The sequence below is a fragment of the Dongia sp. genome, assembly GCF_041905885.1.
Classification (GTDB): Bacteria; Pseudomonadota; Alphaproteobacteria; order Dongiales; family Dongiaceae; genus Dongia.
In genome coordinates, this window is record NZ_JAYRKD010000007.1 from 165,128 (window position 1) to 256,613 (window position 91,486).

At 65.7% G+C, this 91,486-nt stretch carries 87 protein-coding genes, 2 tRNA genes and 1 pseudogene (1 of these 90 only partly in view); 52 read left to right on the plus strand and 38 right to left on the minus strand.

Translation table 11 applies throughout. From position 1 onward, the window contains the following. Window positions 1-275, plus strand: the 3' end of a protein-coding gene (locus ACH2CY_RS09665) for an OmpA family protein (RefSeq protein ID WP_395018503.1). 562 nt of this gene lie to the left of the window's left edge; only the last 275 of its 837 coding nucleotides appear in the window; its start codon lies off the left edge, out of view; its stop codon occupies window positions 273-275. Between the two features lie 3 nt (window positions 276-278). On the opposite strand, the gene ACH2CY_RS09670 is transcribed toward ACH2CY_RS09665, so the two are convergent. The 5 genes from ACH2CY_RS09670 to ACH2CY_RS09690 form a co-directional block, all read right to left on the minus strand. Further along, the gene (locus ACH2CY_RS09670) at window positions 279-2,882 is read right to left on the minus strand and encodes a hypothetical protein (protein WP_395018504.1); all 2,604 of its coding nucleotides are present in this window, start codon (window positions 2,880-2,882) and stop codon (window positions 279-281) included. 7 nt (window positions 2,883-2,889) lie between these two features. Next, on the minus strand, window positions 2,890-3,768 hold the full coding sequence (locus tag ACH2CY_RS09675) for a protein-L-isoaspartate O-methyltransferase (protein ID WP_395018506.1): 879 nt from the start codon (window positions 3,766-3,768) through the stop codon (window positions 2,890-2,892). Between the two features lie 100 nt (window positions 3,769-3,868). Then, on the minus strand, window positions 3,869-5,119 hold the full coding sequence (locus ACH2CY_RS09680) for a YncE family protein (RefSeq protein ID WP_395018657.1): 1,251 nt from the start codon (window positions 5,117-5,119) through the stop codon (window positions 3,869-3,871). Window positions 5,120-5,318: 199 nt separating this feature from the next. After that, a complete protein-coding gene (locus ACH2CY_RS09685) occupies window positions 5,319-6,107 on the minus strand; it encodes a DUF4142 domain-containing protein (protein ID WP_395018507.1) in 789 nt (262 codons plus the stop codon). A 51-nt stretch (window positions 6,108-6,158) separates the two neighbouring features. Further along, the gene (locus ACH2CY_RS09690) at window positions 6,159-6,314 is read right to left on the minus strand and encodes a DUF3309 family protein (RefSeq protein ID WP_395018509.1); all 156 of its coding nucleotides are present in this window, start codon (window positions 6,312-6,314) and stop codon (window positions 6,159-6,161) included. 166 nt (window positions 6,315-6,480) lie between these two features. On the opposite strand from ACH2CY_RS09690, the gene nthA reads away from it, so the two are divergent. The 11 genes from nthA (at window position 6,481) to ACH2CY_RS09745 (ending at window position 15,183) form a co-directional block, all read left to right on the plus strand. Next, on the plus strand, window positions 6,481-7,131 hold the full coding sequence (nthA, locus tag ACH2CY_RS09695; RefSeq protein WP_395018511.1) for a nitrile hydratase subunit alpha: 651 nt from the start codon (window positions 6,481-6,483) through the stop codon (window positions 7,129-7,131). After that, entirely contained in the window at window positions 7,128-7,787 is a 660-nt protein-coding gene (nthB, locus tag ACH2CY_RS09700; RefSeq protein WP_395018512.1) for a nitrile hydratase subunit beta, read from the plus strand. The genes nthA and nthB overlap by 4 nt, the downstream gene beginning before the upstream one ends. Beyond that, window positions 7,774-8,154: a nitrile hydratase accessory protein gene (locus tag ACH2CY_RS09705; RefSeq protein WP_395018513.1), complete on the plus strand. Its 381-nt coding sequence runs from the start codon at window positions 7,774-7,776 to the stop codon at window positions 8,152-8,154. The genes nthB and ACH2CY_RS09705 overlap by 14 nt, the downstream gene beginning before the upstream one ends. A gap of 67 nt (window positions 8,155-8,221) precedes the next feature. Beyond that, the gene (locus tag ACH2CY_RS09710) at window positions 8,222-8,863 is read left to right on the plus strand and encodes a DUF6655 family protein (RefSeq protein WP_395018515.1); all 642 of its coding nucleotides are present in this window, start codon (window positions 8,222-8,224) and stop codon (window positions 8,861-8,863) included. A gap of 56 nt (window positions 8,864-8,919) precedes the next feature. Further along, complete coding sequence (locus tag ACH2CY_RS09715; protein WP_395018517.1) at window positions 8,920-9,552, plus strand: SGNH/GDSL hydrolase family protein; 633 nt, start codon at window positions 8,920-8,922, stop codon at window positions 9,550-9,552. Window positions 9,553-9,763: 211 nt separating this feature from the next. Beyond that, a complete protein-coding gene (locus ACH2CY_RS09720; RefSeq protein WP_395018519.1) occupies window positions 9,764-10,150 on the plus strand; it encodes a hypothetical protein in 387 nt (128 codons plus the stop codon). Between the two features lie 416 nt (window positions 10,151-10,566). Next, entirely contained in the window at window positions 10,567-11,157 is a 591-nt protein-coding gene (locus ACH2CY_RS09725) for an RNA polymerase sigma factor (protein WP_395018520.1), read from the plus strand. 18 nt (window positions 11,158-11,175) lie between these two features. Further along, window positions 11,176-11,862, plus strand: a complete 687-nt coding sequence (locus ACH2CY_RS09730; protein ID WP_395018522.1) for a hypothetical protein — start codon at window positions 11,176-11,178, stop codon at window positions 11,860-11,862. Then, window positions 11,859-13,352 carry a S8 family serine peptidase gene (locus ACH2CY_RS09735; protein ID WP_395018524.1) on the plus strand — a complete coding sequence of 498 codons (1,494 nt, stop codon included), beginning with the start codon at window positions 11,859-11,861 and terminating at the stop codon, window positions 13,350-13,352. The genes ACH2CY_RS09730 and ACH2CY_RS09735 overlap by 4 nt, the downstream gene beginning before the upstream one ends. A 163-nt stretch (window positions 13,353-13,515) precedes the next feature. After that, complete coding sequence (locus ACH2CY_RS09740) at window positions 13,516-14,391, plus strand: hypothetical protein (protein ID WP_395018526.1); 876 nt, start codon at window positions 13,516-13,518, stop codon at window positions 14,389-14,391. 210 nt (window positions 14,392-14,601) lie between these two features. Beyond that, complete coding sequence (locus ACH2CY_RS09745) at window positions 14,602-15,183, plus strand: hypothetical protein (protein WP_395018528.1); 582 nt, start codon at window positions 14,602-14,604, stop codon at window positions 15,181-15,183. A 48-nt stretch (window positions 15,184-15,231) separates the two neighbouring features. On the opposite strand, the gene ACH2CY_RS09750 is transcribed toward ACH2CY_RS09745, so the two are convergent. Then, entirely contained in the window at window positions 15,232-16,779 is a 1,548-nt protein-coding gene (locus ACH2CY_RS09750) for a UxaA family hydrolase (RefSeq protein ID WP_395018529.1), read from the minus strand. 154 nt (window positions 16,780-16,933) lie between these two features. Continuing rightward, complete coding sequence (locus ACH2CY_RS09755; RefSeq protein WP_395018530.1) at window positions 16,934-17,137, minus strand: cold-shock protein; 204 nt, start codon at window positions 17,135-17,137, stop codon at window positions 16,934-16,936. Window positions 17,138-17,665: 528 nt separating this feature from the next. Here ACH2CY_RS09755 and ACH2CY_RS09760 point away from each other — a divergent pair. The 8 genes from ACH2CY_RS09760 to ACH2CY_RS09795 all read left to right on the plus strand — a co-directional run bounded on the left by ACH2CY_RS09760 (window position 17,666) and on the right by ACH2CY_RS09795 (window position 24,522). Further along, the gene (locus tag ACH2CY_RS09760) at window positions 17,666-18,295 is read left to right on the plus strand and encodes a TetR/AcrR family transcriptional regulator (protein WP_395018532.1); all 630 of its coding nucleotides are present in this window, start codon (window positions 17,666-17,668) and stop codon (window positions 18,293-18,295) included. Between the two features lie 91 nt (window positions 18,296-18,386). Next, the gene (locus tag ACH2CY_RS09765) at window positions 18,387-19,595 is read left to right on the plus strand and encodes an aromatic ring-hydroxylating dioxygenase subunit alpha (RefSeq protein WP_395018533.1); all 1,209 of its coding nucleotides are present in this window, start codon (window positions 18,387-18,389) and stop codon (window positions 19,593-19,595) included. 99 nt (window positions 19,596-19,694) lie between these two features. Next, window positions 19,695-20,129, plus strand: coding sequence for a PilZ domain-containing protein (locus ACH2CY_RS09770; protein WP_395018535.1), 435 nt, complete (start codon window positions 19,695-19,697; stop codon window positions 20,127-20,129). 104 nt (window positions 20,130-20,233) lie between these two features. Continuing rightward, window positions 20,234-20,833 (plus strand): TetR/AcrR family transcriptional regulator, encoded by a 600-nt coding sequence (locus ACH2CY_RS09775; RefSeq protein ID WP_395018536.1) that lies wholly within the window; start codon window positions 20,234-20,236, stop codon window positions 20,831-20,833. A 2-nt stretch (window positions 20,834-20,835) separates the two neighbouring features. Then, on the plus strand, window positions 20,836-22,662 hold the full coding sequence (locus ACH2CY_RS09780) for a bifunctional alpha/beta hydrolase/class I SAM-dependent methyltransferase (RefSeq protein ID WP_395018537.1): 1,827 nt from the start codon (window positions 20,836-20,838) through the stop codon (window positions 22,660-22,662). Continuing rightward, window positions 22,659-23,966, plus strand: a complete 1,308-nt coding sequence (locus ACH2CY_RS09785; RefSeq protein ID WP_395018539.1) for a phosphatase PAP2/dual specificity phosphatase family protein — start codon at window positions 22,659-22,661, stop codon at window positions 23,964-23,966. Before ACH2CY_RS09780 ends, ACH2CY_RS09785 begins: the two co-directional genes overlap by 4 nt. Then, window positions 23,963-24,115 (plus strand): hypothetical protein, encoded by a 153-nt coding sequence (locus ACH2CY_RS09790; protein ID WP_395018541.1) that lies wholly within the window; start codon window positions 23,963-23,965, stop codon window positions 24,113-24,115. Before ACH2CY_RS09785 ends, ACH2CY_RS09790 begins: the two co-directional genes overlap by 4 nt. Then, entirely contained in the window at window positions 24,112-24,522 is a 411-nt protein-coding gene (locus tag ACH2CY_RS09795) for a DUF1801 domain-containing protein (RefSeq protein ID WP_395018543.1), read from the plus strand. The genes ACH2CY_RS09790 and ACH2CY_RS09795 overlap by 4 nt, the downstream gene beginning before the upstream one ends. Here the strand turns inward: ACH2CY_RS09795 and ACH2CY_RS09800 are convergent. The 6 genes from ACH2CY_RS09800 to ACH2CY_RS09825 form a co-directional block, all read right to left on the minus strand. After that, entirely contained in the window at window positions 24,519-24,662 is a 144-nt protein-coding gene (locus tag ACH2CY_RS09800) for a hypothetical protein (RefSeq protein ID WP_395018545.1), read from the minus strand. The genes ACH2CY_RS09795 and ACH2CY_RS09800 overlap by 4 nt on opposite strands. Before the next feature lie 4 nt (window positions 24,663-24,666). Then, entirely contained in the window at window positions 24,667-25,446 is a 780-nt protein-coding gene (locus ACH2CY_RS09805) for a hypothetical protein (RefSeq protein WP_395018547.1), read from the minus strand. Window positions 25,447-25,453: 7 nt separating this feature from the next. Next, on the minus strand, window positions 25,454-26,299 hold the full coding sequence (locus ACH2CY_RS09810; RefSeq protein ID WP_395018549.1) for a DUF2167 domain-containing protein: 846 nt from the start codon (window positions 26,297-26,299) through the stop codon (window positions 25,454-25,456). A gap of 109 nt (window positions 26,300-26,408) precedes the next feature. Then, a complete protein-coding gene (locus ACH2CY_RS09815) occupies window positions 26,409-27,560 on the minus strand; it encodes a slipin family protein (protein WP_395018551.1) in 1,152 nt (383 codons plus the stop codon). A gap of 350 nt (window positions 27,561-27,910) precedes the next feature. Then, window positions 27,911-27,976, minus strand: a tRNA-Ile gene (locus ACH2CY_RS09820). A gap of 10 nt (window positions 27,977-27,986) precedes the next feature. Further along, window positions 27,987-28,056: transfer RNA gene (locus ACH2CY_RS09825), tRNA-Phe, on the minus strand. Window positions 28,057-28,312: 256 nt separating this feature from the next. On the opposite strand from ACH2CY_RS09825, the gene ACH2CY_RS09830 reads away from it, so the two are divergent. Continuing rightward, the gene (locus ACH2CY_RS09830; protein ID WP_395018553.1) at window positions 28,313-29,164 is read left to right on the plus strand and encodes a hypothetical protein; all 852 of its coding nucleotides are present in this window, start codon (window positions 28,313-28,315) and stop codon (window positions 29,162-29,164) included. A gap of 9 nt (window positions 29,165-29,173) precedes the next feature. Here the strand turns inward: ACH2CY_RS09830 and ACH2CY_RS09835 are convergent, their stop codons facing one another. Further along, complete coding sequence (locus ACH2CY_RS09835) at window positions 29,174-30,043, minus strand: endonuclease/exonuclease/phosphatase family protein (RefSeq protein WP_395018554.1); 870 nt, start codon at window positions 30,041-30,043, stop codon at window positions 29,174-29,176. 121 nt (window positions 30,044-30,164) lie between these two features. Between ACH2CY_RS09835 and ACH2CY_RS09840 the strand changes: the two genes are divergently transcribed. Beyond that, on the plus strand, window positions 30,165-31,772 hold the full coding sequence (locus ACH2CY_RS09840) for an ABC transporter substrate-binding protein (RefSeq protein WP_395018556.1): 1,608 nt from the start codon (window positions 30,165-30,167) through the stop codon (window positions 31,770-31,772). Window positions 31,773-31,827: 55 nt separating this feature from the next. After that, entirely contained in the window at window positions 31,828-32,799 is a 972-nt protein-coding gene (locus tag ACH2CY_RS09845; protein WP_395018557.1) for a cation diffusion facilitator family transporter, read from the plus strand. Window positions 32,800-33,529: 730 nt separating this feature from the next. On the opposite strand, the gene ACH2CY_RS09850 is transcribed toward ACH2CY_RS09845, so the two are convergent. From ACH2CY_RS09850 to ACH2CY_RS09885, 8 genes are all read right to left on the minus strand, one after another. After that, on the minus strand, window positions 33,530-33,829 hold the full coding sequence (locus ACH2CY_RS09850; RefSeq protein WP_395018559.1) for a DUF2160 domain-containing protein: 300 nt from the start codon (window positions 33,827-33,829) through the stop codon (window positions 33,530-33,532). A 15-nt stretch (window positions 33,830-33,844) separates the two neighbouring features. Beyond that, entirely contained in the window at window positions 33,845-34,642 is a 798-nt protein-coding gene (locus ACH2CY_RS09855; RefSeq protein ID WP_395018561.1) for a carbohydrate ABC transporter permease, read from the minus strand. Then, on the minus strand, window positions 34,642-35,505 hold the full coding sequence (locus ACH2CY_RS09860) for a carbohydrate ABC transporter permease (RefSeq protein WP_395018563.1): 864 nt from the start codon (window positions 35,503-35,505) through the stop codon (window positions 34,642-34,644). The genes ACH2CY_RS09855 and ACH2CY_RS09860 overlap by 1 nt, the downstream gene beginning before the upstream one ends. Window positions 35,506-35,508: 3 nt before the next feature. After that, window positions 35,509-36,585: an ABC transporter ATP-binding protein gene (locus ACH2CY_RS09865; RefSeq protein WP_395018564.1), complete on the minus strand. Its 1,077-nt coding sequence runs from the start codon at window positions 36,583-36,585 to the stop codon at window positions 35,509-35,511. Continuing rightward, on the minus strand, window positions 36,586-37,659 hold the full coding sequence (locus ACH2CY_RS09870; protein ID WP_395018566.1) for an ABC transporter ATP-binding protein: 1,074 nt from the start codon (window positions 37,657-37,659) through the stop codon (window positions 36,586-36,588). 109 nt (window positions 37,660-37,768) lie between these two features. After that, window positions 37,769-39,505 carry an ABC transporter substrate-binding protein gene (locus ACH2CY_RS09875; protein ID WP_395018568.1) on the minus strand — a complete coding sequence of 579 codons (1,737 nt, stop codon included), beginning with the start codon at window positions 39,503-39,505 and terminating at the stop codon, window positions 37,769-37,771. A 114-nt stretch (window positions 39,506-39,619) separates the two neighbouring features. Continuing rightward, a complete protein-coding gene (glpD, locus tag ACH2CY_RS09880) occupies window positions 39,620-41,149 on the minus strand; it encodes a glycerol-3-phosphate dehydrogenase (protein WP_395018570.1) in 1,530 nt (509 codons plus the stop codon). 263 nt (window positions 41,150-41,412) lie between these two features. Beyond that, window positions 41,413-42,174 (minus strand): DeoR/GlpR family transcriptional regulator, encoded by a 762-nt coding sequence (locus ACH2CY_RS09885; protein WP_395018572.1) that lies wholly within the window; start codon window positions 42,172-42,174, stop codon window positions 41,413-41,415. 141 nt (window positions 42,175-42,315) lie between these two features. Between ACH2CY_RS09885 and glpK the strand changes: the two genes are divergently transcribed. The 3 genes from glpK to ACH2CY_RS09900 are packed head-to-tail and all read left to right on the plus strand — an operon-like array spanning window position 42,316 to window position 45,038. Then, complete coding sequence (glpK, locus tag ACH2CY_RS09890) at window positions 42,316-43,806, plus strand: glycerol kinase GlpK (RefSeq protein WP_395018573.1); 1,491 nt, start codon at window positions 42,316-42,318, stop codon at window positions 43,804-43,806. Between the two features lie 8 nt (window positions 43,807-43,814). Further along, a complete protein-coding gene (locus ACH2CY_RS09895; protein WP_395018575.1) occupies window positions 43,815-44,618 on the plus strand; it encodes an SDR family NAD(P)-dependent oxidoreductase in 804 nt (267 codons plus the stop codon). 24 nt (window positions 44,619-44,642) lie between these two features. Next, window positions 44,643-45,038 (plus strand): methylglyoxal synthase, encoded by a 396-nt coding sequence (locus ACH2CY_RS09900; RefSeq protein ID WP_395018576.1) that lies wholly within the window; start codon window positions 44,643-44,645, stop codon window positions 45,036-45,038. A gap of 18 nt (window positions 45,039-45,056) precedes the next feature. Here ACH2CY_RS09900 and glk read toward each other — a convergent pair whose 3' ends face one another. After that, window positions 45,057-46,028 carry a glucokinase gene (gene glk, locus ACH2CY_RS09905; protein WP_395018578.1) on the minus strand — a complete coding sequence of 324 codons (972 nt, stop codon included), beginning with the start codon at window positions 46,026-46,028 and terminating at the stop codon, window positions 45,057-45,059. 168 nt (window positions 46,029-46,196) lie between these two features. Between glk and ACH2CY_RS09910 the strand changes: the two genes are divergently transcribed. After that, entirely contained in the window at window positions 46,197-46,823 is a 627-nt protein-coding gene (locus ACH2CY_RS09910; protein WP_395018579.1) for a glutathione S-transferase family protein, read from the plus strand. Window position 46,824: 1 nt separating this feature from the next. On the opposite strand, the gene ACH2CY_RS09915 is transcribed toward ACH2CY_RS09910, so the two are convergent. Next, window positions 46,825-47,199 carry a nuclear transport factor 2 family protein gene (locus tag ACH2CY_RS09915; RefSeq protein ID WP_395018581.1) on the minus strand — a complete coding sequence of 125 codons (375 nt, stop codon included), beginning with the start codon at window positions 47,197-47,199 and terminating at the stop codon, window positions 46,825-46,827. A gap of 164 nt (window positions 47,200-47,363) precedes the next feature. Here ACH2CY_RS09915 and ACH2CY_RS09920 point away from each other — a divergent pair, with 164 nt between their 5' ends. The 6 genes from ACH2CY_RS09920 to ACH2CY_RS09945 all read left to right on the plus strand — a co-directional run bounded on the left by ACH2CY_RS09920 (window position 47,364) and on the right by ACH2CY_RS09945 (window position 52,680). Further along, a complete protein-coding gene (locus ACH2CY_RS09920; RefSeq protein ID WP_395018582.1) occupies window positions 47,364-48,533 on the plus strand; it encodes an ROK family protein in 1,170 nt (389 codons plus the stop codon). Continuing rightward, entirely contained in the window at window positions 48,530-49,273 is a 744-nt protein-coding gene (locus tag ACH2CY_RS09925) for an ATP-binding cassette domain-containing protein (protein ID WP_395018583.1), read from the plus strand. The genes ACH2CY_RS09920 and ACH2CY_RS09925 overlap by 4 nt, the downstream gene beginning before the upstream one ends. A gap of 32 nt (window positions 49,274-49,305) precedes the next feature. After that, window positions 49,306-50,352 carry a sugar ABC transporter substrate-binding protein gene (locus ACH2CY_RS09930; RefSeq protein ID WP_395018585.1) on the plus strand — a complete coding sequence of 349 codons (1,047 nt, stop codon included), beginning with the start codon at window positions 49,306-49,308 and terminating at the stop codon, window positions 50,350-50,352. Between the two features lie 86 nt (window positions 50,353-50,438). Continuing rightward, window positions 50,439-51,437: an ABC transporter permease gene (locus ACH2CY_RS09935; RefSeq protein WP_395018586.1), complete on the plus strand. Its 999-nt coding sequence runs from the start codon at window positions 50,439-50,441 to the stop codon at window positions 51,435-51,437. Next, the gene (locus ACH2CY_RS09940) at window positions 51,434-52,204 is read left to right on the plus strand and encodes an SDR family NAD(P)-dependent oxidoreductase (protein WP_395018588.1); all 771 of its coding nucleotides are present in this window, start codon (window positions 51,434-51,436) and stop codon (window positions 52,202-52,204) included. The genes ACH2CY_RS09935 and ACH2CY_RS09940 overlap by 4 nt, the downstream gene beginning before the upstream one ends. A 14-nt stretch (window positions 52,205-52,218) precedes the next feature. Beyond that, window positions 52,219-52,680: a RidA family protein gene (locus ACH2CY_RS09945; RefSeq protein ID WP_395018589.1), complete on the plus strand. Its 462-nt coding sequence runs from the start codon at window positions 52,219-52,221 to the stop codon at window positions 52,678-52,680. On the opposite strand, the gene ACH2CY_RS09950 is transcribed toward ACH2CY_RS09945, so the two are convergent. The 3 genes from ACH2CY_RS09950 to ACH2CY_RS09960 all read right to left on the minus strand — a co-directional run bounded on the left by ACH2CY_RS09950 (window position 52,677) and on the right by ACH2CY_RS09960 (window position 54,762). Continuing rightward, window positions 52,677-53,186 carry a heme-binding protein gene (locus tag ACH2CY_RS09950; RefSeq protein ID WP_395018591.1) on the minus strand — a complete coding sequence of 170 codons (510 nt, stop codon included), beginning with the start codon at window positions 53,184-53,186 and terminating at the stop codon, window positions 52,677-52,679. The two genes, ACH2CY_RS09945 and ACH2CY_RS09950, sit on opposite strands and share 4 nt — an antisense overlap. Window positions 53,187-53,197: 11 nt before the next feature. After that, entirely contained in the window at window positions 53,198-54,142 is a 945-nt protein-coding gene (locus ACH2CY_RS09955) for an alpha/beta fold hydrolase (protein WP_395018592.1), read from the minus strand. Window positions 54,143-54,207: 65 nt separating this feature from the next. Next, window positions 54,208-54,762: a carboxymuconolactone decarboxylase family protein gene (locus tag ACH2CY_RS09960; protein ID WP_395018594.1), complete on the minus strand. Its 555-nt coding sequence runs from the start codon at window positions 54,760-54,762 to the stop codon at window positions 54,208-54,210. 119 nt (window positions 54,763-54,881) lie between these two features. On the opposite strand from ACH2CY_RS09960, the gene ACH2CY_RS09965 reads away from it, so the two are divergent. Next, complete coding sequence (locus tag ACH2CY_RS09965; protein WP_395018595.1) at window positions 54,882-55,775, plus strand: LysR family transcriptional regulator; 894 nt, start codon at window positions 54,882-54,884, stop codon at window positions 55,773-55,775. A 336-nt stretch (window positions 55,776-56,111) separates the two neighbouring features. On the opposite strand, the gene ACH2CY_RS09970 is transcribed toward ACH2CY_RS09965, so the two are convergent. Beyond that, window positions 56,112-56,321, minus strand: a complete 210-nt coding sequence (locus tag ACH2CY_RS09970; RefSeq protein ID WP_395018597.1) for a hypothetical protein — start codon at window positions 56,319-56,321, stop codon at window positions 56,112-56,114. Window positions 56,322-56,423: 102 nt separating this feature from the next. Continuing rightward, window positions 56,424-56,921 (minus strand): hypothetical protein, encoded by a 498-nt coding sequence (locus ACH2CY_RS09975; protein WP_395018598.1) that lies wholly within the window; start codon window positions 56,919-56,921, stop codon window positions 56,424-56,426. Here ACH2CY_RS09975 and ACH2CY_RS09980 point away from each other — a divergent pair. Further along, entirely contained in the window at window positions 56,920-57,048 is a 129-nt protein-coding gene (locus ACH2CY_RS09980) for a hypothetical protein (RefSeq protein ID WP_395018599.1), read from the plus strand. The two genes, ACH2CY_RS09975 and ACH2CY_RS09980, sit on opposite strands and share 2 nt — an antisense overlap. A gap of 438 nt (window positions 57,049-57,486) precedes the next feature. Here ACH2CY_RS09980 and ACH2CY_RS09985 read toward each other — a convergent pair whose 3' ends face one another. Continuing rightward, window positions 57,487-58,422: an IS1595 family transposase gene (locus ACH2CY_RS09985; RefSeq protein WP_395018601.1), complete on the minus strand. Its 936-nt coding sequence runs from the start codon at window positions 58,420-58,422 to the stop codon at window positions 57,487-57,489. A 378-nt stretch (window positions 58,423-58,800) separates the two neighbouring features. On the opposite strand from ACH2CY_RS09985, the pseudogene ACH2CY_RS09990 reads away from it, so the two are divergent. Beyond that, window positions 58,801-59,082: pseudogene (locus tag ACH2CY_RS09990) on the plus strand (DUF2280 domain-containing protein); the annotation flags it as partial. 131 nt (window positions 59,083-59,213) lie between these two features. Here the strand turns inward: ACH2CY_RS09990 and ACH2CY_RS09995 are convergent. Beyond that, window positions 59,214-59,864: a pyrrolidone-carboxylate peptidase gene (locus ACH2CY_RS09995; protein ID WP_395018603.1), complete on the minus strand. Its 651-nt coding sequence runs from the start codon at window positions 59,862-59,864 to the stop codon at window positions 59,214-59,216. Window positions 59,865-60,099: 235 nt separating this feature from the next. Here ACH2CY_RS09995 and ACH2CY_RS10000 point away from each other — a divergent pair, with 235 nt between their 5' ends. Both ACH2CY_RS10000 and ACH2CY_RS10005 read left to right on the plus strand, forming a co-directional pair. Beyond that, window positions 60,100-61,122: a sulfate ABC transporter substrate-binding protein gene (locus ACH2CY_RS10000; protein ID WP_395018605.1), complete on the plus strand. Its 1,023-nt coding sequence runs from the start codon at window positions 60,100-60,102 to the stop codon at window positions 61,120-61,122. A 63-nt stretch (window positions 61,123-61,185) separates the two neighbouring features. Then, window positions 61,186-61,434 (plus strand): hypothetical protein, encoded by a 249-nt coding sequence (locus ACH2CY_RS10005; RefSeq protein ID WP_395018606.1) that lies wholly within the window; start codon window positions 61,186-61,188, stop codon window positions 61,432-61,434. A 41-nt stretch (window positions 61,435-61,475) separates the two neighbouring features. Here the strand turns inward: ACH2CY_RS10005 and ACH2CY_RS10010 are convergent, their stop codons facing one another. Beyond that, window positions 61,476-65,492: an ATP-binding protein gene (locus ACH2CY_RS10010; RefSeq protein ID WP_395018608.1), complete on the minus strand. Its 4,017-nt coding sequence runs from the start codon at window positions 65,490-65,492 to the stop codon at window positions 61,476-61,478. A 132-nt stretch (window positions 65,493-65,624) separates the two neighbouring features. On the opposite strand from ACH2CY_RS10010, the gene ACH2CY_RS10015 reads away from it, so the two are divergent. Then, window positions 65,625-66,839: an EAL domain-containing protein gene (locus tag ACH2CY_RS10015; RefSeq protein WP_395018610.1), complete on the plus strand. Its 1,215-nt coding sequence runs from the start codon at window positions 65,625-65,627 to the stop codon at window positions 66,837-66,839. Here the strand turns inward: ACH2CY_RS10015 and ACH2CY_RS10020 are convergent. After that, window positions 66,828-67,316: a response regulator gene (locus tag ACH2CY_RS10020; RefSeq protein WP_395018612.1), complete on the minus strand. Its 489-nt coding sequence runs from the start codon at window positions 67,314-67,316 to the stop codon at window positions 66,828-66,830. The two genes, ACH2CY_RS10015 and ACH2CY_RS10020, sit on opposite strands and share 12 nt — an antisense overlap. A 140-nt stretch (window positions 67,317-67,456) precedes the next feature. Between ACH2CY_RS10020 and ACH2CY_RS10025 the strand changes: the two genes are divergently transcribed. Genes ACH2CY_RS10025 through ACH2CY_RS10040 form a run of 4 tightly spaced genes read left to right on the plus strand, consistent with a single transcriptional unit; the run spans window position 67,457 to window position 72,462 of the window. Beyond that, window positions 67,457-68,584, plus strand: coding sequence for a porin (locus tag ACH2CY_RS10025; protein ID WP_395018613.1), 1,128 nt, complete (start codon window positions 67,457-67,459; stop codon window positions 68,582-68,584). Between the two features lie 12 nt (window positions 68,585-68,596). Continuing rightward, window positions 68,597-70,099 carry a transglycosylase SLT domain-containing protein gene (locus tag ACH2CY_RS10030; RefSeq protein ID WP_395018615.1) on the plus strand — a complete coding sequence of 501 codons (1,503 nt, stop codon included), beginning with the start codon at window positions 68,597-68,599 and terminating at the stop codon, window positions 70,097-70,099. Further along, window positions 70,100-71,584, plus strand: coding sequence for an amino acid permease (locus tag ACH2CY_RS10035; protein ID WP_395018617.1), 1,485 nt, complete (start codon window positions 70,100-70,102; stop codon window positions 71,582-71,584). Beyond that, window positions 71,581-72,462: a universal stress protein gene (locus ACH2CY_RS10040; protein WP_395018619.1), complete on the plus strand. Its 882-nt coding sequence runs from the start codon at window positions 71,581-71,583 to the stop codon at window positions 72,460-72,462. Before ACH2CY_RS10035 ends, ACH2CY_RS10040 begins: the two co-directional genes overlap by 4 nt. A 10-nt stretch (window positions 72,463-72,472) precedes the next feature. On the opposite strand, the gene ACH2CY_RS10045 is transcribed toward ACH2CY_RS10040, so the two are convergent. Both ACH2CY_RS10045 and ACH2CY_RS10050 read right to left on the minus strand, forming a co-directional pair. Next, the gene (locus ACH2CY_RS10045; RefSeq protein WP_395018621.1) at window positions 72,473-73,105 is read right to left on the minus strand and encodes a response regulator transcription factor; all 633 of its coding nucleotides are present in this window, start codon (window positions 73,103-73,105) and stop codon (window positions 72,473-72,475) included. After that, window positions 73,093-74,256, minus strand: a complete 1,164-nt coding sequence (locus tag ACH2CY_RS10050) for a sensor histidine kinase (RefSeq protein ID WP_395018623.1) — start codon at window positions 74,254-74,256, stop codon at window positions 73,093-73,095. Before ACH2CY_RS10050 ends, ACH2CY_RS10045 begins: the two co-directional genes overlap by 13 nt. Before the next feature lie 485 nt (window positions 74,257-74,741). Here ACH2CY_RS10050 and ACH2CY_RS10055 point away from each other — a divergent pair, with 485 nt between their 5' ends. The 6 genes from ACH2CY_RS10055 (at window position 74,742) to ACH2CY_RS10080 (ending at window position 81,879) form a co-directional block, all read left to right on the plus strand. Then, on the plus strand, window positions 74,742-75,932 hold the full coding sequence (locus ACH2CY_RS10055; protein ID WP_395018624.1) for a patatin-like phospholipase family protein: 1,191 nt from the start codon (window positions 74,742-74,744) through the stop codon (window positions 75,930-75,932). After that, complete coding sequence (locus tag ACH2CY_RS10060) at window positions 75,899-76,354, plus strand: response regulator transcription factor (protein WP_395018626.1); 456 nt, start codon at window positions 75,899-75,901, stop codon at window positions 76,352-76,354. Before ACH2CY_RS10055 ends, ACH2CY_RS10060 begins: the two co-directional genes overlap by 34 nt. Before the next feature lie 191 nt (window positions 76,355-76,545). Then, complete coding sequence (locus ACH2CY_RS10065) at window positions 76,546-77,025, plus strand: hypothetical protein (protein ID WP_395018628.1); 480 nt, start codon at window positions 76,546-76,548, stop codon at window positions 77,023-77,025. A gap of 14 nt (window positions 77,026-77,039) precedes the next feature. Further along, window positions 77,040-77,585: a hypothetical protein gene (locus ACH2CY_RS10070; RefSeq protein WP_395018629.1), complete on the plus strand. Its 546-nt coding sequence runs from the start codon at window positions 77,040-77,042 to the stop codon at window positions 77,583-77,585. A gap of 106 nt (window positions 77,586-77,691) precedes the next feature. After that, the gene (locus ACH2CY_RS10075; protein ID WP_395018630.1) at window positions 77,692-78,771 is read left to right on the plus strand and encodes an efflux RND transporter periplasmic adaptor subunit; all 1,080 of its coding nucleotides are present in this window, start codon (window positions 77,692-77,694) and stop codon (window positions 78,769-78,771) included. 33 nt (window positions 78,772-78,804) lie between these two features. Next, window positions 78,805-81,879, plus strand: coding sequence for an efflux RND transporter permease subunit (locus ACH2CY_RS10080; protein WP_395018632.1), 3,075 nt, complete (start codon window positions 78,805-78,807; stop codon window positions 81,877-81,879). 39 nt (window positions 81,880-81,918) lie between these two features. On the opposite strand, the gene ACH2CY_RS10085 is transcribed toward ACH2CY_RS10080, so the two are convergent. Both ACH2CY_RS10085 and arcC read right to left on the minus strand, forming a co-directional pair. After that, window positions 81,919-84,219 (minus strand): Orn/Lys/Arg decarboxylase N-terminal domain-containing protein, encoded by a 2,301-nt coding sequence (locus tag ACH2CY_RS10085; RefSeq protein ID WP_395018636.1) that lies wholly within the window; start codon window positions 84,217-84,219, stop codon window positions 81,919-81,921. Window positions 84,220-84,259: 40 nt separating this feature from the next. Further along, complete coding sequence (arcC, locus tag ACH2CY_RS10090) at window positions 84,260-85,198, minus strand: carbamate kinase (protein WP_395018638.1); 939 nt, start codon at window positions 85,196-85,198, stop codon at window positions 84,260-84,262. Between the two features lie 517 nt (window positions 85,199-85,715). Between arcC and ACH2CY_RS10095 the strand changes: the two genes are divergently transcribed. From ACH2CY_RS10095 to ACH2CY_RS10105, 3 genes are read left to right on the plus strand one after another with little or no spacing between them, the layout of a single operon-like run. After that, on the plus strand, window positions 85,716-87,965 hold the full coding sequence (locus ACH2CY_RS10095; protein WP_395018640.1) for an Orn/Lys/Arg decarboxylase N-terminal domain-containing protein: 2,250 nt from the start codon (window positions 85,716-85,718) through the stop codon (window positions 87,963-87,965). A gap of 26 nt (window positions 87,966-87,991) precedes the next feature. Beyond that, on the plus strand, window positions 87,992-89,314 hold the full coding sequence (gene potE / locus ACH2CY_RS10100) for a putrescine-ornithine antiporter (protein ID WP_395018641.1): 1,323 nt from the start codon (window positions 87,992-87,994) through the stop codon (window positions 89,312-89,314). 15 nt (window positions 89,315-89,329) lie between these two features. Then, window positions 89,330-90,217: an amino acid ABC transporter substrate-binding protein gene (locus tag ACH2CY_RS10105; RefSeq protein ID WP_395018643.1), complete on the plus strand. Its 888-nt coding sequence runs from the start codon at window positions 89,330-89,332 to the stop codon at window positions 90,215-90,217. Between the two features lie 10 nt (window positions 90,218-90,227). Here ACH2CY_RS10105 and ACH2CY_RS10110 read toward each other — a convergent pair whose 3' ends face one another. Continuing rightward, complete coding sequence (locus ACH2CY_RS10110; protein WP_395018645.1) at window positions 90,228-91,316, minus strand: fatty acid desaturase family protein; 1,089 nt, start codon at window positions 91,314-91,316, stop codon at window positions 90,228-90,230. Window positions 91,317-91,486: the final 170 nt, after the last annotated feature.

Here is a 91,486-nt window from a genome sequence, read left to right on the forward strand (position 1 = left end):
AGCAGGCGGGCTTCTATCACTTCGAGACCGATGACGACGGCCCGGGCGGCCGGACCGTGGTCGGCCCGGACTTCTATCTCGGCGACATGTTCTATGTCGGCGGCAACTTCGGTTACCTCTATGGTGATGGCTTCCACGATGACTTCATCGCCGGCCCCGAAGCCGGCGTGCAGTGGGAATTCATCAACTGGAAGGTCGCCTACGACATTCCCTTCAACCGCGACGTCGGCGACGGCGTGCTGAATACCACCATCGGCACCACCTTCCGCTTCTAATGTTCAGGGGCCCCTCGCCATTGCGGCGGGGCGTCCCGGCAACAGCACGGCGAAGAAGGACGGCAGCGCCAGCAGATAGGCCGCGCCGCTGATGGCCAGCACCCAGCTCAAGCCGAAGGTGGTCGCGACGATCGGCACCAAAGCCGCGCCGATCACCGAGAAGCAGCCGTTGATACCCCAGGCCCAGAGAAACATGTGGTCCTTGCCGAGCCGGCCCAGCGTGGTCATCGCGGTTGGCATCGGGAAGCCCATCAGGAAAGTGGGCGGCGCCAGCAGCAGCATCGAGAGCAGCAGCCGCGCTGCGTAGGGCAGGATGCCGATCCAGTCCAGCACCGGATCGATCAGCGTGCCATAGCCGATCAGCAGGATGCCGATCGCGACGAAGATCACCGGCATGATGCGGCGGCCGCGCTCGAGGATGCGCTCCGAGGCGAAGCTGCCCAAGCCGGAGAAGATCAGCATGCCGGTGATCAGCACCGCGGCGGAGACGGTGGCGTTGCCGAGCGCCTCGATGAATTTCGCAATCAGGCCGACCTCGACCATGATGTAGCCGAGCCCGAGGCAGGCGAAATAGACGATGGTGCCGAGCTTGCCCGGGTTGTGGCTGAAGATCGAGCGCCAGCCGAGCAGCACGGGGAGTGCGATCAGCAGCAGCGACACCGCCGCCGCGACGCCGAGCGTCGCCCAGAGCAGCAGATAGCCCCAGTCGTCCTGGAACAGCTCCAGCCGGTCGGTGATCTTGATGAGATCGCCGGCTTTCTCATAGGCGGCGAAATAGGGCCGGTCGTTGGTCAGCGGGTGGATGTCGAAGACATAGCGCTGCGCGACCTCGTCCCAGCCGCCGAAGATCAGGCTGTGCCAGGCCAACCGCCCCATGGCGATGGCGGGCAGGACCTGCGGCGCCGCGTCACCATCGAGATTGTCGAGCGTGGTATCGGCCGGATCGTCGCTGCCCGCATCGGCCTGCGGCGTGCCTTGTCCGAAGATCGTCTCGTGGTATTCGCCGAGCAGCGCATCGCTGCCGCTGCCGTCGAACTCCATGCCGGGATAGTAGAGCTCGTCGAAGGAGAGGCCGTGGGTGGTCTCGCGCAGCCTGGCGATCTCGTCGGGCGTGAAGCCGCCGCGCTTGTAGAGCACCGTCGTGGTCGAGAGATAGCTGGAGACCGCGTAGAACGCGTTCTCGGGGTTGGTGGTGTCCGCCTTGCGCGCGGCTTCGACCATGGTGGCGTAGAGCCGCAGCACCGATTTCGGCGGATCCTCCTTGTTCCAGAGTGTCACCGACAGGATGCCGCCGGGCTTAAGCGCGCGCATATAGGTGCGCATAGCCTCCTCGGTGTAGCCGTATTTCTCGACGATGGCGAAGCCGCCGGGATTGGAGAGGCCGGCGGAATCGGCGAGGCTCAGGTCGATGACGTCGTAGCGTTGCTTCGTTCCGGCGAGGAAGAGCCTGCCGTCATAGCCGACCACCGTCACCTTGGGGTCGCGCAGCAGATCGCCGGTGAAGTCGCGCAGCGCCGGATGGTCGAGGAAGGCGCTGCGGATCTCGGGGTTCGCCTCGGCGACGGTCACCGACTTGGCGCCGCTGCGGAGCGCGACCACGGTCGAAATTCCGCCGGCGAACTGCGCGACGAAGGTATCGGCGTCCGGCTTCAGCACATAGGGGTAGTGCATCGGCAGGAAGCGGAAATAGGCGGTCTGTGCTTCCGGGAGTTGGCGCATGACGCCGATCGGCCCGTCGCCGTCGATATACATCCCCCAATAGGCATTGGCCGGCATTTCCGGCAGGTTGAAGGCGGCGTTGTCGGAGAGGCCGGGCGCGAAATGCAGATAGGAGCTGGAATAGAGCTCGAGCTCGCCGAAGGGCGAGATCGAGTGATAGACCCGTGCCATGTCCGGAAACTTCCGGGCATAGGCGACGCCCTTGTAGTCCGACGTGGAAAGCTTCGGGATGTCGATCCAGCCGGGCAGCAGGAAATGCGTGCCGAAGGCAATCAGCGTCGAGACAGCGAGCATGACGACCGAGCGGCGCTCATTCTGGCCGATGAACCAGAGCAGCGCGCCGATCGCCCAGAGTGCCAGCGGCGCCGCGATCAGATTCTCCGGCGGCAGCCAGTACATCGCACCCAGCACCGAGAGTCCGCAGAGGCCGGAGCCGGCGAGATCGGCGAAATAGACCCGGGCGAAGGCGCGGCGGCTGCGGAGCAGAACCGTGCCGATGAACAGCGCACCCGCCAGGAAGGGCGTGAAATACAGCAGGAAATTCGCCAGCAGCAACCATTTCTGCTGCGGGTCGGAGATCAGGAAGATCGCGTTGAAGGGAATCTGCTGCGCGATCAGGTTCGCCGCCACCATCAGCGGCCCGAAGGCCAGCAGCGAGAGCGCGGCGACTTGGCGCCAGTTTCGCTCGAACCAGTCTTTGCCGGCGCACATGACGGCGCTGGTCAGGCCGAAGCCGAGCAAAGCCAGGCTCACCACCAGCGAGCCGAAATGCACCCAGTTGCCGACCGCGAAGATCCGCATGATGCAGATCTGCAGCGCAATGACCGATCCCGCCACCAGGCCGATCGCGAGATAGGCCGGCAGCGGAACCTTATCCGCACCGTTCAAGATGGGCTCACTGCGGCGCGTCGCCGTTATGCGTGCCCTTGATCTTGTCGCCGGCCAAGGCGGTGAAGGGCACGAAGGGCACGATCCGGCCGTTGTATATATCCGATCGGGCGACCGTGATGGTGCCGTCGGCGGCCTTCTGCTTGATCACCTTCAGCACATGCTGCGCGCCCGGGGGACCCACTGGGATCACCATGATGCCGCCGTCCTTCAATTGCTGCAGGAGCGGCGGCGGCACATGGTCGATGCCGCAGGTGACGATGATCTTGTCGAAGGGACCGGCTTCTTCCCAGCCGTAATAGCCGTCAGCATTCTTGGTGGTGATCGACTTGTATTCGCTGTAGCCCGCGGCGATCAGCTCGTCATAGGTTGCCCGGGTGCGCTCGGCCAGCGGCTTGATGATCTCGATCGACCAGACCTTGTCGGTCAGATTCGAGAGATAGGCCGACTGGTAGCCGGAGCCGGTGCCGATCTCCAGGACCTTCTCGCCCTTCTGCACGTCGATCGAGGTGGTCATGCGCCCGACCAGGTGCGGTCCGGAGATGGTGACGCCGTAGCCGATGTCGAGGAAGGCGTTGGCATAGGCGCGCTTCAGGTTGTTCGGCCGCACGAACTTCTCGCGCGGCGTCATCAGGAAGGCGCGCTCGTTGCGGTCGTCCTTCAGGTCCTTGTTGTCGACCAGCACGCGGTAGCGCTTCCAATGCTCGGCGAGATAGGCCGGATCCTCGCCGCGGTTGGCCGTCATCCAGTCGATGTAATTCTTGGCATTGTCCGCCGGCGGCATGGCGTCCCAGTTATAGGGCACCGGCACATTGGCCAGCGCAGGCTGAACGGCCGCAGCGGCGATCAGGCCCGCCGAGCTGGCGAGAAATTGGCGACGATTCAACGGACTTCCCCCGAGCAACCGAGACTTCCCGACACAGAAAATGCGGCCTCGGCAGCCGCATTGTCCACCCTCATTCTGTAACACAAGGGCGTCATCCGGTTCAGCGCATATTGCCGGTATGGCCGAGGGAATAGCGCCCGGGTTGGGGCCAGACCGCGAGACCGTGCGGCTCCCGGCCGACCGCGATCGACTTCACGCTGCCGTCAGTCGTGTTGAAGCGATAGACGACGTTGTCGAAGCGCCCGGAGAGCCAGAGATAGCGGCCGTCGGGCGAGACGTTGCCCATGTCCGGGCTGCCGCCGCCGGGAATCCGCCAGGTCGCCACCACCCGGCGGGTCGCGAAGTCGAGCACCGAAACGCTGCCCGGCCCATGCTTCCGGCCCTCGACCCGGTGCGAGCCGCGGTTGGCGACATAGAGCTTGGTGCCATCCCGCGAGGGATAGAGGCCATGCGCGCCGCACCCGGTCGGGATGAAGCCGACCTGGGTGAAGCTCTCGCCATCGACCAGGTAGACGCCGTCGGCCAGCATGTCGGCGACATAGAAGAGGCGGCCGTCCGGCGCGATGCGGATGTCCTGCGGCATGCCGGTCGTGGCCGCGGTGCAGGTCGGGAAGCCGGCCACCGCGCTTGGCGACGCGGCATCGGTGAAGGCTGCGGGGATGATGCCGCTGGCCTGGCTCTCCTTCACGGCATTCTCCTTCGACAGCGTCAGATAGCCGACCACGACGCGCTGCTGCAGGTCGATCTTGGCGATGCCGCCGCCATATTCGCAGGTGAACAGCGCGTAGCGGCCGTCGATCGAGAAATCGGCATGGTTGATTCCGGCACAGCCCGGGGTGGGAAGCGACCATTGCAGCGCCATCGTATGCGGATCGCGGAAGTCGAGCCGCTGGCTCTCCTCGGCGACCACGATCGCCGACCGGCCGTCCGGCGTGAAATACATGTTGTAGGGATCATCGACCGCGATGCTGCGGCCGGGCCTGGCGGTCTTCGGGTCGATCGGGGTGACGCTGCCGTTCATCCGCTTCTCGGCGTTGTTCACGACCCAGAGCGTCTGCATGTCCCACGAGGGAACGACATGCTGCGGGTTCACCCCGGTGCGGAAGCGGCCGACCACCTTCATGAGCTTGGGATCGATCACCGTGACATCGCCGGCGATCCGGTCCGGCACATAGATGCGGTAGAGCGCGCCGGCGACGGCCGGGCTCAGGCGACTGGCGCCGATCTCGCTGTAGAGATTATCCGGATCGACCACCGGCGGCATGCCGGCGACGGTCGCGACCGCGCGGGACGAATGGCGGGGCGCGACGGCACCTGTGCCGTCCGCCGCATGAACGAAGCTGCCGGACAGCCATTGGCAGGAAGCGAGCACCGAGGCGAGGCCGAAGGCGGCCAGCCAGCGGGGGTGAAAAAGCCGTCTCAAAATGCGCCCACGACACAAAATACCTGCGCCGCAGCTAACACGCGCGGGAGGCGCTGGACAACGGGATTAGGGTAACAGATTGAAACGGCCCGGGCGCTGAGCACCCGGGCCGCCGATAGGCACCGCGTTAGTCGATGCCGGCCTGCAGGCGGATCGCCTGGTCGCGGCGGTTCCGGAGATCCACCGCATCGCCGCCCGCGGTCGAGCGCAAGGTCACGTCGGTCGCCAGGTTGCCCTGGCTGGCGTAGAGCGCTGCGCCGGCGTCATGGTCGGCGATCATCTGGGCGAGATAGTAGCGGTCGACGTCGTAACCACTCATCCGCGAGAGATCATCGGCCGCTCGGCTGCCGGCCGGGCTCGGCGTCCAGGCCAGCGAGACGTTGCGGCGAAGCGCGATGCTGTCGAGGTCGTCCGCCATGCGGCGGTGGTCGTTGATGGTCTGCATGGCGAACTCGCGCACCGCCGGCGACTGTGCCCGCTGATAGGCGACGCGTGACAACGCGATCTCGGTCGCATTGAACTGCGAGGCCCGCGCCATGAAGTCGACATCGCTGCCGGCGATGGCGGTGCTGGCCGGTACCTGCGCCGGGACCAGCACGGTCGAACCCACCGTGGTCACCGACGGGCTGACCGTGTTCGCCGGCACCAGCACCGTTGTGGTGGTCGCCGATCGGGCCGGGACCAGCACCGTGGTGGTCGTCGGCTGCGTGGTCGCGACCACCGTGGTCGTGCCGGACGGCGGCAAGGTCGAAGCGACCGTCGGCGCTGCGGTGGTCTTGGAGCGATAATAGGACTGCGACTGTCCGTTGTTGTCCTTGCTGTGCGGATACTGGCTGGGGCTGCCGCAACCGGCAACCGTCACGGCGCAAAAGGCGAGCGCCGTGGCCAGGAGCGCGCTGCGCTGTGTCCTGGTCATGTCAAACCTCCTGCAAAGACGCCGGGCGAACCGGCGCTGAAGTTGAGGGCGTCAGATACGTCCCGTGGCCAACAGGATCACGATCACGATGAGGACCAGTCCCAGGCCGCCACTCGGGTAGTAGCCCCAGCCGCGGCTGTGCGGCCAGGCGGGGATCGCGCCGATCAGCAACAGGATCAAGACGATGAGTAGAATGGTACCGAGCATACTGCCTCCACGGCTTCAAACTTCCGGCCTGCGAACCGGACTGCAGGACCAACCTGGGATCAAAGGCGGGGTTCCCTCGCTGAACACTGGAGAATGAGTCGGGTCCTCCCATTGTCTCGCCCCGGCGCTGTGCATTAAACTCCAGGCCCGCGCCGGGGATTTACACATGAACGACCACGATCATCACGACCACGGGCATGATGACGGCTCCGCTCTGCCGGAGATCGCCTTGCGCGTGAAGGCGCTGGAATCGATCCTGGTCGAGAAGGGCTACGTCGATCCGGCGGCGATCGACGCCATCGTCGAGACCTATGAGACGAAGGTCGGCCCGCGCAACGGCGCCCGCGTCGTCGCCAGGGCCTGGAGCGATCCCACCTATCTTTCGCGGCTGCGCGAGGACGCCACCGCGGCGATCGCGGAGCTCGGCTTCGCCGGGCGACAGGGCGAGCATATGCGGCTCGTCGAGAATACGCCCCCTCTTCCAAATCACCCGGGGTGCCACAACCTCGTCGTCTGCACCTTGTGCTCCTGCTATCCCTGGTCGGTGCTGGGTTTGCCGCCGGTCTGGTACAAGGCCGCACCCTACCGTGCCAAGGCGGTGATCGATCCCCGGGGCGTGCTCGCCGATTTCGGCGTCGCCTTGCCGAAGGAAACCGAGATCCGGGTCTGGGATTCGACCGCGGAGCTGCGCTACCTGGTCCTGCCGCTTCGTCCCGCCGGCACCGAAGGCTGGAGCGAGGACAAGCTCGCCGACCTGGTCACCCGGGATTCGATGATCGGCACCGGCCTGGCGCTGGCGCCGGGAGCAAAGTCATGAACGGCGCGCAGGATCTGGGCGGCATGATGGGCTTCGGCCCGGTCGTGCCTGAGCAGAACGAGCCGATCTTCCATGCCGAATGGGAGAAGCGCGCGCTGGGGGTGACGCTCTGCGCCGGCGTGCTCGGCGAGTGGAACATCGACATCAGCCGCCATGCGCGCGAGACCCTGCACCCGGCCGACTATCTCTCCTCCAGCTACTACGAGATCTGGACCAAGGCGCTGCTGAAGCTGCTGGTCGCGCGCGGCCTGGTCAGCCCGGAAGAACTCGCGGCCGGCCGCAGTCTCGCCCAACCGAAAGCCACCAAGCCGCCGTTGAAGGCGGCCGACGTTCCGGCGCGGCTGAAGAGCGGCGGGCCCTGCGACCGCCCGCTCGATCGCGCGCCGCGTTTCAAGACCGGCGACAAGGTGCGGACGCTCAACATCAACCCGACCACGCATACAAGGCTGCCGCGCTACGCCCGCGCCAAGCTCGGCGTGATCGAGTGCCGGCAGGGCAGCTTCGTCTTCCCCGATACCAATGCGCATGGGAAAGGCGAAGACCCGCAATGGATCTACTCCGTCGTTTTCAAGGGGACGGAGCTCTGGGGCGCGGATGCCGATCCGGGCCTCACTGTCGCGATCGATCTCTGGGAGCCCTATCTTGAACCGGCCTGACCTGCTCGGGGCCTTGCCGGAGCTGCCGCGCGACGCGGAAGGGCCGGTGTTCCGCGAGCCCTGGGAGGCGCAGGCCTTCGCCATGGCGGTGGCGCTGCACGAACGCGGCACCTTCACCTGGAGCGAATGGGCGGCGACGCTCGCGGTCGAGATCAAGACCGCGCAGGCCGCCGGCGATCCCGATACCGGCGAGACCTACTATCAGCACTGGCTCGCCGCGCTGGAAAAGCTGGTCGCGGCGAAAGCGCTGGCCAGCAGGCTCGAACTCGCAACGCGCCGCGATCAATGGGACCGCGCGGCCCGCGCCACGCCGCACGGGGCACCGATCGAGCTCGCCAACGACCCGCAACAGCGCAACCCGCATTAGCAACCGATTTCGGACAAGATCCGTTATCGAGCCATCGCGCTTGTCAGAAGCCTTTCCGCGAGGCCCGATGTACCGTTCCTGGACCGTCTGCCAGACGACGCTGCTTGCGACCCTGCTGGCCGTGCTGTTGTCCGCCTGCACCACCACCCGCGAGACCGAGCCGCAACGCACCGCGACTGAGCAGCTGCTGATCTCGACGGCCGCGGACCGCGCCGCCGATAGCATCGTGCTCAACCTCGGGCCGGAGCGGAGGGCCTTCCTCGACGCGACCAATTTCGAAGGCTTCGACGGCAAGTATGCGATCGCCGCGATCCGCAGCAGCCTGCTGAAGAAGGGCACCCGCATGGTCGCCGAGAAGAAGGATGCGGACACGATCATCGAGATCCGCTCCGGCGCGCTCTCGATCGACAAGAGCGAGACCCTGGTCGGCATTCCCAGCTTCGATATTCCCATTCCGCTGGCTGGCGATCTCGGCACGCCGCAGGTGGCGCTCTACAAATCCGAGGAACAGCAGGGCGTCGCGAAATTCGCCGCAACGGCTTATGACGCCAAGGATGGGCGCTTCCTCGGCGAGTCCGCGCCGCCGCTCGGCCGCTCGAAGATCAAGCGCCAGGTGGTGCTGATCGTCTCCTGGATCGAGGACGACGTGCACGGCAAGGAGGCGGCCCCGGAATCCAAGACGACCCGGGGCATCACCTTCGCGCCGTAGAGACCGGATCGCCGATCGCCTATACTGCCGCCATCCCAGGCAAGGCGAGGGGAGCCATGCGCACGATTCTCTGCTACGGCGATTCCAACACTTACGGCACCGCGCCGATGCAGCATCTCGAGGACGACCGCCGCTTCGGACATGGCCAGCGCTGGGTCAGCGTCATGCGGCAGATCATCAGCGCCGATTGGTGGGTGCTTGAAGAGGGCCTGCCGGGGCGCACCACCGTGCTCGATGATCCGATCGAAGGCATCTACAAGAACGGCCTTACCTATTTGACACCCTGCCTGGAAAGCCACCGGCCGATCGATGTCGTCACGATCGCGCTCGGCACCAACGACCTGAAGGCGCGCTTCGGCATGCCGGCCACCGACATCGCCGCCGGCGCCGGCATCCTGGTCGAGACCGTGCGCAGTGCGCTGGCCGCTTTCGGGCAGAGCGCCAAGGTGCTGCTGATCGCGCCGCCGCCGATTCTGGAAGTGGGCTGTCTGGCCGACATGTTCGCCGGCGGTGCGGCAAAGTCGCAGTCCTTCGCGCAGCATTACCAGGCGGTGGCCGCGAAGCTCGGTGCCGACTTCCTCGATGCCGGTTCGGTGATTGCCAGCAGCAAGATCGACGGCATCCACTTCGATCTGCCGGAGCACCAGAAGTTGGGCATGGCGGTGGCGGCGGCGGTCAAGCGGCTCTGAGGCCACGTCCGCAATTGCGCTAGATCAATTCCCGGCGGCGGTGCTGAACCGCACTCCCTGCGACAACACGCCATCCTGAGCTTCAGGCTGCCTTAAGGTTGGGCGCGAACAATCAAACTGGCCTTGTCGTGTCGGCAGGAGCCCGGGAGCCGCGCGTGACCGTCTCGGACGCGCGCCAAGTCCCAACGACAACAATCAGGAGACTGTCAGGATGATCTCTCTCAAATCCAAGGAAGCCACGCCGCTCATCCGTCTCGGTCGGGTCGCGCTCACCGCGCTGTGCTTGACTGTTGCGGGTGGCGCGATGGTAACCTTCCCGCTCGGCGGCCAGGCCTTGGCCGAAGGCAGCGATCATGATGGCGGCGATCACGACGGCGGCGGCGAGGGTCATGACTCAAGCGGCCATGACGGTGCGGGCCATGACGCGGACAGCCACGATGGCTCGGAGTCGTCGCATGAAGGCAGCGACGACCGCAGCGACGACGACACCGCGGATGCGACCGGTTCGGATGATGCGGCCGGTCACGATGCGGGCGACGACAGCACCGACCCATCCGGGGTTGTCGCGCCGGTGGTGCCGCCCGCCGGGACCAACTGAGACCTGACGCGTCTCGCGCCAGAACACCCCTCCAGACGCCTACCCGCCGCGCGGTGAGCCAAACCGCGCGGCCTCACACCCGGCCGCGTGTCGGGCGATACCCCATTTGGGAATAGCGGACGAAGTCCGTCGTTCTCTCCGCAGTGGCCTTCGTGGCAAGCGGCAAGCAATTGGGGAAACAGAGTTTTCCACATGATTTGTATCAAATACATCGAATCCGGCCGAGTTTCGGCCGGAACTCGGATCGCGCGCTGAGCCCAGCCGCCATGACCCCTAAACCGCGCCCTTCGGGAACAGAAGCTCACAGCCGGTTGTTAGCCGAGTCTGGGAGCGCCCTTTACCCGTCCTTGAGGAAAACCGACAATAGTCTCAGCGCGCTCCTGAGGCGGGGAATAAGGGTCTACACTGGTCGTTCTATGAGCGAAAAGCCGGAGACGAATGCCGCCAACTTCGATCGCAACGACGAGCGGTCGCAGATGGGTCGCGACATCGTGGCATTGCTCCCCAGATTGCGCCGGTTCGCCGCCGGCCTCACCGGCTCGGTGCAGGAGGGCGACGACGTCGTGCAGACAGCGTGCCTGCGGGCTCTGGAACGGTACCATCAATGGGAACCGGGGACCCGATTGGACAGCTGGATGTTCCGCATCATCCGCAATCTTTGGCTGGACCGCGGCAAGTCCGCGTGGAACCGGCTGGTGCGGAGCGATCCCGAGGCGCTCGTGGAGATCGCCGACCATTCGCTCGGTCGCGAGATCGAGGTGCGCGATGAGCTGGCCGCCGCGCGCGCCGCGATCGCGGGACTGCCCGAGGCCCAGCGCGAGGTGCTGCTGCTGGTGACGGTGGAAGGGTTGACCTACGAGGCCGCGGCCGATGTCTTGGGCGTGCCTCTGGGCACGGTGATGAGCAGGTTGGCGCGGGCGCGGGTCGCGGTTGCCCGCCAGGTCCGCGGCGAACAGCGCGAGGCGGAAGCCGAGCCGGATGCCGCCGCCGCAAAGCGCCGCAGTTGAAGGACCAGAGGACGGATTATGCAGTCGGATGACCGACCGAACGGCGAACGGAACGAGGGCGACATCGATGCCGCCGAGGAGGAGCGCATGATCCGCATCATGCAATATTGCGACGGCGTGTTGCCGGCGCGCGAAGCGGCTGCGGTCGCCGAGGAAATCGCCCGCGATCCCCATGCCGCAAGGCTGGCTGCCGAGATGTCGGCCGGCGCCGACGCGGCGCGCGCCGCCTGGAAGTTCGATGCCGGCCCGGTGCCCTTCGAGCTGGCGCGGCGCGTCACTCAGTCGGCCCGTGAGCCGGTGCGCCGCAAGCCTGCCGCTGCGTCGGTGGTCGACTGGCGGATCGCGGCTTCGCTGGTGGTCGGCATCGGCCTCGGCATGCTGGGCCTGCTGATGGCGCAGCACGGTGGTGACCAGGGCCTGCGTCTCGCCGGCTCCGAGCGGATCCAGCAAGGCACCGCCGCAGCGACCGATCCCTCCTGGCAGCCGGCGCTGATGACCGCGCTGGCCAAGGATCCCGAGACCACGAGCGTCAGCTTCGGTGCGTCAGGCACCGAGAATACGGTCCGGGTTGCGCGCTGGTTCGACACCGAGACCGGGCTGCACTGCGCTGAGTTCGCCAAGGCGACGGGCGGCGCGGTCAGCGCCGGCGGCATCGCCTGCAAGAAGCCGGACGGCGGCTGGGACGTGATCGAACAGGCGAAATGAAGCTCCGCCGACCCACCTTTCTCTCGGTCCTGATGACCGCCGTCGCGATCGTCGCGGCGGCGGCGCTGCTCTCCGCGACCTTCGCGCCGCAGCACTTCGCCTTCGCCGATCCGGGCAACGGCAACGGCAACGGCAAGGGCGGCGGCAACGGCGGCGGCAATGGCAATGGTGGCGGTAACGGCGGCGGCAACGGCGGCGGCAACGGTGGCGGCAACGGCAACGGTGGCGGGAACGGCAACGCCGGCGGCAACGGCAATTCCAGCAACGGCAACGGCAACGCCGGCGGGCTCGGCAACGGCGTCAACGGCAACGGCAACGCCTTTGGCAAGAGCAAGGCCAAGGGCCGCGTCGATTCCGCGACGACGGAAAGCGGGACGGTCGCATCCAGCAGCTCTCTGCCGGGCGACCGCAAGCCCGCCAGTGGCGACCGCATTATTCGCAACGAAGTCGTCGTGACCAACCCGAGCCCGGGCTTGAGCGCCTTCGCGCGCGCCAGCGGCTTCCAGGTCGTGGACAATCAATCGCTCCCGGCACTGGGGCTCAGCGTCACGCGATTCCAGGTGCCGGAAGGGGTGTCCGCCACCCAGGCCCGCGACCTGATCTCGGGACAGTTCCCCGACGCGATCGTCGATTACAACCATCTCTACGAGCCGCAGGCCAGCCTCACTTTGCCCTCCACCGATTACGCCGAGAAGGCGGTGGGCTGGAGCGCGGGCCTCCGGGACTGCAGCGCGGCGGCGAAACTCGGCCTGATCGACACCGACGTCGACTGGTCGTTGCCGATCCTCGGCGGCGCGCATAAGCAAGCCGCCGGCTTCCTGGAAAGCGGCCTGGATCCCGCGCCGTCGCAGCATGGCACCGGGATCGCGACCTTGCTGGTCGGGCAGAACGGTTTCGGCTTGATGCCGGGTGCTTCACTTTACTCCGCCGGAATCTTCGGCATGGACAGCGCCGGCGAACCCGTGGCCTCGGTCACCAGCTTCGCCTCGGCGCTGGACTGGCTGCTCTCCAACAACGTCGTCACCATCAATGTCAGCCTGAGCGGGCCGCCGGATCGACTGATGGAGCTCGCGGTCAAGCGCGCACAGCAGCGCGGCGCCGAGCTGGTCGCCGCCGTCGGCAACGACGGCGCGACCGATATGCCGCGCTTCCCGGCGGCCTATGACGGGGTGATCGGCGTGACCGCGGTCGATCAGTCGGGCCATGTTTTCGATGGCGCCAACCGCGGCAGCTTCGTGGCTCTCGCCGCGCCCGGAGTCGATCTCTTTCTTCCCGGTCAACCGAGCGGCAGCGGCGCCAGCGATCGCCTGGTGACCGGTACCTCCTTCGCCGTGCCCTACGTGACCGCTGCGCTGGTGAGCTATGGCAACGACCGGCAGCGCATGTTCGCCGACGCGCTCGACCTCGGCGCACCCGGCCCCGATCCGGTCTTCGGCCGCGGCCTGGTGCAGGGGCCGCAGGTCTGCACCAGCGCGGCTTCGGCGAACTGACGCAGGCATTCGCGATAAAGTTCCATCAAATCGCCCACTTAATTGCCCCGCCCCGGGGGAATATCCGGCTACTCACATCGTTCTTTGCAGGACACGTCAGCCAAAACGCCAATCTCGGCCATCGACGGCAGGCGCCTCTTTGAACGGAACAGGAGTCGGAATAATGGTCCTTCCCAGCCAGATCTCTTCGCTTGAACCGCGCCGCTTCGGCCGTGTGGCGCTGACCGCGCTCGTCATCGGCTTCGGTGTCACCGCCGTCTCGGCGCTGCCGCTCGCGGACGTGGCCTTCGCCGACAAGGGCGGCAACGGCGGCGGCAAAGGCGGCGGGGGCGGCAATGGCCATGGCGGCGGCAACGGCGGTGGCCAGGGCCATGGCGGCGGCAACGGCGGCGGCAATGGCAACGGCAACGGCCAGGGTCACGGCCAGGGTGGTTCCAGCGGCAGCGCCAAGGCCGGTCCGTCGGATGAAGCGAACGACGATCAGACCGCCGATGTCGATGACGACGCGGCCGAAGACAGCACCGATGACGACTCGCTTAAGGCGAGCAAGCTCGGCAAGCTCAATGGCTTCTTCCATGCGTCGCCGAACGCGCTGTCCAACGCCTCGCCGAACTCGGCTATCGGCAAGATCAGTCAGACTTTCCGCGACGCGCTGTCGGATTATGCGGAAGCCAACCAGGAGGACGATTCGGAAGACGACGGCACCGGCGACACCACTGATGCGGAAGATACGCCGCCGACCGGTCCGTCGGTCGAGGACCTCGGCGCCATCCTGGCCGGCGCGACCAACAAGCCGGTCACCGGGGCGCAGGTGCAGGCGATCATCGACCGCCTGGCCGAGCAGAACCCGGACGACGACGCGCTCAACGATCTCGCCGACAACCCCGATGACCAGACTGCTCAGGACATCGCCGATGCCGCCAACGCGGCGAAGTCGGGTGAGCCGGTTGAAGAGCCGGGTGACGGCACCGATGAAGGCACCGACACGTCCACCGACGACGGCACGACGGACGGAACGCCGGTGGCCGCGACTAACTAAGTCCCGCGCAGTTTCGAACAGCGTCTTTGATCTTGGGGACGAAGCCAGCGCGCTTCGTCCCCATTTTTTCTTCGGGCCCATCTTTTTCGGGGCGGCCCGCCGCGATCCGAATATGCCCGGCCGGCCTGAACCGGGTCGCGCTTCCCACATTCTGACCTCCAAGCGCCGTGCCCCTGCGGCGCCGACACCAGATGTGTGAGGAGTCGTTGCATGAAAAAGATTCGTAGCGAGACGCGGCATTCGGTCGGGTTCGCGGGGCGGCTCGCCTGCGCCAGCCTGCTGCTCGGCGCGGCCGGCCTGTTGACGGCCGCACCGGCTTCGGCGGGCGGATTGCTGGGCGGCGGTGGCCTGGGCCTCGGCGCCGGTGCCTCCGCCGGTTCTTCGACCAGCGCGTCGGCCGGCCATTCGACCGGCGACGACGGCGACACCAGGACGAAATCGGTCGATGCCCGCAACGACACCGGCGCCGGTGTCGGCGTATCGGTCGATGCGGGCAAGACCGGTGCGGACCTCGGGTTGGGAGTCGAATCCGCAACCGGACTATCGCTCAGCCACGCCAAGTCAACCGGATCCGATGACGAAGACGGCGACGCCGGGAGCAGCGAGACCTCAGCCAGTGCCGCCGCCGGCGCCAGCACGGAGACTGACGCCGAGGTGACGGCGAGCCAGGATCATGGCGAGGGCGAGGATGCGACGCCGGTTGCGATCCTCGATGCCAGTGCGGCGACCCAAGCCGCCGCTGCGACCGAAGTCAGCGTCGAGCACACCACCGTGGACCGCACGACGAATTAGAAAGTCGCCGGAACGGCGGGCCGGGATGCTTCGGTCCGCCGACCGCGGTTAGAACGTCGCGCCGATATGCCAGGGCGCGAACTCATCCTCGCCATAGCCCAGCTCTTCGCTCTTCGAGCGCTTGCCCGAGGCGATGTCGAGCAGCAGCTTGAACACCCGCTCGCCCATCTCCTCGACGCTGGCGCCCCCGTCGAGGATCTCGCCGCAATTGATGTCCATGTCCTCGGCCATCCGGTTGTACATCGGCGTGTTGGTGGCGAGCTTGATGCTGGGGCTGGGCTTGCAGCCGAAGCAGGAGCCGCGCCCGGTGGTGAAGGCGATGAGATTGGCACCGCCGGCGACCTGGCCGGTCGCCGAGACCGGGTCGTAGCCCGGCGTGTCCATGAAGACGAAGCCACGCTTGTTGACCGGCTCGGCATAGCGATAGACATCGACGAGATCGCTGCGCCCACCCTTGGCGGCGGCGCCGAGCGACTTCTCGAGAATCGTGGTGAGGCCGCCGGCCTTGTTGCCCGGCGAGGGGTTGTTGTCGAGCGAGCCGTTGTCCTTGGCGGCGTAGTTCTCCCACCATTTCAGCAGATCGAGCAGCTTGTCGCCGACCTCGTGGCTGACCGCGCGGGAGAGCAGCATATGCTCGGCGCCGTAGATCTCCGGGGTCTCGGAAAGAATCGCGGTGCCGCCGTTCTGCACCAGCAGGTCGGCCGCAACGCCCAGCGCCGGGTTGGCAGTGATCGCCGAGAAGCCGTCCGACCCGCCGCATTGCATGCCGAGGATCAGGTGCTTGGCCGGCAGCTTGGTGCGCTTCACGTTGTTGACGATCGGCAGCAGCTCGCGGATATGCGCGATCGCCGCCTCGACGGTCTTTCGCGTGCCGCCGACTTCCTGCATCACCAGGGTCTGGATGCGCTGGCCGGCCTTCAAGCCTTCCTCGGCCACCAGGCGCGGCAGCTGGTTGGATTCACAGCCTAGGCCGATCATCACCACCGCGCCGAAATTCGCGTGCTTGGCATAGCCGCCGAGGGTGCGGCGGAGCAGCTTGGTGCCTTCGCTGTCGGGCGCGCTGGCGCAGCCGTCCTTGTGGGTGAGTGCCACGACGCCGTCGACATTGGGATAGGGCGCCAGCTCTTCCGGATGCATGCGGAAGTGATCCGAGATGTGCCGCGCCACCGTCGCCGAGCAGTTCACCGTGGTCAGCACGCCGATATAGTTGCGCGTCGCGATCGTGCCGTCCGGACGCAGGATCCCCATGAAGGTCGCGGCCTTGTCGTCGGCGAAGATCGGCATGTTGGTGCGGCCGGAGCCGATCGCATGATCGGCGGTGCTCGGCCGGAACTCGACATTATGCGTGTGGATGTGCTGCCCCGGCGCGATCGGCTTGGTGGCGACGCCGATCACCTGGCCGAGCTTGCGCACCGGCTCTCCGTCCGCGATCGGCTTGGTCGCCATCTTGTGGCCGCGGGCGATGGTCTCCGCCGGCCGCACCTCGAGGCCGAGATCCTCGCCGGCCTTCAACTCGCGGGTCGCGACGATCAGCGGATCGGTGGGATTGAGCTGCAGGAAAGGTGGCCGGTTCTGGCCGTGATCTGCGTTCGACATCCTGCTTTTCCTCCATGCATCAGGCAGATCACCGGTCTACTCCTGCCCGCGCGAACGCGCAATGCATGCGAAAACCAATTTCATCTGTAGGGTTACATTATGCGCATAAAAAAAGGGCGGCCGAAGCCGCCCCTATCGAAGAATGCGATGGTTCTCAGCTGCCCTTGAGATTGGTAGCCGCCGGCTTGCCGCGGTCCTGGACCACGTCATAGCTGACCTTCTGGCCATCGCGCAGCGAGCCGATGCCAGAACGCTCCACCGCGGAGATGTGCACGAAGACGTCCTTCGAACCATCATCCGGCTGAATGAAGCCATAACCCTTCTGGGTGTTGAACCATTTGACTGTACCAGTAGCCATAGCTTTCCTCTGGATAGGTGCACAACCTTCGCCCCCCGCGTATTGCGAGCAGACGACCGACGCCAAACTACGAAAGGGATGAGACCGGGTCGGAGCTCCGTAGAGCGAGTTCCTGGGCCAACCCATAGCGAGCCGACGAAGGGTCAATATGGCCGCCGTCAGACAACTTTACAATCGAGAATTAACGATAGCTTTGCGTCTCCCGGCACCTCGCAGCGGGGCTTGATCTGCATTGCAGCCGGAAAAGCCCGGCAAACAGTTTGTTCTTATATCTTTGTGTGTTACCCGAAAAAAGGCGGAAATGAGGCGTATTCAGGTAGAGCATTTATTCCTGCAAAATCCAAGGAATGATCAAACTCCACAACGTCGTGCGGCCCCTCCAAACGCCTCGCCGTTCGCTGCGTGTTCCTGTCCCCAAAGGGTCCGCCGGGTTGACAGCGCCACAGTTTCGATGATAAATGAATGCTCATTCAGTGATCGTAGATTAGCGATTGAAATTCAATTCGGTAGGGCGGTAACGTGCAGGCCGTGACTGATCTTGCGCAACGACGGAATGAGGCGCTGGCCTCCCGCACCAAGGGAGCGATCCTGCGCGCCACCATCGCCGTCATTGCCAAGCACAGCCTCTCCGGCACCACTGTCCAGTTGGTGGCGGAGGCGGCCAAAGTGGCTCCGGGCACGGTGATCCTGCATTTCCAGAAGAAGGACGCGCTGCTGCTCAGCGCGCTGGAGCAGATCGCGGTCGAGTTCGAGGCGGCGCGGCGCGCGGCGGTGGAAGCCGCCGGCGACGATCCGGTACGGGCGCTGAACGCCATCATCGATGTCAGCCTCGATCCCAAGGTGTGCGATCCCGCGAATGTCGCGGTCTGGTACGCCTTCTGGGGCGAGGCCAAGGCGCGCAAGCTCTATCTCGAGCGGATCGGCTCCTACGACACGGTCTGCCAGGACGGGCTCGATCGCCTGTTCGCCGAGATCATCCGCCGCGGCGGCTATCGGCATCTCAATGCCGAGGCGCTGGCCATGGGTTTCTCGGGTCTCCTGGAATGGCAATGGCAGGAGATCCTGGTCAGCGGCCGCAACTTCGACCGCGACGCCGCCAAGCAGACCGCGCGTGCCTATCTTGCGAGCATCTTCCCGCAGGAATTCGCCCCCGACTAGCGGGCCTTCGCGTAACCAGGACCACGCACGAGTTTGGAGCGCCGCTTTCTGCGGCCGAGCATCATTTTTTCTGCACGATAGGAGAGCCGCCATGACCGACCAACGCCCGATCAAGAGCCCGCGCGAGATTGCGCCGCTCACCTTGCCGGCCTGGACCTATCGCAACGCCGAACTGAACGAGCTGGAATACGAGGCGCTGTTCCGCCCGTCCTGGCAGTTCGCCTGCCATGTGAACCAGGTCAAGAATGTCGGCGACTTCGTGACCCTCGACCTGCTGCGCGATTCCATCGTCGTCTTGCGCGGCAAGGACAACGAGCTCCGCGCCTTCATGAATGTGTGCCGCCATCGCGGCGCCAAGCTGCTGGACGGCGCCGGCGCCTGCAAGGCGCGCGTGACCTGCCCCTATCACGGCTGGTCCTATAACCTGCGCGGCGAGCTCGCCGGCATGCCCGCCGAGAAGACCGTCCCCGGCGCCGACAAGAAGCAGCTGGGATTGCGCGCGGTCGAGCTCGAGATTCTCTGTGGTCTCGTCTTCGTGAGCGTGGTCCCCGGCGGCCCGAGCCTCACCGAGATGTGGAAGGACTACATCCATCTCCTGGAGCCCTACAAGCTCGAGGAGATGGTGCCGCTGGAGGAGCCCTGGATCGAGAGCTGGGCCTGCAACTGGAAGGTCGGCGTCGACAACAACCTGGAGAACTACCACGTGCCGGTCGGCCATCCCGGCTACGACCGCCTGCTCGACAGCGATCTCGGCGGCTTCATGAACGAGCATGGAGTCGCCGGCTCGAAGAGCACTTTGCGCGACAAGCTCTCCTCGCAATGGTCGGAGCGCATGTACCAGCAGATGGCGCCGGACCTGAACGACGCCCTGCCGGAGGACGTGCGCAAGAGCTGGATGTTCTTCACCATGCCGCCCAACATCGGCATCGACATCTACGGCGACAGCATGGACGTGTTCCAGTTCCTGCCGCTCACGGCCGAGACCTGCACCGTGCGCTACCCGATCTTCGTGCGACCCGATGCGCGGCGCGAGATGAAGGTGTTGCGCTATTTGAACGCGCGCATCAACCGCCAGGTCAGCGCCGAGGACAAGCTGCTGTCCGAGCGCGTGCAGGTCGGCTTGAACTCGCACGGCTTCGAGTTCGGCCCGCTCTCGGAATACGAAGGCTGCATCCACGATTTCCATGACCGGGTGCGCAAGGCCTGTCCGGTCACCACCCTGCCGGAAGCCCCGGCGCCGGGCGCACTCAGGCAGGTGAACGACCGGATGTTGCGCGGCGCCGATATTGCCGCAGCCTGAGCCGCTTTTTCCGCCTGCAGGTTTGATCGCGGTCAATCCGCGCTGCCCGATCCCGTGTGAGACTGGCGATCGAAGCCGTCCCATCCGGGAGTTGCAGTCGTGACCGATTACGGAAAGCGTTCGAAGCCGGTTCCCCCCAAGGCTTTGTCGCCGGACGCCTTGGCGCGCTGGCGCAAGCGCGAGCGCGAGTTGCTGACCCACGAGTCCGAGAGCCCCGGCTCGCAGGAGGCCGCGCCGCAGGAGGGCCATGCCGCGGCGGCGGCGTCCGCGCATCCAGCCGATCCGGCGGGCGACCACGACCGGCACGGCGCGCGCCACAAGACCCTGATGCATGGGCAGGTCGTCTTCAACGATCTGATGAGTACCTACGACTGCACGATCCGCGACCTCTCGGAAACCGGCGCCTTGCTTCGGCTGCACGCGCCCGTCGAGATCCCCAAAGCCTTCATGCTGCGGTTCGGCGACGGGCAGGTTCGACAGTGCAAGGTACGTCGCCGCCACGCCCTTGAACTCGGTGTCGAGTTCGTCGACTGAACTAAAGTCCCCATAAGTCAGTCACTTAGGATAGCCGACGCCGCCGCTTGACATTCTTCTCCGGCATCTTATGTTAGTGATCGTTCACTAACTGAGAGCATGCCATGGCCCGCGGCGCCCAGACCAGACAACGCATCGTCGAAGGCGCCCTGCGGCTCTTCGCCGAGAAGGGCGTGGACGCGACCTCGATCCGCGACATCGCGGGCAGTGCCGCCATCACCGAGCCGGCGATCTACCGTCACTTCAAGAGCAAGGATGATCTGGTCTGGGAGATCTTCTGGTCCGGCTATCGGGGCCTCGGCGAGATGCTGGGCTCGATCGAGGCGCAAGGCGGATTGCGCGAGCGCCTCACCGCCATGGTCGAGACCATCTGCGCGCTGTTCGATCGCGACCAGCCGCTGTTCCGCTTCCTGCTGCTGACCCAGCATGGCCAGCTCGGCAAGATCACCGAGCGCGAGAAGTCGCCGGTCCAGGTGCTGCACGATCAGCTCGCCGCCGCAATCAAATCGGGCGCGCTGCCGCAACAGAATGCCGAGCTCGCCACCAGCACCGTCTTCGGCATCGTGCTGCAGGCCGCGACCTTCAAGGTCTATGGCCGGCTCGACCAACCGCTCGCGCGTTATGCCCAAAGCCTCGCCGCCGCCTGCTGGGCGGCGCTCAACGCCCCCGCTTTTGATCACAACCACGACCCTGCCAGGAGGTAGTCATGATCGCCGCCATTCCGCTCAAAGGGGCGCAGCGCAGCGAGACCGCGTCCCATCCCGCATTGTCTTCCGCGCCGACACGCGCCGAGGCGATCGAGGGGAGCTTCCGCACCCATGACGGCGTCCCGCTCTTCTATCGCCATTGGCCGGAGGCGACCGCGCATCGCGCGGGTACGATCATCCTGGTCCACCGCGGTCATGAGCATTCCGGCCGCATGGCGCATCTGGTCCAGGAGCTGGCCTTGCCCGGCTTCGCCTTCTTCGCCTTCGACGCACGCGGCCATGGCCGTTCGCCGGGCGCGCGGGGCGACAGCCCCGGCATCGGCCATTCGGTGCGCGACCTGCAGAGCTTCGTCGATCACATCGCCCGCGAGCACGACGTCGCGGCGGAGGACATCGCGGTGGTGGCGCAAAGCGTCGGCGCCGTGCTCGCCGCCGCCTGGGCGCATGACTATGCGCCGCGGATCCGCGCGCTGGTCCTGGCCTCGCCCGCCTTCAAGGTGAAGCTCTACGTCCCCTTCGCGCGCGGCGGTCTCGCGGCCCTGCGCAAGCTGCGGGGGAACTTCTTCGTCAACTCCTATGTGAAGAGCCGCTTCCTCACCCATGACCGCGCACGGATGGCGAGCTACGACTCCGATCCGCTGATCACCCGCGCGATCTCGGTCGATGTCCTGCTCGGGCTCTATGGGATGGCCGCGCGCATCATTGCCGACGCCCAGGCCATCACCGTGCCGACCCAGCTCCTGATCTCGGGGTCCGACTTCGTCGTGAAGGAAGGGCCGCAGCATGAATTCTTCGACCGCCTCGGCGCTGCCGTGAAGGAACGGCATGTCCTCGACGGTTTCTTCCACGACACGCTCGGCGAGCGCGACCGCGGTGAGGCGATCGAGCTCATGCGTTCCTTCCTGCTGCGCCGCTACCGCCGCTCGCCGCAGCACCCCAACTTGCTCCATGCCGACCAGCAGGGCTTCGGCAAAGACGAGGCGGATGCGCTGGCGCAGCCGCTGCCCGCCGCGTCGCCGCGCCGCCTGTTCTGGGCGCTGCGGCGCGCCGGACTCAAGCTCGCCGGACGGCTCTCGCGCGGCGTCGCGCTCGGCCACGAGGCGGGCTTCGATTCCGGCAGCATGCTCGACTATGTCTATCGCAATCAGCCGGAAGGCCGCGGCCCGCTGGGCCGTGCGATCGACCGCGCCTATCTCGGCGCGATCGGCTGGCGCGGCATCCGCAGGCGCAAGCAGCATCTCCAGGACCTGATCGGCGCCGCGGCCGACGGCCTGCGTGCCGCCCGGCTGCCGCTGCATATCGTCGACATCGCCGCCGGGCACGGCCGCTACGCGCTGGATGCGATTGCCGAGAACGGTCTCGCGCCGGATTCCGTGCTACTGCGCGACTACAGCAGCCGCAACGTCGCCGCCGGCCGCGACCTGATCGCCGAGCGCCGCCTCGAGGGCATCGTCCGCTTCCGCCAAGGCGATGCCTTCGACCGCGACAGCCTCGCCACGCTGGCGCCGCGGCCGACCCTCGCCGTCGTCTCCGGCCTCTACGAGCTCTTCGCCGACAATGCCATGATCCGGCGCTCGCTCGAAGGCCTCGCGGCGGCGATGCCGCAGGGTGCCTGCCTCATCTACACCAACCAGCCCTGGCACCCGCAGCTGGAATACATCGCCCGCGCCCTCACCAGCCATCGCGCCGGCCAGCCCTGGGTGATGCGCCGCCGCAGCCAGGCGGAAATGGACCAGCTGGTCGCCGCCGCCGGTTTCCGCAAGGTCGAGCAGCGCATCGATCCTTGGGGCATCTTTACCGTCAGCCTCGCGGTCAAGATCCAGTGAGCCTCTCGGCGGCAAAGGCGGCGCATTTCCCGGCTCCGGCGCAATCCGCGCGGGAGCCGGGGCGGGCGCTGCTCTGGCTCGTCCTCTGCGGCAGCCTGTTCTACCTCGGCTATGGCTTCGCCAACTGGGCGGCGGCGCAACAAGGCACGGCCGCCTCGATCCGCTTCGGCTGGGAGCGGGGCATTCCCTTCCTGCCCTGGACGATCATCCCCTATTGGTCGATCGATCTCTTCTACGCGCTGGCCTTCTTTCTCTGCATCGATGCGCTGGAATTGCAGCGCCATGTCCGACGCATCCTGACGGCGCAGCTGGTCGCCGTGGTCTGCTTCCTGGTCTTTCCGCTGCAGCTCGCCGTCGCCAAGCCGGCCACCGACGGGCTATTCGGTCTCCTGTTCGCCGCGCTCGGGACTTTCGACCGGCCCTACAACCAGGCGCCGTCGCTGCATATCGCGTTGCTGGTGATCCTCTGGGATCTCTATGCCCGCCACCTGCTCAAGCGCTTCCATATCGCGTTGCATGCCTGGGCGCTGCTGATCGGGATCTCGGTCCTCACCACCTGGCAGCATCATTTCATCGATGTCCCGACCGGCGCCGCCCTGGGCCTGCTCTGCCTCTGGCTCTGGCCGGCGCAAGGTGCGCTGCGCTTCCAGCTGACCCACGATGCCAAGCGCTGGCGGATTGCCGCGTTCTACGCCTTGGGCGCCGCCTTCCTAGGCTGCGCCGCGCTCCAGCTCGGCGGTTGGCAGCTCTGGCTGCTCTGGCCGGCGCTGTCGCTCGGCTTGGTCGCGCTCAACTACCTCGGCTTCGGCGCCGCCGGCTTCCAGAAGCGCGAAGACGGCCGGATACCGATCGCGACCCGCCTGCTGCTGGCGCTCTATCTCCTCGGCGCGCGCATGAATGCCTGGCTCTGGACGGCGGCGGACCGGCCGAATGAAGTCGCCGACGGTGTCTGGATCGGCGCGCTGCCGCGCTGGTTTGCTGAAGGCGCGCCGGCCTTCGCCACGGTGATCGACCTCTGCGCCGAGCTGCCCGCGGCGCCGCATGCCGGGCGCCATATCGCGCTTCCGGCGCTCGACCTCATCCCGCTCACCACCGGCGCGCTGGGCGATGCGGTGGCCGCGATCGAAGCCGCTCGTCCGCAGGGACCCGTCCTCGTGGCCTGTGCGCTCGGCTATGGCCGCAGCGCCGCCGCGGTCGCCGCCTGGCTGGTTGCGACCGGGCGCGCCGCCTCGCCGGAAGCGGCTGTCGATGCCCTGCGCGCCCGCCGCCCGCGGGTTGCGCTTCATGCGCGGCAGTTGTCATGATCGCCGATCCGGCACGGCGGCGGCTGCGCGCCGAGGCCTATGCCGACTGGCTGGGTCTCGCCTATCGCGGCCTCTTCTTTGTCCTGATCTCGGCGCCGATCTGGGCTACGGTGCTCGCCCTGGTGAGTCTCTGGGAGAGAGTGCGATGAAGAAGAGCGACGCCAAGGAAGGTCCATCGCCTTCCCGGCTGATCGACGCGCGGATCACGGAGCTCGGCGACTGGCGCGGCGAGATACTGGGCAAGCTGCGCGCCCTGGTCAAGCAAGCCGATCCCGACGTGGTCGAGGAATGGAAATGGCGCGGCGTTCCGGTCTGGGAGCATGACGGGATCATCTGCACCGGCGAGACCTATAAGAGCGTGGTCAAGATGACCTTCGCCAAGGGTGCGTCGCTGAAGGATCCGGCCAAGCTGTTCAACTCCAGCCTCGAGGGCAACACCCGCCGCGCCATCGACTTCAAGGAAGGCGATGCGATTGACGCTGCGGCGCTCAAGGCCCTGATCAAGGCCGCGGTCGCGCTCAACACGGCGAAAGCGAAGCCCAGGAAGAAGAGCTAGCGCCCGCCGTCTTCGCTGCCGTCCGACTTCGGCTTCTCGCTTTGCCGCAGGGTGAGGAAGATCCAGACCGCGGCGAAGCCTGCCGCGAAGAAGCCGCCGATCATCGCGATTTCCTGGAAGTCCAAACCGCCGGCATCCATCGCGTCAAGCCTCCGGATATTCCGCCGCCAGCCGCCGGCGTTGCGTCTCGGCGGCATGGGCGAGATTCTGCGCGCCGTCGGCGGCGGCGCGGTCGAGGGTCAGGCGCAGTTCGCTGAGTGCCGCCGGCCGCTCCGCCTCCGGGACCGCCGGCAGCAGCGCCGTGGCGGTCGCGGGTCCGCTCGCGAGCAAGGCCAGCTTGCGCGCGGCGTTCAAGGAAGTCGGGAGGCAGAGCAGGGCCGGTGCCGCAACGCTCCAGAACCCGGCGCTGGGCAGCCGCGCCGCCCGCCGGTCCACATAACAGACCGCGAGGATCAGGGTCGCCGAAACGAAAGCCGCGGCGAGGGCGATCAGCAGGCGGAAGGTCTCGCCGCTCAGCAGCAGCACCGGCAGGATGACGAACATCAGCACCGCATGCGAGATGAGCGCGATGCTCATCCGCCGAGTCCGGATGTGGAGCGCGATCATCTGCTGCCGGCTGATCGGCGGCCGCCCGGCCTCACCGTCGTCGATCGGCCGGGTCTTGAACACGGCCACGAACGGCGTCAGCGGGTTGAGCAGGGCCAGGGTGCGGCCGCGCAGCGGATAGACGGTCCAGCCGAAGTCCAGCGACACCCGGCAGCGGCCGGCGATGCCGAGCCCCCGCCGTTCCGGCCTGAACGGGCGCGCGACGCGAAACCAGGTCAGCGCCTGGGCGGGGCGCAGCAGGACGACGCAGTCCAACAGGTAGAGGCCGAAGAAGATCAGCAGCAGGATGAGATCGTCGCTGGTCGCGGCGAGGTTCATCCGGCCCTCAAGCCTTGCGCCTGAACAGCTTCATCACCACGGCCCCGACCGCGGCGAGGCCGATCCAGATGAACTTGCCGAGGAATTTCAGCAGCCCGCTCTTGGCAGCGACCGCCGCGCCGCCGCCGACGATCAGCGCCGCCAGGCCATATTCCGCGACCTTGTCGCCCTCCTTGTACTCGGCGTAGGAGTCGCCGGCGTTGAACTGGTAGCCGGCCAGCACCGACTTGAACTCGGCGACATCGGCATCGAGCGTCTCCGGACCGGTCACCAGGGTGAAGTTGGTGACGCCGCGCCGCCCCAGCACCCGGGTCTGGAAATTGGTCGAGACATGGCCGGTCTCGTCCTTGAGGTCGAGCGACCATTCCAGGCGCTTGGTCGTCGTGTCGTAATGCGGCGGATGCCGCCAGCCGACCACGTGCAGCTCGCCCCAGCCATTGCGCCGCCGTTCGTCGTTGCTCTGCTCGGTCGCATCTCTCATGGTGGTGAGGATCGCGTTGTTGTCGAGCTTCTCCTCGTCCTTGACGTAGCCGTCCTCGGAGAAGTCGACCGAGGCCCACCAGTGGAAATCATAGGGCGCCAGGATCTGCTCCGGGATGTCGCCGGGAATGTTCTGGGTCAGGCGCAGGAAGTCGTCGGCCTCGTCGCTGTCGAGGAAGATATAGCGGTGGGGCAGCTGCAGCTTCGCGTTCTTCAGGGCGGCGACGTCGGTCGGCCCTTTCTGCCAATGCAGCGCGTCGATCTGCTTCATCAGCGCATCCGAGCTCTCGTCGGCGCCGACGCCCGGCGCCATCCAGAACAGGCCGAGGGCCGCGAAAACCGCCGCGGCCGTCCGTGATCCCCATCGTCCCATCGATGCCTCCTGGTCCCCGCTCAACTTTACCGCGAGTGGGGGTCGTTTTCAAACCGGATCGCGCGATGACCGGGGGATTCCGTTTGTGTGGAATCCCCCGGCACCCCGTTCAGGCCGCATCCGCACCCTTCAGCCGCACCAGGCGGTTGAGGAGCGCGTCGAGGCCCTGGCCTTCGCCGGCGTGGAGGTCGATACGCCCGACCTTCTCCACCAGGCGCTCGAGGCTTTCGAGCTCCTTCAGGCGGAGCAGGAGCGGGTTCTCCTCCATCAGCTTGGCGGTGTTCAGGAGCGAACGCGTCGCCGCGGTCTCTTCCTGGCGGCGGATCAGGTTGGCCTTCGCCGTCCGCTCCGCCTCCACCACCTTGTTCACGAGCTCGCGGATCTCGCCGGGCAGGATCACGTCCTTCACGCCGAGCTCCGTCAACTCGATGCCGGTCTCGCCGAGCTTCTCCGCCACGCTGGTACGAAGCTCGGCGTCGAGCGCGCTCTTGGCCGAGAGCACTTCGTCCAGGGTCCGCTCGGCCACAGCCGCGCGGATGGCGAACTGCACCAGGCGGTAGAGCCAGCCATCGACATCCGCGACCGTCTTCGCCGCCTTCTCCGGATCGACGATCCGGCGGAAGGCGGTCAGGGTCAGGCGCAGCGCGATGCGGTCCTTGGTCAGCATCTCCTGCGCCGTGACCTCGAGGGCCTGCGGACGCAGGTCGAGACGCTTCACCTCGACCTTGCGGTTCACGGTCCAGTAGGCGTGACGTCCCGGCGCGAGCCGCGCCGCCAGCTTGCCCTCGAGGTAGAGCAGGCCGGCTTCGTGGCTCTCGACGATGGTCTCGCTCACATAAGCCGTGCGCGTGCGGTCGATCAGCGTCAGGTGACGCGGACTGACCACCGGATCGGCGCCGGTGTCGATGCGCTCGACCGTGACCGCGGTCGCGACCTTCCAGAAGGCGCGCGCCTGCCACGGCCCCATCAGATGCGTCGGCCGCCCGTCGAGGCTGACCACGGCCAGCTCGTCGGCCTTGGTCTCGACCAGCGCGAACAGCGCTTCGGCCAGTTCCGGCCGTTCGGCCTTCAGCACCGCATAGCGCTCCGCCGGCATCTCGGCCTTGACGATCTGATAGCGCTCGACCGCCAGTTCATGCTTCGGGTCGAGCAGGCGATAGCGTCCCGGCGCGAGCACGCGCTCATACCGCCCGTTCCTGAGCAACAGCACGCGTTCGCCATCCTTCACGACCAAGTTCAGCCAGATCCAATATCGAGTCATGTCTTCCTCCATCCATCCAATTTCCCCCGCGGGCCATCCCGCGCGGGTCTCCATCGAGGATGAGGAACCGGACACGTCTTCCCGGAAGGCCGCACGGGCCGGGGCTTCAGCCCGACGGAAACTGGGAGCACGACTCCCGCAGCGGTTCCGCGCATGGCGCGAAGCCGCATGGGAAGCAGCGACGACCCAGGTTCCGTGCGGGCGGTATCCGCCCCGGCGCAGAGCCGGTCATCCGGTGTCTTGATTCGTTTCGACGGGACCTTGCGGTCAAACCGAACCGGATCGCGACTGAAGCGCGCGTCCGGTTCCCTTACAGAACAGTGTCAGCGTGAAAGGCTGAACCGGAGCGTTGGAGCGGGATTCGAACCCGCGACACAGTGATTATCAGTCACTTGCTCTACCATCCTGAGCTATCCTCGTTTGCGCTTGAACCGAGCGGAATCGAACCGCCCACCTCCGGGTTTCCCGGCGCTCCACCTTGGAGCTTCGGCCATCACACGCATCTTCATTCGGCGGAACACGGAAGCGCATCGCGCACCGCGCCGGTCGGAACTGAAAGCCCGAACCCAAGGCCTAGCGAAGGGCCGTGCCTATGATCCTCGCGGCGAAATGACGCAAGAGGAAAAATGCACGCGCGGGTTGCTCGGGCAAAGACGGGCAGTCGCCGTGTCCTCTTCGCCACAGTGTGGACGTTGCAAGCCGACACCCATCGCCCTAACCTGCGATTGCATCGGGGGAAGGCAAGTCAAGCTTTGCGAATCACGCTTCGCTGGGTCATCGCCAACACGCTTCTGTTCCTCGTCGTAGTGGCGCTGATTGTCTTCGCCCTGCAGCTCCAAGGCTGCTCGGATTGTGCGCAGCCAATGCCCTTCATGAACGCGGACAGGGCCGACGACCGCTTGCCTGAACCCTGCATGGAACCCGCGCCGAGCATGGCGCCGTGTCTCGACGCCCTGGTTGCCCGATACTATCTGCCGCCCCCGATCGGGGAAGATCCATCGACGGCAGAGCGCCGCGGCGAAAGGTTGGTTGCGTCCTTTGCAAACCCCTTCTCCCTGCGGCTTGAAGCACGGTTGGGACAGAAGACTCTTGGCTTCGATGGTGCGGACGCGTTGGCTTCGAAATGGCAAGCCGAGCTCAATCGCTCCTACAACCACCCACGGTCCAAGCCCATCGTGCGACGCACGCTGTCCATCAGCCGCGGCGGAATGATCACGCAGCCGATGCGATCCCCAATGCACTTCAGACCCACCGACCTTGTCTACGCCCTTTGGCATGGAGAGGCTTCCTCGAAGCGGCAGATCATGTCTTGCGGTGGCGGCGCTGAAGTCGGCATTGCCGACAGCGCCGAGGCGACGGCCGGACTCAGTGACCGGGACCGTGACCTCGCAAAGGCCTGCCTCTACTACGCTCTCGGCGCACCGATACCGAGCTGGTTCCGGGACGATGCGGAGCTGCATCGCGCCGTGCTTGTCGCCACGGCTTTCCGATCCTGTGTTCAGGCGCTGCTGCCGGGCGACACTTACCGCGTCCAGAAGGTTACGGAAGATCCGGAGGCGCTTCGAGCCGTTGCGCGCTGCATGGAGGAAGACCTGGCGCGCTGACGACGGGCTTCAGCTCAACTCGATCCAGACCGGCTGGTGATCGGAGCCCGGCGCGTCATTGTCGATCCAGCATTTCTGCAAACGCGGCGCCAGCCCCAAGGTCACGAAGCTGTAGTCGATCCGCACGCCGGGCTGCCCGTGGCAAGGCGGATAGGTGACGCCCTCGGCCTCGCCATGGCCGGTCGCGACCCAGGCATCGACCAGCCGGTGCCCGACATCGACTCGTCCATAGCCGAAGTCGCGATCCTTCGGCCCGACCAGCGCCTCGTATTCCGGCGAGCCGGGGACGAGGTTGAAATCGCCGCTGAGGATCGCGTCCTCCGGCATCGGCGGCGGGTTGTCGGTCTGCCAGTCGGGATCATGCCCGGTCCAGGTGCCGCCTTCCTTGGGCGCCGACCACAGCACCTCGAAGAGCCGCGCGATCTGCGCCAGGCGCTCGTCGGGCGACACGTCGTTGAGATGGAGGTTGTAGTGCCGGATCGGCCCGCCGGGTGCTGCGATCACCGTTTCCAGCATGCCCGCGATCATGCAGAAGACCGGCCCGGTCTTGAACTTCGGCAGGGTGTGCAGCCGCGTGGAGAGGATCGGCCAGCGGCTCAAGGTCATCACGCCGAACTGGCGGCGGCGGTTGGTGACGCTGCCATCCGCGGCGACCGAACTCGCATCGACGTCGAAATAGGGGCCATAGGCCCAGTGATGGTTGGGGAAGCGCCGGGCGATCTCCGCCGGCTGGTCGGTTTCGCCGGAGCGCTGCCAGTGCCGCTCGACCTCCTGCAGCGCCAGGACGTCGGCATCCCGGACCGCGGCAGTCATGCGGTCGATGTCGATCCGACCGTCCCGACCCCGCGAAAACTGCGTGTTATAGCCCACGAGGCGCATGCCCGGCCCTTCCGAGAATAACTGAATGTTCATTCATTTTGTCACTTGACTCCCCCTGCTGTCGACCTCGATCATTCCGGCTCAAAGGGCGCTGCAGACGCTGACAGAGGGGGCTTTGACCATGCCGACCGGATTTCGGAACCGTGGGCTATTGGCGGGCGCGGCGATACTCGCCGCTTGCATTCTTTCAGCGGCGCCGGCCTTCGCACAGGACGGCATGATCGTCGCCGGCATCGGCGACCAGTGGCAGAGCCTCGATCCGCAATACAGCTCCGCTTCCAAGGACGCGCAGATTCTGGGAGACGTCTATGAAGGCCTGGTCGGCCTCGACGCCGCGGGCAGCCCGGCGCCGGGTGCGGCCGAGAGCTGGGACATCTCGGCCGACGGCCTCACCTACACCTTTCATCTGCGCGACGGGTTGAAGTGGTCGAACGGCGATCCGCTGGTGGCGCAGGATTTCGTCAACGGCGCCGAGCGCCAGGAGAATCCGGAGACCGGCTCCTACAAGGCCTATTACCTCTTCACCCAGCTGCCGATTACCGGTGCGGCCGACTACAACGGCAAGAAGTTCACGGATTGGAGCAAGGTCGGCATCACCGCGCCGGACCCGAAGACGGTGGTGATCAAGCTCGACAGCCCGAACCCCTATGCCCTCCAGCTCCTGAACTACTACTACATCTCGCCGCTGCATAAGCCGAGCCTCGATGCTCATGGCGCGAAGTTCATCGAGCCGGAGAATTTCGTCGGCAACGGCGCCTATGTGATCAAGGAGCTGGTGCCGCAGTCCCATGTGCTGCTGGTGAAGAATCCGAACTACTGGGATGCCGCCAATGTCGCGGTCGAGAGCATCAAATACGTCGTCACCGAGGACGTGAATACCGAGCTCAAGACCTTTCAGGCCGGCCAGCTCGACATCACCTGGGACGTGCCGACCGACCGGTTCCAGGAACTGAAGAAGGAATACGGCGATCAGCTCCACGTGGCGCCCTATGCCTCGACCGGGCATCTGACCTTCAACACCCAGAAGGAGCCGCTGACCGATATCCGCATCCGCAAGGCGCTGGCGCTGGCGATCGACCGCGACGTGGTGGTCAACAAGATCGCCAAGAGCGGCGACCGGATCATCACCTCTTTCGCGCCGCCGATGGATCCGACTTACCCTGAGCTCAAAGCCGCGGATTTCGACGCCAAGGACCAGAAGGCCAATGACGCCCTGGCGCTGAAGCTGATCACCGAGGCCGGCTACGGCCCCGACAAGCCGCTCACCTTGAACTACTACTGCACGACCGACGACCTGCAGCGGAAGATCACCCAGGCGATCGCCATCCTCTGGCAGAAGAAGCTCGGCGTGATCAGCCGCATCCGCCTCGAGGAGAGCCAGGCGCTCTACGACGATTTCTACAAATACGAATGGGACGTCTATTGCGACGGCTTCGCCGGCGACTATGCCGGGCCGGAGCCTTTCCTGGTCTACCGCACCGAGGCGGCCGGCGCCGGCTATCCCTGGAAGAACGAGGCCTTCGAAGCGGCGATGGCCAAGGCGACCGCCGAGAGCGACCGCGATTCGCGCAAGAAGGTCCTGCTGGAGGCCGAGCAGATCCTGCTCGACGACTACCCGGTCGCGATGATGTATCAGGAGACCAAGCGCAACCTGATCGCCAAGCGGGTCACCGGCTGGGTCGACAACCCGATCGGCTATCACCTCACCAAGTTCCTGAAGCTGCAATAGCAGCCGTTCCGGCGCGTAATTGTGTAACGGCGCCATCCTGCGCCATAAGCAGGGCATGACGCAGGACCACGGCCACCAGCACAGCGATCACGACCACAGCGACCACGACCATGGGCATGACCATCACGGTCATTCCCATGGCCTCGGCCACAGCCATGTGCCCACCAATTTCGGCCGCGCCTTCGCGCTGACCACGGCGCTCAACCTGGCTTTGGTCGTGGTGCAGGTCGTCTATGGCTTGATCGCCGATTCCATGGCGCTGCTCGCCGATGCCGGACATAATTTCGGCGACGCGATCGGCCTGATCCTGGCCTGGATCGCCTACACCCTGGGACGGGTCAAGGCGACCGAGCGTTTCACCTATGGCTTCCGCTCGGCCTCAATCCTCTCGGCCTTCGCCAATGCCGTGCTGCTGCTGGTGGCGACCGGCGCCATCGTCTGGGAAGCCTTGCGGCGCATCTCCGAACCGCCGGAGGTCGCGGGTGTCACCGTGATGATCGTGGCAGGCGTCGGCGTCGTCATCAACGGCCTCTCGGCCTGGATCCTGATGGCGGGGCAGAAGAACGACCTCAACATCCGTGGCGCCTATCTGCACCTGATCGCGGATGCCGCCGTCTCGGTCGGCGTGGTGCTCGGCGGCGCGGTGATCGTCGCCACGGGCTGGAACTGGGTCGATCCCGCCGTCAGCCTGGTGATCGCGGCGGTGATCGTCTGGGGCACCTGGGGCCTGCTGCGCGAATCCTTCGAACTCTCCATGCAGGCAGTGCCGAAGGGCATCGCGCTGGGCGAGGTGCGCAGCTATCTCGAGGGTCTACCCGGAATCACCGGCGTGCATCACCTGCATGTCTGGGCGATGAGCACGACTGAGAATGCGCTGACCGTGCATCTGGTCTTCCCCGCCGGGCATCCGGGCGATGCCTTCCTGACCCGGGTGAGCGACGCGCTCAGCCACAAGTTCCGGATCCATCACCCGACCATCCAGATCGAGATCGCCGACGGCGCGCCCTGCGCCATCGAGAATCACTAGCCTCTTCTCTCCAACCACTAGGGACGCATAAACAGCAGGACGAACGCGACGAAAATTGTCGCCCCCACCAAGCCGAGTTTGCTCATAAGGCTAAGCTCTTCGGGCCACGAGCTGAGGCCAAATGCGACGGAACAGAAAGGCCATCGCACCAGCGCCAACAAAGGCTGCGCCGGCGGCAGCGACTATGACAAGCGTTTCTACGGCGTGTAGTTTCGGTTTCGGGTTGCGGGGACACAATACTGAAGTAACGGTTCTCGCTCTCGAGCCGAATTCACGCCGCAACGCGGGACGGTCATCCCCGATAGTGATACAATCGACACGTTGTTTGACATGGTGAGCCCTGCACGTAAGCGGCGTCGAACGAAGCGCTTTTTCAAGAAGAATGGCGCCCTTCGATTCTCCGGTCAGGCACAGACTTATACCCAGCTTTTGCCGAATGAAGAATCGGTTTCACCCTCTCCTAGGGGAAAGGCATTCCGCCAGCGGGTTGATGCGTTTTCTTGCGCTCTCAAACCGAGCGGGTCGTAAAAGCTTCCCGCGCCGCAACGCAGACCCAACGCAGACGGGAAACGAAGGAGACTGTCCGTGAAGGGCGGCGATGAGATCGGAGTGATTTCAGGCACTTGCGCGCCCTCAACCCGGACAGGACCCGGACAGAAAAGGTATTCATTCGGATTCTGCCTGACTGATCGCCGAGCCTTGCGCGGCACCCAGAGCGAAGAACGCTAGCCTAGACCCAGCGAAACACCACGCCGGCATAGATGAGGGCGATCACCAGCGGCGCCCAGAGCGTGGTGTTCACCAGGCCGATCCAGGCCAGGAAGATGAAGGCGCTGCCCAGGAGCGAGATGAACAGGCGGTCGCCGCGGGTGGTGTCGAGGCCGATGATGCCATGGCGCGGGCCGCCGCCGGGCGCCGCCTTCTCCCAGATCGACATGCCGATCAGGCAGAGCAGGATGAAGCCGAAGAAACAGGCGGTCGGCCAGGTCCAGGCCATCCAGGAGATGAGATCGGTGCCGGTGGTGTCCATGCTGTCTCGCTCCGATCAGACGCGGCCGAGGGCGAAGCCCTTGGCGATGTAGTTGCGCACGAAATAGATCACCACCGCGCCCGGGATCAGCGTCAGCGTGCCGGCCGCGGCCAGCAAGCCCAGCTCATAGCCCGAGGTGCTGGCGGTCTTGGTCATCAGCGCCGCGATCGGCTTGGCGGCGACGGCGGTCAGGGTCTTGGCCAGCAGCATCTCGACCCAGGAGAACATGAAGCAGAAGAAGCACGCCACGCCGATGCCGGCGGCGATGGTCGGGATGAAGATCTTGATGAAGAAGCGCGGGAAGGAATAACCGTCCACGTAAGCCGTCTCGTCCAGCTCCTTCGGTACGCCCGACATGAAACCTTCCAGGATCCAGACCGCCAGCGGGATGTTGAAGAGGGTGTGCGAAAGCGCCACCGCCCAGGGCGTGTCGAACAGGCCGACCGCCGAGTAGAGCTGGTAGAAGGGCAAAGCGAACACCGCCGCCGGCGCCATCCGGTTGGTCAGCAGCCAGAAGAACAGGTGCTTGTCGCCAAGGAAGCGGTAGCGTGAGAAGGCATAGGCCGCCGGCAGCGCCACCAGCACCGACACGATCGTGTTGATGACCACGTATTCGATCGACGCGACATAGCCCATGTACCAGGTCGGGTCGGTGAAGATCTTGCGGTAATTGTCGAGCGTGAAGCTCTGCGGCCAGGGCGTGAAACCGCCCAGGATCTCGTTGGTGGTCTTGAACGACATGGTGACCAGCCAATAGATCGGCAGCATCAGGAACAGGATGTAGACGATCGGGATGATCGAGCGTTTCTTCATCACTTCGCCTCGTTCCGCATCATGAGCGTGTAGAACACCCAGGAGAGCAGCAGGATGATCAGGAAATAGATGATCGACATGGCGCCGGCCGGGCCGAGATCGAACTGGCCGAGCGCCACCTTGAAGAGGTCGATCGAGAGGAAGGTCGTGGCCGAGCCCGGCCCGCCGCCGGTCAGCACCTGCACCTCGGTGTAGATCATGAAGCTGTCCATGAAGCGGAGCAGGATCGCGATGGTCAGCACCCGCTTCAGCTTCGGCAGCTGGATGAAGCGGAACACCGCCCAGGCGCTGGCGCCGTCGATCTTCGCGGCCTGGTAGTAGTCGTTGGGAATCGCGACCAGGCCGGCATAGCAGAGCAGCACCACCAGCGAGGTCCAATGCCAGACGTCCATCAGCACGACGGTGAACCAGGCGTCGCCCGGCTGGCGGGTGTAGTTGAACTCGATGCCGAGTGCGTTCAGCCCGCGGCCCATCAGGCCGATCTCCGGCAGCGCGAAGACGTTCCACATCGAGCCGACCACGTTCCAGGGAATGAGCAGCGGCAGCGCCATCAGCACCAGGCAGACCGAGACCCAGGGCCCCTTGCGCGGCATGGCGAGCGCAATGACGAGACCCAAGGGAATCTCGATCGCCAGGATGATCGCGGTGAAGATGATCTGCCGGCCGAGCGAGGCGTGGAAGCGGTCGGACTGCAGCGTATCCTGGAACCACTGCACGCCGGACCAGGAGAAGATGTTGTTGCCGAAGGTCTCCTGCACCGAATAGTTCACTACCGTCATCAACGGAATGATCGCGTTGAAGGCGACGAAGACGAAAACCGGCAGGACCAGGAACCAGGCTTTCTGATTGACCGTCTTGTTCATGTCTCAGCCCACCAGCCAGCCGTCGCGGTAGAGATGCGTATGCTTGGGATCGAATTTCAATTGCGCGGCGCCGCTCGGGATCGGATCGCCCTCCGGCACCAGCAGGCGGATGCGATGCTCCTGGGCCCGGGTCTCGACGATGCGGAAGCGGCCGGCATCGGCCACCTTGGTGACCTCGACCGGGATCGCCGGCCCGGAGTCATGTCCGTTGAACTTGATGAACTCCGGCCGGATCCCGATCTCGAGCTTGCCGTCGCCCGGCACTTGGATCGCCCCGGCCAGCGGCACGACGTTGCCGAGGAAGGTCGGGCGGCCGTTCTCGACCGCGCAGGGCAGGGCGTTCATGCCCGGCGAGCCGATGAAATGCCCGACGAAGGTATGGGCGGGCCGTTCGAACAGCTCGACCGGTGTTCCGACCTGCACGACCTCGCCCAGGTTCATCACCACCACCCGGTCGGCGAAGGTCAGCGCCTCGGTCTGGTCGTGGGTCACGTAGATCATGGTGCGGTTGATGCGGTGGTGCAGCTCCTTCAGTTTTGAGCGGAGCACCCATTTCAGATGCGGGTCGATCACGGTCAGCGGCTCGTCGAACATGATGACGTTGACGTCCGAGCGCACCAGGCCGCGCCCCAATGAAATCTTCTGCTTGCCGTCCGCCGTGAGACCCGAGGCGCGGCGGCCGAGCATATGGCCGAGGTCCAGCATCTCGGCGATCTCGCGCACGCGCTTGTCGATGTCGCCGGCGGCGACGCCGCGATTCTTCAGCGGGAAGGCGAGGTTGTCATAGACCGTCATCGTGTCGTAGACGACCGGGAACTGGAATACCTGGGCGATGTTCCGCTCTTCCGGCGTCGCGCGGCCGACATCGGTGTTGTCGAACAGGATCCGTCCCTCGGTCGGGTGCAGCAGGCCCGAGATCAGGTTTAAGAGGGTGGTCTTGCCGCAGCCCGAGGGCCCGAGCAGCGCATAGGCGCCGCCATCGGCCATTTCGAGCGTCATCTCCCGCAGCGCATAGTCTTCCGGCTTCTGCGGGTTCTGGACGTAGGAATGCCGGAGCTTGTCGATCAGGATCCGCGCCATTTAGCTGAGCCCTCCGACCAGGTTGTTGTTGCGGTCGAACAGGAAGCCGCGGGCGACATCGACATAGAGCCGGGCGGTCGATCCCACCTCGAAGGGATGCACGCCATGGGATTGCGAGATCCAGGTTGCGCCGTTGAGATCGACGTGCAGCACGCTTTCCGAGCCGGAGAGCTCCGCCACCAGCACCCGGCCCTCGATGGCCACGGCATTGGGCGTCTGCTGGAACGGCGCCACCAGATGGGCGCGGATGCCGAGCAGGTAGTCGCCGTCGGCCAGCCCACCGATCGCGCCGTTGACGGGCCAGGAGATGCCGGGCCCCAGCACCAGCTCGTTGCCGCGCTTGATGACCGTCGCGGTGTTGAGCGGCGGATCGGAGAAGACCTGCGCGCTGATCAGATCGCTGGGATTGCGGTAGATCCGACCGGTCGGGCCGAATTGGGTCACGCGCCCCTCGTTCAAGGTCGCGGTATGCCCGCCGAACAGCAAGGCTTCCGCCGGCTCGGTCGTGGCATAGACCACGATGCAATGCCGGTCGGCGAAGATCCGCGGCAGCTCGTCGCGCAGCTCTTCGCGGAGCTTGTAGTCGAGATTGGCCAGCGGCTCGTCCAGCAGGATCATGTCGCTGTCCTTGACCAGCGCGCGGGCGATCGCGGTGCGCTGCTGCTGGCCGCCGGAGAGCTCCGCCGGCTTGCGGCCGAGCATTGGCTTCAGGCGCAACAGCTCGGCGACGGATTGCACGCGGGAATCGATGGTCTGGGCATCGGCCCGGGCGACGCGGAGCGGCGAGGCGATGTTCTCATAGACCGTCATATGCGGGTAGTTGATGAACTGCTGGTAAACCATCGAGACGTTGCGCTTCTGCACCGAGACGCCGGTCACGTTGCGGCCGTTGAACCAGATCTCGCCGCTGGTCGGCTTGTCCAGGCCGGCCATCAGCTGCATCAGCGTGGTCTTGCCCGCGAGCGTCGTGCCCAGCAGCACATTGAAGGTGCCTTCCTCGAGCTTGAGGTTGGTCTCGTGGATATGGACGGCGCCATCCACGCTCTTCATCACGTTCTTCAGCTCGAGGGTCATCGCGAATCTTTGGGTAATTCTTCGGGATCGTTGCCTGGCAGCGATCCCCCGGGGCGTTCCCGCCCCGGGGGATGCCGTGGTCTAGACTAGCACAAGTGCAGGCAGGAACTTACTGCCAGCGCTTGATCAGCTCGTCATAGGCGATGGTCTCGCCCTGGGGCTTCTCGTTGTCGAGTTTCGCCCAGGGAGCATGGTCCTTGCTGAGCCACTTGGAGGGATCTTCCTCCTTGTTAAGCCGCGGGCCGCAGCCGTGATAGACCTGCTGCTGCTCGTCGGCCTGCTGCATGCGGGCCATCACCTGATCCATCTGGCCGGCCAGACGGTCCATGGCTTCCTGCGGGGTGAACGCACCGGAGTTGACGTCACCGATGTTCTCCCAGAACAGCTGGGCGAGCTTCGGATAGTCGGGCACGTTGACGCCGGTCGGGGTCCAGGCCACGCGGTCGGGCGAGCGGTAGAACTCGATCAGGCCGCCCAGCTTCGGCGCGCGCTCGGTGAAGGAAGCGTGCCGAACGGTGCTGTCGCGGATGAAGGTGAGACCGACATGGCTCTTCTTCACATCGACAGTCTTCGAGGTGACGAACTGGGCATAGAGCCAGGCCGCCTTGCGCTGCGGGACCGGAGTCGAGTTGAACAGCGTCCAGGAACCGGCGTCCTGGTAACCGCGCTGCGAACCTTCCTTCCAGTACGGGCCGTGCGGCGACGGGGCCATCCGCCAGAGCGGGTTGCCGGCGTCATCCACGGTGTTGTTGCCCGACTTCTTGTCGGCGACCATCGACGCGGTGAAGGCGGTGTACCAGAAGATCTGCTGGGCCACGTTGCCTTGGGAGAGCGCCGGCAGCGACTGGTAGAAGTCGAGGTCAGCCGCACCCGGAGGTGCATACTTGCGGAGCCACTCATCCCACTTGGCAACGGCATAGACCGCCGCCGGGCTGTTGGCACCGCCGCCACGGCTGACCGAGGCGCCGGCCGGGTTGCAGGAGCCCTTCTCCATCCGGATGCCCCACTCGTCGACCGGGCGTCCGTTGGGAGAACCGACATCGGCTTCGCCGGCCATGGAGAGCCAGGCGTCGGTCATGCGCCAGCCGAGATCCGGCGCGCGCTTGCCGTAGTCCATGTGGCCGTAGACGCGGACGCCGTTCACTTCCTTCACGTCCTCGGTGAAGTACTGCGCGATGTCCTCATAGGCCGACCAGTTCACCGGCACGCCGAGCTCGTAGCCGTACTTCTTCTTGAAGCCTTCCTTGATCTTCGGATCGTCGAACCAGTCCTTGCGGAACCAGTAGAGGTTGGCGAACTGCTGGTCCGGGAGCTGCCAGAGCTTCCCGTCGGGGCCGGTCGTGAACGACTTGCCCATGTAGTCGTCGATGTCGAGACCCGGGTTGGTGACGTCCTTGCCTTCGCCCGCCATCCAGTCGCTGAGATTGATGGCGCTCTGCAGGCGGGAGTGGGTGCCGATCAGGTCGGAGTCGTTGATGTAGCCGTCATAGAGGTTGCGGTTGGTCTGCATCTGGGTCTGCACCGCCTGCACGACTTCGCCTTCGCCGAGCAGCTGGTGGTTGACCTTGATCCCCGTGATCTCTTCGAACGCCTTGGTCAGGGTCTTGGATTCATATTCGTGGGTCGGGATGGTCTCCGACAGCACGTTGATCTCCATGCCCTTGAACGGCTCGGCGGCCTTGATGAACCATTGCATCTCCTTCAGCTGCTCTTCTTTCGAGAGCACCGAAGGCTGGAACTCACTGTCGATCCACTTCTTGGCCGCGGCCTCATCCGCATACGCAGGAGCCAACCCCCACGCGAGCAGCAAGGCGGCGACCGATACGCTTCGATGTAGCGTAGTCATGATCGTTTCCTCCACTAGTGCGCGTTGCTGTTTGCGCCCGGCTCCTGCGCACGATCCGAACCGGACGTCGTTTTCCGCCGCCGCATGACCCGCATCACGCGGCGGAAGAAGCACTCAACTCACGCGCGCAGCTTCCGGCTGCGAGGCACCGCTCGGCATCGCGGCTTCCAGGGCCGCGCGCTCCTCGGGGCGCATGTGCAATCCCAGTTTCGAGCGGCGCCAGAGCACGTCCTCGGCGGTCATCGCCCATTCCTCGGCTTTGAGGTAATCGACCTCGCGCTCGTAGAGATCGGCGCCGTAGTTGCGCCCCAGGTCGTTCAGGCCATGCGCGCCGCCGATCACCTGCTCGATCCTTGTCCCATAGGCGCGCGCCAGGCGTCGCACCGTCGCCGCCGGCAGCCAGCTGAAGCGCCGGGTCTGCGCCGCGACGAAAGCCTCGAAATCGGCATTCGCAATGTCGCCGCCGGGCAGCGTCGCGTCCTTGGTCCAGTCGCCGCCCGCCTTCGGGAAGAAGGGTTTCAGCTTCTGGAGCGCATGCTCGGAGAGCCGGCGATAGGTGGTGATCTTGCCGCCGAACACGTTCAGCAGCGGCGCCTTGCCGCCGTTCTCCTCGAGATCCAGCACGTAGTCGCGCGATACTGCGGAGGCGCTCTCGCTGCCGTCCTCGTCGAACAGCGGCCGCACGCCGGAATAGGACCAGGCGACGTCTTTCGGCGTCAGCGACTTCGCAAAATGCCGGTTCACCACATCGACCAGATACTGGTTTTCTTCCGCCGAGATCGCGACCTTGGCGGGATCGCCCTCGTAGGGCACGTCGGTGGTGCCGACCAGGGTGAACTTGCCCTCATAGGGAATGGTGAAGACGATGCGCCGGTCGGCATTCTGCAGGATGAAGCAGTGGTCGCCGTCGTAGAGCTTGTCGACGACGATATGGCTGCCCTTGACCAGGCGCAGGGTCGCCTTCTGCTTCTGCTGCAGCGCGCCGGTGATGAACTCGCCGGCCCAAGGCCCGGTCGCGTTGACCAACGCGCGTGCCTGGAGCGACCGCGTCTCGCCGCCGTCGGACCGGAGCTCCACGCGCCAGAGCTCGCCTTCGCGCCGGGCCGAGGTGACCGTGGTCCGGGTCAGGATCTCGGCGCCGCGCTCGCGCGCATCCACGGCGTTCAAGGCCACCAGCCGCGCGTCGTTGACCCAGCAATCGGAATATTCGAAACCGATCTCGAAGCCAGGCTTCAGCCCGTTGGAATAGGGCTTTTCCTTGAGCGAGACCCGTTTCGACCCGGGCAGGCGCTTCCTGCCGCCGAGATGATCGTAAAGGAAGAGGCCGATCTGGATCATCCAGGCCGGCCTCAGAGTCTTCTCGTGCGGGAGGACGAAACGCAGCGGCCAGATGATATGCGGCGCGGATTCGAGCAGCACTTCGCGCTCGCTCAAGGCCTCACGCACCAGCCGGAACTCGTAGTATTCGAGATAGCGCAATCCGCCGTGGATCAGCTTGGTGCTGGAGGACGAGGTCGCGCTGGCGAGATCGCGTCGCTCCACGGCGGTCACCGAAAGGCCGCGCCCGGCCGCGTCGCGCGCGATGCCGATCCCGTTGATCCCGCCACCGACGACGAGGAGATCGCGCACATCACGGTCGTTCAAGCGCTCAACTCCGCCCGGAAGCTTCGGGCGCGCACCAGCCGACGCGTCTTCAATTCGCTGAACCCTGCCATCGCCTCCCCACGTCCGCCATTCTCGAACCAGGAGTCCGGTGGCGGTTTTCGAAAGCTAACAGCGGGTCAGGGTGTTCGCAATCGAAAATGAGATCGTTAATTTTGCGCGATTGCGAAAAGTGACAGTTCGAAGTCGCTGCATCGCACAAGATCGTTTTCCTGCACGGGCTTAGCGACAGCTTGTTGTCAGAACTAGTCGACGGTGTAGAGCCGGACGTCGTGTTTCTCGATCTGGTCGAGCACCGATTGCGGCGGCTTGCGATCGGTGAAGAAGGCATCCAGCATGCCGATATCGCCCAGGCGCACCATCGGCTTGCGTTCGAATTTGGTGTGATCGGCCACCAGGAACACCTGGCGCGAGTTCTCGACGATCGCCTGGGAGACCCGCACCTCGCGATAGTCGAAGTCGAGCAGCGAGCCGTCGGCATCGATGCCGCTGATGCCGATGATCCCGAAATCGACCCGGAACTGCGAGACGAAATCGACCGCGGCCTCGCCGACGATGGCCCGGTCCAGCGGCCGCACCACGCCGCCGGTGATGATCACTTCGACCGAAGGATTCTCGCAGAGGATCGAGGCCACCTGCAGGTTGTTGGTGATGACCCGGAGCCTGGAATGCTTCAGCAGCGCCCGGGCCACCTCCTCGTTGGTGGTGCCGATGTTGATGAACAGCGAGGAATCGTTCGGGATATGCTGGGCGCAGAGGGCGGCGATCCGCTGCTTCTCGGTCAGCTGCTGCACCTGGCGGGTGGTATAGGCGGTGTTCTCGACCGAGGAGGCGAGGCCCGCCCCGCCGTGATAGCGCGAGACCATGTCCTGGTCCGAGAGCTCGTTGATGTCGCGCCGGATGGTCTGGGGCGTGACGTTGAAGTGCTGGGCCAGGGCGTCGATCGACATGAAGCCGCGCTGCTGCACCAGTTTGACGATGCTGGCATGTCTCTCTTCGCGCTGCATGGATCGGCTTCCGGCTGGTGGTAATCCTGACGGCATCTTGCCACCGGGATTGCGAAACCGAAAGCCGGCCTTTTCGCCCGGTTCGAAATCGCGTATCGATGGGAAAAGCCGCCAAGGGACCGAGCGGGCAGGGGAGAGACGATGGCGAGCCAGGACCTCATTCTTTCGATCGACCAGGGCACCACCAGCACGCGGGCGATCGCCTTCACCACCGGCGGGGATCTGGTAGCCGTCGTGCAGAAAGCGCTGCCGCAGATCTATCCGGCCGACGGCTGGGTCGAGCATGACCCCGAGGAGATCTGGTCGGCGACGGTCGAAGTCTGCAAGAAGGTGCTGGCGGAAGTCGGGAGTGGTCGCGTCGGCGCCATCGGTATCACCAACCAGCGCGAGACCGCGGTCATCTGGGACAAGACGACCGGCGAGCCGATCCACAACGCCATCGTCTGGCAGGACCGCCGGGGTGCTCCGCTCTGCAAGAAGCTGGTCGAGGCCGGCCATGAGCCGATGATCCAGCAGAAGACCGGCCTGCTCATCGACTCCTACTTCTCCTCGACCAAGATCGCCTGGCTGCTGGAGAACGTCGCCGGCGCCAAGGACCGCGCCGCGAAGGGCGAGCTCGCCTTCGGCACCATAGACTCGTTTCTGCTGTGGCGCCTGACCGGCGGCAAGATCCATGCGACCGACATCACCAATGCCTGCCGCACCATGCTCTACGACATTCACAAGAAGGCCTGGGACGCCGATCTACTGAAGTTGTTCGGCGTGCCGCAGTCGCTGCTGCCGGAAGTGAAGCCCAATGCCGGCGTCTTCGGCACCAGCGATCCCGCGACCATCGGCGTGGCGCTGCCGATCGCCGGCATGGCGGGGGACCAGCAGGCGGCGGTGATCGGCCAGGCCTGTCTCAAGCCCGGCATGATCAAGAGCACCTACGGCACCGGCTGCTTCGCGCTCTTGAACACCGGCAACGAAGCCAAGCCCTCGCAGAACCGGTTGCTCACCACCATCGCCTATCAGCTCGGCGACCGATTTGCTTATGCCGTGGAGGGCAGCATCTTCGTCGCCGGCGCCGCGGTCCAATGGCTGCGCGACGGCTTGAAGCTGTTCCAGGAGGCGGGCGACACCGACAGCCTCGCGAAATCCGCGTCGAACACCAGCAATGTCTATCTGGTGCCGGCCTTCACCGGCTTGGGCGCGCCCTATTGGGATCCGGAGGCGCGCGGCGCCATCCTTGGCCTGACCCGCGACACCGGCATCGCCGAGGTGGTGCGCTCGGCGCTCGAAGCCGTCTGCTACCAGACCCAGGACCTGATGGCGGCAATGAGCGCCGATGGCGGGACCCGCCCGACGGCCTTGCGGGTCGATGGCGGCATGGCGCGCAACGATTGGGTGCTGCAATTCCTGGCCGACATCCTGCAGCTCCCCGTCGAGCGACCCCATGTCACCGAGACCACCGCCTTGGGCGCGGCGTTCTGTGCGGGCCTCGGCAGCGGCATGATCGCCGACGTGGCGGCGATCGAGAAGACCTGGCGCCCGGACCGCCGCTTCGAGCCGAAAATGACCGCCGCCGAGCGTGACCGGCGCTACGCGGGATGGCAGGATGCGGTCCGCCGCATCCGCCACGGCGCAAAGTAAGGATCAAGATGACCGAGCTCGCGACCACCATCTCGAAGGGCCTGCTGGGCGAGGAATTCGCCGGCCGCAAGGTCTTCATCACCGGCAGCAGCCGCGGCATCGGCGCCGCCGCCGCTTTGGCCTTCGCGGCACTCGGCGCCAAGGTCGCGCTGCACGGCACCAAGGACAGCGACACCTTGCGCGAAACCGCCGCCGCGATCGCCAAGGCCGGCGGCACGCCGCCGATCGTCGTCATCGCCGATTACCAGGATGCCGCGGCCGTCGAACGCTCGGTCGAGGAAGCCGCCAAGGGCCTCGGCGGCATCGACGTGCTGATCAACAATGCCGGCACCATGATGGGCCGGGTGAAGCTCGAGGCCCTGACGCCGGAGCAGGTCGATGCGGTGCTCGCGCTCAACGCGCGCTCGGTGGTGGTCGCCTCCAAGGCGGCTTTGCCCTATCTGAAGAAGGCGCAGCACGGCACCATCATCAGCACGACCTCGGTCGCGGCCCGGATGGGCGGGGCGGCGGGCGCCGGCGTCTATGCGGCCGCCAAGGCCTTCGTCTCCACCTACACCAAGGCGATGGCGACCGAACTGGCCGAGACCGGCATCCGCGTGAATGCGGTCTCGCCGGGCTTCATCTTCACCGACTTCCACCGCCGCTATTCGACGCCGGAGCGCGTCAAGCAGATGGCCGACGTCATCCCGCTGAAGCGCGTCGGCATGGCCGAGGATTGCGCCGGCGCCTATCTCTTCCTGGCCTCGCAGCGGCTCGCCGGCTTCATCACCGGCCAGATCATCGAGGTCAACGGCGGCCAGTTGATGCCCTAAGTCAGCCGGAAGCGAGGCGAAGCCATGGACAGGCTGCGGGTGGCGCTGGTCGCCCATGACGAGAAGAAGCCGGACCTGGTCGCCTGGGTCGAGCAGCACCGGCAGCATTTCAAGGGCTTCGAGCTGTTTGCGACCGGCACCACCGGCTTGCGCGTCACCGAGCGCTGCCCGGAACTGCCGGTGAAGCGCCTCAAAAGCGGCCCCTTGGGCGGCGATCAGCAGATCGGCGCGATGATCGCCGAGCGCACGCTCGACGCGTTGATCTTCTTCGTGGACCCGCTGTCGCCGCACCCGCACGACGTCGACGTGAAGGCGCTGACCCGCCTCGCCATCGTCTACGACATCCCCTTCGCCCTCAACCGCGCCACCGCGGAGATGATGCTGGCGGAGCTTTGTCTCGCGCGGCGCGCGGTCGATTAGTGCGAAGCGCGCGGCCTCTTAGACCCGGCCTTCCTTGATCGCCGCGATCAGGGCGACGGCGGTGCCGCGCAGGCCGGCGTCGCGGGCCAGGATCACGAAGACCGGGATCGGCTTCAGGAACGGCGTCAGCCGGCCCTTCTGCTCGAAGGCGGTGCGGAAGGCGGGGGTCGCCAGCGCGTCCTGGATCTTCGGCGGGATGCCGCCGCCGAGATAGACGCCGCCTTGCGCACCCAAGGTGAGCGCGGTGTCGCCGGCGACGCGGCCCAGGGCCTTCACGAAGAAATCCAAAGCCTCGACCGCGATCGGGTCTTCCTTGTAGAGGCCGCGGCGCGTGACTTCCGAGGCTTCCAGCATCTGCGCCTTGACGCCGCGATGGGCGGCGAAGGCGGCGTAGAGGTTGATGATGCCGGGACCGGAGAGCACGCGCTCGTTGGAGAAATGATCGAGGCTGCCGCGCAGCCTCTTGACGATCGCGAATTCCTCGGCGGTCTCGACCGCGAAGCTGGCATGGCCGCCTTCGCCGGGGATCGGCATCCAGCGGCTGCTCGACCAGACGATGCCGCCGACGCCGAGGCCCGTGCCGGGACCGACCACGGCCTTGACCGCGCGCTCGACCGGCGCCTCGCCGCCGATCTGCTGCAGGTCGTCGCCGGAGAGCAGCGGCACGGACAGCGCCTGCGCCTCGAAATCATTGACCAGCAATGTCGCCTCGGCGCCGGTCGCCGCGCAGAGCTCGTCGGTGGTCATGCTCCAGCGCAGATTGGTGATGGTCGCCTTCTTGCCGGTCACCGGGCCCGCGACCGCGAAGGCCGCGACCTTCGGCTTGATCCCGGCTTTCTTCACATAGGCGGCGGCCGCCTCGGGCAGGGAGCGGAACCGCGCGGCGGAGAAGGTGTCGAAATTCGGCTCGACCTGCCCTTCGAGATCGGCCATCGCGAAGCGCACATTGGTGCCGCCGACATCGGCGACCAGGGCGGTGGGGTTGCTCAAGTCGAAACTCTCTCGTGACGCCAGGATGAATGCGGCGGTAATCTGGCGGCTTCCGCCGCGCTTTCAAAGCGGAAAGTCGCCGCACCCGCAGGCATCCGCTGAATTAATTCGTTTGAACCTCTGCGCCCCGACACTAGGATCGGCGGTCAAATCGAGGAGGGGGAAACCATGGCGGAGTATCGGCTGCACTGCTTCAAGGAATCCGGCAACGCCTACAAGGCCGCCTTGATGCTGGAGCTCTGCGGCTGCGACTGGCAGCCGGTCTGGGTCGATTTCTTCAACGGCCAGACCCGCGGCGAGGCCTTCCGCGGCGACGTGAACGAGATGGGCGAGGCGCCGGTCCTGGAGCACCAGGGCCAGCGCCTCACCCAGAGCGGCGTGATCCTCGATTACCTCGCCGGCGTGACCGGCAAGTTCGGGCCGCGCAACGACGCGGAGCGGCGCGAGATCCTGCGCTGGATCCTGTTCGACAATCACAAGTTCACCAGCTACTACGCGACGCTCCGCTTCCTGTTCGGCTTGCAGAAGACCGGCGAGACGCCGGTCACCGAGTTCCTGCGGACGCGGGCGCGCGGCGCCTACGGCATCGTCGACAAGCATCTCGCCGGCCGCAAATTCCTGCTCGGCGACCGGCCGACCATCGCCGACCTCTCGCTTGCGGGCTACGTCTTCTACACCGAGCCGACCGGCATCGACCGCGCCAAGGAATTCCCCAACGTCGAGGCCTGGGCAGCGCGCATCGCGGCGCTGCCGCGCTGGAAACACCCGCACGAACTCATGCCGGATCCCGCCTGATTCATTCCCTGACGTCGTAGTGGAACACCTTCGACACGATCTGCCAGCGGCCGTCGAGCTTCACGAAGGTCAGGAAATCGGTAAAGAAGCGCGGCCGCACCACGCATTCCACCCGCGCGAAACAGGTCACCGGCCCGGCGAACTCGATCGAGATGATGCGGTCGGCGCGCGCCTCGCCCTTGCTGGCCGGCGACGGGCGCTTGTCCACCACCGGGAAGTATTCGCCCATGTCGAGATGCAGCAGCTTGCCGTCGGTCGCGCAGAAATAATGCGCTTCCGGATGGAAGACGCGGCCGAGGATCTTAGTGTCGCTGTTGTGGAGGCCGTCGAAATAGCTCTTGAGGACGGCGGTCATTTCGTCGAAGCGCGGGTCCATGCGGCAACTCTCCTGTTGAATGCCGCGCGAGCCTAGAATCCGCGCGGTTGCGGCGCCAGCGGGTTTCCGGACCTAATATTGAAAACCGTTTGACATATTCGGACGCGGGGCGCAGGCTCTTCGGCAATAAAGAAGACCACGCGAACAGGGATGGCGTGCGAGGCATGGCCCTCAAAGGGACCAACCAGGAATATGGCCGGCCGTATAACCGGCGCATCGTGCTGGAGACGATCCGTCTCCAGGGCCCGATCGCGCGCGGCGAGATCGCGAAACGCGTCGGCCTCACCGTGCAGACCGTCTCCACCATCATCCGCGAGCTGGAGGGGAACGGCTTCGTGCTCGGCGCCCGCGAGGAGCGCCGCCGCCGCGGCTATCCGGCGACCGAGCTCAAGCTCAACCCCGACGGCGGCCATGCGATCGGACTCCACGTGACCCCGCGCGGCATCGAGGCGGCGCTGATCAACCTCGCCGGCGAGGTGATCGCGCGGCGTGAGCGCAAGCTCCCGCGCCTGAAGCCCACGGCGGCCTTCGATGCGATCGGTGACCTGGTCGTCGCCCTGCGCAAGCTGAAACCGCGCGGCCGCAGTTTGGGCCGCATGCTCGGCCTCGGCCTCGCCATGCCGGGCCCCTTCGACGTCGAGTCCATGAGCTTCGTCGGCCCGACCACGCTCGAAGGCTGGAGCGGTGTGCCGATCCGCGAGCGCCTCGCCGCGAAGACCGGCCTTCCGGTCTTCATCGAGGTCGACCACGCCGCGGCGGCGCTCGGCGAGCGGCTCTATGGCGCCGCGCGCGACATCCGCGACTTCTACTATCTCTTCTTCGGCGTGGGCTTGGGCGGCTGCATGGTGCAGGAAGGCAATGCGCTCCGCGGCTCGCACGGCAATGCCGGCGAGATCGGGCATCTGCCGATGGTGCCGGGCGGCGAGGCCTGCCCCTGCGGTAACGCGGGCTGCCTCGAGCGCTATCTCTCCTGTCTCGCTCTCGAACGCGGCGCGCAGACGCTGGGTGTCGAGGGCTGGATCCGCGAAGTAACCCCTCTCTTCAAGAGTGCGATCGTGGCGATCGAGAACCTGTTCGACCCCCTGACCATCGTGATCGGCGGCATCGCGCCGCCGGACGTGCTGGACAAGCTGATCGCGGCGGCCGACCCATTGCCGCATTCGGTCGCGGAACGGCGTGACCGCGCGATCCCGCGGGTCACCCGCTCCGCCAACGGCGAGGATGCGGTGCTGCGCGGCGCCGCGGCGCTCGCGGTCTCCGGCGTGCTCTCGCCGCGATTCGGCTTGATGTTCGCCGCCAACGATCCCCTGATGGAGCGGGAGGCCGCGGCATGAGCGACACGCTGCTCCAGCTCGACAACATCGTGAAGAACTACGGCGCCATCGAGGCGCTGAAGGGCATCAGCTTCGAGATCGGCCGCGGCGAGGTGATCGCGCTCCTGGGCGACAACGGCGCCGGCAAGTCCACCCTGGTGAAAATCATCGCCGGCGGCCTGGAGCCGACCTCCGGCCGCATCGTCTTCGACGGCCAGGAGCGCAACTTCAGCTCGCCCTCCGAAGCCAAGGCGGCCGGCATCGAGACGGTCTACCAGGACCTCTCGCTCTGCACCAATGTCGATGTCGTGGCCAACTTCTTCATGGGCCGCGAGATCGTGAAACGCTTCCTCGGCATCCCGATCCTGCAGGAACGCGCGATGCAGGAGGTGGTCGAGAAGGCCATGGCCAATGCCGGCACCCGCATCCCCTCGATGCGCACCAATGTCGAGCACTTGTCCGGCGGCCAGCGCCAGGCGATCGAGCTCAATCGCTTCGTCCATTGGGGCGGCAAGCTGGTGCTGCTGGACGAGCCGTTCGCGGCCTTGGGCGTCGAGCAGACCCGCCGTGGCCTCGACATGATCAAGCGCATCGCGGCGCAGGGCATCGGCGTCGTCATCATCACCCATATCATGGCCCAGGCCTTCCAGGTCGCCGACCGCATGGTCGTCATCCGCCAGGGGAAGGTCGCGGGCAATGTCGAACGGGCGAAGACCAGCCCGGATGAGGTCGTCCGGATGATCACCGGCGAGAGTCTCTAGAATCTGAGTTCTGAGGGAAACAGGAGGGCTAAATGAAACGGCTACTGCGTGCAACATTGACGGCGGGTGCGATCGCCATGGCGGCATTCGCCGCGCACACCGCCAATGCCCAGGACAAGGGCAAGGTCTACTACATGGTGCCGACCTTGCTGGACGAGTTCCAGACCGCGTCGGTCGAGGCCATCACCAACTTCATGAAGGAAGTCGGCTACACCGTCGAGGCGAAGAACGCGGACAACAAGACTGATCTGCAGCAAAGCCAGATGAACGACGTCATTGCCTTGAAGCCCAAGGCGATCATCCTGGCCGCCGTGGACTTCAATGCGCTGGTACCCTCGATCGAGAAGGCCCGCGCCGCCGGCATCCCGGTCATGATCTTCGACCGCCAGATCAAGACCACCAAGATGGACTTCACCTCGGTTGCCGGCACGGTCGAGATCGGCCATGTCGCCGCCGATCAGATCCAGGGCCTGCTGAAGACCAAGAACGGCGCGGTCAAGGGCAAGGTGCTGCAGGTGCTCGGCGATCCCGCCGATCCCTACACCCTCGAAATCCAGCAGGGCTTCGAGGAGAAGATGAAAGCCTTCCCGGACGTGAAGATCATCTCGCTGCCGGCCATGCAGTGGGAAGCGTCCAACGCCGGCACCATCGTCGCCGACCAGCTGGTGGCGAACCCGGACATCGACCTGATCTTCGTGCATGCAGCGCATCTTGCCGTCGCCGCGGTGGCTTCGCTGGAAGCCAAGGGCAAGAAGCCGGGCGACGTCATGCTGGTCTCGTCGAACGGCGCGCCGGTCGGTCTCGATCTCATCCGCAAGGGCTGGGAGAATGTCGAGGTCGAGCAGCCACTGTTCGCGCAGGCGGCGGCGCTGGCGATGTTCGCCGACAAGGTGATCAACAAGCAGGAGATCAAGCCGGGCAAGTATGACGTGCTCGGTCTCGAGTCTGAGGTCACCATGGAAGCCTGGGGTCCGAACATCAAGATCCCGGGTGCGGCGATCAACAAGGGCAATGTCGACGACACGAAGTTCTGGGGCAACCTGAAGCCGCCCGCGACTCCGATCAAGCCGGTCGAATAAGCCTAAGACCCATGACGCCGGGCCGCCTTCCCGCTTCGAAGGGGCGGCGGCCCGGTTCTCTTTCCTGATAAGTTCGGAGCTGCATGATGTCCCCAGGCCAACGGGCTCTCCTGGAATTCCTGCTCGACAACCTGGTCTGGTTGCTGCTGATCGTCGTGCTGGTCGTCTTCTCGATCGCCATCCCGAACTATTTCCAGGTCGGCATCTTCACCAACATCATCGAAGACTCGACCTATGTCGGCGTCATGGCGATCGGCCTCGCCATCGTCATCATCGCCGGCAACATGGACCTTTCCGTGGAATCGGTCGCCGGTCTGACCGCGATGGTGACCGGCATCCTGTTCTGCAGCGGCGGCATCGGCCTCAACCCCGACTTCGGCGCGTGGAATTGGGTGATCATTCCCGGCTCCCTGCTGCTGGCGCTGATCGTCGGCGGTGTGATCGGGCTGAGCAACGGCATCCTGGTGGTGAAGCTCCGGATGAACGCTTTCATCGTGACGCTCGCCTCCTATATCTGGGTGCGCGGCCTGGTGCTCGCCATCTCCGGCGGCCGCTCGGCCCAGGGCATGGTGCCGGAGCTTCGGGTCATCGGCATTCCGGTCTTCGATTTTCTGCCGCCGAGCGCCTTCATCGCCATCCTCTGCTTCATCGGTTTCTCCTTTCTCATGCGCCGGACACCCTTCGGCCGGCATGTCACCATGATCGGCGGCAATCCGATCGCAACCTTCCGGGCCGGCATCAAGACCGACCGGCTGATCCTGATCAGCTTCATCATCGCCGGCGCGGTTGCCGGCGTGGCCGGCTGGCTGCTGGCGATCCGCACCTCGGGTGCCACCGCCAATCTCGGCGTCGGCATGCTGTTCAAGGCTTTCGCGGCCGTGGTGATCGGCGGCGTCAGCTTGAAGGGCGGTATCGGCCAGCTTCCCGGCGTCTATGCCGGCGTGCTGCTGCTCTCGGCGATCCAGACCGCGATCAACCTCATGGGCTTGCCCGCGCATTACACCCAGCTGATCCTCGGCTTCCTGGTCCTGGCCGCGATGTTGATCGACACCTTGAAACTGCAGATCAGGCAGCGGTTGGCATGACCGGGCGTCTCGAAGGCAAGGTCGCGCTGATCATCGGTGCCGCCCGCGGCATCGGCGCCGGCATCGCCCAGCGCTTCCAGGAGGAAGGTGCGAAGCTGGTAATCGGCGACAGCGAGGCCGAGGCGGGGCAGGCCGCCGCGATCCGGCTCGGCGCAAAGTTCGTGACCACCGACATCTCCAAGAAAGCGGATGCCGAGCGCGCGGTCGCGACCGCGCTCGAGGCTTACGGCGATCTCCATATCGTGGTGCAGAATGCCGGCATCTATCCCTGGTCGCTGATCGAGAACACCGAGCCGGAGGAGTGGGACGCCGTGCTCGGCGTCAATCTCCGCGGCACCTATTTGATCGCCCGCGCCGCGCTCCCGCATATGAAGGCGAAGCAATATGGCCGGATGATCTTCACCTCCTCGATCACCGGCCCGCGCGTCACCAGCCCCGGCCACGGCCATTACTCGGCCTCGAAGGCCGGCATCAACGGCTTCATCAAGTCGGCGGCGCTGGAATTCTCCGGCTACGGCATCACCGTCAACGGCGTCGAGCCGGGCAACATCCTGACCGAAGGCATCCAGCAGCACCGCAGCGCCGCCTTCATCAAGACCATGGAAGATGCGATCCCCTTGGGCCGGCTCGGCACGCCGCGCGACATTGCCAACGCGACGCTGTTTCTCGCCTCCGACGAGGCGTCCTATATTACCGGCACGACCATCGTGGTGGACGGCGGGCAGACCCTGCCGGAGGGCAAGGACTTCCGCCTGCAGCCGGAATAGCGGAGGAGGCACCGATGAGCGCCGAGCAGACTCTGAAGGAGCGCAGGATCGTCCTCCCGGAATGCCCGGCGCCGAAGGGCAACTACGTGCCGGCGCTGGTGCATAACGGGATCCTCTACCTCTCGGGCCAGGGACCGCTGCAGCAGAACGGCGAGTTCGCCCATGGCGTGGTCGGCGCCGAGATCACGGTGGAGCAGGCCTACCAGCACGCGCGATTGACCGGCCTGGTGCTGCTCTCGGCGGCACGCCAGGCGCTGGGCTCGCTGGACCGGGTCGAGCGCGTGCTCTCGGTCTTCGGCATGGTCAACGCGGTGGCGGGCTTCGGCCAGCAGCCGCAGGTGATCAACGGCTGCTCCGATCTCTTCGTCGAAGTCTTCGGCGAAGCCGGCCGCCACACGCGCGCGGCCGTCGGCATGGGCAGCCTGCCGCTCGGCATCTCGGTCGAGCTCACCGCGACCATGGCGGTACGCGGCTAGTTCAGCCGGTCGGCGATCCTCGCCAGGGCTGCCTTGGCGCAGATCTCGTCGTTGCCGCCGCCGGGTGCGCCGCCAACGCCGATCGCGGCGACCATCTCGCCGTCGATCTTGACGCCGACCGCGCCCGGCAGCAGGAACAGGTTCGGCAAGGTGGCGTAGGTTGCCGCATAGGGATTCGTCTTCAGCTGCTCGACCCAGTCGCCCAGCACGGTGAAGCCGAAAATCGGCCCCATCGTCACCACGGTATAGGCCTTTCGGAAACTCGCATCCTTGGTGTGGATCGTGCTCCCGTCGCCCTTGGCCTGCAGCTTGATATTGCCGCCGGCATCGACCACCGTGACGGTGACGTGCCAGCCGTGATCCTCGCACACCCGGATGCCTTCGGCGGCGGCTTCCATCGCGAGATCGAGTGGCAGGAAGCCCTGCTGCATATCGGCAGCGGCGGCCGGGGTCGCCGCTGCGGCGAAGCCGATCCCGCAGAGGGCCGAGATCATGGCTTTGCGCATGATGCCCCCTCTCAGTTCGCCGGCTTCAGCCGGTCGAGGAAGGCCAGCATCGCCGCGGAGATTTCCGGCAGATGCGTCTCCAGCGCGAAATGCCCGGCGTCATAGGCGTGGACCTCGGCGCTCGGCACCAGGGTCTTGAAATAGTCGCGCCCCGCCGTGGTGAAGAACGGATCGTTGTCGCCCCAGACCACCAGCATCGGCGGCTGGGTCGCCTTCAGGTATTCCTGCCACGCCGGGTATTGCGCGACATTGTCCTGGTACTGGTAGAGCAGTTCGACCTGGATCTGGTCGTTGCCCGGCCGATCGAGCAGCGCCTGGTCGAAGGTCCAGGCATCCGGATTGACCCGGTCGCTGCGCGTCTCGCCGTGGGTGTACTGGAACCGCGTCGCCTCGGCGCTGAACGCCGCGCGCAGCGGCTTCTCGGTCTCCGGCGTGCGGTTCTGCCAGGCCGGCAGGAAGCTCGCGACGATCTCCTTGTGCCAGCCCTCGACGTTGACCACGGCGTTCTGCACCACGAAGCCGCGCACCCGCTCCGGATGCTTCAGCGCGAGCCGCATGCCGATCGGCCCGCCATAGTCCTGCATATAGAGGACATAGCTCTGCAGCCCGAGCTGGTTGGTGAACGCGTCCATGACGGTCGCGAGGTTGGCGAAGGTGTACTGGAACCGGTCGAGGCCCGGCGTGCTGGAATAGCCGAACCCGGGATAGTCCGGCGCGATCACGTGATAGCGCTCCGCCAGCACCGGAATGAGATCCCGGAACATGTGCGAGGAGGATGGAAAGCCGTGCAGCAGCAGGACGGTCGGCGCCGCTTTCGGCCCGGCCTCGCGGTAAAAGATGTCGAGGCCCTGGACCTCGGCGTGATGATAGGTGGTGGGCTCGGCCTCGGCCGGCGACAGGGCCGGCATGGCCCCGAGCAGCGTCCCGAGGGCCGCGGCGTGCAGCTTGCGTGACATGATAGCTCCTTGGTGGAATGAGGGGACGGTGCCCGGGGATGAGGGTGGTGCTGCGCGCGCCGGTTTCAGGCGGCGTTGCGCGCCGGTGCGACCAGCGGGAAATCCACTGCCGTGCCGGCAACTTCGTTCACGTAGTTGGTGAGCGTGTTGAGCGCGACATGCAGCACGATCTCCACGATCTGGCCGGCGTCGTAGCCGGCCTGCCGCACCGCGGCCAGATCGGCATCGGCGACATGGCCGCGCGCGGTGGCGATCTTCACCGCGAACTGCACGGCGGCATCGGCCTTGGCATCGTTGGACCGGCCGCCGCGATTGGCCGCGATCTCCGCGTCATCCAGCTTCGCCAGGTTCTTGCCGAGATAGCTGTGCGCCGAAAGGCAGTAGGTGCAGCCGTTGAACTCGGCGATCGCCAGCGCAATGCGCTCGCGCGTCCGGGCGTCGAGGCTGCCCTTCGCGAGGGCGCCGTTCAGGCCGAGATAGCCGTCGAGCGCCGCCGGGCTGTTCGCCACCACCAGGAACAGGTTGGGCAGGACGCCGAGCTGCTGTTTCACGGCCGAGAGCGCGCCATGGGCCGCCGCCGGCGCGGCCTCGAGATTGGCGGGGATCGGGATTCGGGACATCTGGTGGCTCCTTTGCGTGTCCGGCGAGGGATTGGGCCGGTCCCGGTCATGTAGTTCTTTCCATTTTTCAGGACTATGTGCCATTCTTGGAATTGATCTTTCCATTTATTGAGAAATCTATGGATCGCTTTGAATCGATGTCCGCCTTCGTGGCGGTGGTGGAGGCCGGCGGCTTCTCAGCGGCAGCGCGCAAGCTCGGCATGCCGGTCGCGACGGTGAGCCGGAAGGTCTCGGAGCTCGAGGCCCTGCTGCAGGCCAGCCTGATCAACCGCTCGACCCGCAAGATCGCGCTGACCCAGGGCGGCCAGGCGTTCTACGAATCCAGCCGCCGCCTGCTCGAGGATCTGGGCGAAGCCGAGCGCGCCGCCTCGGGCGAGTATCGCGCGCCGCGCGGCGAGCTGGTGATGACGGCACCGATCGTGTTCGGCCGGCTGCACGTGGTGCCGGTGGTCGTCGAATTCCTGAAGCAGTATCCGGAGGTCGACGTGCGCCTGCTGCTCGACGACCAGATCGTCAACCTGGTCGACGAGCAGGTGGACCTCGCGGTCCGCATCAGCGAACTGCCCGACAGCAGCATGATGGCGACGCGCATCGCGACGATCCGGCCGGTGATCTGCGCCAGTCCCGCCTATCTCTCCGCCCACGGCATGCCGCGCCACCCGGAAGAGCTCGCGGACCACGACTGCATCATGCGCAGCCGCCTCCCCACACCGGATGCCTGGCCCTTCCGTGTGGACGGCACGGTCCGCATGGTGCCGGTGCGGCGGCGCCTGGTGGTGACGACGGCGGAGGCGAGCATCGAGGCGGCCCTGGCCGGTGCGGGGCTGACCAAGGTGTTCTGCTACCAGGTCGCCGCAGCCGAGCGGCAGGGCCGCCTCGTCACCATCCTGCGCGAATTCGAGCCCGAGCCGATGCCGCTCAGCCTGGTCTACAGCGGCGGCCGAATCGTGCCGATGAAACTGCGCGCCTTCCTGGATTTCGCCATACCGCACCTGAAAAAACGGCTGCAATAGCGCGGGGCGTAAAACAGTTTCAACGACTAAAGAGTGTGTTCCGAATTCGGCATATCAGCAGCTTTCGCAGATAAACCTTGGCGATTGTGTACTTGGCGTACCAGCATCAAGATATTGATTTAAAATGCTTTTGCGGACAGACCCAAGCGAAGGCTTCTATCCGGTACGGCAAATAAACCGGGTAAATTTTCTTGGCGCGGATTGGATAGCCACTTTGCTTACAGGTGGGGTTCCATGGCTGCATGGAAAACGTAGCGACCGACGACTCACCAGAGACTGAGGCTTGGTTGGCTGATCTCCGCATGCGCGCACAAGCGCGCATGCGGGCCGACCCAGTTATTGCGTCATCGCTTGAACTTTCTGCTCAAGCTCACGAACAACGCGACCAACTTCTAACGCGGTTGATTGCGCATCTTTCGCGGTAGCTGACGCCTCGTGAAGTTCACGGTTGATGTCTTTTATCGCGCTCAAGACTTCCCCTAGGTTAGTCTTCAGAGAATAGAGTTTTTCTTCAGTCGTGAGAGTATCCCATGCCTCCGGCACCATTGCCTCCTGTGGTTAAGAATGCCCCGCTCATGCGAGACCTTTGCCGACTCATCAATCAATTCGATGTGGGCGACCAACTAGCCTCCGAGTGCGCGGAAGCCATCATGCGTCGTGTTTTTGCGGAACCAACTTCCGAATTAGACGCCCTGCGAGTTCGGCTAGGTCAATCGCGAGTTGGGTCGCCTTGTGGCCGTCCTTGTTCATTGCAACAAGATCGCGCTTCGCGGTAGATCCCTTATGAGTGTTGCCGCTCGCCTTTATGCTGAAGACCTCGACGTTGTACCCATAGGTCATCACGGCGGAATGGACGATTTCATGCCTCGAGTTCTTAAGGGCTGCTGCGCGGTCAAGCAGCGGTATTGCGTCCGGCTCGAACTCTTGAAAATCAGGAAGATCCCGAAACGCCTTGCGCAGATACGCTATCTTCCTCTTCGTGGACGCTGGCGCTTCAGGCTCGATAGCGGATCCACCGCACTGGCGAAAGGCAATCGCGATGATGCCGTCCAGGGCTATCTCGCAATAAGCCCAGTTCACTGTAAGGTGACCAATCACGAGATAGGTCAAATCCTCGTCACCCAATTCCATAATGGGGTCCGCCATGGCTAAGCACCCTTCCGACGAGAAACGCGAAGACGACGTGATGCGACGCATGATCGCGATGAAGCCGAAGCCGCATCCGAAAGCGCCGAGCGCGAAGAAAGCCGCGAAGAAGAAGGCGAAGACGTGAGTGCGCCAGAGTTTATCGGCGGGTTTCTGGTCGTCAGTCGCGCCCCCAATGTCATCGCGTCATTCGACATTATTTGTCGAGAATTACCACGCCGCGGTGGAGGTAGTGCTCCTCATCTTTCCCATCACCTGGAACGAGTTCGATCTGCTCTGCGTCAAGCGGAATCGTCCCTGGCTCATTATCTGGGCCATTCCAGCGGACTGCATCCGGAGCAGCATACGGACGCCCGCCGTGCCACCTCAGAAACCCAAGCCCAATCGTGACCTGTCCATCCTTTTGGAACTTCAGAACTATGCGCGGGGCCTTCTCCATAGCATTCGCTCCTAAGCAGCCTTGCAACTCTTAGGATAGCGAAAGAAGGGCCGGGAGTCTCATCCCGGCCCTTTGCCTTAACTCTTTGATTTGGGGGGCTTGTTCGGCCTGTCGTATGAGATGGACTCACGCGGCCCCGTTAGTCCGCCGATAGGTCAGGCGCTTGTTCCCAACGCCACGGATCGCCGCATCGGCGCGCATGGTGTCGTCGATCTCCAAACCGGCGCGGTGGTTGTAGCGGAAATCGAACTCGTTCAAGTAGCGCTGCAAGTGCTTTTCGCTGCAATGCTGGTACACGCCAGTCATGCCGCGCTTGAAGATGCTGAAGAAGCCTTCAATCGCGTTCGTGTGCGCGCCGTCCTTCATGTATTCGTTCTCGGTGTGCTTCACGGTCTTGTGCGCGGCGAAGTCCTTGCCGATGTCCTTGTAAAGCAGGCTCTCGTCGGTGTGCAGTTCGGCCTTCGGATCGGTGTTGCGAACAAGGATCTGCTCAATCGTCGCCACGTTGGCGTGATCGACGCGGAACATGCGGGACTTGCCGCCGCTCACCAGACCGACAATCGGCTTATTGTGGCCTTCGTCGCCCTTCACCACGCGGCGGTTGCTGCCGGCGCGCGGCTTGCGGACACGGAAGTAGGTTTCATCCGCCTGCACGGGCTGGCCTTCGCCGCCCATCGGCTCGGTGATGATCGGGGTCATGGCTTCACGGATGCGATGGGCCATAAACCACGCGGTTTTGTAGGTCACGCCCAACAGGCGGTGAAGCTGGTGCGCGGACATGCCCTTTTTGCTGCTGCACATAAGATGGTTGGCATAGAGCCACTTGTGCAGCGGAACGTGCGAGCGCTCGAACACCGTGCCAACGGTCGCGCTAAACGGCTTCTGACAGGACTTGCACTTGTAGACGCCCGGGCGGGTAGCCTTGGTCTTAGGCTTCAGGGCGGTGGCATCGTCCACAACGCCGCAATGCGGGCAGATCGGACCGTCCGGCCAGCGCAGCGCCTCGAAATGCTTACGGGCGGCTTCTTCGTCGTGAAAGATCGGGTCATCAAACTTGCGCATGGCGGCTCTCCCTGTCCCTTCAATCTAGGGATTGGGGTCCGGTACGTCAAGTATATAATCGCCTAAACCTTGCACTAGAACAAAAGAAGACTTATATTTCTTCTCGCATTGCCTGTTGCGCCCTGCCGCTTTGCCAAGCGGGGCATTTGTAGTCCGGCACCTGTGCCGCGTTCCCGTTCAGAAGAGTTGAAGGCGACGATGCCGCGCATCGCGCGCGCATGACGATGCATGCAGTCGATGCAGACCCGACACCGACGGAAAGGAGAATCCATGGACCTGATCGACGAAGCAATGGCGCGAGTGGCGCTGCGCGACGCGCGTGATCGCGAGGCCGACCTGCCCGGAACCTTTACAGGGCCTTTACCACGGGAAGAGTCGATGCCGGCCCTCAGCGACGAGATAAAGGAGTTTATCGTCAAGCGCTTGGCATGCTTTGAGACCCCCTCCCGCGTGGCGGAGGCCGTAAAGGTCGTTTTCGGCATCAGCATCACGCGCCAGCGGGTCTATCTCTATGACCCGCGCTGTTCGCAACCGCCGGCGCAGCGCTGGCGCGACCTCCATGCGCGGACGCGCGAGAAGTTCTTGCATGATGTTGACCAGATCGCCGTCTCGCACAAAGCGGTCCGCCTGCAGATGCTCGATCGCATGGCCAGAAGCTGCGAGCGCAACAATGTGGCGCTGGCGCTCTCCAGCCTGGAGCTGGCGGCCAAGGAATGCGGCGGCTTCTACGAGAACCGGCGGCCGGTCCTGCTGCAGCTTCCGGCGGCGGCGGTTGCCGCGCCTGCCCTGCATCACGCGGTCGGCAGCCCCGCGGCGGAAACCTGCAGGACGATCTCCGCCGCCGCGACCATCATCTCGATCGGCAGTGACGGCGCGGCGCTTTCGCCGTTGAGCGGGCCGTTGCCTTCGCGCAGCAGCGCGGCGACCTGCTCGGAGGCGTAGGGCAGGTGAATGAAGCCGCAGGGCGTCCCGCGCGCGGCGCAGAGCCCGAGCGCGCTGTAGAGCGTCGCGTTGCAGAGATAGCTGCCGGCGCTGTTCGAGAAACGCGCGGGGATTCCGGCTTCGAGCAAGGCCGCGCGAATGGCGGCGCTGGGCAAGGTCGAGGCGCGGGCATCGGGTCCTTCCGGCTCGATCGCCCGCCCGCGCGGACTGGCGCCCGCGTTGTCGGGAATGTCGAAGTCGGCGAGGTTCACGCCGAAACGCTCGATCCGGATCATGTCTTCGCCCATTGCCAGGCCGAAGCCGATGTAGAGAGCCGGTGCGACTTCATCGAGCAGCGCCTTGAGGCGGTCGTGATAGCGCGCGAAATCCACCGGCAGCAGGCGGCCGACGATCTTGCAGCCACTTATCTCCATTCCGTCCAGGGCCGCCGCGATCTCGGCGGAGGGATTGGAGGCGAGGCCGGCATAGGGCTCGAAACCAGTGATCAGAACAGACGCCATCGTCGCCAACCCAAGTCCGCTGAAATTAAGGCTCACTCATAACGTCCGCCGCGCGATGCCGACAACCGGCCCACTGCATCGCCACCCCACCATAAGGAAAACTTGGCTCTCCCCAAGCAACTCTTGTTTGTCTATCATATCAGTAGAGATAAAACTTGAGCCTAGGTTTGGCTTGCGTGGAACTGGCTGAGCCGAAGCACAATTCAGACCAGGACGGATTCAGGGATCGGAGGCTATGATGCTGAAAAACATTACGAAATTCGCAGCTTTGGCGATGGTGAGCCTGGCGCTCGGCTTGAGCCTGTCGGGTTCGGCCCTGGCGCAGGACCAGCTCTTGAACGTGTCCTATGATCCGACCCGCGAGCTCTACCTCGCCTATAACGAGGCTTTCGCCAAGCATTGGAAGGAGACCACCGGCCAGGACGTCTCGATCGAGTCCTCCCATGGCGGCTCCGGCAAGCAGGCCCGCTCGGTGATCGACGGGCTCGAAGCCGACGTCGTCACCCTCGCGCTCGCCTATGACATCGACGCCATCGCCGAGAAGGGCCAGCTGCTCGCCGCCGATTGGCAGGCCCGCCTGCCGCACAACTCGACGCCCTACACCTCGACCATTGTCTTCCTGGTGCGCCAGGGCAACCCGAAGGGCATCAAGGATTGGGGCGACCTGGTGAAGGGCGACGTGCAGGTGATCACGCCCAACCCGAAGACCTCGGGCGGCGCGCGCTGGAACTACCTCGCGGCCTGGGACTGGGCGCTGAAGCAGCCGGGCGGCAATGCCGACACCGCCAAGGCCTTCGTTGCCGATCTCTTCAAGCATGTGCCGGTGCTCGACACCGGTGCGCGCGGCTCCACCACCACCTTTGCCCAGCGCGGCATCGGCGACGTGCTGCTGGCCTGGGAGAACGAAGCCTTCCTCGCGGTGAAGGAGCTCGGCCCCGACCAGTTCGAGATCGTCGTTCCTTCGACCTCGATCCTCGCCGAGCCGCCGGTCGCGGTGGTCGACAAGGTCGTGGACGCCCATGGCACCCGCAAGCTCGCGGAAGAATACCTGAAGTATCTCTACTCGCCGGAAGGCCAGGAGATCGCCGCGCGGAACTACTATCGCCCGACCGACCCGGCGATCGCGGAGAAGTACAAGAGCCAGTTCCCTAATCTCAAGCTCTCCACCATCGCCGATTTCGGCGGCTGGAAGCAGGCGCAGGCCGACCACTTCGCCGACGGCGGCATCTTCGACCAGATCTATCAGCCGGCGCAGTAAGCCCGGCGCATCCCTCGACGCGACTAAGCCGGCGCCCGGTCCAGTCTTTCTCCCAGCTGGACCGTGCGCCACCCCTCGAACTTCGATGCAGAGGAGTTCCCGATGCTGGCGCTCGCCGAGATCCTTGGCCTGACCATCCTCAATGCGCTGCTCCACGCCGCCTTCACCCGCTGGAAGCTGGCGCGCCGCGCGACCGGGCCGAAGCGCCCCGCCAGGCTGCGGCTCGCCGCCCACTACCCGCTGCACCCAAGCCCGGTCGCGGGCGCCCCGGAACACGCGGCACATATCCGTCCCGCCGGCATCGACTGGTAGCGCCATGGCGCGCGCGATCGAGGGCGGTGGCGGAATGGCTGCTAGAGCGCCGCGATATAGTGCTCGACTTTGAGGAACTCCGCCCGCGCGGTCGGCGCCAGCGCATCGATCCTGGTCCAGTCCTGCGCCTTGCCGGCCGCCTCAAGTGCGACCATCAGGTCGGCCAAGGCATGCGCGCCGATGCTGCGTGCGGAGGATTTGAGCTTATGCGCCGAGCTGCGAACCTCGCCGGCATCGCGCTTGCCATGCGCGGCCTCGATCTCGGCCACGATCTGGCGCGAGGGCTCGAGGAAGGAGCCCAGGATCTCCTTGAACGTGCCAGGGTCCTCGCCGAACATGTCCTTGATCGCCCGCGCGTCGATCGCTTCCGCCGTGCCGGCGCCGTTGCCAGGGGTCGCCACCAGTGCGGCCGGCGCGGCCGCTTTCGGGGCGGGCAGCCACTTCTCCAGCACGGCGATCAGCGCCGGCATCGCGATCGGTTTAGAGACATAGTCGTCCATGCCGGCGGCGATGCAGCGCTCGGCCTCGCCTTGCAGCGCGTTGGCGGTGACGGCGACGATCGGGATGTGCCGGCCGCTGTCCTGCTCCGCCGCGCGGATCCGCCCGGTCAGCTCATAGCCGTCCATCACCGGCATGTGGCAGTCGGTCAGGATCAGGCCGTAGCGGTCGCGGCCAAAGGCCTCGAGCGCTTCCTGGCCGTTGCCGGCGATCTCGCAAGCGCGGCCCAGAAGGTTGAGCTGCCGTCGGATCACGTCCTGGTTGGTCGGGTTGTCCTCGGCGAGCAGGATGAGCTGGCCCATGGCGGCCGCTTCGTCGGGCGTCGGCGCCTGCACGGGCTTGAGCTTCGCGGCGTCGAGCTCGTTCTTGATCTGCGGGCTGGCGCGGCCCGCCGCGACCGCGACCGCCGAGACCAGCCGGTAATAGAGCAAAGGGTTGGCATCCACCGTCACCAGGTCCGGCTCGGCGATGCGCGCTGTTCTATACTGGTAGTCTTGCAGCAGGATCATCACTGCCGGTGCCACGCCGGCTTCGCGCAAGGCGGCGACCGCCTTCTGCTGCGCCCCGGCATCGAGGCCGAGATCGAGCATCACCGAATCGAACCTCGAACGCTCGGCAGCAACCGCCGCGATCGCGTCATCGAGATCCGGCACCGGCGTCACCGCACCGCCGCGGTCGCGGATATAGGCTTCGATCGTTGCCTGGCGCGGCGCAATGCTGCCGACCAGCAGCACGTGCAGGTCCTTGAGGTCGCGCTCCTTGCGTCCGGTCGGCACGTCCTCGGCGATATGGAAGGGGAAATCGACGGTGAAGGTGGAGCCGCGGCCTTCGACGCTCTCGACCGTGATGGTGCCGCCCTTCATCTCGGCCAGGCGCTTGCAGATCGCGAGCCCGAGCCCGGTGCCGCCATAGCGGCGGGTGGTGGAGGATTCGGCCTGGGTGAAGGCCTCGAACAGCTTGGCCTGGTTCTCCTTGGAGATGCCGATGCCGCTGTCGATTACCCGGAAGCGGATCCAGACCTTGCCGTCGTCCTCGCGCTCCAGCGGCTCGGCGCGCATCTCAACGTCCTTGCCGTTGGAGAATTTCACCGCGTTGCCGCCGAGATTGAACAGCACTTGCCGCAGCCGCGTCGGGTCGCCGCGCACATGGCTCGGCAGGTGTGGATCGACGAAGACGTGGATGCGGATGCCCTTCTTGGTCGCATTCGGCGTGAGCGTGGCGGCAACCCCCTCGACCGCGTCGCCCACCGACATGGTCACGCGTTCCAGGCTGAGCTTGCCGGCCTCGATCTTGGAGAAGTCGAGGATGTCGTTGATGACGGTGATCAGCGCATTGCCGGATTCGCGGATCGTGCGCACCATGTGCTGCTGATCCTCGTCGAGCCGCGTCTGCGCCAGGAGCTCCGCCATGCCGGTGACGCCGTTCATCGGCGTGCGGATCTCGTGGCTCATCGAGGCCAGGAACTCGCTCTTCGCCTTGGTCGCGGCTTCCGCGGCTTCCTTGGCGGCGCGGATTTCGCTCTGCGCCTGCTTCTGCTCGGTGATGTCGCGCATCAGCGCCACCACGATCGGGCTGCCGCTGGTGCGGATCGGGCTCAAGGCGATCTCGACCGGGATCTCCTTGCCGTCCTTGGCGAGCGCGAACAGCTCGCGCCCGGCGCCCATCTGCCGCAGCCGGCCGTCGGCGAAGAAGCCCTGCACGTGGACGGGATGGCCGGCGCGGTAGCGTTCCGGCACCAGGCGCTCGATGCGCTGGCCGACCAGCTCCTCGGAGGTGTAGCCCAGCACCTTGTGGACCTGCTGGTTCACGTATTCGATGGTGCTGTCGCCGCGCACGATCAGGATCGGGTCCGGGGTGCCGGCGAGGATCGCGTCGGTGCGGATCCGCGCGTCCTTGGCTTCCGCGAAGGCCTTCTCGAGCTCGACTTGCAGGCGCTTGGCTTCGGTGACGTCGCTGAACCAGATGAGGTAGGCCTCTTCCTTGTTGAGATGCGTGCGCCGCGCCGAGAGGCTCAGCGTCAGTTCCTCGGGCGTGCGCACGGAGACCACGACGTCCCGCACCACGCCGTCGCGCCGCGCGACATGAATCGCCCGGCGAATCTCCTCCTGATCGACGGCGACCTCGGTGAAGGAGAAGGTCTGGCCGAGAAAAGCCGACTTGCGCCGGCCGAGGATGCTGGCGCCGGGGTCGTTGACGAACAGCACCTTGTTGCTCTCGGCGGAGAGGACGATGACGCCGGTCGGGCTGCTGTCGAGCAGGTTGGTGAGCTGCTCCTGGCCCTCGGTGACCTCGCTGACCAGTCGGCGGGTCTCGACCAGGCTGGAGCGGAAGGCGCGCAGCGTGGTCGCGATTTCCCGGGTCTCGGTGACGCTGCCGCCATCCTCGATCTCGACATCCAGCTCGCCGCGGCTGAGCTTTCCCATGACGCGCAGCGACTGGTCCAGCGGCCGGCTGATCCGCCGCGCGCTGGCATAGCCGAGGAAGGCGATGGCCAGGGTCGACAGCGCCACGCCGGCGCCGGTTGCGAGCACGATGATGTTGAGCGGCGCCAGCGCCTCGGCGGCGTCGATGTTCGAGACGATGCCCCAGCGCACCCCCATCACGTCGATCGGGGCATAGGCGGTGATGACGTCCCGGCCGGCATAGCTCCTGGCGACGGTGCTTTTCGTAAATCCGGCCGCCGATCGCGTCGCTGCCTCGGCCGTCATCTTCTCCGTCATCAGCGCGCCGGTGGCGAAGCGGGTCTGGCTGCGCCGGGTGGCATCCGGCCCGACCAGATAGACCTCGCCGGTCTCGCCGAGGTCCTGGATGTGGTTGGCGAAATCGCGCAGTTTGGAATTGTCGAGCTGGATCAGGATCGCGCCGGCCACGCGGCCGGTCTCGTCGCGGACCGCCTGGCCCATGAAGAGCGCCGGATGCCCGGAAGGCCCATAGGGTGCCATGTCGGCGAAGGCCTGCTCCCAGGGCGGCTGGGCGGCGAGAGCCTTGCGGAACACGGTGGCGGCGTTGGACTGGCGATAGGGGCCGTTCAGCAGGTTGGTGCCGAAGTCGGCCTCCTTGACGACGCTGTAGACCACATTGCCGTCGGCATCGACCAGCAGCAGGTCGTCGAGGTTCTGGATCTGCTGCAGGCGGAGGAAGCGGTCATGCGCCGCCCTGTGCAGGGAGGTGTAGTCCGATCCGTCGCCCGCATTCGCGATCGCCGCCCGCGAGTCGGCGGGGAAGGGGTTGGCGGTCGTGTAGCTTTCGATCAGCAGCCTCCGCTGGTCGGTGCTGAGGCGCCGCAAGGCACGGGAGAAGGCGTCGATCCGGACCGGGACATCCGGCTCGGCGGCCAGCGCCGCCAGGCCGATGCGGTAGTGATCCATGACGTTGAGCACGGCGCGCGCTCGCTCGTTGCGCACCAGCTCCATCCGCTCCTTGGCCAGCGCCACATAGCTTTGATAGGCAACGCCGTAGGAGATGCCGGCCGAGACCAGCCCCGCCGCCGCCGCAAAGATCGCGATCAGCGCCGGCAGGCGGAAGGACAGCTTTTGCCAGTTGCGGGTGATCGCGTTCATCGTCGGGCTTCTCCGCGGGACCCGGATTTTCGCACGTCGCCGCGGTCCCGGCAGTTTCCCTTTAGGCCGTGTCGACCCCGTCCGGGGAGTCCCCTAACCTCGGCCTCCTTCAGTAGGGCAGGGAGTTCCGCGGTGCCGAACGTCGATCTCGGCCAGTACCAGGTCCTCTTGGTGGACGACGAGCCGTTCATCCGCCAGCTGACCGGCATGCTGCTGAAGCAGCTCGGCTGCCCCAACATCCTGGAGAGCGGCAACGGCGCCGAGGCGCTGGCCCAGCTGGACCGGCCGGGCGCTCATGTCGATCTCATCCTCTCCGACCTCAACATGCCGGACATGGACGGGGTCGAGTTCGTGCGGCACCTCGCGGCGCGCAAGGGCTGCCCGCCGCTGGCCTTCCTCTCTGGCGCGGAGTCCGGCCTGCTGCGCGCAGCCGAGGCGCTGGGCCGCGCCTATTTCCTGGAAGTGCTGGGCGCACTCGCCAAGCCGGTCAACAAGGAGGCGCTGGTGGCCGTGCTCGGCCGCATGGCGGAGGAGCGCGTGCCGCGGGCGCAACGGCGCGGCGTCGAGATCACCGAGACCGATCTCGGTCGCGGCATCGAGGCGCGCGAGCTCGTCTTCCACTACCAGCCGAAGATCGAGATTGCGTCGGGCCGGGTGTCCGGCGCCGAGGCGCTGGTGCGATGGCAGCATCCGCAGCACGGGCTGCTGTTCCCGGACCGGTTCATCGCCATGGCGGAATCCGGGCCGCTGATCGGGCCGCTCACCGAGGCGCTGGTCGAGATTGGCCTGGCACAAGTGCAGGAATGGCAGGGCGCGGGATTGCATCCGCATCTCGGCATCAACCTCTCACCCTCGATGCTGTCGGACGTGACCCTGCCGGATCGCTTCGCCGCGTCCGCCGCGCGCTATGGCGTCCCGGCCGAATCGATCGTGTTCGAGATCACCGAAACCGGAGTCGCCCGCGAGGAGCTGGTCTATCTCGAGATCGTCACCCGCCTCAGGATGAAGGGCTTCCACCTTTCTGTGGACGACTTCGGGACCGGCCAATCCTCGCTGCAGCGGCTGGAAGCACTCCCGTTCGGCGAGCTGAAGATCGACCGCCAGTTCGTGCATGGCGCGGCGAAGAATCCGGCCAAGGCGGCGATCCTGGAGGCTTCGATCGGCCTGGCGCGGACCTTGGGGCAGAAGAGTGTCGCCGAAGGCGTCGAGCTCAAGGAAGACTGGGAGCTGCTGCGGCGCCTGGGCTGTGACGTGGCGCAGGGCTATTTCGTCGCCAAGCCGATGCCGGCCGCGGCCTTCCCCGACTGGGTCGCCGAGTGGAGCGCGCGCAACGCTTCAGCTGTTTGAGTCGGAAGCCAGGGCGGCGACGTCGGGCAGCATGACGGCGCGGTACTCGTCCGCGTCTTTGAGGACCCGCATATGATTCATGACCCGTTCGAGGGTGGAGATCAGCTTCTCGGTCGAGACCGGCTTCAGGATGTAGCCGTTGATGTCGAGTTCGCCGGCGGCGGTCACCGCGTCCATGTCGCCGTGTCCGGTCAGCATCACCACGCGCTGGTCCCGCGGGATGAACTTGCCGACGCCGGTCCGGACCGCCTTCAGAAACTCCAACCCGTTCATCGGCTTCATGTTGAGATCGACGATGACGCAATCGACCGGGCCGATGCTGCCGTTGAACATCGCCAGCGCCGCTGCGCCGTTGGTGGCCCGCAGCACCTTGCCGGCGCCGCATTGCTTCAGGATCCGATCGACCAGCCCGAGCATGAACGTCTCGTCGTCGATCAGCATGAAGGTCTTCGATTTGTAGTCCGGCATATCCAGCATGGCCCAGCCCCCCGACCCAGCCCGATCAACCCATATCGCGGAACCGGCGCCGCGCCTCCTTGGACCATGGTCCAATTGCGGCCGGACATGGCCGTTTTATCGTTGAAGCAGCTGGAGTTACGTCTTCAGGGGGTGGGGTCATGAAACGCGCGCTGCTGTGTGGAACCGCGCTGGCCGGGGTGGCGACTGCGGCGAGTGCCGCCAATGCTTCGGACGGGATCAAGCTCGACGTCGGCGGCTTCTTCAAGCTCACCTACCAGGGCGTCTTCGACAACAAGGAGGAAGGCCATTTCGGCAACCACCGCAACGTCGATGCCGTCAACCACAATGCCGAGGTCCATTTCAAGGGCGAGACCACCCTCGACAACGGCCTGACGGTCGGCGCGCATATCGAGCTCGAGGCCGAGCAGGCAGACGACCAGATCGACATGGCCTTCGTCTACTGGCAGGGCGGCTTCGGCAAGGTGATCATCGGCTCGCAGGACAAGGCGATCGCCAATAACTGCCTGCTGCCGCCGGGTGCCACCGGCAACTTCTCGGCCTTCTCGCCGAACTCCTGGGGCTCGAACGACCCGATCGGCTCCAACGCCGCCTGCGTCGATACCGAGGACAACAACCAGGGCATCGTCTACGGCACGCCGAACTTCAACGGCTTCCAGCTCTGGGTCAGCTATACGCCGAGCAACAACGCCGAGGATTACACCCAGGCCGGCGTCAACGGCGCCGGCACGCCGACCAACCCGGACGGCACCGCCCACCATACCTTCAGCACCTATGCCACCTATTCCTATGCCGGCGAGAACTGGGGCCTCGATTGGGGCGGCGGCGGTTCCTGGCAGACCAAGTTCAACTACTCCGACGGCGGCAATGACGGGAAGACCAACGAATACCAGACCGGCCTCAACCTGACCTTCGGCAGCTTCGCGGTCGGCGGCGTCATGGAATACTTCGACGAGGGCGGCGACGACAACGACGCCTATGTGGTCGGCGGCGGCGCCTCCTATTCGATGGATCCCTTCGTCTTCGGCATCCAGGGCAGCCATGGCCATTACAAGGGCACCGACGCCTTCAGCCTGACCTCCAATCCCGGCGGCAGCCGGACTCTCAACCGCATCATCGCGACCTTGGACTATGCGATGTCGCCCGGCATCAACCTCGACGCCGAGATCGGCTACACCTGGTACAAGGACACCGGCGACGCCGTGCCGAACGAGGAAGACAACTACAGCGCCTTCAACATCGCCATCGGCTCGGTTTTCGAGTTCTAGCAGGATCGCAACATGACCTGGCGCTGGGCATCGGCCGCGCTGCTGGCCGCTATGATCGTTTCGGCACCGGCGGCGGCGCAGCAGGGCGCCGACGAAGCGCTGCATGACGCCGGTGCTCCGGCCCAGGACTACGTCGCGGAGAGTCTGCTGCCGGCCAACGACGTCTGGACCGGCGATCTCGACGGGATGCAGGAGCGGAAGCGCATCCGCATCCTGGTCCCGTTCAGCAAGACCTTCTACTTCATCGACAAGGGCAAGCAATACGGCATCACCTATGATCTCGGAACCGAGTTCGGCATCTGGCTGAACAAGCGGATCAAGTCGAAGAAGATCAAGGTCTCGATCGTCTTCGTCCCGGTGCCGCGCGACAAGCTGTTCACCGGGCTGGTCGAGGGTCTGGGCGACATCGCGGCCGGCAATCTCACCATCACCGACCGCCGCTCCGATGTGGTCGATTTCGGCCATCCGCTGGCGACGGGCGCGCGTGAGATTCTGGTGACCGGGCCGGGCTCGCCGGAGGTCAAGGCGCTGGCGGACCTCGGCGGCCAGGAGCTCTTCGTGCGGCAATCCAGCAGCTACTGGGAGCATCTCGAGACGCAGAACAAGAACCTGGCCTCGCTGGGCAAGACGCCGATCACGCTCATGAAAGTCGACGAGGAGCTGGAAGACGAAGACATCATGGAGATGGTGAACGCCGGCCTGCTGCCCTGGGCCGTGGTCGACGAGCGCAAGGCGAAGCTATGGTCGCCGCTCTTCACCAGCATGCAGACGCGCAGCGACGTGGTGATCCATGACGGCGGCGAGATCGCCTGGGCGTTCCGCAAGAACAGCCCGCTGCTCAAAGAGGTGGTGGACGCGTTCTGCGAGACGCACAAGATCGGCACCAAGTTCGGCAACATCCTGAAGAAGCGCTACATCGGCGCGCAGTCACCGGCGCATCGCGCCACTTCCAAGGAAGAGCTGGCGAACTTCCAGCGGCTGGTCGCGCTGTTCCGTACCTACGGCCAGCAGTACAAGTTCGACGCGCTGATGATCGCCGCGCAGGGCTATCAGGAATCACAGCTCAACCAGAAGGCTCGCAGCAAGCGCGGCGCGGTCGGCATCATGCAGGTGATGCCCGCGACCGCCGCCGACCCCGCGATCGGCATCACCGGCATCGACAAGGATCCCGACAAGAACATCCACGCCGGGGTCAAGTATCTGCGCCTGCTGGTGGAGAAATATCTCGACGACCCGGCAATCGACGACAAGAACCGCACGTTGCTGGCTTTCGCCGCCTACAATGCCGGGCCGGGCAACCTCAGGAAATTCCGCGCCGTCGCCGCGAAGTCCGGCCTCGATCCCAATGTCTGGTTCGGCAATGTCGAGCACGGCGCCGCCAAGGTGGTCGGCCGCGAGACCGTCGAATATGTCGCCAATATCTACGTCTACTATGTCGCCTACCGGCTGGCGACCGAGCGCGACGCAATGCGCAAGAAAGCCGCGCCGGCCATTCCGGTGACCGGCGAGAACTAGGTGACCTCCTTGACCGTGCCGCCCGCCTTCCTCAGCCGTCTGTTGCGCAAGAAGCCGGTCGAGCTGCTGGCCCGCGACCTGAGCGGCGCCGAGGATGCGGAGCACAAGCAGCTGAAGCGCGGCATCACGCCGTTCCAGCTCACCATGTTCGGCGTCGGCTCCACCATCGGCACCGGCATCTTCTTCGTGCTCAGCGAGACCGTGCCGACCGCGGGGCCTGCGGTGATCGTCTCCTTCCTGATCGCCGGCCTGGTCGCCGGCCTGACCGCGCTCTGCTACGCCGAGATGGCGTCGATGATCCCGGTCTCGGGCTCCTCCTATTCCTATGCCTATGCGACGCTCGGCGAAGGCGTGGCCTTCTTCGTCGCCTGCTGCCTGATCCTGGAATACGGCATCTCCGCCGCGGCGGTCGCGGTGGGCTGGAGCGGTTATCTCAACAAGGTGTTCGAGATCGTGTTCGGCGCGGGCCTGCCGGCGAGCCTGCTTTCCGCGCCCTTGGTGGCCGACGGCTACAGCCTCTCCTTCGGCGGCGACGGCATCCTCAACCTGCCGGCCGTGATCCTGGTCCTGCTCTGCTCGATGCTGCTGATCCGCGGCGCCACGGAATCCGCCAGGGCCAACGCCATCATGGTCCTGCTCAAGCTGTCCATCCTGGTGATGTTCATCGCGATCGCGGTCACCGGTTTCTCGAGTGCGAATCTCGAACCCTTCGCGCCGCGCGGCTTCGCGGGGGTGAGTGCGGCGGCCGGCACCATCTTCTTCACCTATGTCGGTCTCGACGCGGTCTCGACCGCGGGCGAGGAGGTCGAGAATCCGAAACGCAACCTGCCGATCGCCATCATCGCCGCACTGGTCATCGTGACCTCGCTCTACGTGCTGGTCGCCGTGACGGCGCTCGGGGTGCAGCCGGCCGCCGAGTTCGGCGGCCAGGAGGCGGGGCTTGCGACCATCCTGCAGAACCTGACCGGCAGCGACTGGCCGGCGCTGGTGCTGGCCTGCGGCGCGGTGGTCTCGGTGTTCAGCGTCACCCTGGTGGTGCTCTACGGCCAGACCCGGATCCTGTTCGCCATGTCGCGCGACGGCTTGCTGCCGGAGCTCTTCTACCGGGTCAACCCGGAGACGCTCTCGCCGGTCGCCTGCACGGTGGTCGTCGCGATCTTCGTCGCCCTGATCGCCGCTTTCGTGCCGGACGCCGTGCTCTGGGAGCTGACCAGCATGGGCACCCTGGTCGCGTTCACGGTGGTCTCGACCGGCGTCATCGTGCTGCGGCAGACCCGCCCCGACATGCCGCGCGGCTTTCGCGTGCCGTTCTATCCGGTGCTGCCGCTGCTCAGCATCGTCTCTTGCATCTACCTGCTCTGCAATCTCAATCCCGCGACGTACCAGCTGTTCGCGGTCTGGCTGGTGATCGGCGGCCTCTTCTATGTCGCCTACGGCATGCGGCATTCCCGGCTCGAGCGGGCAGGCGAGGCCGGCAAGTCGTGAAAGTCCTGGTCGGATATTCCGCGGATTCCGGCGGCACCGAGGCGCTGGCCCTGGGGCTGCTGATGGCGCGCGCCGGCAGCGGCAGCCTGGTGGTCTGCACCATCGTGCCGGAGACCTGGGGTCATCCTTCGATGGCGCGGGTCGATGCGGAATATGCGCAGTTCCTCGACCAGCATGCGCAGAAGGCGCTGGAAAAGGCGCGGCTCCAGGTCGGCGGCAAAGTGCCGGCCGACTATGTCTGCAAGTCGGCGTCGGCGGTCCGGGAAGGCTTGCTCGAGGTCGCGGCGCGGGAGGCGGCGGACTGCGTCGTGCTCGGCTCCGCCCGCGGCGCGCCGCGCGGCCATATCCGCGCCGGCAGCGTCAACACCGGTTTCCTGCACACCGCACCGGTCCCGATCGCGCTGACGCCGCGCGGCTATGCGCCCGAGCCCTCGACCAGACTCTGCCGCGTCACCTGCGCGGTCTCGCCGGCGCCGGAATCGATGCAGACCGTCCGGACCGCGCACCAGCTTTGCGGCCGGATGAAGGTGCCGCTGCGCCTCGTGACCTTCGTGGTGCGCGACCGGCAGATGTACCCGACCGGTGCCGGCTACGATGTCGAGAACCTGGTCGCCAACCAATGGCGCGCGCAAGGGACCGAGGGACAGAACCGGATCATCGCGGCGCTGCCGCCCGAGCCCAAGGTGACGGCCGGGATTGCTGACGGCAAGAGCTGGAAGGCGGCGTTTGAATCCGTCGCCTGGAAGGGCGGGGAGATCATGGCGGTGGGGTCCAGCAACCTCGGGCCGTTGCTGCGGGTCTTCCTCGGCTCCAATGCCACGACGATCGTCCGCCACGCCACGGTGCCCTGCCTGATCCTGCCGCGTCACGCGGCTTAAGGCGCGCCGATCAGGACGTCGTCGCCGCGCCTTGCGGGCCGAGCGAATAGACCATGCGGACCAGCTCGGCGGTCGAGCGCGCGCCGAGCTTCGAGATTGCATGGGCCCGATGCACCTTCACCGTTTTCTCGACGATGCCGAGCCGGTTGGCGATCTGCTTGTTCAGGAGGCCCTCGACCACGCCGTCCAGCACCTGCCGTTCCCGCTGCGTCAGGCTGGTCATGCGGTCGGTCAAGGCCCGCCGCTTCACATCCTGCTCCCGTTCGGCGGCGTCGCGCACGAGCGCGCGGCCGACGGTGGAGAGGAAAAGATCGGCCTCGACCGGCTTGGTGAGGAAGTCGACGGCGCCGGCCTTCATCGCGCTCGCGCAAGCGGGAATGCCGGCCCGCCCGGAGAGGAAGATCACTGGGCGGCAGCGGCCGAGCTTTTGCAGCTCGTGCTGCAGCGCCAGGCCCGACATCTCCGGCATCAGCAGGTCGAGTACGACGCAGCCGGGAATCTCGGGATCATGGGCCTCGAGAAAGGCGCGGGAGGAAGTGAAGGCTTGCGTGACCCGACCGTCGCTCTCCAGCAGCCGCGTGAGCGCGGTCAGGATCCGCCGGTCGTCATCGACCAGATAGACTATGCTGTTCAGGTTGGCCATGCGTCCCTCCGTTTCACTGCGGGCAGCGAGAAGCCGAAGACCGAGCCGCCGCCCGGGTTCTCCTCGTGCCAGATTTCACCGCGATGCCCGGAAATGATCGCGCGGCTGATCGTCAAGCCGAGCCCCATGCCGTTGCGTTTCGTGGTCACGAAAGGCTCGAACAGGCTGCTGCGCAGTTCGTCGGACAAGCCGGTGCCGTTGTCCGCGACGGTGATGACAACGCTTTCATCGCAGCGACGCCCGGTCTTGACGGTAAGGCGATGCTCGGACCAGCGCACCGCCGCCATGGCGTCGCAGGCATTGCGCACCAGGTTGATCAGAACCTGCTGGATCTGGATGCGGTCGGCCCGCACCGGCGGCAGCACCGGCGTGCAATCGAGCACAACCTCGACGCGCCGCTCGATCATCTCGCTGTGCACCAGGCGGAAGACCTCGGCGACGACCTCGTTGAGGTCGACCTCGGAGAAGTCGACCTGCTCGTTGCGAATAAGGTTGCGCAGCCTTGTCAGCACGGCGCCGGCGCGCCGGTCATCCTCGATGATGTCTTCGAGGATGCTGCAGATCTCCTCCGGGCTCGCGGCATTGCGGTTGAGCAGGCGCTGGCCGGCCTGCGCGTTGCTCAAGATCGCCGTCAGCGGCTGGTTGAGTTCATGCGCGACGGCGCCCGACAATTCGCCCAGGGTCGAGACGCGCGTCAGATGGATGACCTGCCGGCGCAGCTGCTCGGCCTCCTGCTGCAGCGACTTGAAGTCGGTGATGTTGCGCAGGGTTCCGGCGATGCCGGCCGTCGCGCCGGCGCCGACGCTCTGGGCGGCGATCTGCACCCAGATCACATTGCCCGCACCATCCCGCAGCTTGAACTCGTCCTGAAACACACCGCTGGAGCGCACGGCATCGAGCAGACTTCTTCTTTCAGTCTGGTTCTGCAGACCGGCGAGATGTCCGAGGAAGGTCTCAAGATTGACGATCTCGCCGTCATTCGCGCCGACCAGCTTGCAGCAATAGGGATTCATCCAGACCAGGTCCGGTTCGCTCTTCCAGAACCAGAGGCCGGTGCTCGCATTCTCGGTGGCGAGTTCCGCATATGGCGGGACCAGCGCTTCGACCGCTGCACCACGGCGCCGTTGTTCGCTCGTCTGGTCTTCGATCACGTCGTATCTCCCAACCGACAAAAGAGTCCGGAAGATCGTTTCGGATGACACACTCGAACGCGGCCGGGTCGCTGGAAGGCTGCCTGCGCGCTCAACTCTCGACCCTGTTGCGCGTCTGCGACCGGGTGAAACCAACCAATTTCAATTTGCGGAAAGTACGTTGGGAGAGTCCGGCGTCCGTCGACCTCAAGACACCGACCGGCATAAGCGGATGCGTTCGCACTCGCCTGCAACACGCCCCCCACAAGGCACGTCCCAGCTTTCGATGAGATAATATTCTCCGAATTTATGTCACACAAGCGCCTTTGCAACCAATTGGCGCTTATTGCTGGGACCAAGGTCCATCTGGCGAGTCGTGGTGGTCCTATCACAATGGCAATACAAGGGTTGGGGCATCTCGGCTGGCGTTTGATGGGCGTCAAGCTTCGTCGATGAAGAACAGCTTCATTGGCCAGTCACATAGGGACCGGTTGATGCGAAGGGCAATGCAAAGGCTCATCGCGGCTTCCAGCATTCTGCTGATTCTGGCGCTCGGGGGCTGCGAGGCGCTGCTGCGGCAACCCGCCCCGACCGACCGCGCCCCGCCGGTCCTCGAAGGATTCAAGGACGTTCGGTATTACCCACTGAATCCGGCTCTGCCGCCGCCACCCAGCGTCGGCGCGGCGTTCCTCGATGAGCCGGCGGACTCCTATGAAGAAACCGCGGATTCACTGGTGTACAACTATCTCGCCGTCTCCGGCGGCGGCTCGGATGGCGCGTTTGGCGCGGGTCTCCTGAACGGCTGGACGCAGTCGGGCAAGCGGCCGAAGTTCAAGTTCGTGACCGGGGTCAGCACCGGCGCCCTGATTGCGCCCTTCGCCTTCCTGGGCCCGGATTACGACGGGACCCTCACGCAAGCCTACACCACGGTGGACGCCCAGCGTCTATATCTTGCGCGCAGCCTGGTGAGCCTGCTCTGGGAGGAATCCCTCACCGACAACAAGCCGTTCCGCGACATGATCGCGAAATATGTCGACGAGAACGTGCTCGACCGCATCGCCGAGGAGCATCAGAAGGGCCGGCGCCTTTACGTGCTCACCACCGACCTCGACCGCGAGGAGCCGGTGGTCTGGGACATGGGTGCGATCGCGGCCAGCCACAGCCCTGTCCGCCTCGATCTGTTCCGCAAGGTGATCCTGGCCTCCGCCTCGATTCCGGCCTTCTTTCCGCCGGTGCTCATCAACGTGAAGATCGACGACGTCCAGAAGGACGAGCTGCATGTCGATGGCGGCGTCTTCGCGCAGTCCTTCTTCGTCGGCAACCAGATCGACTTGCGCGCCCTGGAGCGCCGCGCCCATCCGGAGTGGAAGGGCAAGATCACCCACCGGCTCTACGTGATCCGCAACGGCCGGCTCGATCCGCAGCCGCGCAAGGTCGACCGCAGCCTGGGCTCGATCACGGCCTATTCCATCGATTCGATGCTGAAGGCCTCTGGCATCAACGATCTCTACCGGCTCTATCTCGGCGATCTCGCGGGCGAGCTCGAGCTGCGCTACGTCGCGATTCCGCACGACTATGCGCCGAGCTCGCTGGACGAGTTCAACCAGGCCGAGATGGTCCAGCAATACAACCTTGGTCTCGCGATGGGCGAGAAGGGCATTCCATGGAAGCGGACTCCGCCGGGGTGGCAGAAGTGAAGGCCGAAACGCGCAGCGACAGGCCGCTCGGCGCCGGCCGCGCCACCCGCTACGTCGCCGTGGTCGACGACGACCGCTCGGTCGGCGTGGCGCTCTGCCGGCTGTTGCGCGCGGCCGGGATCGAGGCCAAGGCCTTCGAATCGGCCGCCAGTTTCCTCGACCATATCCAGGACCGCTTGCCCGACTGCGTGGTGCTCGATGTGCAGATGCCCGGCATGAACGGCCTCGAGCTGCAGCAGCGCCTGAAGGATGTCGCGGCCGGCCTGCCGGTGATCATGATGACCGGGCGCGACGAAGCCTCGATCCACGCGATCTGCATGGCGATGGGCGCCAGCAGCTATCTCAAAAAGCCGCTCAACGACGACGATCTGCTGGACGCGGTCGAGCGCGCCATCTCCGGACGGTCGACGCATCGGATCTGATTGCGGGCGGCGTCGAGCCTGCATGGGACCAAGGTCCATCTGTGCGGCGCGGACCGCCATTCCTATCGTTCGAGTGCCGGGCACAGGATGGACCCCGTGTCCGGACCCATACCGGAGCAGCAAACCGGGTGGCAATTTCCCCCTCATTTGCCACCCGGGCCGCTGACGCAGTCGGGGATGATCGGAATCTCATGGACGAAAGCCGCAGCCAGTTTCGATCCGGCATGATGTGGCCGCGCCGCGGCTTCCTGATGCGCGTCGCAGCCGCGCCGGCATTGCTGCTGGCTGCACCCGCCGCTGCGGACAACTTCGTCAAGACCGGCACCGTGCAGATCTCACAGACCCAGATCGCCTTCATGGGCAGCGCCAATCTCGGCGGCGGCAAGCTCAACTTCGGCGGCAAGACCTATCCCTTCACCATCGGCGGCCTGGGCATCGGCGGCTTCGGCTTCTCGAAGATCGAAGCGACCGGCACTGTCTACAACCTGAAGAGCCTCGACCAGTTCTCCGGCGCCTATGCGCAAGGCCGCTACGGCATCGCGGTGGGCGACCGCAGCACCGGCGAGCTTTGGCTCAGCAATGTCGAGGGCGTGGCGATGTCGCTCAAGGCGAAACGCGAAGGTCTGGCGCTGTCGCTGGGCGGCGACGCGATCTACATCGATCTCGCATGAAGCGGAGCGCCGTGATGAGCAGAACCCTGGTAACCGCTCTTGCCGCCTTCTGGCTGGCGATCCAAGGCGCGGCCGCCCAGGACGCCGCTGCGCCCGAAGAGGAACCGTCGCTCAAGGCCTTCTCCGCCTGGAACGCGCAAGGCCAGATCTTCCAGTCCGGCGAAAGCCGCCTGACCTTCGTCGGTTCCTTCTCGGGCATTGTCTACGTGGAACAGGAGCAAGGTCCGGTCGCGGCCGGATTCATGGCCTGTCCGACCGTGATCGACGTGAACACGCTTGACGGCAAGGAGCGGGGCGAAGGCCGCTGCACCTACACCGCGAAGGACGGCGCCCGGCTGTTCGCCGATTTCACCTGCCGCGGCGTCCGCATGGTCGGTTGTCACGGCGACTTCACCTTCACCGGCGGCACCGAGCGATTCAAGGGCATCACCGGCGGCGGTCCGGTCACGATCCGCAGCACGGTGGATGAGATGAAGCCCGGCAGCGGCGGGGCGATCGACGGCGTGGCGGCCGGCATCATCTTCTGGCCGAAGCTCACCTACAAGCTCGCCGCGCAGTAACAGCAGCGCGGATTCTCCAAGCAGAATAAGCGATTGGACCAAAGGGCAATTGCGACCTTGGCGACCCCTCCCGTCCAATGCCAAGGACAGCGAGGGTGGGTCGAGCATGAAAAATCGAGTGGTACTGACGCTCCTGGTCGCGGGCCTGATCTGCGGCGGGCGTCCTCTCGCGGCCGAGGAGCCGGCCGCGGCACCCGCCGCCCCTGCCATCGATGTCGCCGCGGCACCCGCCCAGGAAGTCGACTGGCAAGAGAAGATCAGCTCGATCGGCGTGGCGGAAGCGCTGCAGGGCGTCGATATCAGTGGCTCGGAATCCGGCAACGTGGTCGAGATCCTGTTCGATTCCGGCACCAAGGTGAAGGCCGGCCAGCCGCTGGTCCGCCTGGACACCACCAAGGAAGAGGCCGATCTCAAGGCCAACCAGGCGCAGATCCCCGCCGCCAAGACCGACCTCGAGCGCAAGAAGCAGCTGATCAAGTCCGGTGCGGTCGGCCAGAGCGACGTCGATGACGCGCAGTCGAAATACGACACCCTGGTCGCGGAATCCGGGTCGCTGAAGGCGACCATCGCGCGCCGCACCCTGACCGCGCCGTTCGGCGGCATCCTCGGCATCCGCCGCGTCAACCTCGGCCAGTATCTGCAGCCCGGCGACCAAGTGGCCAATCTCCAGGACCTTTCGGTCATGCGCATGCGCTTCCTGGTGGCGCAGAAGGACTACGGCCGGATCAAGCTCGACCAGCCGATCGAGGCGCGATTCGACGCCTATCCGGGCGAGACCTTCAAGGGCAAGGTCACCACCATCGAGCCTTCGGTGAAGTACCAGAGCGGCATCATCCCGATCCAGGCCGAGATCCCGAACGCCGAGGAGAAGCTGCTGCCGGGCATGTATGCCAGCCTCGACGTGCTGCTGCCGGAACACGGCAAGAAGATCGTCGTGCCGGCGAGCGCGGTCGCCTTCAACCTCTACGGCGAGTCCGTCTATGTGGTCGACCAGGCCAGCAGCACGGTGAAGCAGGTGATGGTGAAGACCGGCGCCGCCCGCAACAACGCCGTGGTCATCGAGAAGGGCCTGAACGCCGGCGATCTCGTGGTGGTGGCCGGCCAGCTCAAGCTCTCCAACGGCTCCCCGGTCAAGGTGGTCGAAGGCCAGGCCCTGCCGGAAATGACGTCCGTCCCGGTCCAATAGCCCAAGGTCATTAGCCGGAAAGGCGGCGTTCGCGTGTTCACCGATCCATTCATCCGCAAGCCGATCCTGGCGCTGACCTTGAACCTGCTGCTGGTGGTGGCCGGCCTCGCCGCCGCCGCCTCGCTGCAGATCCGGCAGTTTCCGAAGATGCAGTTCACCGTGGTCACGGTGACCACGGTCTATACCGGCGCCTCGGCCGACCTGGTGCAGGGTTTCGTCACCCAGCCCTTGCAGGAGCAGATCGCCGCCGCGGACGGCGTCGACTATCTCACCTCGGAGAGCCGGTCCGGCACCTCGGTCATCACCGTCTATATGCGCTTGAACTATTCGTCCTCCTTGGCGCAGGCCAATATCCTGGCGAAGATCCAGGCGGTGCGCGCCGATCTTCCGAAGGAGATCGAGGACCCGAAGCTCGACATCAGCCAGGGCGACATCACCCAGCTCATCTACTTCACGGTGGCCAGCGACCAGATGAGCGCCGCGCAGATCACCGACTATGCCAAGCGCGTGATCCAGCCGAAATTCTCGACTGTCCAGGGCGTCAGCAAGATCAAGTATTACGGCGAGCGCGACTTCGCGATGCGGGTCTGGCTCGATCCGCGGAAGCTCGCGGTCTACCAGATCACCGCCAAGCAGGTCCGCGACGCGATCTCCAACAACAACTACCAGACCACCGCCGGCCAGATCCGCGGCGAATACTCGAGCTTCGACATCGACGCCAAGACCGGCCTGGAAGTGCCGGACGACTACGGCGCGATCATCGTCGCCTCCGGCGAGAAGGGCATCGTGCGCCTGCGCGATGTCGCCAGCGTCGATCTCGGCGCCGAGGATTCCGACATGGTGGTGAAGCTGCAGGGCAAGCCCGCGCTCATCATCGGCATCGATCCGACGCCGGAAGCCAACCCGCTCGACGTGGCGCATGGCTTGAAGGCGCTGCTGCCGGACCTCGAGCGCAACCTCCCGGCCGGTATGAAGCTCGCCGTCGCCTACGACACCTCGATCTTCATCGAGACCTCGATCGAGGAGGTGGAGAAAACCATCATCGAGGCGGCGGTCATCGTGACCGTGGTGATCTTCCTGTTCATCGGCTCGCTGCGCGCGATCATCGTGCCGATCGTGGCCTTGCCGCTCTCGATCATCGGCGTCGCGATCTTCCTGGCCGCGCTCGGCTTCAGCATCAATCTGCTGACCCTGCTCGCCATCGTGCTGGCGATCGGCCTGGTCGTGGACGACGCGATCGTCGTCCTGGAGAACGTCGACCGCCACATGAAGCTCGGGAAAACGCCTTTCCTGGCGGCGATCGCGGGCACGCGCGAGATCGCCGTGCCGGTCATCTCGATGACCATCACCCTGGCCGCGGTCTATGCGCCGATCGCTTTCACGCCGGGCATCTCCGGCGCGCTGTTCAGCGAGTTCGCCCTGACGCTCGCCGGCTCGGTCTTCATCTCCGGCTTCGTCGCCTTGACCCTGTCGCCGGTGATGTGCGCCATGGTGCTGAAGTCCGGCAAGACCAGCAAAGTTCAGCATTTCATCGAGCACAATCTGGAGAAGCTGGAGCGGGGCTATCACCGGCTGCTGGAGCGGGCGCTCAAGGCCCGCATCCTGGTGATGATCTTCGCGGCGCTGGTGTTCGTGGCGCTCTATCCGCTGTTCAGCATGATCCGCTCCGAACTGGCGCCGGGCGAGGACCAGGGCGCGATCGTGGTGCAGACCTTCTCGCCGGCCGGTGTCAATGCCGACTACCAGGAGTTCTACCACGACAAGGTCAGCGACTCGCTGGCGCGGATCCCCGATGTCGGCAGCTGGTTCACGCTGGGCGGCACGCCGACCATCCGCCAGGGCACCGGCATCGCCGTGATGAAACCCTGGGACGACCGCCAGGGCAGCTTCGACGAATCGCTCAAGTTCGCGCGCGGCGACCTCACCCATGTGGTCGGGCTGAAGGCCAGCGCCTTTTCGCTGCCGCCGCTGCCCGGCTCCGGCGGCGGCCTGCCGATGCAGTTCGTGCTCTCCACCACCGACGACTACAAGGTGCTGGCGCAGGTGATGGTCGAGGTCGAGAAGAAGGCGAGGGCCAGCGGCCTGTTCACCTTCACCGACGTCGACCTGAAGTTCGAGAACCCGACCGCGGTGGTGACCGTCGATCGCGACAAGGCCGGCGCCTACGGGATCAGCATGGCCGACCTCGGCACCACCTGGCTCACCATGGTCTCCAACGGCTACGTCAACCGGATGAGCGTGCAGGGCCGCTCTTACAAGGTGATCCCGCAGACGCCGCGGATCGATCGCCTGACCCCGGATGCGCTCACCCGCTACTACGTGATTGCGAGCGACGGTTTCCCGATCCCGCTCTCCAACCTGGTCGACGTGAAGACCGAGGTGCGGCCGATCGCGCTGACGCAGATGAACCAGCTCAACTCCGCGACCCTGAGCGCGACGCTCGCGGCCGGCATCAGCATGGGCGACGCGACCCAGTTCCTGGAGCAGACGGCGCGGGAGATGATGCCGCGCGGCATGGGCATCGAATACAAGGGCGAGTCGCGGCAGTTCGTGAAGGAGGGCTCCAGCCTGATGGTGACCTTCGCGCTCGCCATCATCGTCATCTTCCTGGTGCTCTCGGCGCAGTTCGAAAGCTGGCGCGATCCCCTGGTGATCATGGTGTCGGTGCCGCTTGCCATCACCGGCGCGCTGCTGCCGCTGGCCGGCGGCCTGATGACCCTCAACATCTACAGCCAGGTCGGGCTGATCACCCTGGTCGGCCTGATCACCAAGCACGGCATCCTGATCTGCGAGGTCGCCAAGGAACGCCAGGAGAAGGAAGGCGTCGATCGGCACAAGGCCGTGCTCGAGGCAGCGACCCTGCGGCTGCGGCCGATCCTGATGACCACCGCCGCGATGATCGCCGGCCTGGTGCCGCTGCTGAACGCCACCGGCGCCGGCGCGGCCAGCCGCTTTGCGATCGGCATCGTGATCGTCTGCGGACTGGCGATCGGCACCTTGTTCACCCTGTTCGTGCTGCCGTCGCTCTACACCTTCATCGCCTCCGACCACCGCAAGGGCGCGGCCAAGCGCCAGGCACAACTGGCCGAGATCGAGGCGCTGAAGTAAGCGGCGAGTCCGCCCGGCTGACCCTCAGCCGGGACGCCCTCACCTCAAACAGTAGATGTAGTAGGTGCCGTCCTTCTCGACGGTGCCTTCCACTTCCTTGGCGAAGCCGGGGAAGCTCTCGCCCCAATGCTGCAGCGCCTTCAGGTAGGAGATCCAGCCACCGTTGGCGGGTCCGATGCTCTCGCCGGGCATCACGATCGGGATGCCGGGCGGGTAGGGGATGACGCCGACGCCGACCACGCGATTGGCGATCTTCGACAAGGGCACCAGCTCGGCCTCGCCGGCCATCAGCTTCTGGAAGGCCTGGCGCGGCGGCATCACCGGCTTGGGCAGCTTGGCATAGGCTTCCGCCTCCGACTGGCCGAGCCGCATCGAGACCATCATCTTCCACATGGCGTCGCCGAGATCCCTGACGCCCATCTTGCCGTAGATGTGTGGGGCGGCGGCGACCACCTTGGGCATCGCCTTGGCCAGCGGCACGTTGGCGTCATAGTCGCGCTTGAAGTCGAGCAGCGTGTTGATGAGGGTGCCCCACTTGCCCTTGGTGACGCCCATCGAGAACAGGAACAACACCATGTGCGACGTGGTGCGCGAGGGCACGATGCCGGACTGGCCGAGATAGGCGGTCACCAGGTCGCCGGGGATGCCGTTCTTGGCGAGCTTGCCGTCCTCGCCCATGCCGGGACAGACGATGCCGAACTTCACCGGATCGAGCAGGCACCAGCCGTCGGGCAGGTCGTCGAAACCGTGCCACTTCTCGCCGGGATGCAGCACCCAGCAATTCGGGTCGCTCGCCAGCAGCTCGGCTGGCGCGTCGGCGAAGGCGATGCGCTTGCCGCCTGGGCCCTTCACCGTCGGCGGGTTCCACGGCGCGAAGAACCAGTCCTTCCTGGCGGCGAACTCCCGGTGCGCGCGCGCGAAGGCCTGGCGGCAGGCGACCGCCTCGTCGATCACGTCCTGGATCAGCGCGCGGCCGGACGGGCCGTCCATCATCGCCGCCGCCACCTCGTTGCTGGCGATCAGCGCATAGAGCGGCGAGGTGCTGGCCTGGGCGCAATAGGCCTCGTTGAAGCGCTCATGGTCGATGGCCTTGCGCCCGTCCCGGACATGGATGAAGGAGGTCTGCGACAGGGCCGAGAGCAGCTTGTGGGTCGAATGGGTGGCGAACACCGTCGGTCCGTCCTTGGGATGGTCGGCCGCGTCGCCGCGCATCGCATAGCGGTCGCGATACATCGGGTTGAACCGCGCATAGCCGTACCAGGCCTCGTCGAAATGGATGCGATCGACCGACTGGGCCAGCAGCTCCTGGGCGGCCTTGGCGTCGTAGCACATGCCGTCATAGGTGCAGTTGGTGACGACGGTGTAGACCGGCTTCTTCTTCCGGACCTTGGCTGCCAGCGGGTTGGCGGCGATCCGCGCCTGGATCGCCTTCGGCTTCATCTGGCTTGGATGGATCGGTCCGATCACCCCGTATCGATTCCGGTTGGCCTGCAGGAAGACCGGGATGCCGCCGGTCTGGGCCAGGCCCTGCTCGATCGACTTGTGGCAGTTGCGGTCGCAGAGCACGATCTCGTTGTCGCCGACACAGGCCGACATGATGCTGCGGTTGGAGGCGGAGGTGCCGTTCAGCACCGTGTAGCTCCGGTCGCTGCCGAACACCCGCGCGGCATAGGTCTCGCTCGCGCCGATCGGGCCGCTGTGCAGCAGCAGCGACCCCAGGCCGCCGCGCTCGACGCCCATGTCGGTGCGGAACAGCATCTCGCCATAGGCATCCAGGAAGATCCGCCCGATCGGCGACTTCGAGAAGGCGACGCCGCCCTGGTGGCCGGGCGCCGCCCAGGAATACTCGGCGTCGCGGTTGTAATCGACCAGCGCGCGGGTGAACGGCGGCAGCAGCGCTTCGACGTAACGGCTGACCGCGGCAATCACCCGGTTGGCGATGAAGGCCGCGCTGTCCTGCAGGATCCAGATGAACTCGTCCGCGAGGCCCGCGACCTCGACCGACACGGTGCCGGCGATCTTGCGATCGGCCATCAGGAAGACCGGGACATCGACATTCTTGGCGCGGATACCCCGCAGCAGGCCGGCGGCCGCGGCGTGGCTGGCCTTGTCGTTGGCGCCGAGCGACCAGTCGATCAGGATGCAGTGGATCGCCGCGTCGGAGGCGAAGCAGGCCTCGGCGTCGTCGAACGCATAGGCCTCGACGACCTCGATGCCGCGTCCTCTCAGTTCCTCGACGATGGCGTGCACGCGCCGCCCGGAGGTGGTGATGCCGGCGGCAACGTCGTCCTCGACGCAAAGGACTCGCGGATGGAAGCGGGCGTTCGTTCGGATCGGCATCAGGCGCATCCTTCTACCAGAGGAACGGTAACCGGCGGGTTCAACGATGCCAGGTCACCGGATCGAAACGCATGTCGATGAGCGTGCCCTTCTCACCGCGGACGATCGCCGCGATATCGGCGAGCGCGCCGATCGCCGCGGTCTTCCCGGTCCTGCGCGCAAAGGCGCAGGCGGCATCGACCTTCGGCCCCATCGAGCCTGCCGGGAACGCGTATTGCGCCATGGCGGCGGGGCTCGCCTTGTGGATGGCCCTGGCCTCGGGCGTGCCCCAGCCGGTGAACACCGCCTCGGCGTCGGTCGCCATGACCAGGAGATCGGCCTCGAGATCCCGGGCCAGCAGCTCGGAGCAGAGATCCTTGTCGATCACCGCCTCGACCCCAACCAGCACGCGCTCGGCGCCGCGTTGATACATGGTCGGGATGCCGCCGCCGCCGGCGCAGGTGACCACCGTCCCTTGCTCGAGCAGCCAGCGGATCGGGCGGATCTCGAAGATGCGCTTTGGCAGCGGCGACGGCACGACCCGGCGCCATTTCTGGCCGTCCTGCTTGAACACCCAGTTCTTCTCCGCCTGGATCCGGTCGGCCTCCGCCTTGTCATAGACCGGCCCGACGAACTTGGTCGGGTCCTTGAACGCCGGATCGTCGCCGTCGACCTCGACCATGGTCAGCAAGGTGGCGAAAGGCACCTCCGGGGGCAGCAGGTTGCCGAGCTCCTGCTCGATCATGTAGCCGATCATGCCCTCGGTCTCGGCGCCGAGCACGTCGAGCGGATAGGCCTCGTCCGGCTTGTAGGCCGCGCCCTGGAGGGCGAGCAGCCCCACCTGCGGGCCGTTGCCGTGGCTGATGACCAGCTGGTGCGTCGCGGCCAGGGGCGCCAGGGCTTGCGCCGCCACCCGGACGTTGCGCCGCTGCGCCTCGGCGGTCATCGGCTCGCCGCGTTTCAGCAGCGCATTGCCGCCGAGCGCAACCACCACCCGCATGATCAGTCCCCCAGCGTGGCGACGGTGGCGGCGGATTCGAAGACGTCGTTGGCCGCTTCGACCCCGTTCTCCATGCCGTCGTCTTTGGCGATCTGCTGGTATTCGGCCATCGAATGCTCCCTTCAGGCTGATGTGATTGCGGCCGTGCGGCACCGCGCCGGATCGCGTGAGATCCGGCCGGTCATGCGGTCGCCGCCACGGCTCCGGCCCGAAAGCTGGCATCGCGTCTCCCTGTCGGTGAGCCCGCGCTGCTGCCAGGCGCCGGCCGATCCGATCCGGCTGAAATGCCCGTGCCCCGGCCTTGGCGGCTATTTGGACCTTGGTCCAATCGCATGCGGCGGCGGCCGCCGCCTTGACGAAACGCAATCCGCCGCGGCGCCGCCTGCCGAAACCGTATGGGCCTTTGGGCCAAATTGATTCCCGGAAGCCGCGTAGCAGGATGGAGGCTGCGGAGTCGGGGGGCGGAAGCCGCGTCGCGATGCCTTCGTTGGCTACCGCCGTCACGAGGGTGCGTCTTATGGAACTCTACCAGGCCTTTCCGATCGCCATCATCGACGAGGATTTCGAAGGCCAGACGGCGGCCGGACGCGGCATGCGGCGCCTCGCGAAAGCCATCGAGGGTGAAGGCTTCCGCGTCGTCTCCGGCTTGAGCTATGCCGACACGCACCAGATCGTGAACGTCTTCAACAACGAAGCCTGCTGGTTGGTCTCGGTGGACGGGCTCGAGGCCAATCCGAAGCAATGGGATCTGCTCGAAGGCATCCTTGCCGCCAAGCGCAACCGCAACACCCGGCTGCCGATCTTCCTGTTCGGCGACAACCGCACCGCCGAAGTGGTGCCGACCCGGGTGCTGAAGCACGCCAACGCTTTCATGCGCCTGTTCGAGGATTCCGACGAGTTCATCGCCCGCGCCATCGCCCGCGCCGCCAGGCTCTATATCGACGACCTGCCGCCGCCGATGTTCAAAGCGCTGATGGAGTACACGCTGAACGCCAGCTATTCCTGGCATACGCCCGGCCATGGCGGCGGCATCGCGTTCCGCAAGAGCCCGGTCGGCCGGCTGTTCTACGAGTTCTTCGGCGAAAACACCTTGCGCTCCGACATCTCGGTTTCGGTCGGCTCGGTCGGCTCGCTGCTCGACCATACCGGCCCGATCGCGGCCGGCGAGCGCAATGCCTCGCGGATCTTCGGCACGGATTCGACCTTGTTCGTGGTCGGCGGCACCTCGACCGCCAACAAGATCGTCTGGCACGGCACGGTCTCGCGCGGCGATCTCGTGCTCTGCGACCGCAACTGCCACAAGTCGATCCTGCATTCCCTGGTGATGACCGGGGCGACGCCGATCTATCTCGTTCCCTCGCGCAACGGCCTCGGCATCATCGGGCCGATCTCGAAGGACCAGTTCACCCCGCAATCGATCGCCAAGAAGATCGCCGCCAGCCCCTTCGCCAAGGGCACCAGCGGCAAGGTCCGCCTGATGGTCATGACCAACTCGACCTATGACGGGCTCTGCTACAACGTGGACGGGATCAAAAAGTCGCTCGGCAAGGCGGTCGATATCCTGCATTTCGACGAGGCCTGGTACGCCTACGGCAACTTCCATGAGTTCTACGACGGCTACCATGGCATCTCTTCCTCGAAGCCGGAGCGCTCCGAGCACGCGATCACCTTCGCGACCCAATCCACGCACAAGCTGCTGGCGGCGCTGTCGCAGGCCTCGATGATCCATGTCCAGAACGCGGAGACCGCGACCCTGGACATGGCGCGGTTCAACGAATCCTTCATGATGCACACCTCGACCTCGCCGCAATACGGCATCATCGCCTCCTGCGATGTGGCCGCGGCGATGATGGAGCAACCCGCCGGCCGCGAACTGGTGCAGGAAACCATCGACGAGGCGCTGAGCTTCCGCCGCGCCATGACCGCGGCCAAGACCCAGCTCAAGGGTTCCTGGTGGTTCGATGTCTGGCAGCCCGACGCGATGGCCAAGAAGCCGGTCGCCGATCCCGCCGCCTGGGTCCTGAAGCCCGGTGACAAGTGGCACGGCTTCGAAGGCCTCGCCGCCAATCACTGCCTGGTCGACCCGATCAAGGTCACCATCCTCTCGCCGGGCCTGTCGGCCGACGCCACGATGCAGGCCCAGGGCATTCCCGCGGCGATCGTCGTGCGCTTCCTCTCCGGGCGGCGGATCGAGATCGAGAAGACCGGCCTCTATTCCTTCCTGGTGCTCTTCTCCATGGGCATCACCAAGGGCAAGTGGAGCACGCTGGTCACCGAGCTGCTGAACTTCAAGGAACTCTACGACCGCAACGCGCCGGTCGCGGACGCGATCCCCAGCCTGGCCGCGCATGGCGACTTCTACGCCAAGATGGGGCTCAAGGACCTCTGCGACGCGATGCACAAGATCTACCGCGCCGACAAGGTGCCGCAGGCCCAGCGCGCCATGTACACGGCGCTGCCGGAGATGGCGCTGCGCCCGGCCGATGCCTATGAACGCTTCGTGCGCGGCAAGGTCGAGAGCGTCGAGATCGACCATCTGATGGGCCGGACGCTCGGTGTAATGGTGGTGCCGTATCCGCCGGGCATCCCGGTGATCATGACCGGCGAGCGCCTCACCAAGCAGACCAAATCGATCCAGGACTATCTCATCTATGCCCGCGAGTTCGACGAGAAGTTCCCGGGCTTCGAGACCGACATCCACGGGCTCCGCTTCGAGCCCTCGCCGAAGGGCCGCCGCTATCTGGTGGATTGCCTGAAGGAAAAATAGCGCCGTCAGCGCGCGGGGAGAGGAACATGCAGAAGAAGATGAACCTGATGCAGCTGACCTTCATCGTGGCGGTGAACATGATGGGTTCCGGCATCATCATGCTGCCGGCCAACATGGCGCAGGTCGGCGGCATCTCGCTGCTCTCCTGGATCGTGACGGCGCTGGGCTCGATGGCCATTGCCTATGGCTTCGCCCAGGCCGGCCTCCTCAACCAGCGGGCCGGCGGCATGGCCGCCTATTCGGAGGAGGCCTACGGCAAGTCCGGCTATTTCCTGACCTTCTTTCTCTACTTCCTGTCGCTGGCGATCGGCAATGTCGCGATCGCGATCTCGGCGGTCGGCTACCTGTCGTCGTTCATTCCCTGGCTCTCCTCCACGCCGATCTCGACCTGCATCGGCGTCATCGCGCTGGTCTGGATCACCTCCGCCGCCAACTTCGGCGGTCCGTCGATCACCGGCAAGATCGGCTCGATCACGGTCTGGGGCGTGATCATCCCGGTCGGCCTGCTCAGCTTTCTCGGCTGGTTCTGGTTCAGCGGCGAGACCTTCAGCGCGGCTTGGGACCCGCACGGCCTCGGCGCGGCGCACGGGATGGGATCCAGCATCTCACTGACGCTCTGGGCCTTCCTCGGCATGGAATCGGCGGCGCAGAATTCCGATGCGGTCGAAAATCCGAAACGCGATGTGCCGCTGGCCTGCATGTTCGGGACGCTGGGCGCCGGCGTGGTCTATGTGCTCTCCACCACCGTCATCCAGGGCATCGTGCCGAACGCGGAGCTCGCGGAATCCAACGCGCCCTTCGCACTGGCCTATGCGCAGGTCTTCAACCCGGTCGTCGGCCAGATCATCATGGCGCTCGCGGTGATGGCCTGCGTCGGCTCGCTGCTCGGCTGGCAGTTCACCATCGCCATGACCGCCAAGTCCGCCGCCGAAGGGCGGATGTTCCCGGCCTTCTTCTGCCGGCTGAACGGCATGGGCGCGCCGGTCATGGGCATGGTCGTGCTGGGCGTGGTGCAGACCCTGCTCGCGCTCTCGACCATCTCGCCGACCTTGAGCGAGCAGTTCTCGGCGCTCGTCAATCTCGCGGTGGTGACCAACGTCATTCCCTACATCATCGCGCTTTCGGCGCTGTTCGTGATGATGAAGGCCGCCGGCGTCACCGGGTCGAAATACCAGCTCAACACCGTGGTGACCGTGGTGGCCATGCTCTACAGCGTCTATGCCCTTTATGCTTCGGGCAAGGACGCGGTGCTGGGCGGCATGCTGGTCACCGCGCTCTGCTTCCTGATCTGGGGCTTCATCGCACCGCGCTTCACTGGCCCGCGGACCGCGTCCGTCATGGCGGCCTGACGCAGGGAGGACAGCATGATGATCCGCATCTCATTGGCGCTCGCCCTCGTCGCTGGCGCGCTCGGCGCGGCGGCGGCCTCCGACCCGGCCGCGGCCGGCCCGGTCACCGACCGCATCAAGGCGGCCGGCAAGATCGTGATCGGCTATCGGGAAGGCGCCGCACCCTTCTCCTTCAAGAACGACCAGGGCCAGCCGGCCGGCTATGTCATCGACGTCTGCCAGGCGGTGGCCGACGACCTGAAAGCGCCGGTCGAATGGGCGCCGCTGCCGGCCGACAACCCCTTCGCCGCGGTGGCCGAGGGCAAGGTCGATCTCCTCTGCGGCGCGACGGAAACCCTCTCGCGCCGCAAGGAAGTCTCCTTCTCGATCCCGATCTTCCGGAGCGGGCTGGGGGTGATGGTGCGGTCCGACGCGCCGGTCCAGCTCCGCCAGGTGCTGAACGGCGACCCGGCGGGTCCCGTCTGGCGCGGCTCGCCGGCGCGGGTCCTGGACCAGAAGACCTTCGCGGTGATCAAGGGTACGACCAGCGAGGACATCCTCAAAGGCGCACTCCGCAAGCTGCAGATCTCGGCCAACGTCACCGAGGTGGACAGCTTCCAGGCGGGGGTTGCCGCCGTCGCCGACCGCAGTGCCGACGTGCTCCTGGGCGACCGCTCGATCCTGGTCGAGTCCGCCCAGTCCAGCCCGGAGGCGGCCAACCTCCTGGTGATCGACCGGATCTTCACCACCGAGCCGGTGGCGCTGCCGCTCGACCGCAACGACGAGGACTTCCGGCTGGCGGTGGACCAGGCTTTAAGCAACCTCTACCGCTCGGACCGCTTCCGCGACATCTATCGCAAGTGGTTCGGCGAGCCCGGCGAAGCGGCGCTCGACTACTTCCGCGCCGCGGCTTTGCCGGACTGAGCGGTTACCGTCAGGCGGCCCGGTCGTGCATGACCGGGTCGACGTCGCCGTGGAATTCCGGCCGGTAGGGCTGGGCGGTCGGCGGCAGCACGCGCTTGATGAACCAGTCGGGATTGCGGCGCTGGATCCGCACCGCGCGGATCACCTCCTTATAGCCTTGCCAGATGCTCGGCGTCGGCGCCGGCAGGTCGTCGCGCAACAGCGCATGCAGCTTCGGCAGGGCGTGATAGGGCACCATCGGGAACATGTGGTGCTCGACATGATAGTTCATGTTCCAATAGATGAAGCGCGAGATCGGGTTGATGGTGACGGTCCGGCTGTTCAGGCGATGGTCGAGCACATTCTCGGCCAGCCCGCCATGCTGCAGGATTCCGACCAGGACCATGTGCCAGCAGCCGTAGAGCCGCGGCAGGCCGATCAGCATGAAGGGCAGAATCGACTGCAGATAGAGCGCGGCGGCAGCGGTCGCCACGTAGATCAGGCACCAGACCCGCGCCGCGCGGAAGACGCGCTGGTGTTCCATCTCCGGAATATAGAGCGCCTCCTGCGGATCGAGCCGTCCGCCGGCATTCAGCAGCATCAGCCGCAGCGCCTGTGGCACGTCGAAGATACCGAAGAAGTTGCCGAGGATGCGCATGAGCTTGGCGGGCCGCATCAGCACGATCTCCGGGTCGCGGCCGACGATGACCGTGTCGGTATGGTGGCGGCTGTGGCTCCAGCGCCAGGTCACCGGATTGCGCATGATCATGAAGCAGGCAATCTGATAGACCGCGTCGTTCATCCAGCCGGTGCGAAAGGCGGTGCCGTGCCCGCATTCATGCCAGCGGCTGTCGGACGCGGAGCCGTAGAGCACGCCATAGGCGGCGAAGCACGGCAGGCACCACCACGTGCCCCAGAACCAGATCCCGAGCCCGCCGAACACGACCATGGCGCCCAGCCAGATCGCGGTGTCGCGGATGGCCGGCTGGTCCGAGCGCTGCATCAGCGCCTTCATGGTCTTGCGCGGGATCTCGCTGTGATACCAGGCAGCCGAAGCGAGGCCGCGCTCGACCGCCAAGGCGCCATCCGGTCCGGTCAGGCTGTAATCGCGCACGCGCATCGGCACTCCGGTCATGGGACCGCGAGTTTAGCTGGATTCGTCGGTGATGAGCGGCCCGACACATAGGTAACAGATCGTACCGGACACATAGGTAACACTTTCCCCGGTTTTTTGGGGGGTGTCGATGCCTTGGAAGGAGTGTTCGGTCGTGGACGAGCGTCTCAGGTTTG

Bases quoted from the DNA above. Each gene is read 5' to 3' on its own strand.
- ACH2CY_RS09685 (WP_395018507.1), bottom strand. From the start codon at position 6,107: ATGACCAGGACACAGCGCAGCGCGCTCCTGGCCACGGCGCTCGCCTTT.
- ACH2CY_RS09690 (WP_395018509.1), bottom strand. From the start codon at position 6,314: ATGCTCGGTACCATTCTACTCATCGTCTTGATCCTGTTGCTGATCGGC.
- nthA (WP_395018511.1), top strand. From the start codon at position 6,481: ATGAACGACCACGATCATCACGACCACGGGCATGATGACGGCTCCGCT.
- nthB (WP_395018512.1), top strand. From the start codon at position 7,128: ATGAACGGCGCGCAGGATCTGGGCGGCATGATGGGCTTCGGCCCGGTC.
- ACH2CY_RS09710 (WP_395018515.1), top strand. From the start codon at position 8,222: ATGTACCGTTCCTGGACCGTCTGCCAGACGACGCTGCTTGCGACCCTG.
- ACH2CY_RS09715 (WP_395018517.1), top strand. From the start codon at position 8,920: ATGCGCACGATTCTCTGCTACGGCGATTCCAACACTTACGGCACCGCG.
- ACH2CY_RS09720 (WP_395018519.1), top strand. From the start codon at position 9,764: ATGATCTCTCTCAAATCCAAGGAAGCCACGCCGCTCATCCGTCTCGGT.
- ACH2CY_RS09725 (WP_395018520.1), top strand. From the start codon at position 10,567: ATGAGCGAAAAGCCGGAGACGAATGCCGCCAACTTCGATCGCAACGAC.
- ACH2CY_RS09730 (WP_395018522.1), top strand. From the start codon at position 11,176: ATGCAGTCGGATGACCGACCGAACGGCGAACGGAACGAGGGCGACATC.
- ACH2CY_RS09735 (WP_395018524.1), top strand. From the start codon at position 11,859: ATGAAGCTCCGCCGACCCACCTTTCTCTCGGTCCTGATGACCGCCGTC.
- ACH2CY_RS09740 (WP_395018526.1), top strand. From the start codon at position 13,516: ATGGTCCTTCCCAGCCAGATCTCTTCGCTTGAACCGCGCCGCTTCGGC.
- ACH2CY_RS09745 (WP_395018528.1), top strand. From the start codon at position 14,602: ATGAAAAAGATTCGTAGCGAGACGCGGCATTCGGTCGGGTTCGCGGGG.
- ACH2CY_RS09750 (WP_395018529.1), bottom strand. From the start codon at position 16,779: ATGTCGAACGCAGATCACGGCCAGAACCGGCCACCTTTCCTGCAGCTC.
- ACH2CY_RS09755 (WP_395018530.1), bottom strand. From the start codon at position 17,137: ATGGCTACTGGTACAGTCAAATGGTTCAACACCCAGAAGGGTTATGGC.
- ACH2CY_RS09765 (WP_395018533.1), top strand. From the start codon at position 18,387: ATGACCGACCAACGCCCGATCAAGAGCCCGCGCGAGATTGCGCCGCTC.
- ACH2CY_RS09775 (WP_395018536.1), top strand. From the start codon at position 20,234: ATGGCCCGCGGCGCCCAGACCAGACAACGCATCGTCGAAGGCGCCCTG.
- ACH2CY_RS09780 (WP_395018537.1), top strand. From the start codon at position 20,836: ATGATCGCCGCCATTCCGCTCAAAGGGGCGCAGCGCAGCGAGACCGCG.
- ACH2CY_RS09790 (WP_395018541.1), top strand. From the start codon at position 23,963: ATGATCGCCGATCCGGCACGGCGGCGGCTGCGCGCCGAGGCCTATGCC.
- ACH2CY_RS09795 (WP_395018543.1), top strand. From the start codon at position 24,112: ATGAAGAAGAGCGACGCCAAGGAAGGTCCATCGCCTTCCCGGCTGATC.
- ACH2CY_RS09800 (WP_395018545.1), bottom strand. From the start codon at position 24,662: ATGGATGCCGGCGGTTTGGACTTCCAGGAAATCGCGATGATCGGCGGC.
- ACH2CY_RS09805 (WP_395018547.1), bottom strand. From the start codon at position 25,446: ATGAACCTCGCCGCGACCAGCGACGATCTCATCCTGCTGCTGATCTTC.
- ACH2CY_RS09810 (WP_395018549.1), bottom strand. From the start codon at position 26,299: ATGGGACGATGGGGATCACGGACGGCCGCGGCGGTTTTCGCGGCCCTC.
- ACH2CY_RS09815 (WP_395018551.1), bottom strand. From the start codon at position 27,560: ATGACTCGATATTGGATCTGGCTGAACTTGGTCGTGAAGGATGGCGAA.
- ACH2CY_RS09835 (WP_395018554.1), bottom strand. From the start codon at position 30,043: ATGCGCCTCGTGGGCTATAACACGCAGTTTTCGCGGGGTCGGGACGGT.
- ACH2CY_RS09840 (WP_395018556.1), top strand. From the start codon at position 30,165: ATGCCGACCGGATTTCGGAACCGTGGGCTATTGGCGGGCGCGGCGATA.
- ACH2CY_RS09845 (WP_395018557.1), top strand. From the start codon at position 31,828: ATGACGCAGGACCACGGCCACCAGCACAGCGATCACGACCACAGCGAC.
- ACH2CY_RS09850 (WP_395018559.1), bottom strand. From the start codon at position 33,829: ATGGACACCACCGGCACCGATCTCATCTCCTGGATGGCCTGGACCTGG.
- ACH2CY_RS09855 (WP_395018561.1), bottom strand. From the start codon at position 34,642: ATGAAGAAACGCTCGATCATCCCGATCGTCTACATCCTGTTCCTGATG.
- ACH2CY_RS09860 (WP_395018563.1), bottom strand. From the start codon at position 35,505: ATGAACAAGACGGTCAATCAGAAAGCCTGGTTCCTGGTCCTGCCGGTT.
- ACH2CY_RS09865 (WP_395018564.1), bottom strand. From the start codon at position 36,585: ATGGCGCGGATCCTGATCGACAAGCTCCGGCATTCCTACGTCCAGAAC.
- ACH2CY_RS09870 (WP_395018566.1), bottom strand. From the start codon at position 37,659: ATGACCCTCGAGCTGAAGAACGTGATGAAGAGCGTGGATGGCGCCGTC.
- ACH2CY_RS09875 (WP_395018568.1), bottom strand. From the start codon at position 39,505: ATGACTACGCTACATCGAAGCGTATCGGTCGCCGCCTTGCTGCTCGCG.
- ACH2CY_RS09885 (WP_395018572.1), bottom strand. From the start codon at position 42,174: ATGCAGCGCGAAGAGAGACATGCCAGCATCGTCAAACTGGTGCAGCAG.
- glpK (WP_395018573.1), top strand. From the start codon at position 42,316: ATGGCGAGCCAGGACCTCATTCTTTCGATCGACCAGGGCACCACCAGC.
- ACH2CY_RS09895 (WP_395018575.1), top strand. From the start codon at position 43,815: ATGACCGAGCTCGCGACCACCATCTCGAAGGGCCTGCTGGGCGAGGAA.
- ACH2CY_RS09900 (WP_395018576.1), top strand. From the start codon at position 44,643: ATGGACAGGCTGCGGGTGGCGCTGGTCGCCCATGACGAGAAGAAGCCG.
- ACH2CY_RS09910 (WP_395018579.1), top strand. From the start codon at position 46,197: ATGGCGGAGTATCGGCTGCACTGCTTCAAGGAATCCGGCAACGCCTAC.
- ACH2CY_RS09915 (WP_395018581.1), bottom strand. From the start codon at position 47,199: ATGGACCCGCGCTTCGACGAAATGACCGCCGTCCTCAAGAGCTATTTC.
- ACH2CY_RS09920 (WP_395018582.1), top strand. From the start codon at position 47,364: ATGGCCCTCAAAGGGACCAACCAGGAATATGGCCGGCCGTATAACCGG.
- ACH2CY_RS09925 (WP_395018583.1), top strand. From the start codon at position 48,530: ATGAGCGACACGCTGCTCCAGCTCGACAACATCGTGAAGAACTACGGC.
- ACH2CY_RS09930 (WP_395018585.1), top strand. From the start codon at position 49,306: ATGAAACGGCTACTGCGTGCAACATTGACGGCGGGTGCGATCGCCATG.
- ACH2CY_RS09935 (WP_395018586.1), top strand. From the start codon at position 50,439: ATGTCCCCAGGCCAACGGGCTCTCCTGGAATTCCTGCTCGACAACCTG.
- ACH2CY_RS09940 (WP_395018588.1), top strand. From the start codon at position 51,434: ATGACCGGGCGTCTCGAAGGCAAGGTCGCGCTGATCATCGGTGCCGCC.
- ACH2CY_RS09945 (WP_395018589.1), top strand. From the start codon at position 52,219: ATGAGCGCCGAGCAGACTCTGAAGGAGCGCAGGATCGTCCTCCCGGAA.
- ACH2CY_RS09950 (WP_395018591.1), bottom strand. From the start codon at position 53,186: ATGCGCAAAGCCATGATCTCGGCCCTCTGCGGGATCGGCTTCGCCGCA.
- ACH2CY_RS09955 (WP_395018592.1), bottom strand. From the start codon at position 54,142: ATGTCACGCAAGCTGCACGCCGCGGCCCTCGGGACGCTGCTCGGGGCC.
- ACH2CY_RS09960 (WP_395018594.1), bottom strand. From the start codon at position 54,762: ATGTCCCGAATCCCGATCCCCGCCAATCTCGAGGCCGCGCCGGCGGCG.
- ACH2CY_RS09965 (WP_395018595.1), top strand. From the start codon at position 54,882: ATGGATCGCTTTGAATCGATGTCCGCCTTCGTGGCGGTGGTGGAGGCC.
- ACH2CY_RS09970 (WP_395018597.1), bottom strand. From the start codon at position 56,321: ATGGTGCCGGAGGCATGGGATACTCTCACGACTGAAGAAAAACTCTAT.
- ACH2CY_RS09980 (WP_395018599.1), top strand. From the start codon at position 56,920: ATGGCTAAGCACCCTTCCGACGAGAAACGCGAAGACGACGTGATGCGA.
- ACH2CY_RS09975 (WP_395018598.1), bottom strand. From the start codon at position 56,921: ATGGCGGACCCCATTATGGAATTGGGTGACGAGGATTTGACCTATCTC.
- ACH2CY_RS09985 (WP_395018601.1), bottom strand. From the start codon at position 58,422: ATGCGCAAGTTTGATGACCCGATCTTTCACGACGAAGAAGCCGCCCGT.
- ACH2CY_RS09995 (WP_395018603.1), bottom strand. From the start codon at position 59,864: ATGGCGTCTGTTCTGATCACTGGTTTCGAGCCCTATGCCGGCCTCGCC.
- ACH2CY_RS10000 (WP_395018605.1), top strand. From the start codon at position 60,100: ATGATGCTGAAAAACATTACGAAATTCGCAGCTTTGGCGATGGTGAGC.
- ACH2CY_RS10010 (WP_395018608.1), bottom strand. From the start codon at position 65,492: ATGAACGCGATCACCCGCAACTGGCAAAAGCTGTCCTTCCGCCTGCCG.
- ACH2CY_RS10020 (WP_395018612.1), bottom strand. From the start codon at position 67,316: ATGCTGGATATGCCGGACTACAAATCGAAGACCTTCATGCTGATCGAC.
- ACH2CY_RS10025 (WP_395018613.1), top strand. From the start codon at position 67,457: ATGAAACGCGCGCTGCTGTGTGGAACCGCGCTGGCCGGGGTGGCGACT.
- ACH2CY_RS10030 (WP_395018615.1), top strand. From the start codon at position 68,597: ATGACCTGGCGCTGGGCATCGGCCGCGCTGCTGGCCGCTATGATCGTT.
- ACH2CY_RS10045 (WP_395018621.1), bottom strand. From the start codon at position 73,105: ATGGCCAACCTGAACAGCATAGTCTATCTGGTCGATGACGACCGGCGG.
- ACH2CY_RS10055 (WP_395018624.1), top strand. From the start codon at position 74,742: ATGCAAAGGCTCATCGCGGCTTCCAGCATTCTGCTGATTCTGGCGCTC.
- ACH2CY_RS10060 (WP_395018626.1), top strand. From the start codon at position 75,899: ATGGAAGCGGACTCCGCCGGGGTGGCAGAAGTGAAGGCCGAAACGCGC.
- ACH2CY_RS10065 (WP_395018628.1), top strand. From the start codon at position 76,546: ATGGACGAAAGCCGCAGCCAGTTTCGATCCGGCATGATGTGGCCGCGC.
- ACH2CY_RS10070 (WP_395018629.1), top strand. From the start codon at position 77,040: ATGAGCAGAACCCTGGTAACCGCTCTTGCCGCCTTCTGGCTGGCGATC.
- ACH2CY_RS10075 (WP_395018630.1), top strand. From the start codon at position 77,692: ATGAAAAATCGAGTGGTACTGACGCTCCTGGTCGCGGGCCTGATCTGC.
- ACH2CY_RS10085 (WP_395018636.1), bottom strand. From the start codon at position 84,219: ATGCCGATCCGAACGAACGCCCGCTTCCATCCGCGAGTCCTTTGCGTC.
- arcC (WP_395018638.1), bottom strand. From the start codon at position 85,198: ATGCGGGTGGTGGTTGCGCTCGGCGGCAATGCGCTGCTGAAACGCGGC.
- ACH2CY_RS10095 (WP_395018640.1), top strand. From the start codon at position 85,716: ATGGAACTCTACCAGGCCTTTCCGATCGCCATCATCGACGAGGATTTC.
- potE (WP_395018641.1), top strand. From the start codon at position 87,992: ATGCAGAAGAAGATGAACCTGATGCAGCTGACCTTCATCGTGGCGGTG.
- ACH2CY_RS10105 (WP_395018643.1), top strand. From the start codon at position 89,330: ATGATGATCCGCATCTCATTGGCGCTCGCCCTCGTCGCTGGCGCGCTC.
- ACH2CY_RS10110 (WP_395018645.1), bottom strand. From the start codon at position 91,316: ATGCGCGTGCGCGATTACAGCCTGACCGGACCGGATGGCGCCTTGGCG.